101 protein-coding genes (1 of these 101 cut by a window edge) are annotated in these 115,343 nt (G+C 58.2%); 39 read left to right on the forward strand and 62 right to left on the reverse strand.

The annotated features are described in order from the left end of the window. Window positions 1-329 precede the first annotated feature (329 nt). On the reverse strand, window positions 330-896 hold the full coding sequence (gmhB, locus tag DXX3274_RS17585; protein ID WP_038901925.1) for a D-glycero-beta-D-manno-heptose 1,7-bisphosphate 7-phosphatase: 567 nt from the start codon (window positions 894-896) through the stop codon (window positions 330-332). Window positions 897-1,076: 180 nt separating this feature from the next. Here gmhB and metN point away from each other — a divergent pair, with 180 nt between their 5' ends. From metN to proS, 6 genes are all read left to right on the forward strand, one after another. After that, entirely contained in the window at window positions 1,077-2,108 is a 1,032-nt protein-coding gene (gene metN, locus DXX3274_RS17590) for a methionine ABC transporter ATP-binding protein MetN (protein WP_042860869.1), read from the forward strand. Then, window positions 2,101-2,754 (forward strand): methionine ABC transporter permease MetI, encoded by a 654-nt coding sequence (locus tag DXX3274_RS17595; protein WP_042860870.1) that lies wholly within the window; start codon window positions 2,101-2,103, stop codon window positions 2,752-2,754. Before metN ends, DXX3274_RS17595 begins: the two co-directional genes overlap by 8 nt. A gap of 63 nt (window positions 2,755-2,817) precedes the next feature. Continuing rightward, complete coding sequence (locus DXX3274_RS17600; RefSeq protein WP_042860871.1) at window positions 2,818-3,633, forward strand: MetQ/NlpA family lipoprotein; 816 nt, start codon at window positions 2,818-2,820, stop codon at window positions 3,631-3,633. A 114-nt stretch (window positions 3,634-3,747) separates the two neighbouring features. After that, window positions 3,748-4,155 carry an Rcs stress response system protein RcsF gene (gene rcsF / locus DXX3274_RS17605; protein WP_038666231.1) on the forward strand — a complete coding sequence of 136 codons (408 nt, stop codon included), beginning with the start codon at window positions 3,748-3,750 and terminating at the stop codon, window positions 4,153-4,155. Then, entirely contained in the window at window positions 4,152-4,859 is a 708-nt protein-coding gene (tsaA, locus tag DXX3274_RS17610) for a tRNA (N6-threonylcarbamoyladenosine(37)-N6)-methyltransferase TrmO (RefSeq protein ID WP_042860872.1), read from the forward strand. The genes rcsF and tsaA overlap by 4 nt, the downstream gene beginning before the upstream one ends. 115 nt (window positions 4,860-4,974) lie before the next feature. Then, window positions 4,975-6,693: a proline--tRNA ligase gene (proS, locus tag DXX3274_RS17615; protein ID WP_042860873.1), complete on the forward strand. Its 1,719-nt coding sequence runs from the start codon at window positions 4,975-4,977 to the stop codon at window positions 6,691-6,693. A gap of 80 nt (window positions 6,694-6,773) precedes the next feature. Here proS and rpoS read toward each other — a convergent pair whose 3' ends face one another. The 15 genes from rpoS to cysJ form a co-directional block, all read right to left on the reverse strand. Next, on the reverse strand, window positions 6,774-7,766 hold the full coding sequence (gene rpoS, locus DXX3274_RS17620) for an RNA polymerase sigma factor RpoS (RefSeq protein ID WP_042860874.1): 993 nt from the start codon (window positions 7,764-7,766) through the stop codon (window positions 6,774-6,776). A 53-nt stretch (window positions 7,767-7,819) separates the two neighbouring features. Next, window positions 7,820-9,040, reverse strand: coding sequence for a murein hydrolase activator NlpD (gene nlpD / locus DXX3274_RS17625; RefSeq protein ID WP_042860875.1), 1,221 nt, complete (start codon window positions 9,038-9,040; stop codon window positions 7,820-7,822). Between the two features lie 307 nt (window positions 9,041-9,347). Next, window positions 9,348-9,974 carry a protein-L-isoaspartate(D-aspartate) O-methyltransferase gene (locus DXX3274_RS17630; protein WP_042860876.1) on the reverse strand — a complete coding sequence of 209 codons (627 nt, stop codon included), beginning with the start codon at window positions 9,972-9,974 and terminating at the stop codon, window positions 9,348-9,350. A gap of 121 nt (window positions 9,975-10,095) precedes the next feature. Then, on the reverse strand, window positions 10,096-11,145 hold the full coding sequence (gene truD, locus DXX3274_RS17635) for a tRNA pseudouridine(13) synthase TruD (RefSeq protein WP_042860877.1): 1,050 nt from the start codon (window positions 11,143-11,145) through the stop codon (window positions 10,096-10,098). Beyond that, window positions 11,139-11,636, reverse strand: coding sequence for a 2-C-methyl-D-erythritol 2,4-cyclodiphosphate synthase (gene ispF / locus DXX3274_RS17640; protein ID WP_042860878.1), 498 nt, complete (start codon window positions 11,634-11,636; stop codon window positions 11,139-11,141). The genes truD and ispF overlap by 7 nt, the downstream gene beginning before the upstream one ends. Window positions 11,637-11,639: 3 nt before the next feature. Further along, complete coding sequence (ispD, locus tag DXX3274_RS17645) at window positions 11,640-12,368, reverse strand: 2-C-methyl-D-erythritol 4-phosphate cytidylyltransferase (RefSeq protein WP_042860879.1); 729 nt, start codon at window positions 12,366-12,368, stop codon at window positions 11,640-11,642. 2 nt (window positions 12,369-12,370) lie between these two features. Continuing rightward, window positions 12,371-12,712 (reverse strand): cell division protein FtsB, encoded by a 342-nt coding sequence (ftsB, locus tag DXX3274_RS17650; protein ID WP_042860880.1) that lies wholly within the window; start codon window positions 12,710-12,712, stop codon window positions 12,371-12,373. Window positions 12,713-12,927: 215 nt separating this feature from the next. Beyond that, window positions 12,928-13,272, reverse strand: coding sequence for a DUF3561 family protein (locus tag DXX3274_RS17655; protein WP_042860881.1), 345 nt, complete (start codon window positions 13,270-13,272; stop codon window positions 12,928-12,930). A 123-nt stretch (window positions 13,273-13,395) separates the two neighbouring features. Further along, window positions 13,396-14,019, reverse strand: a complete 624-nt coding sequence (cysC, locus tag DXX3274_RS17660; RefSeq protein WP_042860882.1) for an adenylyl-sulfate kinase — start codon at window positions 14,017-14,019, stop codon at window positions 13,396-13,398. Window position 14,020: 1 nt separating this feature from the next. Next, the gene (gene cysN / locus DXX3274_RS17665) at window positions 14,021-15,448 is read right to left on the reverse strand and encodes a sulfate adenylyltransferase subunit CysN (protein ID WP_042860883.1); all 1,428 of its coding nucleotides are present in this window, start codon (window positions 15,446-15,448) and stop codon (window positions 14,021-14,023) included. Window positions 15,449-15,459: 11 nt separating this feature from the next. After that, window positions 15,460-16,368 (reverse strand): sulfate adenylyltransferase subunit CysD, encoded by a 909-nt coding sequence (gene cysD, locus DXX3274_RS17670; protein WP_042860884.1) that lies wholly within the window; start codon window positions 16,366-16,368, stop codon window positions 15,460-15,462. Window positions 16,369-16,378: 10 nt separating this feature from the next. Beyond that, the gene (gene cysG, locus DXX3274_RS17675) at window positions 16,379-17,800 is read right to left on the reverse strand and encodes a siroheme synthase CysG (protein WP_042860885.1); all 1,422 of its coding nucleotides are present in this window, start codon (window positions 17,798-17,800) and stop codon (window positions 16,379-16,381) included. Window positions 17,801-18,256: 456 nt separating this feature from the next. Continuing rightward, window positions 18,257-18,991, reverse strand: a complete 735-nt coding sequence (locus DXX3274_RS17680; protein ID WP_042860886.1) for a phosphoadenylyl-sulfate reductase — start codon at window positions 18,989-18,991, stop codon at window positions 18,257-18,259. 12 nt (window positions 18,992-19,003) lie between these two features. After that, window positions 19,004-20,719 carry an assimilatory sulfite reductase (NADPH) hemoprotein subunit gene (gene cysI / locus DXX3274_RS17685; protein ID WP_042860887.1) on the reverse strand — a complete coding sequence of 572 codons (1,716 nt, stop codon included), beginning with the start codon at window positions 20,717-20,719 and terminating at the stop codon, window positions 19,004-19,006. After that, window positions 20,719-22,542, reverse strand: a complete 1,824-nt coding sequence (gene cysJ / locus DXX3274_RS17690; RefSeq protein ID WP_042860888.1) for an NADPH-dependent assimilatory sulfite reductase flavoprotein subunit — start codon at window positions 22,540-22,542, stop codon at window positions 20,719-20,721. Before cysJ ends, cysI begins: the two co-directional genes overlap by 1 nt. Before the next feature lie 292 nt (window positions 22,543-22,834). On the opposite strand from cysJ, the gene DXX3274_RS17695 reads away from it, so the two are divergent. Next, on the forward strand, window positions 22,835-24,556 hold the full coding sequence (locus DXX3274_RS17695; protein WP_042860889.1) for a hypothetical protein: 1,722 nt from the start codon (window positions 22,835-22,837) through the stop codon (window positions 24,554-24,556). Between the two features lie 18 nt (window positions 24,557-24,574). On the opposite strand, the gene DXX3274_RS17700 is transcribed toward DXX3274_RS17695, so the two are convergent. Continuing rightward, window positions 24,575-25,864 carry an ABC transporter substrate-binding protein gene (locus DXX3274_RS17700; RefSeq protein ID WP_084478825.1) on the reverse strand — a complete coding sequence of 430 codons (1,290 nt, stop codon included), beginning with the start codon at window positions 25,862-25,864 and terminating at the stop codon, window positions 24,575-24,577. 536 nt (window positions 25,865-26,400) lie between these two features. Here DXX3274_RS17700 and DXX3274_RS17705 point away from each other — a divergent pair. Beyond that, window positions 26,401-27,735: a glycoside hydrolase family 28 protein gene (locus tag DXX3274_RS17705; protein WP_042860890.1), complete on the forward strand. Its 1,335-nt coding sequence runs from the start codon at window positions 26,401-26,403 to the stop codon at window positions 27,733-27,735. Between the two features lie 130 nt (window positions 27,736-27,865). Then, window positions 27,866-28,234: a 6-carboxytetrahydropterin synthase QueD gene (queD, locus tag DXX3274_RS17710; protein WP_033569254.1), complete on the forward strand. Its 369-nt coding sequence runs from the start codon at window positions 27,866-27,868 to the stop codon at window positions 28,232-28,234. Between the two features lie 39 nt (window positions 28,235-28,273). Here the strand turns inward: queD and queE are convergent, their stop codons facing one another. Further along, on the reverse strand, window positions 28,274-28,945 hold the full coding sequence (queE, locus tag DXX3274_RS17715; protein ID WP_042860891.1) for a 7-carboxy-7-deazaguanine synthase QueE: 672 nt from the start codon (window positions 28,943-28,945) through the stop codon (window positions 28,274-28,276). Window positions 28,946-29,277: 332 nt separating this feature from the next. Between queE and DXX3274_RS17720 the strand changes: the two genes are divergently transcribed. Then, window positions 29,278-30,252, forward strand: a complete 975-nt coding sequence (locus DXX3274_RS17720; RefSeq protein ID WP_042860892.1) for an MBL fold metallo-hydrolase — start codon at window positions 29,278-29,280, stop codon at window positions 30,250-30,252. A 70-nt stretch (window positions 30,253-30,322) separates the two neighbouring features. Here the strand turns inward: DXX3274_RS17720 and DXX3274_RS17725 are convergent, their stop codons facing one another. The 7 genes from DXX3274_RS17725 to rlmD form a co-directional block, all read right to left on the reverse strand. Next, window positions 30,323-31,462 (reverse strand): glycoside hydrolase family 105 protein, encoded by a 1,140-nt coding sequence (locus tag DXX3274_RS17725; RefSeq protein ID WP_042860893.1) that lies wholly within the window; start codon window positions 31,460-31,462, stop codon window positions 30,323-30,325. A gap of 75 nt (window positions 31,463-31,537) precedes the next feature. Continuing rightward, window positions 31,538-33,112 (reverse strand): MFS transporter, encoded by a 1,575-nt coding sequence (locus DXX3274_RS17730; RefSeq protein WP_042860894.1) that lies wholly within the window; start codon window positions 33,110-33,112, stop codon window positions 31,538-31,540. A 488-nt stretch (window positions 33,113-33,600) separates the two neighbouring features. Continuing rightward, on the reverse strand, window positions 33,601-34,899 hold the full coding sequence (gene eno / locus DXX3274_RS17735) for a phosphopyruvate hydratase (RefSeq protein ID WP_042860895.1): 1,299 nt from the start codon (window positions 34,897-34,899) through the stop codon (window positions 33,601-33,603). A 97-nt stretch (window positions 34,900-34,996) separates the two neighbouring features. After that, window positions 34,997-36,634 (reverse strand): glutamine hydrolyzing CTP synthase, encoded by a 1,638-nt coding sequence (gene pyrG, locus DXX3274_RS17740; protein WP_013319250.1) that lies wholly within the window; start codon window positions 36,632-36,634, stop codon window positions 34,997-34,999. Between the two features lie 227 nt (window positions 36,635-36,861). Then, window positions 36,862-37,659 (reverse strand): nucleoside triphosphate pyrophosphohydrolase, encoded by a 798-nt coding sequence (gene mazG / locus DXX3274_RS17745; protein ID WP_042860896.1) that lies wholly within the window; start codon window positions 37,657-37,659, stop codon window positions 36,862-36,864. Window positions 37,660-37,731: 72 nt separating this feature from the next. Further along, window positions 37,732-39,969 carry a GTP diphosphokinase gene (gene relA / locus DXX3274_RS17750; RefSeq protein ID WP_042860897.1) on the reverse strand — a complete coding sequence of 746 codons (2,238 nt, stop codon included), beginning with the start codon at window positions 39,967-39,969 and terminating at the stop codon, window positions 37,732-37,734. 9 nt (window positions 39,970-39,978) lie between these two features. Beyond that, a complete protein-coding gene (rlmD, locus tag DXX3274_RS17755; protein ID WP_042860898.1) occupies window positions 39,979-41,313 on the reverse strand; it encodes a 23S rRNA (uracil(1939)-C(5))-methyltransferase RlmD in 1,335 nt (444 codons plus the stop codon). 60 nt (window positions 41,314-41,373) lie between these two features. Here rlmD and barA point away from each other — a divergent pair, with 60 nt between their 5' ends. After that, window positions 41,374-44,139, forward strand: coding sequence for a two-component sensor histidine kinase BarA (gene barA / locus DXX3274_RS17760; protein WP_042860899.1), 2,766 nt, complete (start codon window positions 41,374-41,376; stop codon window positions 44,137-44,139). Between the two features lie 116 nt (window positions 44,140-44,255). Here the strand turns inward: barA and DXX3274_RS17765 are convergent, their stop codons facing one another. The 6 genes from DXX3274_RS17765 to DXX3274_RS17790 form a co-directional block, all read right to left on the reverse strand. Further along, entirely contained in the window at window positions 44,256-45,398 is a 1,143-nt protein-coding gene (locus DXX3274_RS17765; protein WP_042860900.1) for a glycerate kinase, read from the reverse strand. 270 nt (window positions 45,399-45,668) lie between these two features. Then, entirely contained in the window at window positions 45,669-46,559 is an 891-nt protein-coding gene (gene garR / locus DXX3274_RS17770) for a 2-hydroxy-3-oxopropionate reductase (protein ID WP_152495313.1), read from the reverse strand. A 68-nt stretch (window positions 46,560-46,627) separates the two neighbouring features. Continuing rightward, entirely contained in the window at window positions 46,628-47,398 is a 771-nt protein-coding gene (gene garL, locus DXX3274_RS17775) for a 2-dehydro-3-deoxyglucarate aldolase (RefSeq protein WP_042860902.1), read from the reverse strand. 87 nt (window positions 47,399-47,485) lie between these two features. Continuing rightward, the gene (gudD, locus tag DXX3274_RS17780) at window positions 47,486-48,826 is read right to left on the reverse strand and encodes a glucarate dehydratase (RefSeq protein ID WP_042860903.1); all 1,341 of its coding nucleotides are present in this window, start codon (window positions 48,824-48,826) and stop codon (window positions 47,486-47,488) included. Between the two features lie 15 nt (window positions 48,827-48,841). Further along, window positions 48,842-50,203, reverse strand: coding sequence for an enolase C-terminal domain-like protein (locus DXX3274_RS17785; RefSeq protein WP_042860904.1), 1,362 nt, complete (start codon window positions 50,201-50,203; stop codon window positions 48,842-48,844). Between the two features lie 20 nt (window positions 50,204-50,223). Continuing rightward, on the reverse strand, window positions 50,224-51,576 hold the full coding sequence (locus DXX3274_RS17790) for an MFS transporter (RefSeq protein WP_042860905.1): 1,353 nt from the start codon (window positions 51,574-51,576) through the stop codon (window positions 50,224-50,226). A 788-nt stretch (window positions 51,577-52,364) separates the two neighbouring features. Here DXX3274_RS17790 and garD point away from each other — a divergent pair. The 5 genes from garD to DXX3274_RS17815 all read left to right on the forward strand — a co-directional run bounded on the left by garD (window position 52,365) and on the right by DXX3274_RS17815 (window position 57,778). Next, window positions 52,365-53,939, forward strand: a complete 1,575-nt coding sequence (garD, locus tag DXX3274_RS17795) for a galactarate dehydratase (RefSeq protein ID WP_042860906.1) — start codon at window positions 52,365-52,367, stop codon at window positions 53,937-53,939. 779 nt (window positions 53,940-54,718) lie between these two features. After that, complete coding sequence (locus tag DXX3274_RS17800; protein ID WP_042860907.1) at window positions 54,719-56,254, forward strand: PAS domain-containing methyl-accepting chemotaxis protein; 1,536 nt, start codon at window positions 54,719-54,721, stop codon at window positions 56,252-56,254. A 158-nt stretch (window positions 56,255-56,412) separates the two neighbouring features. Then, window positions 56,413-56,745 (forward strand): FlxA-like family protein, encoded by a 333-nt coding sequence (locus DXX3274_RS17805; protein WP_038666159.1) that lies wholly within the window; start codon window positions 56,413-56,415, stop codon window positions 56,743-56,745. A 179-nt stretch (window positions 56,746-56,924) separates the two neighbouring features. Then, on the forward strand, window positions 56,925-57,287 hold the full coding sequence (locus tag DXX3274_RS17810; protein ID WP_042860908.1) for a FlxA-like family protein: 363 nt from the start codon (window positions 56,925-56,927) through the stop codon (window positions 57,285-57,287). A 122-nt stretch (window positions 57,288-57,409) separates the two neighbouring features. Next, complete coding sequence (locus tag DXX3274_RS17815; protein ID WP_042860909.1) at window positions 57,410-57,778, forward strand: FlxA-like family protein; 369 nt, start codon at window positions 57,410-57,412, stop codon at window positions 57,776-57,778. 270 nt (window positions 57,779-58,048) lie between these two features. Here the strand turns inward: DXX3274_RS17815 and DXX3274_RS17820 are convergent, their stop codons facing one another. The 5 genes from DXX3274_RS17820 to DXX3274_RS17840 form a co-directional block, all read right to left on the reverse strand. Beyond that, window positions 58,049-58,270: a DUF3820 family protein gene (locus DXX3274_RS17820; protein WP_013319269.1), complete on the reverse strand. Its 222-nt coding sequence runs from the start codon at window positions 58,268-58,270 to the stop codon at window positions 58,049-58,051. Between the two features lie 7 nt (window positions 58,271-58,277). Next, on the reverse strand, window positions 58,278-60,329 hold the full coding sequence (ligA, locus tag DXX3274_RS17825; RefSeq protein ID WP_042860910.1) for an NAD-dependent DNA ligase LigA: 2,052 nt from the start codon (window positions 60,327-60,329) through the stop codon (window positions 58,278-58,280). Window positions 60,330-60,340: 11 nt separating this feature from the next. After that, entirely contained in the window at window positions 60,341-61,768 is a 1,428-nt protein-coding gene (gene hldE, locus DXX3274_RS17830) for a bifunctional D-glycero-beta-D-manno-heptose-7-phosphate kinase/D-glycero-beta-D-manno-heptose 1-phosphate adenylyltransferase HldE (protein ID WP_013319271.1), read from the reverse strand. A 149-nt stretch (window positions 61,769-61,917) separates the two neighbouring features. Continuing rightward, on the reverse strand, window positions 61,918-64,767 hold the full coding sequence (gene glnE, locus DXX3274_RS17835) for a bifunctional [glutamate--ammonia ligase]-adenylyl-L-tyrosine phosphorylase/[glutamate--ammonia-ligase] adenylyltransferase (RefSeq protein ID WP_042860911.1): 2,850 nt from the start codon (window positions 64,765-64,767) through the stop codon (window positions 61,918-61,920). Window positions 64,768-64,877: 110 nt separating this feature from the next. After that, window positions 64,878-66,209 carry an inorganic triphosphatase gene (locus DXX3274_RS17840; RefSeq protein ID WP_042860912.1) on the reverse strand — a complete coding sequence of 444 codons (1,332 nt, stop codon included), beginning with the start codon at window positions 66,207-66,209 and terminating at the stop codon, window positions 64,878-64,880. A 307-nt stretch (window positions 66,210-66,516) separates the two neighbouring features. Between DXX3274_RS17840 and DXX3274_RS17845 the strand changes: the two genes are divergently transcribed. Beyond that, window positions 66,517-67,137: a TIGR04211 family SH3 domain-containing protein gene (locus tag DXX3274_RS17845; protein WP_042862200.1), complete on the forward strand. Its 621-nt coding sequence runs from the start codon at window positions 66,517-66,519 to the stop codon at window positions 67,135-67,137. 150 nt (window positions 67,138-67,287) lie between these two features. Continuing rightward, window positions 67,288-68,535 (forward strand): multifunctional CCA addition/repair protein, encoded by a 1,248-nt coding sequence (locus DXX3274_RS17850; protein ID WP_042860913.1) that lies wholly within the window; start codon window positions 67,288-67,290, stop codon window positions 68,533-68,535. A gap of 48 nt (window positions 68,536-68,583) precedes the next feature. Here DXX3274_RS17850 and bacA read toward each other — a convergent pair whose 3' ends face one another. Beyond that, the gene (gene bacA / locus DXX3274_RS17855) at window positions 68,584-69,405 is read right to left on the reverse strand and encodes an undecaprenyl-diphosphate phosphatase (protein WP_042860914.1); all 822 of its coding nucleotides are present in this window, start codon (window positions 69,403-69,405) and stop codon (window positions 68,584-68,586) included. A 175-nt stretch (window positions 69,406-69,580) separates the two neighbouring features. Beyond that, on the reverse strand, window positions 69,581-69,943 hold the full coding sequence (gene folB, locus DXX3274_RS17860; protein ID WP_042860915.1) for a bifunctional dihydroneopterin aldolase/7,8-dihydroneopterin epimerase: 363 nt from the start codon (window positions 69,941-69,943) through the stop codon (window positions 69,581-69,583). Window positions 69,944-70,050: 107 nt separating this feature from the next. Between folB and plsY the strand changes: the two genes are divergently transcribed. Continuing rightward, window positions 70,051-70,695: a glycerol-3-phosphate 1-O-acyltransferase PlsY gene (gene plsY, locus DXX3274_RS17865; protein ID WP_042860916.1), complete on the forward strand. Its 645-nt coding sequence runs from the start codon at window positions 70,051-70,053 to the stop codon at window positions 70,693-70,695. Between the two features lie 70 nt (window positions 70,696-70,765). Here plsY and DXX3274_RS17870 read toward each other — a convergent pair whose 3' ends face one another. Beyond that, a complete protein-coding gene (locus DXX3274_RS17870) occupies window positions 70,766-72,352 on the reverse strand; it encodes a methyl-accepting chemotaxis protein (protein ID WP_042860917.1) in 1,587 nt (528 codons plus the stop codon). Window positions 72,353-72,666: 314 nt separating this feature from the next. Between DXX3274_RS17870 and ppa the strand changes: the two genes are divergently transcribed. Then, window positions 72,667-73,197, forward strand: a complete 531-nt coding sequence (gene ppa / locus DXX3274_RS17875) for an inorganic diphosphatase (RefSeq protein WP_038666134.1) — start codon at window positions 72,667-72,669, stop codon at window positions 73,195-73,197. Between the two features lie 73 nt (window positions 73,198-73,270). Here ppa and DXX3274_RS17880 read toward each other — a convergent pair whose 3' ends face one another. The 3 genes from DXX3274_RS17880 to DXX3274_RS17890 are packed head-to-tail and all read right to left on the reverse strand — an operon-like array spanning window position 73,271 to window position 79,109. After that, window positions 73,271-73,618 carry a gamma-glutamylcyclotransferase gene (locus tag DXX3274_RS17880; protein ID WP_042860918.1) on the reverse strand — a complete coding sequence of 116 codons (348 nt, stop codon included), beginning with the start codon at window positions 73,616-73,618 and terminating at the stop codon, window positions 73,271-73,273. A 2-nt stretch (window positions 73,619-73,620) separates the two neighbouring features. Beyond that, window positions 73,621-77,376 carry a translocation/assembly module TamB domain-containing protein gene (locus DXX3274_RS17885; protein ID WP_042860919.1) on the reverse strand — a complete coding sequence of 1,252 codons (3,756 nt, stop codon included), beginning with the start codon at window positions 77,374-77,376 and terminating at the stop codon, window positions 73,621-73,623. After that, complete coding sequence (locus DXX3274_RS17890; protein ID WP_152495314.1) at window positions 77,373-79,109, reverse strand: autotransporter assembly complex family protein; 1,737 nt, start codon at window positions 79,107-79,109, stop codon at window positions 77,373-77,375. Before DXX3274_RS17890 ends, DXX3274_RS17885 begins: the two co-directional genes overlap by 4 nt. 386 nt (window positions 79,110-79,495) lie before the next feature. On the opposite strand from DXX3274_RS17890, the gene msrA reads away from it, so the two are divergent. Beyond that, window positions 79,496-80,134 (forward strand): peptide-methionine (S)-S-oxide reductase MsrA, encoded by a 639-nt coding sequence (gene msrA, locus DXX3274_RS17895; RefSeq protein WP_193747090.1) that lies wholly within the window; start codon window positions 79,496-79,498, stop codon window positions 80,132-80,134. Window positions 80,135-80,271: 137 nt separating this feature from the next. After that, window positions 80,272-81,588 carry a hemolysin family protein gene (locus DXX3274_RS17900; RefSeq protein WP_042860922.1) on the forward strand — a complete coding sequence of 439 codons (1,317 nt, stop codon included), beginning with the start codon at window positions 80,272-80,274 and terminating at the stop codon, window positions 81,586-81,588. Between the two features lie 96 nt (window positions 81,589-81,684). Here DXX3274_RS17900 and DXX3274_RS17905 read toward each other — a convergent pair whose 3' ends face one another. Then, entirely contained in the window at window positions 81,685-81,891 is a 207-nt protein-coding gene (locus DXX3274_RS17905) for a DUF1107 domain-containing protein (protein WP_012768543.1), read from the reverse strand. Between the two features lie 420 nt (window positions 81,892-82,311). Continuing rightward, complete coding sequence (cysQ, locus tag DXX3274_RS17910; protein ID WP_042860923.1) at window positions 82,312-83,052, reverse strand: 3'(2'),5'-bisphosphate nucleotidase CysQ; 741 nt, start codon at window positions 83,050-83,052, stop codon at window positions 82,312-82,314. A gap of 234 nt (window positions 83,053-83,286) precedes the next feature. Here cysQ and DXX3274_RS17915 point away from each other — a divergent pair, with 234 nt between their 5' ends. Further along, a complete protein-coding gene (locus DXX3274_RS17915) occupies window positions 83,287-85,236 on the forward strand; it encodes a bifunctional 2',3'-cyclic-nucleotide 2'-phosphodiesterase/3'-nucleotidase (RefSeq protein WP_042860924.1) in 1,950 nt (649 codons plus the stop codon). Window positions 85,237-85,375: 139 nt separating this feature from the next. After that, window positions 85,376-86,041: an iron-sulfur cluster repair protein YtfE gene (gene ytfE / locus DXX3274_RS17920; RefSeq protein ID WP_042860925.1), complete on the forward strand. Its 666-nt coding sequence runs from the start codon at window positions 85,376-85,378 to the stop codon at window positions 86,039-86,041. A gap of 104 nt (window positions 86,042-86,145) precedes the next feature. On the opposite strand, the gene DXX3274_RS17925 is transcribed toward ytfE, so the two are convergent. Both DXX3274_RS17925 and fklB read right to left on the reverse strand, forming a co-directional pair. After that, a complete protein-coding gene (locus DXX3274_RS17925; protein ID WP_038669303.1) occupies window positions 86,146-86,502 on the reverse strand; it encodes a DUF2502 domain-containing protein in 357 nt (118 codons plus the stop codon). 295 nt (window positions 86,503-86,797) lie between these two features. Continuing rightward, window positions 86,798-87,418 carry an FKBP-type peptidyl-prolyl cis-trans isomerase gene (gene fklB / locus DXX3274_RS17930; RefSeq protein WP_042860926.1) on the reverse strand — a complete coding sequence of 207 codons (621 nt, stop codon included), beginning with the start codon at window positions 87,416-87,418 and terminating at the stop codon, window positions 86,798-86,800. A gap of 226 nt (window positions 87,419-87,644) precedes the next feature. Here fklB and DXX3274_RS17935 point away from each other — a divergent pair, with 226 nt between their 5' ends. Next, window positions 87,645-88,352: a LysM-like peptidoglycan-binding domain-containing protein gene (locus tag DXX3274_RS17935; RefSeq protein WP_042860927.1), complete on the forward strand. Its 708-nt coding sequence runs from the start codon at window positions 87,645-87,647 to the stop codon at window positions 88,350-88,352. Here the strand turns inward: DXX3274_RS17935 and DXX3274_RS17940 are convergent. The 6 genes from DXX3274_RS17940 to yjfP all read right to left on the reverse strand — a co-directional run bounded on the left by DXX3274_RS17940 (window position 88,336) and on the right by yjfP (window position 91,225). Beyond that, window positions 88,336-88,710: a DUF488 domain-containing protein gene (locus DXX3274_RS17940; RefSeq protein WP_042860928.1), complete on the reverse strand. Its 375-nt coding sequence runs from the start codon at window positions 88,708-88,710 to the stop codon at window positions 88,336-88,338. The two genes, DXX3274_RS17935 and DXX3274_RS17940, sit on opposite strands and share 17 nt — an antisense overlap. Before the next feature lie 116 nt (window positions 88,711-88,826). Continuing rightward, window positions 88,827-89,276, reverse strand: a complete 450-nt coding sequence (gene rplI / locus DXX3274_RS17945) for a 50S ribosomal protein L9 (protein WP_042860929.1) — start codon at window positions 89,274-89,276, stop codon at window positions 88,827-88,829. 41 nt (window positions 89,277-89,317) lie between these two features. Continuing rightward, the gene (gene rpsR / locus DXX3274_RS17950) at window positions 89,318-89,545 is read right to left on the reverse strand and encodes a 30S ribosomal protein S18 (protein ID WP_000135199.1); all 228 of its coding nucleotides are present in this window, start codon (window positions 89,543-89,545) and stop codon (window positions 89,318-89,320) included. 4 nt (window positions 89,546-89,549) lie between these two features. Next, window positions 89,550-89,870 carry a primosomal replication protein N gene (gene priB / locus DXX3274_RS17955; RefSeq protein WP_026594838.1) on the reverse strand — a complete coding sequence of 107 codons (321 nt, stop codon included), beginning with the start codon at window positions 89,868-89,870 and terminating at the stop codon, window positions 89,550-89,552. Window positions 89,871-89,875: 5 nt separating this feature from the next. After that, window positions 89,876-90,268, reverse strand: coding sequence for a 30S ribosomal protein S6 (rpsF, locus tag DXX3274_RS17960; protein WP_012768533.1), 393 nt, complete (start codon window positions 90,266-90,268; stop codon window positions 89,876-89,878). Between the two features lie 207 nt (window positions 90,269-90,475). Further along, window positions 90,476-91,225, reverse strand: a complete 750-nt coding sequence (yjfP, locus tag DXX3274_RS17965) for an esterase (protein ID WP_042862202.1) — start codon at window positions 91,223-91,225, stop codon at window positions 90,476-90,478. Between the two features lie 227 nt (window positions 91,226-91,452). Here yjfP and DXX3274_RS17970 point away from each other — a divergent pair, with 227 nt between their 5' ends. From DXX3274_RS17970 to DXX3274_RS17980, 3 genes are all read left to right on the forward strand, one after another. Next, the gene (locus DXX3274_RS17970) at window positions 91,453-93,393 is read left to right on the forward strand and encodes a methyl-accepting chemotaxis protein (protein ID WP_042860930.1); all 1,941 of its coding nucleotides are present in this window, start codon (window positions 91,453-91,455) and stop codon (window positions 93,391-93,393) included. 152 nt (window positions 93,394-93,545) lie between these two features. After that, window positions 93,546-93,911 carry a biofilm peroxide resistance protein BsmA gene (bsmA, locus tag DXX3274_RS17975; RefSeq protein WP_042860931.1) on the forward strand — a complete coding sequence of 122 codons (366 nt, stop codon included), beginning with the start codon at window positions 93,546-93,548 and terminating at the stop codon, window positions 93,909-93,911. Between the two features lie 47 nt (window positions 93,912-93,958). Next, window positions 93,959-94,234, forward strand: coding sequence for a hypothetical protein (locus tag DXX3274_RS17980; RefSeq protein WP_042860932.1), 276 nt, complete (start codon window positions 93,959-93,961; stop codon window positions 94,232-94,234). 103 nt (window positions 94,235-94,337) lie between these two features. Here DXX3274_RS17980 and rlmB read toward each other — a convergent pair whose 3' ends face one another. The 3 genes from rlmB to nsrR form a co-directional block, all read right to left on the reverse strand. Continuing rightward, complete coding sequence (gene rlmB / locus DXX3274_RS17985) at window positions 94,338-95,072, reverse strand: 23S rRNA (guanosine(2251)-2'-O)-methyltransferase RlmB (RefSeq protein ID WP_038666103.1); 735 nt, start codon at window positions 95,070-95,072, stop codon at window positions 94,338-94,340. A 90-nt stretch (window positions 95,073-95,162) separates the two neighbouring features. After that, window positions 95,163-97,640: a ribonuclease R gene (gene rnr / locus DXX3274_RS17990; RefSeq protein ID WP_042860933.1), complete on the reverse strand. Its 2,478-nt coding sequence runs from the start codon at window positions 97,638-97,640 to the stop codon at window positions 95,163-95,165. Window positions 97,641-97,680: 40 nt separating this feature from the next. Next, window positions 97,681-98,106 carry a nitric oxide-sensing transcriptional repressor NsrR gene (gene nsrR, locus DXX3274_RS17995; RefSeq protein WP_038666099.1) on the reverse strand — a complete coding sequence of 142 codons (426 nt, stop codon included), beginning with the start codon at window positions 98,104-98,106 and terminating at the stop codon, window positions 97,681-97,683. A gap of 359 nt (window positions 98,107-98,465) precedes the next feature. Here nsrR and DXX3274_RS18000 point away from each other — a divergent pair, with 359 nt between their 5' ends. From DXX3274_RS18000 to DXX3274_RS18015, 4 genes are all read left to right on the forward strand, one after another. Then, a complete protein-coding gene (locus DXX3274_RS18000) occupies window positions 98,466-100,052 on the forward strand; it encodes a methyl-accepting chemotaxis protein (protein WP_042860934.1) in 1,587 nt (528 codons plus the stop codon). 306 nt (window positions 100,053-100,358) lie between these two features. Beyond that, window positions 100,359-101,270: a CdaR family transcriptional regulator gene (locus DXX3274_RS18005; RefSeq protein ID WP_042860935.1), complete on the forward strand. Its 912-nt coding sequence runs from the start codon at window positions 100,359-100,361 to the stop codon at window positions 101,268-101,270. 2 nt (window positions 101,271-101,272) lie between these two features. Next, the gene (codA, locus tag DXX3274_RS18010) at window positions 101,273-102,523 is read left to right on the forward strand and encodes a cytosine deaminase (RefSeq protein WP_042860936.1); all 1,251 of its coding nucleotides are present in this window, start codon (window positions 101,273-101,275) and stop codon (window positions 102,521-102,523) included. A gap of 136 nt (window positions 102,524-102,659) precedes the next feature. Then, window positions 102,660-103,280: a Fic family protein gene (locus tag DXX3274_RS18015; RefSeq protein ID WP_042860937.1), complete on the forward strand. Its 621-nt coding sequence runs from the start codon at window positions 102,660-102,662 to the stop codon at window positions 103,278-103,280. Here DXX3274_RS18015 and DXX3274_RS23075 read toward each other — a convergent pair. Both DXX3274_RS23075 and DXX3274_RS18020 read right to left on the reverse strand, forming a co-directional pair. Further along, window positions 103,259-103,450, reverse strand: a complete 192-nt coding sequence (locus tag DXX3274_RS23075) for a hypothetical protein (RefSeq protein ID WP_071603981.1) — start codon at window positions 103,448-103,450, stop codon at window positions 103,259-103,261. The two genes, DXX3274_RS18015 and DXX3274_RS23075, sit on opposite strands and share 22 nt — an antisense overlap. 143 nt (window positions 103,451-103,593) lie before the next feature. Then, on the reverse strand, window positions 103,594-104,607 hold the full coding sequence (locus DXX3274_RS18020; RefSeq protein ID WP_042860938.1) for a type IV pilus twitching motility protein PilT: 1,014 nt from the start codon (window positions 104,605-104,607) through the stop codon (window positions 103,594-103,596). 21 nt (window positions 104,608-104,628) lie between these two features. Between DXX3274_RS18020 and DXX3274_RS18025 the strand changes: the two genes are divergently transcribed. The 7 genes from DXX3274_RS18025 to DXX3274_RS18055 all read left to right on the forward strand — a co-directional run bounded on the left by DXX3274_RS18025 (window position 104,629) and on the right by DXX3274_RS18055 (window position 109,172). Continuing rightward, the gene (locus DXX3274_RS18025; protein WP_305809464.1) at window positions 104,629-105,348 is read left to right on the forward strand and encodes a YggS family pyridoxal phosphate-dependent enzyme; all 720 of its coding nucleotides are present in this window, start codon (window positions 104,629-104,631) and stop codon (window positions 105,346-105,348) included. A gap of 33 nt (window positions 105,349-105,381) precedes the next feature. Further along, the gene (gene proC / locus DXX3274_RS18030) at window positions 105,382-106,203 is read left to right on the forward strand and encodes a pyrroline-5-carboxylate reductase (protein WP_042860939.1); all 822 of its coding nucleotides are present in this window, start codon (window positions 105,382-105,384) and stop codon (window positions 106,201-106,203) included. 43 nt (window positions 106,204-106,246) lie between these two features. Beyond that, the gene (locus DXX3274_RS18035; protein ID WP_038666084.1) at window positions 106,247-106,801 is read left to right on the forward strand and encodes a YggT family protein; all 555 of its coding nucleotides are present in this window, start codon (window positions 106,247-106,249) and stop codon (window positions 106,799-106,801) included. After that, window positions 106,798-107,088 (forward strand): DUF167 family protein YggU, encoded by a 291-nt coding sequence (gene yggU / locus DXX3274_RS18040; RefSeq protein ID WP_038666082.1) that lies wholly within the window; start codon window positions 106,798-106,800, stop codon window positions 107,086-107,088. The genes DXX3274_RS18035 and yggU overlap by 4 nt, the downstream gene beginning before the upstream one ends. A 98-nt stretch (window positions 107,089-107,186) precedes the next feature. Then, complete coding sequence (locus tag DXX3274_RS18045; RefSeq protein WP_042860940.1) at window positions 107,187-107,780, forward strand: XTP/dITP diphosphatase; 594 nt, start codon at window positions 107,187-107,189, stop codon at window positions 107,778-107,780. Next, entirely contained in the window at window positions 107,773-108,912 is a 1,140-nt protein-coding gene (gene hemW / locus DXX3274_RS18050; RefSeq protein ID WP_042860941.1) for a radical SAM family heme chaperone HemW, read from the forward strand. The genes DXX3274_RS18045 and hemW overlap by 8 nt, the downstream gene beginning before the upstream one ends. A gap of 131 nt (window positions 108,913-109,043) precedes the next feature. Further along, window positions 109,044-109,172 (forward strand): entericidin A/B family lipoprotein, encoded by a 129-nt coding sequence (locus tag DXX3274_RS18055; RefSeq protein ID WP_038666077.1) that lies wholly within the window; start codon window positions 109,044-109,046, stop codon window positions 109,170-109,172. A 52-nt stretch (window positions 109,173-109,224) separates the two neighbouring features. Here the strand turns inward: DXX3274_RS18055 and DXX3274_RS18060 are convergent, their stop codons facing one another. The 5 genes from DXX3274_RS18060 to DXX3274_RS18080 form a co-directional block, all read right to left on the reverse strand. Next, window positions 109,225-109,680 (reverse strand): GNAT family N-acetyltransferase, encoded by a 456-nt coding sequence (locus DXX3274_RS18060; RefSeq protein ID WP_038666075.1) that lies wholly within the window; start codon window positions 109,678-109,680, stop codon window positions 109,225-109,227. A gap of 9 nt (window positions 109,681-109,689) precedes the next feature. Beyond that, window positions 109,690-110,937 (reverse strand): lysophospholipid transporter LplT, encoded by a 1,248-nt coding sequence (lplT, locus tag DXX3274_RS18065; RefSeq protein WP_042860942.1) that lies wholly within the window; start codon window positions 110,935-110,937, stop codon window positions 109,690-109,692. Continuing rightward, window positions 110,934-113,132 carry a bifunctional acyl-ACP--phospholipid O-acyltransferase/long-chain-fatty-acid--ACP ligase gene (aas, locus tag DXX3274_RS18070; RefSeq protein WP_042860943.1) on the reverse strand — a complete coding sequence of 733 codons (2,199 nt, stop codon included), beginning with the start codon at window positions 113,130-113,132 and terminating at the stop codon, window positions 110,934-110,936. The genes lplT and aas overlap by 4 nt, the downstream gene beginning before the upstream one ends. 702 nt (window positions 113,133-113,834) lie before the next feature. Next, on the reverse strand, window positions 113,835-115,232 hold the full coding sequence (locus DXX3274_RS18075; RefSeq protein ID WP_042860944.1) for a glycoside hydrolase family 1 protein: 1,398 nt from the start codon (window positions 115,230-115,232) through the stop codon (window positions 113,835-113,837). Between the two features lie 54 nt (window positions 115,233-115,286). Continuing rightward, window positions 115,287-115,343, reverse strand: the final stretch of a protein-coding gene (locus tag DXX3274_RS18080) for a glycoside hydrolase family 1 protein (protein WP_042860945.1). The gene runs 1,434 nt beyond the window's last position; the window shows 57 of its 1,491 coding nt (coding positions 1,435-1,491); the start codon falls outside the window, past its right edge; it ends in the stop codon at window positions 115,287-115,289.

A 115,343-nucleotide genomic window follows, 5' to 3' on the forward strand; every position in this document is an offset into this window, starting at 1 on the left:
TTTACTGTTAGTTCGTATGAATTAACTGTTGTCACTCTTCAAGACTTTTCACAAATATTTTAGTGAAGCGTCCTGCGAGTGCCCACACAGATTGTCTGATTGATTGTTAAAGAGCAGTGCGACCGGCTTACAGCCTGCTGTCGCGAGGTGGCGTATACTACGCTTTCCTCATTCAGAGTCAACGACTTTTTTCTCGTTTTCTCCGCCTCACACCGCGCTGGCTCATCGCCGTTGCCGTGTCAGTGGATGCGCATTATAGGGATCCGAACGGGTTACACAACCACTTTCTCGATCTTTTTTTCCGTTCGCGCATTTTTCCACCCTTACGGCTATTTTACGCGCTGTTTGATCGTTTTTGGCAGGTCAGCCAGGCTATCTATTAGCCAATCAGCCAATTTTTCACCTTCTTCGGTGACCGGTTTGCCGGTTTTAACCAATACTTTAGTGCCTACCCCTGCTGCCTGCGCCGCCTGCATATCTTCAACTTTATCGCCCACCATATAAGAAGCGGCCATATCAATGTGCAAATGACGCTGCGCAGAGATAAACATCCCCGGCTGAGGTTTACGGCAATCACACTGTTGACGATATTCCCCTTCACCAGCATCAGGGTGATGCGGGCAGTAATAGATACCGTCCAGGTCAACACCACGGTCGGCCAACGACCAATCCATCCACTCGGTCAGTTGCATGAACTGATCTTCGGTAAACTTACCTCTGGCAATCCCTGACTGGTTGGTAACCAGCACCAGGGCAAAGCCCATTTTTTTGAGTTCATGTAAGGCGTCAATCACGCCGTCAATGAACTGGAACTGATCGACTTCATGGACATAGCCATGATCAACATTAATGGTACCGTCACGGTCGAGAAAAATTGCAGGGACGCTGTTTGCCACTTACCTTTGCTCCTGATGGCGTAAATTGTGCTTAGTATCGCATGTTTTCATCACCAGAGAGAATGTCATCCCTGACGGGATCTCGATTGACTTAGACGTCTAGACGCCTTAACATCCCCTCCACATTGGGTCGGAATATAATGGTTTCTTATCCGGCCATCGTCATCTTTGATAAAACTTATGATTGAACTGATTAATATTACAAAGGTTTTCCAGCAAAAAGGACGCGCCGTCACTGCGCTGGACGACGTGACATTACGCGTGCCTGCGGGTCAGATTTATGGCGTGATTGGCGCATCAGGCGCAGGTAAAAGCACGCTGATTCGCTGCGTGAATCTGCTGGAAAGACCGACCCAGGGGAAAGTGTTGATCGACGGGAAAGAGCTGATGAGCCTGTCGGAAAGCCAGCTGACGCGCACCCGCCGCCAAATCGGCATGATTTTCCAGCACTTCAATTTGTTGTCCTCACGTACCGTATTCGGCAACGTGGCGCTGCCGCTGGAACTGGACAACACGCCCGCGGCTGAAATCAAACAGCGGGTGCATCAGCTTCTGGATCTGGTCGGTCTGTCGGACAAGCATGATGTCTATCCCGCCAACCTGTCCGGCGGGCAAAAACAGCGCGTCGCTATTGCCCGCGCGCTGGCAAGCAACCCCAAAGTATTGTTATGCGATGAAGCGACCAGCGCGCTGGACCCGGCTACCACTCGTTCTATTCTTGAATTGCTGAAAGACATCAATCGTCGGTTGGGGCTGACCATCCTATTGATTACGCATGAGATGGATGTGGTTAAACGCATCTGCGATCAGGTGGCGGTTATCAGTAACGGCAAACTGATTGAGCAGGATACGGTCAGCGAAGTGTTTTCTCACCCGAAAACGCCGCTGGCGCAGAAATTTATCCAGTCCACCCTGCATCTGGATATTCCGGATGACTATCAGCAGCGACTGTCGGCAACGCCTCGTCCAGGCAGCGTGCCGCTGCTGCGTATGGAGTTTACCGGCCAGTCGGTTGACGCACCGTTACTGTCCGAAGTGGCCCGGAAGTTCAACGTCAACAACAACATTATCAGCGCGCAGATGGATTACGCTGGCGGTGTGAAGTTCGGCATCATGCTGGCCGAAATGCACGGGCAGGAAACCGACACCCAGGCAGCCATCGCTTTTCTGCAGCAGCATCACGTGAATATTGAGGTATTGGGTTATGTCTGAAGCCATGATCTGGTTAATTGCCCGCGGCGTTTGGGAGACCGTGGTGATGACATTCGTGTCCGGCTCTTTCGGTTTTATGCTGGGTTTACCCGTCGGCGTGCTGTTGTATATCACCCGCCCCGGGCAGATTATCGCCAATCCTAAGCTTTATCGCAGCATTTCCGCGTTGGTGAATATCTTCCGCTCCATTCCTTTCATTATTTTGTTGGTGTGGATGATTCCTTTTACCCGAGTGATTGTAGGCACCGCAATTGGTCTACAGGCAGCGATTGTACCGTTAACGGTAGGAGCGGCGCCTTTTATCGCCCGCATGGTGGAAAACGCCCTGCTGGAAATTCCGACCGGGTTGATCGAAGCGGCACGCGCGATGGGCGCCACGCCGTTGCAGATTATCCGCAAAATTCTGCTGCCTGAAGCCCTGCCCGGTCTGATCAACGCCGCCACTATTACATTGATTACGTTGGTAGGTTATTCAGCCATGGGCGGTGCGGTCGGCGCCGGTGGTCTGGGACAGATTGGTTATCAGTACGGTTACGTCGGCTATAACGCCACCGTGATGAATACCGTACTGGTCCTGTTGGTGGTTCTGGTTTATCTCATTCAGTTTTTTGGTGACAGAGCAGTTCGCGCGGTTACCCACAAATAACGGGTTTTATCATCGCGTCTATTATTCTTCGGTACAGGTTAAAACATTAAACAGAGGTAAAAAATGGCAATTAAATTGAAATCTCTCGCGGCGGTTGGTGCGTTGATTGGTGCGCTGGCGCTGGCCGGATGCGGTCAGGAGCAGAAGAACCCTAACCACATTAAAGTGGGCGTGATCGTCGGTGCCGAGCAGCAGGTAGCGGAAGTGGCACAGAAAGTAGCCAAGGAAAAATATGGTCTGGATGTTGAACTGGTTACCTTTAATGATTATGTGCTGCCGAACGAAGCGCTGAGCAAAGGCGATATCGACCTGAACGCTTTCCAGCACAAACCGTACCTCGACCAGCAGATCAAGGATCGCGGCTATAAGCTGGTTTCCGTCGGCAACACCTTCGTGTATCCGATCGCCGGTTACTCCAAAAAAATCAAATCGCTGAATGACCTGCAGAACGGCGCTCAAATCGCCCTGCCGAACGATCCGACCAACCTGGGCCGTTCGCTGCTGCTGTTGCAGAAAGTGGGCTTGATCAAACTGAAAGACAACGTTGGCCTGCTGCCGACCGTGCTGGATGTGACTGAAAACCCGAAAAACCTGAAGCTGGTCGAACTGGAAGCGCCGCAGCTGCCGCGCTCTTTGGATGACGATCAGATTGCTCTGGCCATCATCAACACCACTTATGCCAGCCAGATCAACCTGACCCCGACCAAAGACGGTTTGTTCGTGGAAGAAAAAGACTCGCCGTACGTTAACCTGCTGGTTGCTCGTGAAGACAATAAAGATGCAGAAAACGTGAAAAAATTCGTAAAGGCTTATCAGTCTGACGAAGTAAATCAGGCGGCGCTGAAAACATTTAATGGTGGCGCGGTGAAAGGATGGTAAGTTAATACTTACTTTCTTGCATAAAAGAGATGAAAGACGGGCAACTGCCCGTCTTGTTATTTTCTGTATTGCTTGCTTCAATAACCGCACTTTATCCAAGCCAGAGGAAAATTTATGCGTGCTGTACCTGTTCTGCTGTTGGCGTTTTCGCTGACAGGATGTTCCCTGCTGCACAAACCTGCTGCGCCGGCACCACAACCGCAGACACCAGTGGCTGTGGAACCTCCGCCGAAGCCGAAGCCGGTCACGCACCCCGCCCCTGCCGTGTTGTATAAAAGTGCCGAAGAGTTGGTAGGTAAGCCGTTCCGTGATATGGGTGAAGTATCTGGTTCATCCTGTCAGGCCAGCGCGCAGGACACGCCGCCCAGCATTCCGTCTGCCCGTAGAAGAATGCAGAATCGCGCCACCGCCATGAAAGCCAATGCCGTACTGCTGCATGACTGCCAGATCATCAGTAATGTAGCGGGATGCTACCGTCAGGCCGTCTGTCAGGGTTATGCACTGAAAGTTTCCGCGCAATGAGCCAATTTTGCTTTAATCAGATCGGCGTTATCCGCTCACCTTATAAAGAAAAATTTGCCGTACCCCGACAGCCCGGTCTGATTAAGGATGGCGGCGGAGAATTACATCTCCTCTCGCCTTATAACCAACCCGAGGCCGTACGCGGGCTCGAAGATTTCAGCCACCTGTGGCTGCTGTTCATTTTCCACCAGACGGCCTCCGCGGGCTGGCGCCCAACGGTCAGGCCGCCTCGCCTGGGCGGCAATGCCCGCATGGGCGTGTTCGCTACCCGTTCAACGTTTCGCCCTAACCCGATCGGTATGTCGCTGGTTGAACTGAAAGCGATACGCACCATGCGGGATAGCGTGATACTGGAACTGGGCAGCCTGGATCTGGTGGACGGCACCCCGGTTGTGGACATCAAACCCTACCTGCCGTTCGCGGAAAGTCAGCCGCAGGCGCGGGCCGGTTTTGCCCAACTGGCCCCCGCAGCCGATATGCCGATCCATTTTTCCGTTCTGGCGGAGCAACAACTGACGGAACATCAGCAGCGTCACCCCAATCTGCGGCGTTTCATTAGCCAGGTGCTGGCGCAGGACCCCCGCCCGGCTTACCGCAAAGGAGAAGATGACCTCAAGGTCTATGCCGCGCGATTGCTGGAATTTAATGTCAAATGGCACGTTATTGACGGCCAAACGGAAGTCATCAGCCTTGATGCCGGTTAAAAAACGTGGCTGCGCCTTTTGGGGAACGGCCCGCACTGGTAAACTAAACCACTTTTTCTGCCTGAACCACGTTGTGGTTAATGCTATTTATTTGTTCTGACGGAACTCAAACATCATGCGTACAAGTCAATACATGCTCTCCACGCTGAAGGAGACGCCCGCCGATGCCGAAGTCATCAGCCATCAGTTGATGCTGCGAGCCGGGATGATTCGTAAACTGGCTTCCGGCCTTTACACCTGGTTGCCGACCGGGTTGCGGGTGCTGAAAAAAGTCGAAAACATCGTGCGTGAAGAAATGAACAATGCCGGCGCCATCGAAATTTCGATGCCGGTAGTTCAACCCGCCGACCTGTGGCAGGAAAGCGGCCGCTGGGAACAATATGGCCCGGAGCTGCTGCGCTTTGTCGACCGTGGCGACCGCCCGTTTGTGCTCGGCCCGACGCATGAAGAAGTCATCACCGATTTGATCCGCAATGAAATCAGCTCCTACAAGCAGTTGCCGCTGAATTTCTATCAGATCCAGACCAAATTCCGTGACGAAGTCCGCCCGCGCTTTGGCGTAATGCGCGCGCGCGAGTTCCTGATGAAGGATGCTTATTCGTTCCACACCACGCAGGAATCCCTGCAGGTCACTTACGATGCCATGTACGCGGCCTACAGCAAGATTTTCAGCCGAATGGATCTCGATTTCCGCCCCGTACAGGCCGATACCGGCTCCATCGGCGGTAACGCATCGCATGAATTTCAGGTTCTGGCCAGCAGCGGCGAAGACGACATCGTGTTCTCTACCGAGTCGGATTACGCCGCCAATATTGAACTGGCGGAAGCCGTTGCTCCGGAGCACGGTCGTGCGGCGCCGACTCAGGCCATGACGCTGGTGGATACCCCGAACGCCAAAACCATCGCCGAGCTGGTGGAACAATTCGCACTGCCGGTGGAAAAAACCGTCAAGACCCTGCTGGTGAAAGCGACCGAAGAAAGCGGCCATAAGTTGGTTGCGCTGCTGGTGCGTGGCGATCATGAACTGAATGAAGTCAAAGCGGAAAAACTGGAGCTGGTCGCCAGCCCGTTGACCTTCGCTACTGAAGAAGAGATCCGTGCAACAGTGAAAGCGGGCCCGGGTTCGCTGGGGCCGGTGAATCTGCCGGTGCCGGTTGTGGTCGATCGTACCGTGGCAGCGATGAGCGATTTCAGCGCCGGCGCCAACATCGACGGCAAACACTACTTCGGCATTAACTGGGAACGCGATACCGCTCTGCCGCAGGTTGCCGATATCCGTAACGTAGTGGAAGGCGATCGCAGCCCGGATGGCAAAGGCACGCTGCTGATCAAGCGCGGTATTGAAGTCGGCCACATCTTCCAGTTGGGCAAGAAATACTCCGAAGCCTTGAAAGCAACGGTTCAGGGCGAAGACGGCCGCAATCAGACGCTGACCATGGGCTGCTACGGTATCGGCGTAACACGCGTGATCGCCGCCGCCATTGAGCAGAACCATGACGATCGCGGCATTATCTGGCCTGACGCCATTGCACCGTTCCAGGTGGCGATTCTGCCGATGAACATGCATAAGTCCTTCCGCGTGCAGGAAGTGGCCGAGAATATCTATCAGCAACTGCGCGCCAACGGCGTCGATGTATTGCTGGACGATCGCAAAGAACGCCCCGGCGTGATGTTTGCGGACATGGAACTGATCGGTATTCCTCACACCATCGTGATCGGCGATCGCAATCTGGATAACAACGAGATCGAATACAAGCACCGCCGTAAAGGCGAAAAAGAGATGATCAAGGCCGGCGATATCGTCGAGTTCCTGCTGTCTCAGTGTGCCCGATAACGCACGGTCCTAATTGCTGATATAAAAAATGGTGGGACATATCCCACCATTTTTTTGTGCCATGTTAGTTATTGTGCGAGTTATTCGCGGAACAGTTCTTCGATGTCCAGCCCCTGCACCTGCAGGATCTCGCGTAAACGGCGCAGCCCTTCGACCTGAATCTGGCGAACCCGTTCACGAGTCAACCCGATTTCACGCCCCACATCTTCCAGCGTGGCGGCTTCATATCCCAGCAGGCCAAAACGGCGGGCCAGCACTTCACGCTGTTTTGCGTTCAGTTCAAACAGCCATTTAACGATATTCTGCTTCATATCGTTATCCTGCGTGGTGTCTTCCGGGCCGTTATCCTTCTCGTCGGCCAGAATATCCAGCAGCGCCTTTTCCGAATCCCCGCCCAGCGGCGTATCCACCGACGTAATGCGCTCGTTGAGACGCAGCATGCGGTTAACGTCATCCACCGGCCTATCCAGCCGCTCGGCGATTTCTTCCGCACTCGGCTCATGATCAAGCTTGTGGGACAGTTCGCGTGCGGTACGCAGGTAGACATTCAGTTCTTTGACGATATGGATGGGTAAACGGATGGTGCGGGTCTGATTCATGATGGCCCGTTCAATGGTCTGACGGATCCACCAGGTGGCGTAAGTCGAAAAGCGGAACCCGCGTTCAGGGTCAAACTTCTCGACTGCGCGGATCAAACCGAGGTTTCCTTCTTCAATCAGGTCCAGCAGCGCCAGTCCCCGGTTGTTGTAGCGGCGGGCGATTTTCACCACCAGCCGCAGGTTACTCTCGATCATGCGGCGGCGAGATGAAACATCGCCGCGCAGCGCCCGACGGGCAAAGTAAACTTCTTCTTCAGCGGTCAGAAGAGGTGAGTAGCCGATTTCTCCCAGATAAAGCTGGGTTGCATCCAGCACGCGCTGAGCAGTTCCTTGCGAAAGCAATTCCTCGTCGAGCAGGTCGCTATCGCCGGTTTCTTCCTCCGCCAGCGCTTTGTCGTCAAAAACGTCGATTCCATTCTCATCGAATTCAGCATCTTCATGTAACTCGTTAACTTTCAGCGTGTTTTGGCTCATAAGTGGCTCCTACCCGTGATCCCATGGCAGAATACCGAAATACTCTGCCCGATTTATCGCTGCGGAAGAAAACGCAGCGGGTTTACGGATTTCCCCTTGTAACGAATTTCAAAATGCAAGCGTACTGAACTGGTTCCGGTGCTACCCATGGTAGCGATTTGTTGACCCGCCTTTACCTCTTGTTGTTCCCGGACCAGCATGGTTTCGTTATGGGCATAGGCGCTCAGGTAATCATCATTATGTTTGATGATGATCAGATTACCGTAACCGCGTAACGCATTACCCGCATACACTACACGCCCGGATGCGGTAGCGATAACGGATTGCCCACGTGAGCCGGCGATATCAATCCCTTTATTTCCCCCCTCTGAGGATGAGAAACTATCTATGACTTTCCCGTCTGTAGGCCAACGCCAGCTGGCAATTGCCGTGTTCGTTTGCGTCGGTTCGGTGGTCGGAAGCGTGGTCGCGGCTCCCGCTGTGGGCAACATCTTACCCACATTCTGTTTACCCGAACTTTCAGAATACGCATTAGTTGGTTGAGAATCAACCTGCGTAGTCTGCATTTGTGCTGACGATGGCGGCTGTGCGGCGGCTGCCGCGGCTGCGTTAGCCGGCAGCATATGACCACTGCTGCTGGCGGTGGCGTTGCCTGACAGCATACGGCCGCTGCCGGAGGTTTTAGCGGCATTTTCAGGCAGCATATGACCGCTGTCGGACGAGCTGCTTTCCACCGGTGCGGATGTCGTTACCGTCGTCGGCGCGCTGGCGATCGCCATGCCCTGGGTGCCGCCGCCGGCATTCATATTGCTGCCGAGGCTTAACGACTGGCCCACATTCAGGCTGTAAGGTTCCTGAATGTTATTGCGCTGCGCCAGTTCGCGATAATCATTGCCGGTAATCCAGGCAATATAGAACAGAGTATCCCCGCGTTTGACGGTGTAGGTATTGCCGCTGTAGCTCCCTTTGGGGATGCTGTTATAGCTGCGGTTATAGACAATCTTACCTTCACGGGTAGTGACCGCCGCATCGCTGGAAGGGCGGCTGATGCTCGCCGAAGGAACGCCTTGAGTATTATTGCTCACGCTGCCCACGCTGGAAATGCGCGGCGGCGGCGAATAGGTGGTGGTACTGCCCGAACGGCTTCCTGCGCCGTTATCTCCCACGCTGCTGATCGGGGCCGCCTGATTATTGTCATTTGCACAACCGGCCAATCCCAGAGTAATAACCGAACACACAGCGAGCTGACGCCAGTTCACGATTTGGCTTCCCATGCGCCAAATTCCCCCTATAACCAAAAATGACGAAATCTGTCCGGTCCCGACGCTTATTTCCGTGCGGAACACCCTGATAAAGGCAGGCAATCATGCGAAACGAGGAACGTAAAACGATTACCGTTTATTTTATTCGTCGACGCAAACAGGCGGTACCATAAGGTCTGTCTGGCGGTCACACCATACCAACAGGGTCAGAATCACGGACAACGACGGGACACAGCCTATCAATATCAATCCGTTATCACCATAAGACAGTTGTATTGAAATTTTAAAGACGGACTTTTTACCGAGATTGGCAACGGTATCAGGCCAATTCCCCTTTGACCAGCGGAACAAACCGAACCATTTCCACCGTCTGGACGATAAACTCGCCGTTGCGATGCAAAACGACCTGTAATGTCTGCTGCTCTTCGCCTACGGGCAAAACCATGATGCCGCCTTCGTCCAGTTGCGCCATCAGTGCGGACGGAATCTCCGGCGGCGCCGCTGTAACGATTATCGCGTCAAACGGCCCTTTGGACGCCCAGCCTTGCCAGCCGTCGCCATGACGGGTGGACACATTGTGCAGGTCGAGTTGCTTAAGACGCCGCTTGGCCTGCCACTGTAGGCCTTTAATACGCTCCACCGAAAACACATGCCGTACAAGATGCGCCAGAATCGCAGTCTGGTAACCGGAACCGGTGCCGATCTCCAGCACGCGGGACTCCGGCGTCAGCCGCAGTAGCTCGGTCATTCTGGCCACGATGTAGGGTTGAGAGATAGTTTGTCCGGAACCAATCGGCAGGGCGACGTTATCATAGGCTTTATGTTCGAACGCCTCGTCAACAAAACGCTCACGAGGAACCGAGGCCATGGCCTGCAACAGGCGTTCGTCCTGAATTCCCTGCTGGTGAAGCTGCGCCAGCAACGTTTGCACGCGTTTATTCACCATTCCCCGTCAACTCCGGCGTTAGCCCACCTCATCAACTCGCTCCGTCCTCCGATAGCAAAGAAAATCGACAGCCCGTATCAGGATAAATCACACGTCTGAAGCCGAGAAAAGCCGCCTGCTATCAGGCCGCCCACTCGTTTTCCTGTTGCACGGGAAGCAGCAGCTCCCGCACCACGCTGGTGGCGAAACACCCTGCCGGCAACCAGAAGTGTAACTCAAGCGTGGCGTCATCCCGCCATGACCAGCGCAGGTCTTGCGGATATAGCATGACGGCGCGGCGCGCGCTGTCCACTCGCTCACGCGTCAATAATGACAACAACAGCGTCTGGCCTTCCAGACATTGCTGCTCGAACGCCAGCGCCTGTTCCTGCACACCGGGTTCGCCCTGCCCCGGCAATGCGGCGGTAATCTGCAGTTCGCCGGCTATCACGCGCGACTGCGCGTCAGCCTGTTCTTCCGGCTTGACCACAAACCAGCTGCCGCGGCCAGCCAGTTGCAGCGCATCTCCGGTCAACACCTGCGTTGCGCCATACGTCGTCAGACGCGCACTGGCCATCAGATTAAATAACTCACTGCGCACGGCGGAAAGGTAGAAGCTGCGCTTGCTGCGATCCTTAACCCGAATCTCGTCATTCGCCCAGCGACGGGCCTGTTCCAGATTGTTGCCGTCACGGCCGAAACGCTGGCTGCCGAAATAGTTGGGCACGCCCTCACCGGCGATCAGCGCCAAACGGGCTTCAACATCGGCACGGTCGCTAATCTCGCGCAGCACCAGACTAAAATGGTTGCCGCGCAACGCGCCAATACGCAGTTTACGGCGATGGCGCTGCGCTTCAAGAATTTCGCACCCTTCCAGCGCAAATGCCGACCACGCCGGCTCCGCTTTGCCCGGCACATGCAGGCAGAACCATTGTTCGGTTACCGCATGGCGATCTTTCAACCCGGCATAGCTGACGGAACGCGCCGGAATACCGGCGAACTTCGCCAGCGCTTCCGCCACAAACGTGGTGTTGCAACCGCGTTTGCGCACGCGCACCAGCACATGTTCGCCATCGCCATCCGGTGCAAATCCCAGATCTTCGGCAACAAAAAAATCATCCGGCGATGCTTTCAGCACCCCCGTTGCGGCCGGTTCGCCATGCAACCAAAACAGTGATTCACGCATTACCATGCCACCACGCCGGTAGCGTCGCTCTTGACCAGCAATACCACCGCCTCGCAGGCAATCCCTTCGCCACGGCCGGTAAAGCCCAGTTGTTCGGTCGTGGTGGCTTTGACGTTGACATCATCCATGTGCGATTGCAGATCTTCGGCGATGTTGACGCGCATCTGCGGGATGTGCGGCGCCATTTTCGGCGCCTGCGCGATGATGGTGACATCGAGGTTGCCCAGTTGGTAACCTTTGGCGATGATGCGACGCCAGGCTTCGCGCAGCAATTCGCGACTGTCAATGCCGCGGTAGGCCGGATCGGTGTCGGGAAACAGTTTACCGATATCGCCCATCGCCGCCGCGCCCAGCAGCGCATCGGTGACGGCATGCAACACCACGTCGCCATCGGAATGAGCCAGCAAGCCACGTTCATAGGGAATACGTACCCCACCGATCACCAGCGGACCTTCTCCGCCAAATTTATGCACATCAAAACCGTGACCGATACGCATCACTCAGGCTCCTTTATTATCTTGTTGATGATGATCCGGGTTACGCGTCAGATAAAACTCCGCCAGCGCCAGATCTTCCGGGCGCGTGACCTTGATGTTGTCTGCCCGTCCCGGAACAATCTGCGGACGATAGCCGCAATATTCCAGCGCCGACGCCTCGTCGGTAACGGTCGCGCCTTCGCGCAGCGCCCGTTCCAGGCAGTCTCGCAGCAGCGCCAGCGGGAACAGTTGCGGCGTCAGGGCGTGCCACAGCGCCTCGCGCTCCACCGTATGGTCGATGACGCCATCCCGACTTCGCTTCATGGTATCACGCACCGGCGCCGCCAAAATGCCGCCGACCTCACTTTGCCCGGTCAGCGCCAGCAGCCGGGACAAATCGTCCTGATGCAGACAGGGCCGCGCCGCGTCGTGCACCAGCACCCAATCGGCGTGCGGCAAATGCAGTAAGCCGGCCAGCACCGAGTCGGCGCGCTGACGACCGCCGCTCACCACCTGAATACGCGGATCGGTTGCGAGGGGCAGTTCGGGAAAATAACGGTCATCGGCGCTGATGGCGATCACCACCCGTTGAATACGCGGATGACGCAGCAGAGCCGCGACCGTGTGCTCAAGAATGGTTTTACCGCCGATGGAAAGGTACTGCTTGGGGCGGTCGCTCTGCATCCGGCTGCCGTTACCGGCCGCCGGCAAAACAGCAACCACCTCAGCCAAAGACTGATTTGGAGTAGACATACCTAGCGAGAAGTCGATGATGATGGAGTGGAAGGAGCCGGCGACGGGTTCGCGCCAACGCGGCGATCCGCCTGGTCGGCCACCAGACGATAAAAGCTTTCTCCGGGTTTGGTCATGCCCAGCTCGTTGCGCGCCCGTTCCTCAATGGCTTCCTGACCACCATTGAGATCGTCTATTTCCGCAAACAGCTGTTCGTTGCGGGATTTCAGTTTGACGTTGTTGGCCTGTTGCACCGCCACGTCATCCTTCACCCGCACGTAGTCATGAACACCGTTTTTCCCCAGCCAGAGCGAATATTGCAACCAACCGAGAAGAATCAACAATAACAGCGAAAGTTTTCCCATCCAGCCCCCTGAAAAGCCGCCTAATCATCCCATAACTTTTGTCAGGACTCCACCTTCGCCAACAGCATTCCCCTCCGGCAGGGAAAAGCCAGGCGCACACCGGGTGGTGAAGGATAAAATTGCTCACACAGGGAAATAGTTTCACGAAAGGAGTAAATGTTCTGAAATCGGTTTCGCTGAGGTCGAGATCCTGATGAGATGCGTTGTCTGAGCCGCTACCATCCGGTGATCAGTAAGAACACCAGCCAGAACACGCCCGGAATGCTGACCATGCAGCAGACCATCATCCACACCACATGATTCGGCAACAACACGCGAAACAGCATCCCGATCAATACCGACAGGGGCATCAGCGCCAGAAAAAAGGGCCAGGTGTAAAGCATCAGCAGCAGCGTGGAATTCAGGCCATAAACGATAAACGGCAGAGAAAAAGCCAACCAGTAAAAGCAGAAACCAGCCAGCGCCCCTACCAGCGGGCTGCAAGAAACGAAGGACGCGTCCTCCTCCTCGGCATGGTCGGCTTGCGTATTGCTATCAGGTAATGGCGTCACACTCTGCATCATCGTTCCTGCTTTACCCCATCACCGGGTAACCGTTGGGCCTGAAGACTGCCCCTTCGTCAGGCAACCGGCAGCGAGGCAAAACACGCATACCGTAGCGCCTGCAAAGGGGCAAGCTGAGGCTTAGATGATAGCTCGACCGTGCAGCATATCTAATAATTCAGCGACTAAATTTGTTACCAATTGTTGGCCGTCCAGATGCAACTCCGGCTGTTCCGGCGCCTCATAAACTGCATCGATACCGGTGAAATTGCGCAACTCGCCGGCACGGGCTTTCCGGTATAAACCTTTAGGGTCGCGGGCTTCACAAATAGCCAACGGCGTATCGACGAACACTTCAAGAAACTGCTCCTGATCAAGCAGTTCACGTACCATCTGCCGTTCAGCACGGTGCGGAGAGATAAAGGCGGTTAATACAACCAGCCCGGCATCGACCATCAACCGGGCCACTTCCCCCACCCGGCGGATGTTCTCCCGCCGGTCGTCATCGCTGAATCCCAAATCCCGGCACAGCCCATGCCGAACGTTATCGCCGTCCAGCAGATAGGTACTGACGCCACGGGCAAACAAGGCCTGCTCCAGTGCGCCGGCCAGCGTAGATTTGCCGGAACCGGATAACCCGGTAAACCACACCACCACGCCACGGTGCCCATGTTGACGTTCACGGTCTTCGCGCGTGACCGCATGGTCGTGCCACACCACATTGTCGTCGGCCGGCGCGCCCGGCCGGGAATGCGTTTGCGCCACGTTATTTTCCTCCCAGCAGATCGCGCGCGCCCCAATGCGGGAAGTGACGGCGAATCAGTGCATTCAGTTCCAGCTCAAAAGCGCTGTAGCTGCCGGCTTCCGCGTCCGCCAGCTCGACCGGCTCACGCACCAGCCCGGCGCCGACCGTCACGTTGCTCAGGCGATCGATGAAAATCATGCCGCCGGTAACCGAATTTTGCTGATATTTGTCCAGCACCAGCGGTTCATCAAAGGTCAGCTCAACCAGACCAATGCCGTTGAGCGGCAGCGACTCGGTAACCCGCTGGGTCAGCGTATTGATTTCCACCTGATAGTCGATGTTTTCCACCCGCGCGCGGGTTTTCTTACCGGCAATCTTGATGTTGTAGCTTTGCCCCGGCACCAGCGGCTGCTCCGCCATCCACACCACATCCACCTTCGCGCTGCGTACCGGCTGGAGCGTTTCTTCGCTGCCGACCAGCAGGTCGCCCCGGCTGATGTCGACTTCACTGGACAACACCAGCGTCACCGCTTCGCCCGCCTGCGCCTGCTGCAGGTCGCCATCAAAGGTGACGATGCGGCTGACGCTGGACTCCACGCCGGACGGCAGCACCTTCACACGCTGTCCGACCCGCACCACGCCAGACGCCACCGTACCGGCGTAGCCGCGGAAATCAAGGTTCGGGCGGCTGACGTACTGCACCGGAAAACGCATCGGCTGGCTCAGGCTGCGGGAAGAGACATTGACCGTCTCCAGTACATCCAGCAACGTCGGGCCGCGGTACCAGCTCATGGTCGTGCTCGGCGTGGCGACATTGTCGCCATCCAGCGCGGAAATCGGCACAAAGGTGATATCCAGATCGGTCGGCAGTTGACCGGCGAAGTCCAGATAATCCTGTTTGAACTGCTCGAAGACCGCCTGCTGATACCCCACCAGATCCATCTTGTTGACCGCCACCACCAGATGGCGAATGCCCAGCAGCGTGGCGATAAAGCTGTGGCGGCGGGTCTGATCCAGCACGCCCTTACGCGCGTCGATCAGCAGGATCGCCAGTTCGCAGGTGGAAGCGCCGGTCGCCATATTGCGGGTGTACTGCTCATGCCCCGGCGTGTCGGCGATGATGAACTTGCGTTTTTCCGTGGAAAAATAGCGGTAAGCCACATCAATGGTGATGCCCTGCTCGCGTTCCGCCTGCAAACCGTCCACCAGCAGCGCCAGATCGAGCTTTTCGCCCTGGGTGCCAAGACGCTTGCTGTCATTGTGCAACGTAGAGAGCTGATCTTCGTAAATCTGACGGGTATCGTGCAACAACCGGCCAATCAGGGTGCTTTTGCCATCGTCAACGCTGCCGCAGGTCAGAAAACGCAACAGGCTTTTGTTCTGCTGCGCGTGAAGATAAGCCTCAACCCCGCCCTGATCGGCAATCTGCTTTGCAATACTATGATTCATTTGACGATTCCTCAGAAATACCCTTGACGCTTTTTCAGCTCCATCGAGCCGGCCTGATCGCGGTCAATCACCCGTCCCTGACGCTCGCTGGTAGTCGAAACCAGCATCTCTTCAATGATTTCCGGCAGCGTCTGCGCCTGCGATTCCACCGCGCCGGTCAGCGGCCAGCAGCCGAGCGTACGGAAACGCACCATGCGCTGGGCAATCACTTCGCCGGGCTGCAAGTCGATGCGGTCGTCGTCCACCATCAGCAACATGCCGTCGCGCTCCAGCACCGGACGCTCAGCGGCCAGATACAGCGGCACGATATCGATATTTTCCAGATAGATGTACTGCCAGATATCCAGTTCGGTCCAGTTGGACAGCGGGAACACGCGGATGCTCTCACCCTTGTTGATCTGGCCGTTATAGTTGTTCCACAGCTCCGGACGCTGGTTTTTCGGGTCCCAGCGATGGAAGCGATCGCGGAAAGAGTAGATACGCTCTTTGGCGCGGGATTTCTCCTCGTCGCGACGGGCGCCGCCGAACGCGGCGTCAAAGCCGTACTTGTCCAGCGCCTGTTTCAACCCTTCGGTTTTCATGATGTCGGTATGCTTGGCGCTGCCGTGCACAAACGGGTTGATGCCCATCGCCACCCCCTCCGGGTTGCGATGCACCAGCAACTCGCAGCCGTAGGCTTTGGCGGTACGATCACGGAATTGGTACATTTCGCGGAATTTCCAGCCGGTATCCACATGCAGCAGCGGGAACGGCAGCGTGCCCGGAAAGAACGCCTTACGGGCCAGATGCAGCATCACGGAGGAGTCCTTGCCGATGGAATACAGCATCACCGGGTTGCTGAACTCAGCCGCTACCTCACGAATGATATGAATACTTTCCGCTTCAAGCTGTTTTAAATGCGTGAGTCTTTTCTCGTCCATAACCTTAACCTTAAGCCAGATTCACCACGGCCGAGCGCCCGTCAGGCGGCGTCATCCGCGCTTGTTCACCAAACCAGGCGATGTGTTGATGTAACTTCACCACCTCGCCAATCACCAGCAGCGCCGGCGTCGGAGCCTGCTGCGCCAGTTGTTCCAGTTCCGTCAGCGTGCCGATCAGCACCTGCTGATCCTGCCGCGTGCCGCGGCCGATTACCGCCACCGGCGTGTGCGGCGCCCGGCCATGCGCGATCAACTGCTGGCTGATTTCCGCCGACTTGACCGTGCCCATGTAGATAGCCAGTGTCTGTCGGCCGCGCGCCAGCGTCGACCAGTCCAGCGCGTCGCCATCCGGGCGGCAGTGCCCGGTGATAAATATCACGCTCTGCGCGTAATCCCGGTGCGTCAGCGGAATGCCGGCATACGCCGTAGCACCGGCCGCCGCGGTGATGCCCGGCACCACCTGAAACGGAATCCCCGCCTGCGCCACCTGCTGCAGCTCTTCGCCGCCACGACCAAAAATAAAGGGGTCGCCGCCTTTCAGCCGCACTACCCGCTTGCCTTCCTGCGCCAGCTTCACCAGCAGCGCGTTAATCTCGTCTTGCGGCAGCAGATGCGCGCTGGCGCGTTTGCCGACGCAAATCCGCTCCGCATCGCGGCGCACCAGATCCAGCACCTCATCGCTGACCAGATGATCGTAAAGCACTACGTCCGCCTGCTGAATCACCTGCAGGCCGCGCAGCGTCAGCAAACCGGCGTCCCCCGGCCCGGCGCCCACCAGCGCCACCTCGCCTTGCTGAATATCGGGCTGCGCCAGTTGCTGTTCCAGTTCCTGCTCGGCCTGCGCCAGTTGCCCGGCGGCCACCAGACTGGAAAAACGACCGCTAAAAATGCGTTCCCAAAAACGCCGCCGTTCCGTTACCGACGCCAGCCGCTGCTTGATGCGGCCACGCCACTTTCCGGCCAGCTCCGCCATCTGCCCCAGACGGGCTGGCAGCAGCGCCTCCAGTTTTTCCCGCAGCAAACGCGCCAGTACCGGCGCCTGACCGCCGGACGAAATCGCCACCATCAGCGGCGAGCGGTCAATCAGCGAAGGAAAAATGAATGAGCACTTGGGCTGGTCATCCACCACGTTGACCAGCAACTGACGGCGATTGGCTTCCTCAAATACCGTGGCATTCAGCGCGGCGTCATCGGTCGCGGCTATCACCAGAAACACGTTATCCAGCAGCGCAGGCGAAAATTCCTGCGCCACCCATGCCAGCCGGCCCGTCTGATGCTGCTCGTGCAGCGGTTCGCACAGCGACCGTGCCGCCACCCGAACATCAGCCCCGGCGCGCTGCAGCAGGTCAATCTTGCGGGTTGCCACCTCGCCGCCCCCGACAACCAGCACGGGGCGCTGCCGGAGATCGGCGAATATAGGGAGATAGTTCACAGATGCCTTTACTAAGCTAAAAATTTTATAAAGCGACTATAAAACGTGAAGAGAAAGGTTATGAAATGCCGAATTAGTATGATTAGTTCCGTAATGGAATAACAAACCATGCGGGAAAGAATAAAAACGCTTAATAACGGTTTTCATGACTATTTTTACACTTCGCGTTCGCCTGGGCCTGCTTTGGGCAGGCGGAAACATCAGCACGCAGGCGGTGACGTTTCACAAAAATACGGCTGGTAATTTTCAAGACGCTGTTGACGTAGGTACCACCGGACTTCCTGAAGCCAGAGCTGGGGATGTAGCACCGCCCGGCTGAATGTCACGCCAGATAACTACCCGTGATTATCATACAGGTTAATCATCGTCTGGTTGATACCCGCGATCGGGATGAGTCGACTCTGTGCTGCTGAAGCCGTCACATTCATCCCTACGCATCATATCAACAGACGATCATCAGCCCTCATGCAGCCCACATTCGCGTTTCAGGCCGAAGAAACGGGTTTCTTCCTCGCTCATGCCCGGCTCCCACTTGCGGGTGGTGTGAGTATCGCCCACCGACAGATAGCCCTGTTCCCATAGCGGGTGGTAGCTCAATCCGTTGGTTTTCAGATACTGGTACACCGTGCGGTTATCCCAGTCGATGATCGGCAAGAACTTGAATACGCCGCGCATGACAGCCAGTACCGGCAACCCTTCGCGGCTGCCCGACTGTTCACGGCGCAGACCGGCGAACCAGGTGCCGGCGCGCAGTTCTTGCAACGCCCGATCCATCGGTTCGACTTTATTGATCTGGTTGTACTGCTCAATGCCGGTCAGCCCCTGTTCCCACAGTTTGCCGTAACGCGCCTCCTGCCAGGCGGGAGACTGCGCGGCACGGTAAACCTGAAGGTTAAGACCCAACTGTTCGGTCAGTTGATCGATGAACTGATACGTCTCTGTAAACAGATAACCGGTATCGGTGAGGATCACCGGAATATCCGGCCGCTGTCGGGTAACCAGATGCAGGCACACCGCTGCCTGAATGCCGAAACTGGAGGAAAGCACAAACTCGCCCGGCAGGTTTTCCAGCGCCCAGCTGACGCGCTCCTGCGCGGACAGACTCTCCAGCTGTTGGTTAACGTCCGCCAGCGCGGCGGCCTGTTCCGGTTGGGGCAAGGCGCGCAGCGCCTCCAGATTCAACATAGACATCAGGTTCTCCTGTCAGTCGTAAAAATCAACGGCGGGATCCAGCACCGGTTTAACGATGCCGACACGGATCGCAAAATCGCCAAACCCTTCGCCGCTCTCGCGTTCGCTGGCCCAGCGCCCGACCAGTTGGTCGATATCGGCCAGAATCTCTTTCTCGGTGATGTTCTCCCGATACATGCGCGGAATACGCGTGCCTTCGCGGTTGCCGCCGATATGCAGGTTGTAGCGGCCGATGGCTTTACCCACCAGACCGATTTCCGCCAGCATGGCGCGGCCACAGCCATTAGGGCAGCCGGTCACGCGCAACACGATATGGTCATCACCCACGCCATGCGCCTGCATGATGGCTTCCACCCTGGTGACAAACTCCGGCAGGAAGCGCTCCGCTTCGGCCATCGCCAGCGGGCAGGTCGGCAGCGATACGCAGGCCATCGAATTCTGACGCTGCTCGGTGACGCTGTCGTCGATCAGGCCATACTGGCGCGCCAGCGCCTCGATTTTGGCTTTGTCGCGGGTAGCGACGCCGGCCACGATCAGGTTCTGGTTGGCGGTCAATCGGAAATCGCCCTTGTGGATTTTGGCAATCTCCGCCATACCGGTTTTCAGCGGGCGCCCCGGATAATCCAGAATGCGACCGTTTTCAATAAACAGCGTCAGGTGCCATTTATTGTCGATCCCTTTCACCCAGCCGATGCGATCGCCGCGACCGGTAAACGCGTACGGGCGAACGGCCTCAAAAGCGATGCCGGCGCGGCGCTCCACTTCCTGTTTGAAGGTCTCGACGCCCACCCGCTCCAGCGTGTATTTAGTCTTGGCGTTCTTGCGGTTGGTGCGATTGCCCCAGTCGCGCTGAGTGGTCACCACCGCTTCAGCTACCGCCAGCGTGTGCGCTAATGGAATATAGCCCAATTCGCTGGCGGTGCGCGGATAGGTCGCCTTGTCGCCGTGAGCGATAGACAGACCGCCGCCTACCAGTACGTTAAAACCTACCAGTTGGCCGTTATCTGAAATGGCAACAAAGTTCAAATCGTTGGCGTGCAGATCCACATCGTTCTGCGGCGGGATCACCACCGTAGTCTTGAACTTGCGCGGCAGATAGGTCGCCCCCAGAATCGGCTCCTCGTCGGTGGTGGCGACTTTTTCCTTATCCAGCCAAATCTCGGCGTAGGCGCGGGTGCGCGGCAGCAGGTGTTCGGAAATCGTCTTCGCCCATTTATAGGCCTGCTGATGCAGCTCGGACTCCACCGGGTTAGAGGTGCACAGCACGTTACGGTTGACGTCGTTGGCGGTCGCCAGCGCATCCAGCCCAACCTCATGCAGCAGTTGATGAGCGGATTTCAGGTCGGACTTCAGAATGCCGTGAAACTGGAACGTCTGGCGGTTGGTGATGCGGATGCTGCCGTACAGCGTCTTTTCACCGGCGAACTGGTCGATGCCGAGCCACTGCTTCGGCGTCATCACCCCGCCCGGCAGGCGGCAGCGCAGCATCATGGCATGACGCGGTTCCAGTTTCTGTTCCGCGCGCTCGGCGCGGATATCGCGGTCATCCTGCTGATACATGCCGTGAAAGCGAATCAGCAGAAAGTTGTCGCCGTTAAAGCCGCCGGTCAAGCCGTCGCTCAAATCCTCTGTAATCGTGCCGCGCAGGTAATTGCTTTCCAGCTTCAAACGCTCGGCATCAGCCAGCTTGCCCTCGACCACCAGCGGACCAGAATATCTTTCGCTCATTAGTACACATCTCTCTGATAACGCCGCTCAAGACGCAGCTCGCTTAAAAACTCATCCGCCTGTTCGGCGTCCATTCCGCCGTGTTCAGCCACAACGGTCAGCAGCGCCTGCTCTACATCCTTCGCCATGCGATTGGCGTCGCCGCAAACATAAATATGGGCGCCATCCTGAATCCAGCGCCACACATCCGCGCCTTTTTCACGAATTTTGTCCTGTACGTAGACCTTGTGCGCCTGATCGCGCGACCAGGCCAGATCGATAGTCGTCAACAGCCCGTCTTTAACGTAGCGCTGCCACTCCACCTGATAGAGGAAATCTTCGGTAAAGTGCGGGTTGCCGAAGAACAGCCAGTTTTTGCCGCCGGCGCCTTCAGCCTCACGCTGCTGCATAAACGCGCGAAATGGCGCGATGCCGGTGCCCGGACCAATCATGATTACCGGCGTTTCGGGGTTAGCGGGCAGGCGGAAATTGTCATTGTGCTCAATGAACACGCGGACGTCGCCGTCCTCTTCCAGCTGGTCCGCCAGATAGCCTGACGCGCCGCCGCTACGCGCACGGCCTTCATACTCATAACGCACGGCGCCGACGGTGATGTGCACTTCGCTGCCGACATCATCCTGCGACGAGGCGATGGAATAGAGGCGCGGCGTCAACGGACGCAGCAACCCGGTGAGCTGTTCCGGCGTCAGTTCCACCGGCGCTTCGCGCACCATATCCACCAGCGGAGTACGCTGGGCGTACTGCTGTAGCGCGGATTTATCGGCAACCAACCCCAGCAGCGCCTCGTTGCGGGACAACGCCGCGTATTTGGCGACAATCGGCGCGGTGTTTTGCGTCAGTTCGAAATGGCGTTGCAGCGCTTCGCTCAACGGCAGGGTATTGCCGTCCACGACGACGGATTCGTCGCCTTTCAGCCACAACAATCCCAGCAGTTCCTGCACCAGCGCCGGATCGTTCTCATACCAGACGCCCAGCGCATCACCCGGCTGATAATGCAGACCCGAGTCGCCCAGATCGATTTCGATATGACGAACGTCTTTTTCCGAGTTGCGGCCGGTGATTTTCTGGTTGACCGACAGCGACGCGGTATAAGGGGCATCCTTGTGATAGGGGCTGGTGGTGATGGCGTTAACCTGACCGCTGGCCGCGGTTTGCACCGCCACCGCCGTCTGACTGGCAAAGCGCGCCTTCAATGTTTCCACAACCTGACGACGCCACTGCTCCGCCAGCGGCTGGAATTCCACATCGGCATCGACGCGATCGAGCAGGCGTTCGGCGCCTAACTCCGCCAGACGGCCGTCAAAATCCTTACCCGCCTTGCTGAAAAACTCGTAAGAGGTATCGCCGAGGCCAAATACCGCAAACGCGGCGCCCGCCAGCGACGGCGCTTTTTTCGAGAACAGGAATTTGTGCAACGCTACGGCTTCTTCCGGCGGTTCGCCTTCGCCCTGCGTCGAAGTGACGACCAGCAGCAGTTTTTCCTGCGCGATCTGTTTGAATTTGTAGTCGCCGGCATTCACCAGCGTCACCGGCAGGCCGGCCGCCAGCAGATCGTCGCGCACCTGTTCCGCTACGCGGCGGGCATTACCGGTCTGAGAGGCGGAAATCAGCGTGATGGACGACAGCGGCGCTGCGTCAACCGCTGGCGCCGCCGTTGTGGCCGGAGCGGCAACCGCGCCGGGCTGTTGCTGAATAACGCCCCAGAAATAGCCGGACAACCAGGCCAGTTGCGTCGGTGAAAGATCACCGGTCGCGGCCTGAAGACGCGAAAGTTGCTCCGCGCTCAATGGGAGCAGCGGAGTCGGAGAAGCCGGAGTTGTCATTGTAGTGTCGGTATCCTTGTTCTGGTCGCGGGCGCTAATGCCGGGTTGCCGCAATAGTCAAATTCATGAAATAGAAAGTCAGATGGGACATAAGGTAACCATCCCCATCTTAACAATTAAAGACATGATGGAAATATTTAATAACCAAAACGACTAAATGGTTTTTTTGATAACACTTATTGCTTTAAGTGTTATTGATCACAATTTACTGCATTGATTATTTTAATGTTTCTTTTGCGCTATCGCGCTGGCGTTATACTCAATGCTCTGTGGCTCAGGGAGCACACCGATTATGTGGCAGCGTCGCGCACTGGAACTGAACACCCAGGATATCTGGCACTGGCGGCACATTACCGCGCTGGCGGACTACGCCCGCCGTTATGGGTTCAATACGCTGGTGCTGGGGCAGGCGGACCTGCTGGACAAGCTGGTGACGCCGCCCGCCTATCAACATGCCCGCTTTGACGATCGCATCAGCAGCCAGCAACGCTCGCGCTGCGTCTATCTCAATCAGGTCGCCGCCTATTGCCGCGAACAGGGGCTGGCGCTGTACCTGCAATGCAAAGAGCTGGCCTTCCCCACCGACCTGTTGTTGCAGCACCCGCAGTTGCTGGACGATGCGCGTCAGTTCCGTATCGACACCCATTTCTGGTGCGATTATCTGGCCGCCAAAGTGGATCTGCTGATGCAGCAGATCCCGCGTTTGAGTGGATTGATGCTGGCGATTTCCAACAGCGACAGCCTGATACGTTTTGCTCCGCCGCCCGGCGAAGAGATGCAAAGCGGTAATATGCCGCCGACAATCCCCCCCCCCCTAGACAGCGAACCGATCTACCGGCAACTGTTTGCCGCCGTCTCCCGAGTTATCCACGCCCACCAACGTCATCTGGTCTTGCGCGCCTTTCCGGCCAATCATCACGACATGTCTCACGTACTGGAAGCCATCCGCAGCCTGCCGTCCACCGTCTCCGCCGCCATCAAGATGACGCCGGAACGCTTCTGGCCGGAATTCCCCAACAACCCGGCGCTGCTGGAGCTGGATGACCGGGAAATCTGGGTGGAGCTTGATCTGGCGGGCGAGGAAGTCGGCTGGGGCAATCTGCCGTTTCTGCGTTACACCGAGATTCAGGGGCGGTTGCTATGGTGTCGGGAAAAGAACCCGGCCATCGTCAGCGCAGCCTGCCGCATCAGTTGGGACGGCGTCGATAACCACAGCGTGCTGGGGTCGTTGAGCGAATTTACGCTATTCGCCTGCGCACGCCTGTTGAACGGCAGCGCGCCGCCGGTTAACGAAAGCGAACTTTTTCGCCAGTGGCTGGCGGAATGCTGGCAATGGCAGCCGGACGATGCAGTCTGTCATACCATGCGCGCCCTGCTGGAACAGGCGCAGCAGGCGCTGTCGTTGTCGCTGTATGCCCGTCACCATGTGTTCCACCGCCATAGCCTGCTGCCGTCCAGCTACGGCCAGGCGGTGTGGAGCCTGTACGGTCAGCTCAACCGCAACCACTGGTTGCCCGGCTCAGGGCGCGACATCACCTTTGATCGCCGCGAAACGGAACTGGCTTCCCAGAATCTGTACCAGATTGTGCGGGAGAAAGACGCGGCCTGGCAGTTGGCCGACCAGAGCCAGCAGGCCGCCAGCCAGTTTGCCCGCGACCACGACCTGCCGGAACCGCTGCGCCAACGCTGGCTGCAGGAATGGCGTGGGCTGGCGCTCTATTGCCGGGCCTTCGTCCATGCCCAGAAAGCCTTTTTCACCCTGCACTACTGCCAGCGGGTGGAAAACAACTGGACGCTGCGTGAAATCGCCAAAACCAATATTCAGGCGCTCTACGGCGTCGCGCATGAAATGGACGATTTCTGCCTGCAACACCGGGACTACCCGGTGAGTATGCACGTCATGTTTGATGCCGCCCGCCCGCGCGCGCTGGCAGACAGCCTGCAACAACAGCTGACTGCGCTGACGCAGGACACCGGCGGCGGTCATCAGGCGGCGTCACGTCACGAGACGTAACGCCGCCGGGCCGGCAAATCAGCGGATCACCCGTTTCAGGATGCGGTTGCCCATGTCGTTGAAATTCTTCGCCGACGTCTCCACGCTCCTGTTGCCGTAATCCAGTTGTTCAACCGTTTGCAGAATCAGGCTGGCCAGTTGCGGATCTTCAATATACGAAGACACTGGCGTCTGCATCGGTTTTTCCAGCGCCTGCATCAGCCCTTTCACCGCCAGATCCTGCGTATCCAGCCGCTGACTGTCCTGCAACGCCTGACGCGCCACCCGGCTGAGCGGTACGCCGCGTTCGGTGCCCATCAGCAGGCTGCCTTCCGGGTCATTCATCAGGAAATTGAGCAGCAGCGCCGCTTCTTGCGGGTGTTTGCTGCTTTTGCTGATGGCAAACAGCATCGATGGTTTGAAAAATTGCCCCGGATTGTCGGAACCCGGCGTCATCATGTACGGCCCCAGCTCCAGTCTGGCGGGCGGCGCCAGCGGTTCGGCGTATTTCTTCACCACCGAGGCCCAGAGCTGCGCCCCGCCGTATTCGCCGTTGATCCACGGCCTTGTCTCAAACACCCCGGCTTTGCCAAAGGCGTTGTAGTATTTCGCCGATGGAATGACATGATCATCCACCAACCGTTTGTAGAACCGAAACGCTTCCAGCCACTGCGCCTCGGTGTAATTGAAGCGTTTGTTCTGCTCGTCAATCATGCCGATATGAAATTTCTGGGTCATATAGGTGTTGAGAAGCTCCAGCAATCCCTCGCCGCTATCCTGCGCCGGGGAAGCCAGCGGGAAGTAGTTGTCGCCGAGCTTATCCCTGAACACCTTGCCAGCCTGGAACAGTTCCTCCCAGGTGGTCGGGTACGCCAGACCGGCCTTTTTCCAGGTATCGACGTTGTAATACATCACCAGCCCGTTGAGCGAAGTGGAGATGGCGTTGACCTTGCCGTCCACCGTGGTCAGCGCATCCGCCGGAAAATCCTGCAGCTTTAGGGTCTCTTTCAGTTTGTTCAAATCGTAAAAGCCGGTACCGGTGCGGGAGAAGATCGGTATCCAGTTCCAGTTGATCTGCACTACGTCCGGCTCTTCGCCGCTGGCGATTTGGGTGGTCAGGCGCGAAAGGTAGCCATCCCAGCCGGTATATTCGGCTTTGACCGTGATCCCCGGGTATTTTTTCTGAAAAGCTTCAATAGCGGCCAGCGTGGCCTGATGGCGGCTGTTGCCGCCCCACCAGGACATGCGCAATGTCACCTGTTCCGCGGCCTGAACCTGGCCCAGTACGGTAAACGCCAACAACACCAGTCCTACCAGCAATCTCATCATGTCCCCGATCCTCTTTATGTTGTTATTTCAGGGCGGAAGGGTAATCAGGCAGGTACAGAGCACCTCCCGCTGGGAAACAAGATAGGCAGATTGTTTTTTTCTTCACCAGCGCCGGGGAACGACCAAATACGCGTTATGCGGAGCAGGCTGAAAAAATGCGTGTCGACAAACCCGGCAACGCTCATTTCATGGAAGCGGGTTCACCGTCCGACGCATTGCTGCACCCTTGCCTCACAACCTGCCTTCAACTGTGAACACGTTGCGCGATCGAGTTCACAGTTATTTAACAAAAACAAAACACCATGCGCCGCCAACGCTATGCGCAGTCGCCGGAAGGGATAAAAACGTGATGAAACACACATCGCGCTTGGGCCGCGGCGAGTATGACGTTATCACGCTCACATTCCGCCGGATTACGTTGGGCAGGCTGTGAAGGCGCTCTAACCCTGAGCGATTTCCCGCCGCACCGCGGCTGCCTGCGGTGAAAAACCGTGCTGGAATGACCTCCGTACCCCTATCGAAACAGGATAAAAACCATGAGGCTATCCATTCGCTCCTACACGCCCGCCGCCGACGGCGTTACCCCCGACACCGCGCTGTTCCAGCGGGCGATCGACGACCTGACTGCGCAAGGCGGCGGCACGCTGGTGGTGGAAGCGGGGCGTTATCTGCTGGGAGGATTACGGCTGCCCTCGAATTTCTGCCTGCAACTGGACGCCGGAGCGGAACTGATCGCCAGCGCCTGCTATGACGATTTTGCTCAAACCACTACCGTCAGCGTGGCCGAGCTTTCCGATCGCGCGTTTCTGTACGCCCGCCGGCAGCGCAACATCACCCTGTGCGGAAAAGGGAAAATCACCGGTAGCGCCGACGCCTACTTCTCAGCCGAGCCCGATGAGCAGGGCTATCGCCTGCCGGCGCAGCATCGCCCGCGTATTCTGGTGCTGGAGGACTGCGAACAGGTCAGTTTGCAGGACGTGACCATCGAACAGGCGCCGATGTGGACCGTCCATCTGGTGAGTTGCCGTCAGGTCAACGTTGAACGCCTGACGGTGGATAACGACATGACTATGGCTAACACCGATGCGCTTAACCTCGACAGCTGTCAGGACGTGACGGTGCACCACTGTCACCTGAGCGCCGCCGATGACGCCTTGTGCATCAAAACCACCGCCAAGCCCCCCGCCATGCAGTATAAGGCCCAGCGAATGACGGTCAGTCACTGCCGGCTGCGTTCGCGCAGCTGTGCGCTGAAAATCGGCACCGAAACCTTCGCCGACATTGAAGACCTGACCGTCAGCCACTGCGTCATCTACGACTCCAACCGGGGGATTGGCCTGATTTCCCGCGATGGCGGCGCGTTTCGCCGTATCTGTTTCAGCGATATCACCTTCGAATGCGTCGCGGCACCGCCCTGTCACTGGGGCAAGGCCGACCCGGTATTCGTGTCGGCGCGTTACCGCGACCCGATGATTGAACCCGGGGTGATTGAGGATGTGCGCTTCGTGCGGCTGTCCGGCGTTAGCGAAGGCGCCATCAACCTGCACAGTACGCCGGCGGGTTATATTCGCGATATTCATTTCGACGGCATTACGCTAGAACAGCGACCGAGCGATTCGCCGGAACAGGGCTTGTACGACGTCCGCCCGCCCTGCAACCCGGAGCGCCCCACCGGCATGGGGCTGGACAACGCTTATCTGGTCAACCCGGATACCGGGCGCGCTTACGGGGTGGAAACCTACCCAACCGGGCTGCCCGCGCTGTTTGCGCGCGGCGTCAGCGGATTAACGTTACACAACATGACGTTGCAGCGTCCGTCTCCGTTGCCCATCGGCTGGAGTCACGATGCGGTTATCGAACTGACGGAATAGCCCGATTGACAACCTGGCAGGATGGCGCGCTGATACTGGCAGAAAGGACAGTTTGGTGTCAGGAAACGTGCTTAACACGGCACTTTCCGGTAGTATGCGACGGTTTTTTGAATGACACGAGAGCCTCACCATGCCAACCACACTGTTTAAAGATTTCCAGTTCGAAGCCGCGCATCGGCTTCCCCATGTGCCGAACGGCCATAAATGCGGCCGCCTGCATGGTCATTCGTTCATGGTTCGTCTGGAAATTACCGGTGAGGTCGATCCTTATACCGGCTGGGTGATGGATTTCGCCGAGTTGAAAGCTGCATTCAAACCCACCTGGGAGCAGTTGGATCACCATTACCTGAACGACATTCCAGGGCTGGAAAACCCTACCAGCGAAGTACTGGCGCGCTGGATCTGGCAGCAACTCAAACCGACGCTGCCGTTATTAAGCGCGGTGACCGTCAAAGAAACCTGCACCGCCGGTTGCGTCTACCGCGGCGAGGACGACTGAGTCAGCGGCCTGCGCGGCTATCAGCTAACACGACGCCCATCAGGCAATATTGAGGTATTTGTGGGTCTGCATCGATAAACGCCAGTTGCGGGCGATGCAGGTTTCAATACACAGCCGGGTGGCGTCGTCCTTCTGACTGATCGGCTGCAACGCCACAATCCGCGCCTTCTCGTCATCCAGTCTTGCCAGCAACGCATCCAGCGCCTCAATATCCCGCTCGCGCGCCACCGGATGTTTGATTTCATTCGCCCGTTGCAGCGCCTGATCCAACACCGCCAGCCCGCCGCGCATATTCACTTTGGGAGAAACCGTCACCCAGCAGTCGGGTGAGCAGCGTACTTCGTGGGTGCCGCTGGTTTCGATCTGAGTACTGAACCCCCGCTGCTCCAGCGTCTGCGTCAACGGCGTCAGATCGTGGATACAAGGCTCGCCGCCGGTAATCACCACGTGTCTGGCGCTGTACCCCTGCAACGCTATCTGCCGCAACAGCTCCTCAACACTGGAACCGCTCCAGGCGTCGCTTTCCCCGCTTTTAACCAGCACCTCCGCCAGCGGAATCTGCCGCTCCGGCAGTTTTTCCCAGGTATGTTTGGTGTCGCACCAGCTGCACCCCACCGGGCACCCTTGCAGACGGATAAACACCGCCGGAACGCCGGTGAAAAAACCTTCGCCCTGTAGGGTCTGGAACATTTCGTTAATCGGGTAAAGCATCGTGTTTCATTATTCCTTCTGGCTAAACCACTATTATCGCCGATAGTGCAAGCCATGCCAAACCGCCGGATGTAATAACAAAAAAGAACGACTGCCTGAGATTTGTGCCTGTGCGATTCCCGGTTAATAATCAACAGGTCGCACATGATACGACCATACCTCTATCCCCAATCGATCTCGCATTGTGGGAAGGCGGCAACAGCGCGAATCCCCTGGGCTTGCTTACTGCAGTAAGCGACGGGAATGCGCGACAGGTTTGCGTAAGCCGATTTGAACGCTGCCAACTGCAATGTGGAAGATGAAAGGTATATTCACAAATAAGGAAATGTAAGATGACATTATTAAAGCCCCTTGCTGTTTTCTGTTTGTCATTATCTCTGGTTCCGGCATTCGCCAATGCTGAAGCGGTCACCCAGGTTAAAACCCAACCCGGTTATTACCGCATGATGGTCGGGCAGTATGAAATCACCGCGCTGTCCGACGGCACCAACACCATGCCGATGGACAAGCTGCTCACCCGCACACCGCGGGAGAAAATCGTCAGCCTGCTGGAAGCCAGCTACCTGAAACCGCAGGTGGAAACCTCTATCAACGCGTTTCTGATCAATACCGGAAAAAACCTGATTTTGGTTGATAGCGGCACCGGCGCGCTGGGCGGAAAAACCACCGGTAAAACGCTGGCCAACCTGAAAGCGGCCGGGTACAAACCGGAGCAGGTCGATACCGTGCTGGTGACTCACCTGCATGCCGATCACTTCGGCGGACTGGTCAGCGACGGAAAACTGGTTTACCCCAACGCCACCATTTATGTGAACCATAAAGACACCGATTTCTGGCTAAGCCCGGACAATCTGAAAAAAGCGCCGCAGGACAAAAAAGCCGGATTTGAGCGCGTGCAGGAAGTGTTCCGCCATATCCGCGAAGCCGGCAAACTCAAAACCTTCACCGATCATCAGTCACTGCCCGCCAGCATTACCGCCGTGCCGACGCCAGGCCATACCCCCGGCCATACATCGTTCCTGGTTAACAGCGACGGCCAGAAAGTCCTGCTGTGGGGCGATATCGTACACGCCGAAGCGGTACAAATGCCGCTGCCGGACACCGCCATCGCGTTTGACTCTGATAGCGAGCAGGCGGTTCGCACCCGCGATGCACTGCTGAAAGAAACGGTGAAACAGGGTTACTGGGTCGCGGGCGCGCACATGCCGTTCCCCGGCATCGGTCATGTGGCGGTACAGCATGACGCGAACGGTAAGACCAATGGTTACCGCTGGTTGCCGGTCAATTACAGTCTGTCGGGGTTGTGAGTCACACAAGCCTCAAAAAACGGGCTTCCACTGGAAGCCCGTCCAAAACTCGCTATCTCTTCGACGCGTTTTACAGATAGACGCGCAAATACTCCGACAGACACAGAATCGCCATCGCTTGGCCGTATGGCATCGAGGTCAGCGGAATCTGGCGGTAGTAGTCCAGATCCTTACCCATCGCCGTCCCAAAGGACACGTTGAGCAATTCCCCGTTCTCGCTAATGTTCGCTATCACGCCGCGCATCGCCTTTTCCGCCACGTCGGCGTAGCGACGGTCAATGTAGCGCTTACGCACCGCTTTGAGGATACCGTAGGCAAACCCGGCGGTCGCCGAGCTTTCCAGATAAGAGGTGGGGTCATCCAGCAAGGTGTGCCACAGGCCGCTGTCGTCCTGATACTTCGCCAGCGCTTCCACCTGACTTTCCAGCACCTGAACCAGAAAACGGCGGGTGGCGTTGTGCTCGGGCAGATCCAGCAATTCGATGAATTCCGGGATTACGATGGTCAGCCAGCTGTTGCCGCGCGCCCAGCGGGCCTGCGCAAAACTGTGGTTACCGTCGAAAGTCCAGCCGTGGAACCACAGGCCGCTCTGGCGATCCATCAGGTACTGCACGTGCAGCAGGAACTGGTAGGTGGCTTCTTCGACAAACTCGGGGCGGTTGAGCAGCTTACCGATTTTCGCCAGCGGCAACACGCTCATCATCAACGTGTCGTCCCACAGTTGATCGGTGTTTTCGCTGTTGTAGACGATGTGCTGCAAACCGTTCTTGTGGGTACGCGGCATGTCGTACATCACCCATTCCGCCCAGCGTTCGAGATACGGCACCCAACGGCTGTCGCCGGTTTCTTCATAACGGTAGGCCAGCGTCAGGAACGGACACACGGTATTGACGTTTTTGGTCGGCGTGCCCTCTTCCAGCCGGGCGGTGAACCAGTCATCGATGATGGCGCGCATCCGCTCATCGCCGGTCTGGCGATAATACTGGTAGATGCCGTACAGCCCGATGCCATGCGTCCATTCCCAGCCAGCCCAGCCTTTGGTGTCGATCACCCGGCCGTCATCCAGCCGCAGCAGGAACTCACCGGTTTTATCTTCAATGTTGATCAGATTGTCGGTTACCCGGCAAATCAACGCCTTTAAATCGTCCCGGGAGATGAAGTATTCGGGCTGGCGCAGCAGCGCGCTATGTTTTACAGGAAAAATGGTCATAACAGATATCCGATTCCAGTTTCATTACCTATCAATCGATGACTTCTCGATACGTATCCATCTGCACAGCACGGCTCAATGCACACCGTGGTGAGGCGTTCCGCCGGTGATCGACCGGGCCGGCGCCTTGTGACGATTGAGATAACCAATGTTGTTGTTCCCCCACAGGGATTCATATGGCATACCGGCCAGCATTTCCACTGTAGCTCGGGCTTCCGGCGTGACCTTTTCCGGCACAATGCGGCCTGCTTCGCGCATTTTCGCCGTTTCATGACGCAACACTTCATGCGTTTGCAGGTTCAGCTTAAAGCGCAGCGACACCAGGAAGCCTAACGCCAGCACCCCGACAGTACCGAAACACAGCACCACCAGAATGGTGTGGCTGACGCCCGGCGCCTGCACGCTCTGACCGGAGACAAAGCCGGACAGTTGCAGTACCACGCCCACCAACATCACCGCGCCAGCCTGCGAGGCTTTACGGGTCAGGGTCATAATGCCGGCGAAGATCCCTTCACGGCGCTGAGCGGTGATGACTTCATCCACGTCAGCGATGTAGGTATAGGTATTCCAGGGCACATAGTTGATGCCGCCGCGCCCCAGACCGGCCAGACCGGACACCAGCAACAACAGCGAGAACGCCGAATGCATACCGCTGTAGTACAGGAAGCCATAGGAGAGCGCGCTCAGACCAAACAGGCAGACCACCATACGGTAGGACGGTGCCGGGCCGAACTTGATGCACAGCGGGATCATCGCAATCACCGAAATAAACTGTAGGATCGCCATCGTCCCCATCAGGTTGGACGCCATGGTCGGGCTCTGCATCAGCACAAACACCACGTAGTAAGTGAACACCGCGTTGAACACGTCCTGAGCGATATAGCCGCCCAGATACATCCCCAGATGCTGGCGGAAGATGCGGATACGCAGCGTGGACAACAGTTCAATGTTAAGGCGTTTGAGGCTCTGCCCCAGCGTCAGCGACTGGCGTTCTTTTTCCGCCTGCAGCGAGGCCTCCGACATTTGGTCACGCGGCCGTTCCCAGGTGAAGAAGTACACCAGCGTCAGCACGCAGGCGCAAATCACCGAGAACACCAGACTGGAGTAGAAGAAGGACACCGCATTGTCTTTGCCGAAGTACCCCAGCAGGATACCGGGCAGAAACGCCGCCAGAATCGCCGACAGCTGCGCCAGCGCGATACGCGCACCGGAGAACTTGGTCTTCTGTTTGAAATCATCGGTCATTTCCGGCACCAGCGTTTCATACGGCACCAGCACCATGGTGTAGATGACGTCAAACAGCAGGTAGGTAATCAGGTAGTACCAGTAATCCATGTGGCCGACCCACATCAGGCTGTAGCTGAAGACACAGGGAATACCGAGCAAAATAAAGAATTTACGGCGCCCGAAGCGTTTGCCCAGCCAGGTGGAGCCGAAGTTATCGGTCAGGAACCCCATCAGCGGACTGACCACCGCATCCAGTACCCTGGCCATGGCAAAAATAAAGGTCGCCTCGATAGGCGTCAGGCCGCAAAACGTGGTGTAAAAATAGAGCAGCCAGCCGGCGGTGAGCGCCGTGGTGCCGGCCCCGAGGAAATCGCCGGAACCGTAGGCCAGGTAATTCGCCAGCCCAATCTTACGTGTTTTCATCGCCATCCTTCCTCATTGATTTATTTATGAAGGTGTTGCGGCGGACCAAAAAACATCGTTGCCGCCGTAGCGTTAAGGTAACGAGGCGGCAAGGCAAAAACCTTTGCGCGTTTGCCACCCCGTTGCCGCTACTGGCATCCGCGGGAAGAACCAACCGATCGGCTTCAAACTTCTGGTCGAAATACGATTTCGAATCAACAGAACCCGTGGTCCGAAATTACTCTAGCGGGTAGAGACGCGGCTCGCATGCAGGGAAGAAGGGATTTGGGATCGGGTTCATTGTTTGTCATGCCCATGACCCAACGGGGAAGAAAAGTCTGGAAGCACGCTCGCAATTTACATGATTCAGTGCAGAATCAGGCAGGCTGATAGCGGGCCATAAAGCCGCACAAATGCCAACCGGCAGGCAAAAAAAATCCGGAAGCAGAAATGCCTCCGGATTGTCAGACGTGATGACCGGCGAGTCGAGTTCGCCGGTCGGCAGGCGCTTACGCCTGGCCTTTCACTTCTTTCAGGCCGTTGAACGGTGCAGAATCACCCAGCGCTTCTTCGATACGAATCAGCTGGTTGTATTTAGCCACGCGGTCAGAACGGCTCATGGAACCGGTCTTGATCTGGCCAGCCGCAGTACCTACCGCCAGGTCGGCGATGGTAGCGTCTTCGGTTTCGCCGGAACGGTGAGAGATCACAGCGGTGTAGCCTGCGTCTTTCGCCATCTTGATAGCAGCCAGCGTTTCGGTCAGAGAACCGATCTGGTTGAATTTGATCAGGATGGAGTTGGCGATGCCTTTCTCGATGCCTTCTTTCAGGATCTTGGTGTTGGTTACGAACAGGTCGTCGCCCACCAGCTGGATTTTGTCGCCCAGTACTTTGGTCTGGTAAGCAAAGCCAGCCCAATCGGATTCGTCCAGACCGTCTTCGATGGACACGATCGGGTACTGTTTGGTCAGCTCTTCCAGGAAGTGGGTGAATTCTTCAGAGGTGAACGCTTTGTTGCCTTCGCCGGCCAGAACGTATTTACCGTCTTTGTAGAATTCAGATGCAGCGCAGTCCATCGCCAGCGTGATGTCTTTGCCCAGCACGTAACCAGCCGCTTTCACCGCTTCAGCGATAACAGCCAGCGCTTCGGCGTTGGAACCCAGGTTCGGCGCGTAGCCGCCTTCGTCGCCAACAGCAGTGTTCAGGCCTTTGCCTTTCAGCACTTTAGCCAGGTGATGGAAAACTTCAGAACCCATACGGATGGCTTCTTTCACGGTTTTCGCGCCAACCGGCTGAATCATGAATTCCTGGATGTCGACGTTGTTGTCGGCGTGTTCACCACCGTTGATGATGTTCATCATCGGCAGCGGCATGGAGTATTTGCCCGGGGTGCCGTTCAGTTCAGCGATGTGAGCATACAGCGGCAGGCCTTTAGACGCCGCAGCGGCTTTAGCTGAAGCCAGAGAAACGGCCAGAATGGCGTTGGCGCCGAAGTTGGATTTGTTTTCAGTGCCGTCCAGGTCGATCATGATCTTGTCGATGGCAGCCTGATCCTTGGCGTCTTTGCCCAGAATAGCCTGTGCGATCGGACCGTTTACCGCGGCAATGGCTTTGGTCACGCCTTTGCCCAGGAAACGGGATTTGTCGCCGTCACGCAGTTCCAGCGCTTCGCGGGAACCAGTGGAAGCACCTGACGGTGCCGCAGCCAGACCGACGAAACCACCTTCCAGATGAACTTCAGCTTCAACGGTCGGGTTTCCGCGTGAGTCGATGATTTCACGGCCAATGACTTTAACGATTTTGGACATCAGATTTTCCTCAGTACAAGTTAAACTAAAACCTCAGACGGCAACGCGCGATCAGAGGACCGCGCGTTGCTGCAAAACTCATTTCACCGGTAAAACCTTACTTCACCTGACGCTTCTGGTACGCCCCGGCGGCTTTCACAAAGCCGGCAAACAGCGGGTGCCCGTCACGCGGCGTGGACGTGAATTCCGGATGGAACTGACAAGCCACAAACCACGGATGATCAGGGATCTCAATAATCTCCACCAGCTTACGGTCGGCGGAGACACCAGCAACACGCAATCCCGCCGCCTCAATCTGTTTCAACAGCATATTGTTGACTTCGTAACGGTGACGATGACGTTCAATGATCGTCGGCTCACCGTACATCTGGCGCACCAGGCTGCCTTCCGTCAGATGGCACTGCTGCCCGCCTACGCGCATGGTGCCGCCGAGGTCGCCGTCTTCGCTGCGCACTTCGATATTACCATCGGCGTCACGCCATTCGGTAATCAGCGCCACCACCGGGTATTTACAGTCTGGCACAAACTCGGTGGAGTTAGCGCCTTCCATACCGACGACATTGCGGGCGAACTCCATCAGCGCTACCTGCATACCCAGACAGATGCCAAGGTACGGGATGTTGTTCTCGCGGGCATAGCGCGCCGCCATGATTTTCCCTTCCACCCCGCGGTAGCCGAATCCGCCCGGCACCAGAATCGCGTCTAACCCTTTCAGCACATCGACGCCGCGCGTTTCCACGTCCTGCGAATCGATGAGCTTGATGTTGACCGTCAGGCGGTTCTTCAGACCGCCATGTTTCAGCGCTTCAATCACTGATTTGTAGGCATCCGGCAGTTCCACGTACTTGCCGATCATGCCGATGGTCACTTCGCCGCCCGGATTGGCTTCTTCGTAAATAACCTGTTCCCATTCTGACAGGTTTGCTTCCGGACAGTTCAAGCTGAATCGTTTACAAATATAATCGTCCAGACCCTGAGATTTCAATAGCGCCGGAATTTTATAAATGGAATCAATATCCTTCAGCGAAATAACCGCTTTTTCCGGCACGTTGCAGAACAGCGCGATTTTTGCGCGTTCGTTAGCCGGCACGGTGCGGTCGGAACGGCAGATCAATACATCAGGCTGGATACCGATGGACAGCAGTTCTTTCACGGAGTGCTGGGTCGGCTTGGTTTTCACTTCACCCGCCGCCGCCATGTACGGCACCAGCGTCAGATGCATGAACAGGGTGTGCTCGCGGCCCACTTCCACCGCCATCTGGCGAATCGCTTCAAGGAACGGCAGCGATTCGATATCGCCGACCGTACCGCCGATTTCCACCAGCACCACGTCGTGGCCTTCGCCGCCTTCGATAATGCGTTCTTTAATCGCGTTGGTGATGTGTGGGATAACCTGAATGGTCGCCCCCAGATAGTCGCCCCGACGCTCCTTGCGCAGAACGTCAGAATAAATGCGTCCGGTGGTGAAGTTATTGCGGCGCGTCATTTTTGTGCGAATAAAACGCTCGTAATGACCCAGATCGAGATCGGTTTCGGCGCCATCTTCGGTGACGAACACTTCGCCGTGCTGCGTCGGGCTCATCGTGCCCGGATCCACATTGATATACGGGTCCAGTTTCATGATGGTCACGTTGAGGCCACGGGCTTCGAGAATAGCCGCGAGAGAGGCTGCGGCAATGCCTTTACCCAGAGAGGATACGACCCCGCCGGTCACAAAAATATAATTAGTTGTCATGCTGAACCTGAAAGTTTAGGTTTAAGGACGATGGAAAGACCAGGACGGGAAAGTAGTATACCCGAACCTGGGAGGCGTCACAAATGATCGTTTTACCCTTTGTGACGTTGACAGGCTCCGGCTGATGCGGTATCTCCCACCCACGCGGGAGACGATGACCGGGTTTAAAATCAGCCGGATAGCGCCAAAAAACCGGGAAAAACCCGACTTTCGTTCAGGAAATGATTTCAATCCTTTTTTTCTGATGCTTTTACCTGTTGCCAGGCTGCTTCCATCTCATCAAGCGTGGCGTCGGCAAGGGATTTGCCGCTTTCGCCAATCAGTTGCTCCACCTGCTGGAAACGGCGGGTGAACTTGCGATTCGCCTGCTGCAGTGCGATTTCCGCCTTGTGTCCGAGATGGCGAGACAGATTGACCGCCGCAAACAGCATATCGCCAATTTCTTCGCCCAGTTTTTCCGGGTCGATCACCGCCTGCTGCGCTTCGACCATCACCTCGTCGATCTCTTCGTACAGTTTGTCCACCACCGGTCCGAGCGTGGTCCAGTCGAAACCGACGGCGGCGCAGCGCTGCTGGATTTTATGCGCCTGCATCAGCGCCGGCAGCGCCTGCGGGATATCGTCCAACTGCGAGTGACGATCTTTTTCCGCCCGTTCCTGCGCCTTGGTCTGCTCCCAGTTAGCCAGCACCGCGTCGCTGTCCGGCAGCGTGGCGTCGCCGAAGATATGCGGGTGGCGGCGTTCCAGCTTGTCGCTAATGGCGTCACACACGTCCGAGAAATCAAACAGCCCCTGCTCTTGCGCCATACGGGCGTAAAACACCACCTGAAACAGCAGGTCGCCCAGTTCGCTGCGCAGGTCGTCGAAATCCTTGCGGCTGATGGCGTCGAGCACCTCGTAGGTTTCCTCCAGCGTGTAAGGAGCGATGGTGTCAAACGTCTGCTCGCGATCCCACGGGCAACCGTTTTCCGGGTCGCGCAGCCGCTGCATGATGTGGAGTAAGCGCGCGATGGCGGATGAATTCATAATAATCCTGATAATGACATGATAAAGGCGGGACCGGCCCGCCTTACGGTAGTAACAGTCGTAACAACAGTATCAATTGCCCTGCAAACGCCGGGCATCGATCACATCCGGCAGTTGATTGAGCTTAGCCAGCACCCGGCCCAGCACCTGCAGGTTATAGATCTCGATATCCATGTCGATAGTGGCGAGCTGCTGTTTCACGTCGCTGCGGCTTGAAACCCCCAACACATTGACCTTTTCGTTGGCCAGAATGGTGGTGATGTCGCGCAACAGGCCGCTGCGATCGTTGGCGGTTACCCGTACCACCAACGAATAGCCGCTGGAGTAGCTTTCGCCCCATACCGCTTCGACAATACGCTCCGGCGCGTGACTGCGCAGGTCGTCGAGCTGTTCGCAGTCCGCACGGTGGATGGAAATGCCGCGCCCGCGGGTGATGAAGCCGATAATATCGTCGCCCGGAATCGGCTGGCAGCAACGCGCGATATGGTGCATCAGGTTGCCGACGCCCTCCACCACCACCCGGCCGTTGTCTTTGGCGCTGGCGCGCTGGGCCGGCTGCTGGGATTTCTGCGTCAACTGACGCAGCGCTTCGCGATCCTGCTCTTCGGCGCTCGGCTGGTTCACCTTCGACTGCAGGAAGTTAACCAACTGATTAAGGCGGATATCGCCGCCGCCGATGCCGGCCAGCAATTCATCCATCGAATTGATGTTGTAACGCGGCAGCAGCAGTTTTTCGGCCATTTTCAGGCTCACGCCGAGATGCGCCAGTTCGTCTTCCAGAATCTGTTTGCCCGCCAGGATATTCTTGTCGCGATCCTGCTTGCGGAACCAGTTGTGGATTTTGGAACGTCCGCGGCTGGTGGTGATGTACCCCAGATTGGGGTTCAACCAATCGCGGCTCGGGTTCGGCTGCTTCTGGGTGATGACCTCGATCTGGTCGCCCATCTGCAACTGGTAAGTGAACGGCACGATACGCCCGCCCACCTTGGCGCCGATGCAACGGTGGCCGATGTCGCTGTGTATGTGATAGGCAAAATCGAGCGGCGTGGAACCGATCGGCAAATCCACCACATCGCCCTTGGGCGTAAACACGTAGACACGGTCGTCGAACACCTGGCTGCGCACTTCGTCGAGCATTTCGTCCGAGTCGGCCATCTCTTCCTGCCAGGCCAGCAATTTACGCAGCCAGGCGATACGCTCTTCGTAACCGGAACGTCCGCTGGTGGCCGCGCCTTCCTTGTATTTCCAGTGTGCGGCGACGCCAAGCTCCGCGTCTTCGTGCATCTGCCGGGTACGAATCTGAATTTCCAGCGTCTTGCCGCCCGGCCCCAGCACCACGGTGTGGATCGACTGATAACCGTTGGGTTTGGGGTTGGCGACATAATCGTCGAACTCATCCGGCAGGTGGCGATAGTGGGTATGCACAATCCCCAGCGCGGCGTAGCAGTCCTGCAACCGCTCCACCACGATACGCACCGCCCGCACGTCGAACAGTTCGTCGAACGACAGCGATTTCTTCTGCATCTTGCGCCAGATGCTGTAGATGTGTTTCGGCCGACCATACACCTCGGCCTTCAGCTCCTCTTTCGCCATCGAGGCACGCAGGTTTTTGACGAAATCGTCGATGTACTGCTCACGGTCGATACGACGTTCGTGCAGCAGTTTGGCGATGCGTTTGTACTCGTCCGGGTGCAGATAGCGGAAGCAGAAATCTTCCAGTTCCCACTTAAGCTGGCCGATACCCAGCCGGTTAGCCAGCGGCGCGTAGATATTGGTACACTCTTTGGCCGCCAGCACGCGCTCTTCTTCCGGCGCGTCCTTCACTTCGCGCAGGTGGGCGATACGCTCCGCCAGCTTGATCACCACGCAACGGAAATCTTCCACCATCGCCAGCAGCATACGGCGGATATTATCCACCTGCTCGGAGGCCATCGAGTCGTGCTGGGTGGCCTTGAGCTGGCGAATCGCATCCATATCGCGCACGCCATGCACCAGATTGACGATATTCTTGCCGAAGGTTTCCCGCAGCGTTTCTTCATCCACCACGTTGGCATCCGCCAGCGGGAACAGCATCGCCGCGCGCATGCTGTCGTTATCCATACTCAGCGTGGAAAGGATTTCCACCATCTCGATGCCGCGCCACAACAGCAGCATCGCATCAGGGTGGCCTTCTGTTTTTTCTTCGCAGTAGCGCCAGGTTTCGGCGAGGCGTTCGCACGACGTTTTACTGGCGATACCCAGGGAGGCAATCCACGCGTCCGGCACGAACTTGCCTTCAGTATTCAAATGCGCACTTCTTACCGCAACCATAATCTCTCCCTACTTTACCGAGCCATCGGTACCAAGCAAAAACAGTGCCATCGACTCAAGATGTCCGGTATGTGGAAACATATCCAGCATGGCCAGCCGGGCCAGACGATAACCGGCGGCCATCAGCACTTTGCTGTCCCGCGCCAGCGTGGTGGGATTACAGGATATATACACCACCCGCCGGGGAGCCAGTTTCACAATCTGCGGCATCACGCCCGGCGCGCCGGCACGGGCCGGATCGAGCAGTATCTTATCAAATCCCATCGACGCCCACGGTTGCCGGGTGACGTCCTCTTCCAGGTCATGATGATAAAATGTGACCTGCGTCAGCCCGTTGCGCTGGGCGTTTTCCCGCCCTTTTTCCACCAGCGCCGCCACGCCTTCGACCCCGACCACGCTGCCGGCCCGCTGCGCCAGCGGCAGGGTAAAATTGCCCATACCGCAAAACAGGTCGAGCACCCGGTCCTGCGGCTGCGGCTCCAGCCACGTCAACGCCCGCTCCACCATACGCTGGTTGATGTCGTCATTGACCTGAATGAAATCCCGCGGGCTGAACGCCAGCGATAACCCGGCGATGCGATAAGACGGCATATCGCCGTGCAGGCATTCCAGCGCGCCGGCTTCCGGCGCCGCAAACAGCGCCGCGCCATGCCGAACGGCGAACGCCGTCAGCGCCTGACGGTCAACGTCGCGCAACGGATCCAGATGGCGCAAGACCACCAACGGCCCCTGCTCGGCCAGCACCAGCTCCACGTGCCCAAGCCGCCGGACGGCCTGCAACTGCCCGAGACAATCGCGCAACGGCGCCAACAGCGCTTCCAGTTCCGGCCGCAAAATCGGGCAGGCGCCGATATCCACCAAATCGTGCGATCCCGCCTGCCGGTAGCCCATCTGTAACCGGCGCGTTTTCGCCTGATAGTATAATGCAAGGCGCGCACGACGGCGGTAGGCATAGGCCGATCCGGCGATCACCTCCGGCTCCGGCGGGACGGCGCCGGTTTCCCGCGTCATCAGGTGTGTCAGCGCGGCCGCCTTGCTGCGATGCTGCAACGGCTGGCTGGCATGCTGTTGCTGGCAACCGCCGCAAACGGAAAAGTGCGGGCAGCGCGGCGTCACGCGCTCTTCGCTGGTGGTCAACAACCGCCGCAGCCGGGCATGGGCAAACTGGCGTTTCTCTTCCGTCAACTGCACCTCGGCCTGCTCACCCGGCAGTACGCCGGGGATGAACAGCGTTTTTCCCTGATGGCGGGCTACTCCCTGTCCGAATGGATCCAGATCATTCGCCGTCACGGTAAGGGTTTGCCGGGTCGTCACGCGCCGGTTTGGAGAGTAGAATTGCGCCATAAGTGTGCTGTCATTGATTTAATGGAATAGTCGACCTTAATTGTCCCACATTGGAACCTCATGACCAAATACAGTCTGCGCGCACGTATGATGATACTGATTCTGGCCCCGACCATGCTTATCGGGTTGCTGCTCAGTAGTTTTTTCGTCATCCACCGCTATAACCAGTTGCAGGAACAGTTGGCCGACGCCGGCGCCAGTATCATTCAACCGCTGGCGGTCAACAGCGCCTATGCGTTGACCCAGCGTCAGCCGGAATCGCTGCGGCAACTGGTCAATATGCTGCATCGTCATCACTCCGGCATTGTGCGCACCATCAGCGTATTCGACGCCCGCAACCAGCTCATCGTCACCAGCAATCCCAACAATCCCCATGGCCAGCTGTTGCAGGTGCCGTCCGGCAACCCGCTGCCGACCGCCCTGCGGCTGCAAAACGAAGAAGAGTGCCTGGTGTTGCAGATGCCTATCGAAAACGAAGGCGAAGTCTCCTCCGGTACGCTGATCAGTCGGCAGGCGCCGATGGGTTATGTCGCCGTCGAGCTGGATTTGAACACCATCCGGTTGCAGCAATACCGGGAGATGTTCATGGCCGCGATGCTATTGCTGTTCTGCATGGGCGTGGCGATGCTGCTGGCCTATCGGCTGATGCGCGATGTCACCATCCCCATCCGCAACATGGTGGAAACGGTGGACCGTATCCGTCGCGGCCAGTTGGACAGCCGGGTGGAAGGCCACATGCTGGGCGAGCTGGACATGCTGAAAAACGGCATCAACTCGATGGCGATGTCGCTCACCGCCTATCATGAGGAGATGCAGCAAAACATCGATCAGGCCACCTACGACCTGCGAGAAACGCTGGAACAGATGGAGATCCAGAACGTCGAGCTGGATCTGGCCAAAAAGCGGGCGCAGGAAGCGGCGCGCATCAAATCCGAGTTCCTGGCCAACATGTCCCACGAATTGCGCACGCCGCTCAATGGCGTCATCGGCTTTACCCGCCAGACGCTGAAAACCCAGTTGACGCCGACCCAGAAGGATTACCTGCAAACCATTGAGCGCTCCGCCAACAATCTGCTCAATATCATCAATGACGTACTGGACTTCTCCAAGCTGGAAGCCGGAAAACTGGTGCTGGAGAACATTCCGTTTTCGCTGCACAACACGCTGGATGAAGTGATCATGCTGCTGGCGCATACCGCCCATGAGAAAGGGCTGGAGCTGACGCTAAACATCCAGCATGACGTGCCGGAACAGTTCGTCGGCGACCCGCTGCGCTTGCAACAAATCATCACCAATCTGCTGGGCAACGCCATCAAATTTACCGAACAGGGCAACATTGATATCCGCATCGAAAAGCGCCGGCAGGAGAGTTTGCAGGTGCTGCTGGAAATCCAGATCAAGGATACCGGCATCGGCATTGCCGAAGCGCAGCAGACTCAGCTGTTTCAGGCGTTCCGTCAGGCGGATACCAGTATTTCACGCCAGCACGGCGGCACCGGTCTGGGGCTGGTGATTACCCAGCGGCTGGTGCGGGAAATGGGCGGCGACATCAGTTTCCACAGCAAACCGAATCAGGGCACCACCTTCTGGTGTACCGTTAATCTACAAATGAACCCGCACGTGCTGGAACCCGATTACCACTTTGATAGTTTGCAGGGCAAACATCTGGCCTATGTGGAAGCCAACCCGGCTGCGGCTCAGGCGACGCTGGATATTCTGGTGCATACGCCGCTGACCGTCAGCTACAGCCCGACGATGGAACAGTTGCCGGAACGCACCTTCGACATCCTGCTGATCGGCGTACCGATCCACTACCGTAATACGCTGTTGGATTTCACGCCGCAGATTCGTGACTTCTGTCGTCTGGCCTCCTGCGTGATTCTGGCGCTGCCGAGCATGGCGGAAATGGAAGCGGAGCAACTGAAATCGTTCGGCATCCACGCCAGCCTGAGCAAGCCCATCACCGCGCCGCGGCTGTTGCCGATGCTGCAGGATAACAGCCTGTTTAGTCAGGACAGCAACGAACGCGCGCTACCGCCGCCCGCCGCGTCGCTCAGTCGTTTACCGCTCAGCGTAATGGCGGTGGACGACAACCCGGCCAACCTGAAGCTGATCGGCGCGCTACTGGAAGAACAGGTGGAAAACATCATTCTGTGCGAAAGCGGCGCCGACGCCATCGCCCGCGCGCAGGGCACCCATCTGGATATCATTCTGATGGATATACAGATGCCCGGCATGGACGGCCTGCAGGCCAGCGAGCATATCCGCCGGCTGTCGCAGCACGCGCATACGCCGATCGTGGCGGTAACAGCGCACACCATGAGCGGCGAGCGCGAAGTGCTGCTGCAATCGGGTATGGATGATTATCTGTCCAAACCCATCGACGAACAGATGCTGCGCCAGACGTTGCTGCGCCATGCCTGTAAAACGCCCAGCGAACTGCCCGCTCCGCCGACGGCGGCGGTCACGGCGCAATCGCCGCTGTCGCTGGACTGGGATCTGGCGTTGCGGCAGGCCGCCAGCAAACCGGATCTGGCGCGCGACCTGCTGGCGATGTTGCTGGATTTTCTGCCGGATGTACGTCAACAGGTAGACGCGGTGCTGGCGGGCCACTCACCGGACAATCTGGTCGACATCATTCACAAACTGCACGGCAGTTGCAGCTATAGCGGCGTACCGCGGCTCAAACAAATTTGTCACTACCTCGAACAGTCGCTGCGCAAAGGTCTGTCGGTTGATGAGCTGGAACCGGAATGGCTGGAGTTGATGGACGAAATGACCAATGTGGAAAAAGCGGCGCGCAAACGGCTGGAAGCCTCAGTCTGAAACGCCGGCGGCGATGACAAGCGATGACCAATCAGGAATGCCATCAGGCAGGCGGATGCACGCAAAGGCAGCGCCTGCCGGTTGGTCAGCCGTCGCGGTGACGGCCAGCGACGAGCTCAGGAAATCGCCTGCGCCAGTTTGATGGTGGCGGCAATATTGCGCGCGGTCATCCGCACGTTGGCGGCGGCGTTGTCCAGCGCTTCCTCCAGCGAACAGATGTTGTAAAGCACGCTGAATACCGCATCAAGCCCATGATCGTGCACCACGCCCACGTCGGCGGTCAGGCTGCCGGCAATACCGATCACCGGTTTGTGGTAGCGTTTAGCCACAGAAGCGACGCCGATCGGCACTTTGCCGTGAATGGTCTGGCTGTCGATGCGGCCTTCGCCGGTGATCACCAGCGACGCGTCCCTGACCAGTTCGTCCAGCCCTAACGCTTCGGTGACAATCTCAATGCCGCGACGCAACTCCGCGCCGCAGAACGCCAGCAACGCCGCGCCCATGCCGCCGGCAGCGCCCGCGCCCGGCACCTGCTCCACGTCGATATCCAGATCGTTGCGGATCACGCCCGCATAGTGGCGTAACGCCTGATCCAGTTGCTCGACCATTGCCTCGGTGGCGCCTTTCTGCGGCCCGAACACCGCCGATGCGCCCTGCCTGCCGGTCAGCGGGTTGGTGACATCGCACGCCACCTCAAACCGGCACTGCCGGATACGCGGGTCCAGCGAACGGGTGTCAATGTGTGCCAGCCGCGCCAGCTCCGCGCCGCCAAACCCGATCGGCTGCTTCGCGTCGTCCAGCAACTGCGCGCCCAACGCCTGCATCATCCCTGCGCCGCCATCGTTGGTGGCGCTGCCGCCGATGCCGATAATACAGTGACGAACGCCGTGATCCAGCGCACTGCGAATCAGCTCGCCGGTGCCATAGCTGGTGGTCAGCAGCGGATTACGCAGATGCGTCGGCACCCGTTCCAGTCCGCTGGCGGCCGCCATCTCGATAAACGCCGTTTTTTCATCCCCTGACAGCCCGAAAAAAGCGTCGATCTCATCGCCCAACGGACCGGTGACGTTCACCTTGACGATTTTACCGCGGGTGGCCGCCACCATGGCTTCCACGGTTCCCTCTCCCCCATCGGCGACCGGCAGTTTCACGTAGCTGGCGTCGGGGAACACCTCCCGAAAACCGGCCTCAATCTGCGTCGCCACTTCCTGGGCGGATAAGCTCTCTTTGTAAGAATCCGGTGCGATAACTATTTTCATAAACGACTCGCGTCATCAACTACCCGCGCTGTAGGCTGTGTCCCGCAATTATTCGCGTCGCCGGCGCAGAGCCGGGGTCAAAGCGCAGCATCCCGCGCGACTCGACGTGTGTCAGGCTTCCCCAACCACGCGGTTCGCGTCCGATCTCGCTGCGATTTGACCGCCAGCCGCTGTCACGCACAATTGCGGGACACAACCAGGAACCGGCGCAAGTCAAAAATGTTCCGTCAACCGGGCGGCCCGCGCCTTGCGCCGACGCCGCCCCGTCAACTACCGAGTAACTTCCACTTTCGCCAGTTTCTCGTAATAACAAGCCAGCGCGCTGTGGTCGGCGGCGCCCAGGTCATCAGCTTTCAGCGCCTGCATCATTTCCATCACCGCGGCAGTCAGCGGCAACTGGGCCCCAACGCCATGAGACGTATCCAGCGCGTTGGCCAGATCTTTGATATGCAGGTCGATGCGGAAACCGGGCTTGAAGTTGCGGTCCATCACCATCGGCGCTTTGGCATCCAGCACGGTGCTGCCCGCCAGACCGCCGCGAATCGCCTGATACACCAGGTCCGGATTCACGCCGGCTTTGGTCGCCAGCACCAGCGCTTCCGACATGGCGGCGATATTCAGCGCCACGATGACCTGATTCGCCAGCTTGGTGACGTTGCCCGCGCCGATATCGCCGGTGTGCACCACCGAACCCGCCATCGCCTTCATCACCTCATAGCTACGGTCGAATACCGCCTTGTCGCCGCCCACCATCACGGACAGCGTACCGTCGATCGCTTTTGGCTCGCCGCCGCTGACCGGCGCGTCCAGCATCTCGACGCCTTTTTCCGCCAGCGCCGCGGCAATTTCACGGCTGGCCAACGGGGCGATAGAACTCATGTCGATCACCACCGTGCCTTTACGCGCGCCTTCGATCACGCCGTTTTCGCCCAGTACTACCTCTTTAACGTGAGGGGAGTTCGGCAACATGGTAATCACGATATCGCTCTGCTCAGCCACGGCTTTCGCCGTTTCAGCCGAGGTGGCGCCCGCAGCCACAACGTCGGCGACCGCCGCGCTGTTTCTGTCCAGCACAACCAATGAGTAACCCGCTTTGATCAGGTTTTTGCTCATCGGTTTGCCCATGATACCCAGTCCAATAAAACCAATTTTCATTGCGATAACCTCGTTGTCCATTCAGTGACATGGTCAGATATGTTTACGGCCGATGCGGCCCTGATTAATCCAAGTTACTTTTTGAATTTGTCGCACAGCGCCTGCGTAGCGCCGCGGAACACGCCCAGATCGCTACCCACCGCCACAAAACGCGCGCCCCATTCCAGATAGCGACGGGCATCCGCTTCCACCGGCGCCAGAATGCCGCTCGGCTTACCGTGGGCGGCCGCGCGTTCGAAGATGTGACGAATCACTTTCTGCACTTCCGGGTGGTTGGGCTGCCCCAGATACCCCAGCGCGGCCGACAGGTCGCCCGGGCCGACGAAAATACCGTCAACGCCATCCACCGCGGCGATCGCGTCCAGGTTGTCCACCCCTTCCTGCGTTTCGATCTGCACCAGCACGGTGATGTTGTCGTTAATGGTGGCGAAATAGTTCGGCTCGGTGCCGTAGGCGTTGCTGCGATGACCGACCGACACGCCGCGAATACCGGCCGGCGGATAACGGGTCGACGCCACGGCGCGAATCGCCTCTTCTTCACTTTCCACAAACGGGATCAGGAAGTTGTAGAAACCAATATCCAGCAATCGCTTGATAATCACCGGCTCATTGCAGGGCGGACGCACCACCGGCGCGCTGTGGCTGCCTTTCAGCGCCATCAGTTGCGGAATAAAGGTGTTGATATCGTTCGGCGCGTGCTCGCCGTCCAGTACCAGCCAGTCAAACCCGGCCAGCCCCAATACCTCGGTGGAAATAGGATTACCCAGCGCGCACCAGCAACCGATCAGGGTGTTCCCCTGCTGTAAATCCTGGCGAAATTGGTTAGGCAACAGTGGCGTCTTCATGTTTTGTCCTTACTCTTTACCTCGCCGCCCCGGATGAGGCGGCGCACCTCAATTAACGACTGTCGATAATTAACGAACAGCGATGGATTAACGAACCAGGCAGGGACGTTTGTTATCAAACGTCCAGTTAGGGATCAGGTACTGCATACCGACGGCGTCGTTGCGCGCGCCCAGCCCCATGTTTTTATACAACTCATGGGCTTTCATTACCTGATCCATATCCAGTTCGACGCCCAGACCCGGTTTTTTCGGCACTTCAACCATGCCGCCGACGATCTGCAACGGTTCTTTGGTCAAACGCTGGTTGCCTTCCTGCCAGATCCAGTGGGTATCCAGTGCGGCGATCTTGCCCGGCGCAGCCGCGCCGACATGGGTAAACATCGCCAGCGAGATATCAAAGTGGTTGTTGGAGTGCGAACCCCAGGTCAGGCCCCATTCGTGGCACATCTGCGCCACGCGCACCGATCCTTGCATGGTCCAGAAGTGCGGGTCCGCCAGCGGAATATCCACCGACTGCAGGGAAATGGTGTGGCCCATCTGACGCCAGTCGGTGGCGATCATGTTGGTGGCGGTGGGCAGCCCGGTGGCGCGGCGGAATTCCGCCATCACTTCACGGCCGGAGAAGCCCTGTTCGGCGCCGCACGGGTCCTCGGCGTAAGCCAGCACGCCGCGCAGTTGCTTGCCAAGGCGAATCGCCTCTTCCAGCGACCAGGCGCCGTTCGGGTCCAGCGTAATACGCGCCTGCGGGAAGCGTTTAGCCAGCGCGGTTACCGCTTCGGCCTCTTCGCTGCCGGCCAGTACGCCGCCTTTCAGTTTGAAATCGTTGAAGCCGTATTTTTCGTACGCCGCTTCCGCCAGACGCACCACCGTTTCCGGCGTCAGCGCCTCTTCGTGGCGCAGACGATACCAGTCGCATTTTTCATCCGACTGATTCTGGTACGGCAGGTCGGTCTTGTTGCGATCGCCGATGTAGAACAGATAACCCAGCATCTCCACCGCGTCACGCTGCTGACCATCGCCCAGCAATGCCGCCACCGGCACGTTCAGGAATTGTCCCAGCAGGTCCAGCATCGCGGCTTCGATCCCCGTCACCACATGGATGGTGGTGCGCAGGTCGAAAGTTTGCAGACCGCGGCCGGAGGCATCACGGTCGGCGAACTGGTTGCGCACCGCGGTCATCACGTTTTTGTATTCGCCCAGCGTTTTACCTACTACCAGCGCGGCGGCGTCTTCCAACGTCTGGCGGATTTTCTCGCCGCCGGGGATTTCACCCACGCCGGTATGACCCGAATTGTCCTGGAGGATCACGATATTACGGGTGAAGTACGGCGCGTGCGCTCCGCTGAGGTTCAGCAACATGCTGTCGTGCCCGGCGACAGGGATCACCTGCATACTGGTAATAACCGGGGTGGAACTTTGCGACGTCATGATAGTTTCCTTCTGTTAAAACGTTGAATTCTTAGGTAACTCGCGTCCGAACACCGGGCGCTTGCGATCAAATTTCCAGCCAGGGATCAGGTACTGCATGGCCGCCGCGTCATTACGCGCGCCGCTCGGCAGTTTCTTGTGCAGCTCATGAGCTTTCATCACCTGTTCCATATCCAGCTCGATACCCAGCCCCGGCCGTTCCGGCACCTTGATTTTGCCGTTCACAATCTGCAGCGGTTCTTTGGTCAGATGCTGACCTTCCTGCCAGATCCAATGGGTGTCGATGGCGGTCGGTTTACCGGGCGCCGCGGCGCCCACATGGGTAAACATCGCCAGCGAAATATCGAAGTGATTGTTGGAGTGGCAACCCCAGGTCAATCCCCACTCGTCACACAGTTGCGCCACCCGCACCGCACCGTGCATGGTCCAGAAATGCGGATCCGCCAGCGGAATGTCCACCGCCTGCAGCATCACGGCATGGTTCATCTCACGCCAGTTGGTGGCAATCATGTTGGTGGCGACCGGCAAGCCGGTGGCGCGGCGGAATTCCGCCATCACCTCGCGGCCGGAGAAGCCCTGCTCGGCGCCGCACGGGTCTTCGGCGTAAGTCAGCACGCCGTTCAGGTCCTTACACAAGCCAATCGCTTCGTCCAGCAGCCAGGCGCCGTTCGGGTCCACCGTGATGCGGGCATCCGGAAAACGTTTTTTCAGCGCCTTGACGGCGTCGATTTCCAGCTCGCCCGGCAGCACGCCGCCTTTCAGCTTGAAGTCTTTGAAGCCGTAGCGATCGGCCGCCGCTTCCGCCAGCCGTACCACTGCTTCGCTGTCCATCGCCTTTTGGTGACGCAGGTGATACCACGGATGCTTGCCCTGTTCGCCTTCAAGGTAGGGCAGATCGGTTTTGGTGCGATCGCCGATATAGAACAGGTAACCCAGCACCGTCACCTCGTCGCGCTGCTTGCCCGGCCCCAGCAACTCGGCCACCGGCACATTCAGGTGCTGACCCAGCAGGTCCAGCAGGGCGGCTTCCAGTGCGGCGACAGCGTTGACCCGCAATTCGAACGTCCAGGCGCCTTTGCCGAACGAGTCGAAATCCGAAGACTGGTTGCCTTTGTGAACCTGATGCACCAGATGATTCATGCGCGCTACCTGCGCCCCCACCACCTGTGGGATTGCCGCCGTCAGCGTGTTGTAGATCACCTCGCCGCCCGGCGCTTCGCCTACGCCGGTGTGCCCGGCGTTGTCTTTCAGAATCACGATGTTGCGGGTGAAATACGCCCCGTGCGCACCGCCAATATTGAGCAACATGCTGTCATAGCCCGCGACGGGGATGACTTTCATGTCGGTAATGACGGGGGAATCTTGCGTACTGCTCATAGTCACGTCCTTACCCTGCATCAGCGGGATTGATAAGGTTTCAATTCGATACGTTTAATATCCTGCACGATGAACAGGAAGCTCAGAATCGCCACCAGCGCATGGATACCGACATAAATCAGGCCGCCGTTGAAAGAGCCGGTGCTGCCCACTATGTAGCCGATGGCAATCGGGGTCACAATGCCGGAGATGTTGCCGAACATGTTGAACAGACCGCCGCTCAGGCCGCTGATTTCCTTCGGCGCCGTATCCGCCATTACCGCCCAGCCCAGCGCGCCGATGCCTTTACCGAAGAACGCCGCTGCCATCACCGCAATCACCACCCATTCCGTGGTGACGTAGTTACAAATCACCATCGACATGGACAGCAGCATACCCAGCACAATCGGCGTTTTACGCGCGACGGTCAGTGACTGAGTGCGACGCATCAGGAAGTCGGAAATCACCCCGCCCAGTACGCCGCCGACGAAACCGCAGATCGCCGGAATAGAGGCGACAAAGCCGGCTTTCAGAATCGACATGCCGCGAGCCTGCACCAGATACACCGGGAACCAGGTAATAAAGAAGTAAGTCAGCGCATTGATGCAGTATTGACCAAGATAAATCCCCATCATCATGCGGGAAGTCAGTAATTGCTTAATCTGGTGCCATTTCTCGCCGCGGGCGACCTCTTTTTTAGTCGCCGCCGCATCCATGTTGACCAGTGCGCCGCCCGCTTCGATGTACTCCAGTTCCGCCTTGTTCACGCTCGGGTGATCTTTCGGGTCATGAATCACTTTCAGCCACAGGAAGCTGATGATCATGCCGAGACCGCCCATGAACCAGAACACATGCGCCCAACCCACTTCGTGCGTCAGCCAGCCCATGATGGGAGCGAAGATAACGGTGGCGAAATACTGCGCGGAGTTGAAGATGGCGACGGCGGTGCCGCGTTCCTGCGCCGGGAACCAGGCCGCAACGATACGGCTGTTACCAGGGAAGGACGGGGATTCACACAATCCCACCATAAAACGCAGCATAAACAGTGAAATCACGATGGCTGAACCGTGGAACAGATCCACAAACCCTTGTAACAGGGTAAACAGCGACCAGGTGAAAATACTCCAGAAGTAGACCCGCTTGGAACCGAAGCGGTCAAGCAGCCAGCCTCCGGGGATTTGGCCTATGACATAAGCCCAGGAAAACGCGGAGAAGATATAGCCCATGCCCACGGCATCAAGACCAATCTCTTTGGACATGGCGGAACCGGCGATGGAGATCGTGGCGCGGTCGCCATAGTTGAATGACGTGACGATAAACAGCATCACGACAATCCAGTAACGGGCGTTGGTTTTCTTTTGTAATACGCCTGCTGCTGTGCTGACGGTATTCATGATGAACTCCTACTTTCAGATAGCGGTTAGCTCATTCATTCCGAATAACAACACAATGTAGGGTTGGGTTACCAGAATGAAATCAAGAGTCGGTAATGGTTTGAAACCTGAGCAAAGGAACAAACAGAACAGCAAAAATAAACCACGAGACCTCTTCGACTTCTGGGAAGAATTATAAAGGGCGGCCTTGGGGGGCTCACTGGACAAGCGCCCAACAATTACCGCGACCACCAACACGGATTCTTGCAATCGCCTAACGAATTGGGAGTCATTTCACGAAAACGCCGTTTTTTGTCGTTCAGGTCACAGGGCGCGGCGGTATCGATAAGGAGGGAGAAGCACAAGGGAACGGAATAATGTGACAGGTCTCACTGCATGTTGTTTCTTCGCCAGAGAAATTAAGCACAGCACATCAGGATGTCAGTCAATTGCATAATGCCCGGATGAGGAAAGCTCCCCTATACTGGTGCCGAGCAAAGTCATTATTAGCAGCAGTGAAAATAAACCGCGCGTTATAACTTTAACCAGCGTTATATACCCCAATAATTCGGGTTGCAGGACAAAACGCTCGCGTTGGCCCTTCGGGGCAAGGCTCACTACGAGCCTTGTTACGCGGCGACCGGGTGAATTCCCAGGGCGCTTACCTCAGCCGCTTGACGGCGGTAAGCGACAAATCGGCGCCAGCCGATTTGAACCCGGCGCCGGCAGGCCTGAGTACGGGCTGGTAGCGCCGTCGACATCCCGGCAACCTGAAGCATGACGGGTATAACATAATAAAGGTTAGCACCATGTCAGATAACACAAACAAGGGTGTGGCCAGTGAGCGGCCGCTTTATATCAAGGTCCATGAGTCTGACAATGTTGCCATTGTCGTTAACAATAACGGCCTGAAAGCCGGCACCCGATTCAGCTGCGGCCTGGAACTGAAAGAACACGTACCACAGGGCCACAAGGTGGCATTAAGCGATATCGCCCTCGGCGAGTCCATCGTCCGTTATGGCGAAATCATCGGCTACGCCCTCAGGGACATCGCCCGCGGCAGTTGGATCGATGAATCTCTGGTGGAATTGCCCAACGCCCCGGCGCTGGAAACGCTGCCGCTGGCGACCCGGGTTCCGCCGCCGCTGCCACCGCTGGAAGGTTACACCTTTGAAGGTTACCGTAACCCGGATGGTAGCGTCGGTACCAAAAACCTGCTTGGCATCACCACCAGCGTACACTGCGTCGCCGGCGTGGTGGATTATGTCGTCACACTGATCGAACGCGACCTGCTGCCCCGTTACCCCAACGTGGATGGCGTGGTAGCGCTGAACCATTTGTATGGCTGCGGCGTGGCGATCAATGCCCCGGCTGCGGTAGTGCCGATTCGCACCATACATAACCTGGCGCTGAACCCGAATTTCGGCGGCGAAGTGCTGGTGGTCGGGCTGGGCTGCGAAAAGCTCCAGCCGGAACGTCTGCTGCAAGGCACGCCGGATGTGCAGGCCATTTCACTGGACGACACCAGTATTGTGCGGCTGCAGGATGAGCATCATGTCGGTTTCAAATCCATGGTGGACGACATCCTGACTATGGCGGATAAACATCTGCAACAGCTCAATCGCCGTCAGCGCGAAACGGTGCCGGCCTCCGAACTGGTGGTCGGCATGCAGTGCGGCGGCAGCGACGCCTTTTCCGGCGTGACCGCCAACCCGGCGGTGGGATTCGCCTCCGATCTGCTGGTGCGCTGCGGCGCCACGGTGATGTTTTCCGAAGTTACCGAAGTCCGCGACGCCATCCATCTGCTCACGCCGCGCGCCGTCAATGAAGAGGTGGGCAAACGCCTGCTGGAAGAGATGGCCTGGTATGACGATTATCTGGACAGCGGCAAGACCGACCGCAGCGCCAACCCGTCGCCCGGCAACAAGAAAGGCGGCCTGGCCAACGTGGTGGAAAAAGCGCTGGGGTCAATCGCCAAATCCGGCACCAGTGCGATTGTCGAAGTGCTGTCGCCGGGTCAGCGCCCGACCAAACGCGGCCTGATTTACGCGGCCACGCCAGCCAGCGACTTTGTGTGCGGCACCCAGCAGTTGGCTTCCGGCATCACGGTACAGGTATTCACCACCGGACGCGGCACCCCTTACGGGTTGAAAGCCGTACCGGTTATCAAGATGGCGACCCGCACTGCGCTGGCGGAACGCTGGCATGACCTGATGGATATCAACGCCGGCACCATCGCCACCGGCGAAGCCACCATTGAGGATGTGGGCTGGCAACTGTTCCGCTTTATTCTGGATATCGCCAGCGGCAAGAAGAAAACCTGGTCCGATCAATGGGGTCTGCACAACGCCCTGTCGGTGTTCAACCCGGCGCCGGTGACCTGATATACGCAGTTATACCCTAAATAATTCGAGTTGCAGGACAAAACGCGTTGCGTTTTGAACAACGCAAAGCGTTGGCCCTTCAGGGCAAGACTCATAATGAGTCTTGTAACGCGGCGACGCAGCGAATCCCCAGGAGCTTACTCAAGTAAGTGACTGGGGTGAGCGAGGAAAGCCAACGCACCTGTAACTTGAAGTATGACGGGTATATACGTAAACCGCCCTGTTCGCCGCCAGATGAAGCATTCGGCGGCGAACGTTTTAAAATATTTTCCACCCGCCGCCTTTTAAGCTGCTGACATTAATTAGAGATATCATCCACGTAAATTTATTTTCGGTAGAAAATAGCCTTCCGTTCCTTTCATTGAGTCACTATTTAATTTCACTTAATAGTTCGCATCATTGCCTTTTATTTTCACAACGCACTTTTTCGTTATTGCTGTTAATAAAACGTTTTTATTGTGATCCCAAGTTTAAGAAAAAATCGAACAATATTTAATAAACCCAAAGAAGGTAAAAAAAACGCTGTTCAAAAAATGATTTCATTGACAACACAAAGACGCAAAGCATAAATTCCCCCTTACAAAAAAATGGAACAACTTTACGCAGGGATGCTTTGAAATTTAAAGCGCCCTTTTTTTCGCATCTTTTAACCTTGCGTTAAAAAAATAAAAACAATGATTCAACACACCTCTCAGCCCGTGTGATTAATCAGGCCGTACTCACACGTCGGCCCTTCTATTCTCACGATATATTACTGATACACAGCATCGGGGTTTCCAATGAGGGTTAATGCACCTATTACACAACAGGAATACCTGTTGGATGACGACACCACATTAATGTCGACCACGGATGTTAAAAGCCACATCACTTACGCCAATTCCGCCTTTATTCGCGTCAGCGGCTTTGATGAAGACGAATTGATGGGAACGGCGCACAATATCGTGCGTCATCCGGATATGCCCATCGAAGCCTTCGCCGACATGTGGTACACGCTGCAGCAGGGAGACAGCTGGACCGGTCTGGTCAAAAACCGTCGCAAGAACGGCGATCATTACTGGGTGCGCGCCAACGTCACGCCGGTTTATCACCATAATCAGCTCGCCGGGTATATTTCGGTGCGCAATACCCCCAAAGCGGAAGAAATTCAGGCTGCGGAACCCTTGTACGAAGCGGTACAGAATAAGCAGGCCCGCCATATCCGATTTTATAAAGGGCTGGTGGTCCGGACCGGTCTGTTCTCGGTTCTGTCCCTGTTCCAGCGGCTATCGGTGCGCTCGCGGTTACGGTTGGCCGTTCTGCTTGGCGGTCTGGTGCCGCTGGCGCTGATCTTACTGGGTTTCGGTGCCGCGACGTCGATTGCCGCCACCCTGCTATTGATGGTAGCGCTCGATCGATTTCTGCAACGGCAAATCGCGCATCCGCTGCGTTTGATTCTGCGTCAGGCGCAACAGGTGGTGTCCGGCCGCCGGGCGGACAGTATCCACCTCAACCGGGTGGATGAAATCGGTCTGCTGCTGCGGGTGGTTAATCAGTTCGGGTTGAACCTGCATTCGCTGGTGGACGACGTCGGCACGCAGGTCGCGGGCATCAACAACGTCAGCCAACAACTGGCCGACAGCAACGGCGACCTGAGCGCGCGTACCGAGGAAACCTCCGCCAATCTGCAACAGACAGCGGCAGCCATCGAGCAGATTACCGTCGCGGTTCAACAGAGCGCGGACACCGCCACGCAGGCGACCAATATGGCGCAAAACGCCAGCCTGTCCGCCGGTAAAGGCGGCGATATCATGGCTGAAGCAGTGGGTATGATGGAGGCGATTTCGAACGCCAGCCGCAAAATCGTCGATATCATCGGCGTTATCGACAGCATCGCGTTTCAGACCAACATCCTCGCGCTCAATGCCGCGGTGGAAGCGGCGCGAGCAGGCGTGGAAGGACGCGGCTTTGCCGTCGTGGCGGCGGAAGTACGCAGCCTGGCGCAGCATTCCGCGTCTGCCGCCCGCGAAATCAAAACGCTGATCGATGCCAACATGACCAGCGTTGAAAACGGCAGCGCGCTGGTGGACAAAGCCGGTCAGCATATTCAGGACATCGTCAACGACGTGCAACAGGTCGCGGCCATGATCAGCGAGATCAGCAACGCCACCCGCGAACAAACCGCTGCGCTGTCGCTGATCAACGACTCCATTGCCCAAATCGAGCAGATGACCGCCGGCAATACCGGCATGGTCGATCAGTCGGCCGAGTTCGCCACCTGCCTTAGCAGACAGGCCCTGCGGTTGACCGATGCGATTAATGTCTACGGGAAATAATGGTTGGCGTAAAGATACAATTCTTTACGCCTCGCTCCGAACAAAGAGTAGCCAGAATTCGCTTTTTGGTTAATAATCACTCATAAGATCGCGCCAGGTGCCGATAATAGAGATAGCAGGGACAGTCCCCTGCCCAGACGACATAATCAGGAGGATGTATGCTGAGTCCAATTACCAGCTCTGCGTTTGCAGTGATGCCGGTGCCAGCATCCACCAGCGTCGAAACCAACACTGAACAGAAGGTTTCCGACCGCAATCTGCAAAACCTGAAAGCCGCCGAGACATCGGGCGAGAGCACTAAACAGCAGCAGGAAACCACGATTAACGGACAGCAGCAGTCGATGCAGGCCCAGATTGTGGTGATGCAAGGCCAAATCGCGCAGTTGCAGACCCAGCAAGTGCCGCCGCCACAGGAAAGCAAACCGCTGGTCAAGCCGGTTGAAGGCGTCAATCGTCCGTCTGCCGAACACGCGATCGATATTTATATTTGATTGGTCAAGAACGTGAAACCGAATAACCAAACCCGCTGCCAGGCAGCGGGTTTTGCTTTTTTAGGGAAGCGGCAACAAGAGGACGCTAAAGTCACCAGAGCGCGATGCCGATAGCCATATCGCAGGTGTGATCGTTTTTAGAAAGTATGATTATTTCTCAGGAAACAAAGGGGGTAGGTATGGCAAGTTCCGTCGGTTCAGCAACATCAGCGGTCTCAGGATCAGCAGCTACCAGCACCGCTGGCATTGAGCAAAAGATCATGCAACTCACCAAACAGATTCAGACCTTGACCAAAGATCTGAGTAAAACTGTGGCGAAAATGCTCGAAGCCAAGGGCGATGAAGAACGCCAATTGCTGCAGCAGCAACAAAAAATGGTCCAGGCGCAGATCCAGCAATTACAGCAGCAGATTCAGCAACTGCAGCAACAGAAAGTGCAGCAGCAATCACAATCAGCGGCTAACGCTGTCTCTTCGCAGATCGACAAACAGGAAAAGGCCAACCCGCTTTCATCCGATCGCACAATCGATACCTACATCTGACGGAATGTTATTATTCTGATGTATTTGTATGTTTCTCGTCAGGAAATTGAAAAGCCAGTAAGGATGCAGCAGGGCTATGTCGATAATGGCATAGCCACTATGGCTATTTTCAGGAGGAATTTATGGCAAGTTCTATCGGCTCGGCAACATCGGCCGTTTCTGCATCCTCGGGCAGCAGCGGTACCAGCGTTGATCAGCAGGTCGCCCAGCTCAATCAACAGATCCAGAAGTTGACTCAGCAGGCGACAAAACTGGCAACACAGCTGGCATCAACCCAGGATGCCAATCAGCAGGAAGTTTATAAACAACAACAGGTACTGATTCAGGCGCAAATCCAGCAGTTGCAGGCACAGATTCAGCAGTTGCAGCAGCAGAAAACGCAGCAGTCCCAGTCCCAACAGTCTGATTTGTCGTCATCAGTGCAATCGACCAAACCTCAGGAAGGCGTCAACGCGCCGACGGATGAGAACAGCATCAATATCTACATCTAATCCTGTAGCTGACTGATTATTGTCTGGCATGAACAAAGCATCATTATCGAGAGGATTAATGGTGCTTTTTTATTTCAGGGGACGCGATACGGCAGGCGGCGTGAATAATAGAGACGCCAGAGAACAGCGAAGCGGTGCGCTTATCGGCGATGGGCTCCAGCCATGACAGCCTAAATCCGATAAAAACCTATTCTGATAATAACCTAATTCCGATAATAACCGGCCCGGATGATAACGTTCCAGAGCACAACCCATTCAGGCCACAACGTATCAGGGTTGGGGACGGCGCAGAGGCTTAACCAGCCCCTGCAACCCTTCCATCTTGATCGCCAGCGTAATCTGCATCAGCTCCCCTAACCGCCCGGCCGGAAATTCGCCCTTACGGGCGAACCAGAGGAGATACTCTTCCGGCAAGTCGATCAGCATTCGGCCTTTGTATTTGCCAAAAGGCATCGGCGTATTGGCTATCGCCAGCAGATCCGCTTTTTCCATGTTCCCCTCACCCCAACAGGCGCATCATTTCCGCTTCATCAATGACCTCAATGCCCAGCTCCTGTGCTTTGGTCAGCTTGGAACCGGCCGCTTCGCCCGCGATCACCAGATCGGTTTTCTTCGACACGCTGCCGCTGACCTTCGCGCCCAGCGCCGTGAGGCGATCTTTGGCTTCGTCACGGGACAACAGCGTCAGCGAGCCGGTCAACACCACGGTTTTTCCGGCGAACGGGCTATCCGAAGCCTCAACATCCACCACGACCGGAGCCGGCCAGTGAATGCCAATACTCTTGCTGATCAAGTCCTGAATCACCTGTTGGTTGTGCGCTTCATCAAGAAAATTGCGCACATGGGTCGCCACCACGATGCCGACGTCCTGCACCTGCTGTAACGCCTCCAGATCGGCGGACTGCAATGTCTCCAGCGTACCGAAATGCGATGCCAGACTGGCGGCGGTCGCCTCCCCTACGTCGCGGATCCCCAACGCATACAGGAAACGAGCAAAGGTGGTGGATTTGGCTTTGCTCAGCGCATTCACCAGATTCTGCGCCGATTTCGGCCCCATACGGTCAAGTCCGGTAAGGATACCGGCGCTCAGGCGAAACAGGTCCGCCGGCGTCTTGACGTACTCTTTCTCCACCAGTTGGTCGATAATCTTATCGCCCATCCCTTCCACATCCAGCGCGCGACGGGAAACGAAGTGCTTCAACGCTTCTTTACGCTGCGCGCCGCAGAACAGGCCGCCGGTGCAGCGGGTCGCCGCCTCGCCGTCTACCCGCTCCAACTCTGAACCACACACCGGGCACTGCTCAGGAAACACCACAGGGCGGGCGTCCGCCGGGCGCTCGGACAGCACCACGCTGACAATCTGCGGAATCACATCGCCGGCGCGTCTTACTGCAACCCGGTCGCCAATCTGAATCCCCAGACGCTCGATTTCATCGGCATTGTGCAGCGTGGCGTTGCTGACCACCACCCCGGCGACGGCTACCGGCTCCAGCCGCGCCACCGGTGTAATCGCGCCGGTGCGACCGACCTGAAATTCAACGTCGCGCAGCCAGGTCAACTGTTCCTGCGCCGGGAACTTGAAAGCCACCGCCCAGCGCGGCGCACGAGCGACAAACCCCAGCCGCTCCTGCAACGTCAGTTCGTTGACCTTGATCACTACGCCGTCGATATCAAAGCCCAGCGTCTCGCGCTCCTGCTCCACCTGACGGTAGAAATCCAGCACCGCATCGCTGCCGGTACACAGGCGAATGCGGTCGCTGACCGGCAGCCCCCAGTCCCGGAACTGCATCAACCGCTGCCAGTGGGTGTCCGGCAGGGTTCCGCCTTCCACCAGCCCAACGCCATAGCACAGAAAGGTCAACGGGCGGGTAGCGGTGATGCGCGGGTCCAGTTGACGCAGCGAACCGGCCGCGGCATTTCGCGGGTTGGCGAACACCTTGCCGCCGGTGCGACGCGCTTCCTCATTCAGGGCTTCGAATCCCTTGTGTTTCATGAACACTTCGCCGCGCACTTCCAGCCGTTCCGGGATGTTGTCGCCGCGCAGACGCAACGGAATCGCGCCGACGGTACGAATATTGGCGGTAATATTCTCGCCGGTGGTGCCATCGCCACGTGTCGCCGCGCGCACCAACAGACCGTTTTCATACAGCAGGCTGACCGCCAGACCGTCGAGCTTCAGTTCACAGCAAAATGTCAACTCGCCATCGTTTTTCAGGCGGTCGTTGATACGTTTACTGAACGCCAGAAAACTGGTCTCGTCGAAGACGTTATCCAGCGACAGCATCGGCACTTCATGCGCTATGGTGTCAAACGCATCCAGCGGCGCGGCGCCGACCCGCTGGGTCGGCGAATCCGGCGTCACCAGTTCAGGATGCGTCTGCTCCAGCGTTTTCAGCGCATTCATCAGCTTGTCGTATTCCGCGTCGGGAATTTCCGGCGCATCTTCGACATGATATTTGTATTCGTGGTAGCGCAGTTGAGCGCGCAGCGCTTCAATCTGCACCGACACGGTGGAGATATCGTCGGCAGGCTTCGACTCTTTTTCCAACATAAGCGCGCCCGTCAGTCTCTGGCTTTGATGGTGTTGATGATATTGGTGGTCGAGCAGCCGTCTTCAAAGTTCAGCACCCGCACCTCGCCGCCATTGGCCCATACTTCCTTGCTGCCGGCAATGTCTTCCGGTTTGTAGTCGCCGCCCTTCACCAGAATATCCGGCAGGACTTCGCTAATCAGGCGCTGCGGCGTGTCTTCCTCGAACGGCACCACCCAGTCCACGGCTTCCAGCGCGCCCAGCACGATCATACGCTGCGTCAGTGGATTGACCGGACGGCTCGGCCCTTTCAGGCGTTTGGTGGAGTCGTCGCTGTTCACCGCCACAATCAGGCGATCGCCCAGACGGCGCGCATTAGCCAGATAGGAAACGTGTCCGGCGTGCAGAATATCGAAACACCCGTTGGTCATGACCACCGTTTCGCCGCGCTGACGCGCCAGCGCCACCGCGTCTTTCAGCTGCGCTTCGGTCATGACGCCAAAACCGGTGTCGGCACGGCCGCGAATGGCGTTTTCCAGCTCGATCGGCGTTACCGTGGAGGTACCGAGTTTGCCGACTACCACGCCGGCCGCCGCGTTGGCCAGGAAGCAGGCTTCCTCCAGCGGTTTGCCCGCCGCCAGCGCCGCCGCCAGCACGCCAATTACGGTATCGCCGGCGCCGGTGACGTCATACACTTCCTGCGCCTGCGTCGGCAAATGCAACGGCGCTTTGCCCGGTTGCAGCAACGTCATGCCCTGCTCGGAACGGGTGACCAACAGCGCGGACAGATCCAGATCCGCCAGCAGCTTCGCGCCGCGTTCCACCAGATCGTTTTCATCTTTGCAGCGCCCGGCCACCGCTTCGAACTCAGACAGGTTCGGCGTCAACAGAGTCGCACCGCGATAACGGTTGAAATCGGTGCCTTTCGGGTCGATCAGCACCGGCACGCCGGCGGCTCTGGCGGTCTGGATCATGCTCTGTACATGCACCAGCGCCCCTTTGGCGTAGTCGGACAGCACCAGCGCGCCGATTTTCGGCAATGCCTGCTGGATGCGTTCAATCATCGGTTGCGGATCCACGCTGTCGAACCCTTCCTCAAAGTCGAGGCGGATCAGTTGCTGGTTGCGCGACAACACCCGCAGCTTGGTGATGGTCGGATGGGTGGGAACGGAAACGAAGTCGCATTTGACGTTGACTTCGTTCAGTTTGGCGCTCAGGGCGCGGGCGGCATCATCGATGCCGGTCAACCCCACCAGACGCGAACCCGCTCCCAGCGCGGCGATGTTCATCGCCACGTTGGCCGCGCCGCCGGGACGCTCTTCGATGGTATCCACCTTGACCACCGGCACCGGCGCTTCCGGCGAAATACGGCTGGTCGGGCCGTACCAGTAGCGGTCCAGCATTACGTCACCCACAACCAGAACACCGGCGTGGCGAAAATCAGGTAGCGTTACTTTCATTCCCTGGCTCCAAAAACAGGTTCATTTTTAACGCGCGCTATACTATCACATTCAACTACCACCACATTCAACTACCACACCATCACACTCAACTACCACACTCACCGGGTAGCCACAGCGCCCCAGTGGGCCGTTTTGCGCGGCGCGTCTCACTCCAGCCACTTTTGCCAGCTCTGTTGCACCTGCCGCCGCTCGGCGCTGAACCGCTCCTGACCAACGCGGCCGGGCAGTTCCTGCAACGCCAGATGGTGGATTTCATCGCGTAGGGTGATGTAAGCCAGCCGTAGCGCGTCAGCCTCTTCTTCCGCCATCACGCCGTGGCGGGCCAGCAATTCCAGAATACGTACGTTATCGGACCAGTGCGTCAGCCGCGGCTCCTGCGCCGCGTAACGCAGCACCAGATACTGGGCGATGAACTCAATATCGGTGATGCCGCCGGCGTCGGCCTTGATATCAAACCCCGGGTCTTTGCCGGCGTGGTGCTGGCGCATTTTTTCCCGCATTTCCCGCACTTCGGTACGCAGCGCATCGCCATCGCGCTCACGGCACAAAATTCGCTGACGAATCTGCTCAAACTGCTGCTGTATGGCGGGTTCGCCATACACCACCCGGGCGCGCACCAGCGCCTGATGTTCCCAGGTCCAGGCTTCGTTGCGCTGATAATCCTCGAACGCCGCCACGGTGCTCACCAGCATCCCCGCCGCTCCCGATGGCCTTAAACGGGCGTCGACCTCATACAGGATGCCGGACGAGGTACGGGTGCTGAACAGGTGCATCACGCGCTGGGCCAGCCGCAAATAGAACTGACGGCCGTCGATGCTGCGTTCGCCATCGGTCGCCACGTTATCCGGGCAATCGATCAGGAACACCAGATCAAGGTCGGAACTGTAGCCCAGTTCCCAGCCGCCCAGCTTGCCGTACCCCACCACGGCAAACCCGCGCCCGGAATGAGAGTGCAGGTGGGCTGGCTGGCCGTAACGCGCCACCATCTGGTTCCACGCCTGCTGTACCACCGCGGCGATGATCGCTTCCGCCAGATAAGTTAAGTGATCGCTCACTTTCATGACCGGCAGCGCGCCGACAATATCGGCCGCCGCGATGCGCAAATGCTGCGCCTGTTTGAACTGACGCAACGCTTCCAGTTGCTGCTCTTCGTCTTCTTCCGGCACCCGCATCAGGTATTGACGCAATTCGTCGGCGTAAGCATTCAGCGCGGTCGGTTGGTACAAGCTGGCCGGATCCAGCAGTTCATCCAGCAGCAACGGATAACGCGCCAGCTGGCTGGCAATCATCGGCGACACGGCGCACAGCCGGATCAGCTGCGTCAGCGCCGGGCGCGACTCCAGCAACAGCTCCAGATAGGTGGTACGGGTGACGATGCCCAGCAACAGCGGCGTCAGGCGCGCTACGATGACGTCGGCGTTGGCGTGACCGCAGGCCTGCGCCAGCAACGCCGGCATCAGTTGGTCGAGCACGTCGCGCCCGCGCGGCCCGATGGTACGACGGGATAAATCAGCGCGGAAATCCATCACCCGCGCCGACAGCCGCTCGCACACCTCCGGGGTCAGGTCAGGCGCCAATGCCGCCAGGTCGGCGCTATCCAGGCCATCCTGCCACAGGCTGCTGTAATGGCTGTGTTCCGGGGTTTCGCTGCCGTCGGGCGCGTCATCGCCAATTAGCTCATGAAACACCGCACGCACCGCATGCATCTGCTGATGTAAGCGTTCACTCAGTTGCAACCAGTCGTCACAGCGCATCCCCCACGCCAGCCGCGCCTGATTAAGCGGGTCTTCCGGCAGGGTTTGCGTTTGTTCGTCGGCGATTGATTGCAACAGGTTCTCCAGCCGACGCAAAAACAGATAAGCCTCGCGCAGCTGAGCCGCCTGCGCCGGGGTCAACAGCCCCAGCTCGCCGACCTGCGCCAGCGTCGGCAGCAGAGCGCGCCCCTGCAACGTGGGCTCGCGGCCGCCGCGAATCAGTTGAAACACCTGGGTGATGAACTCCACTTCGCGGATGCCGCCCGCCCCCAGCTTGATGTTGTTGCGCAGGTCTCGTCGCCGCACTTCGCGGGCGATCATGCTCTTCATGTTGCGTAGCGATTGAATCACGCTGAAATCGATATAGCGGCGGAACACGAACGGCCGCAACATGCGGATCAACTCCTGGCTGTAATGGTCGTCATCGCCGCCCATCAGTCGGGCTTTGACCATCGCATACCGCTCCCAGTCGCGCCCCTGTTCCTGATAGTAATCTTCCAGCGCGGCGAAGCTCATCACCAGCGGGCCGCTGTCGCCAAACGGCCGCAGGCGCATGTCCACCCGGTAAACAAAGCCGTCCACGGTCGGCTGGTCCAGCGCTTTAATCAGCCGCTGGCCGAGGCGGGTAAAGAACTGGGCGTTATCCAGCTCCCGGCGTCCGCCGAGGGTCTGGCCGTTTTCCGGATAGGCGAAAATCAGGTCGATATCCGAGGAAAAATTCAGCTCGCCGCCGCCGAGTTTGCCCATGCCCAGAATCAGCAATGGCTGAGGCTCTCCCGCCGCATTGCACGGCGTGCCCCACTCGCGGCAGCAGGCGTCATACAGCCACTGGCGAGCGGCAACGATCAGCGCTTCCGCCAGAACGCTCAGTTGCTGCAATGTCTGCACGGTGGTGCTGAGCTGCAACCATTGCCCCCAGGCGATGCGCGTCAGAATGCGGCGGCGGAACAGGCGCAGCGCCTGCATTAACGCCGCCTCATCGCTGACGCCGCTCAACGTCTGCGATAGCCAGTCCGCATACTGCCGCCACTCTTCCGGCTGGGGCGGCTGCCGCACCATCTCCTGCCGCCACTGTGGATAACGCGCCAGCGCGTCGCTAACGAACTCGCTGCAAATCAGTACCGCCATCGCCTCATCGGCCAGCGGCGTCGGATCGGAAGCCAACAGACGTTCCGCCTCATGGCGCGCCTGTTCGGTCAGTGGTTCAGACAGCGGAAACAACGATGCGGGATGACAGGTCATGGCGATATCCTTGCACTGCTGCCCGTCAGGCAGCGTCAATAAAATGTTGAACCGGGGTTATCGCCTTGCCGGTGCCGAAAAGGCGATAACCCCGAAGCGAGACAGGCGGATTACTGGCCGCTGTGCAGCCAGAACGGCGGCTGTTCGAGCGCCTGCTTGCGGCAGTGCTCCAGTTCGCTGGGTATACTTTGGCCGGCGGACAGCGCTTCAATCAGTTGCATCAGCTCACGCCACGGCTGCAGATAGCGCTGGGCATCCTCCGGCGGATAGGAACCACCCAGCAGCAAAAAGGCGTACACGCCTCGCTGCAAGCGCGGCAATTGCTGGGCGTAATGCAACGCATCCAGCGCATGGCTGAATACGGCTTTCAGTTCAGCCAGCCCGCGGCTCATCATGATATCGGCAAAGCGTTTCCAGGAGCTCTGCAACCGCATCAGTTCACGGTTGTCCATGTAGCCGCGCCAGCCGTGTTTTACCAGCCACGAAGTCAGAATCAGTTTGCCCTTCAGGTAATCGGCGCTGTAGCAGAGCGCATCCGCCGTTTCCGTACGCTCGATCCCCTCTTCAAGATGGGTCAACGCCGCACGGAATTCCGAGGTTATCTTGCGCGGCACCACGCCCCCCACCAGCACCAGTAGTTCCCGCATCATCGCGCCGGCTTCCAGCAACGCCAGGCGCGCCGCATTATCGCCGCGCGCCCACAGTTCCTCATGGTATTGCCAGTGACTGAACGCATATTCCAGCCCGGCGGCAATGCCCTGATCGAGGGTCATTTTCGGCTCTACCGGCAGGAAACCCAGCTCACTGCGCGGCCGGGCCGGATTGCCTTTCGTCAGATGATAACCCCGAGCGGCTTTGCTCAGACTCCCTTGCCGTAAGCCGCCGATGTCGGCCAGTTCGCTGGCGAACGCCAGCAAATCCGCGGTGCGACCGTTTTTCAGCTCCAGTTCCAGCTCGCACAGCGGTTCGACGAATTCGCCGGCGCTGACCTCGCCCTGATCAACGGCGATCTCAATCAGGCTCTGATGGTGGGACACTACCCAGGCTTCTCGCTGAAAATCGGTGCTGAACAGCGGCTGCAACGCCTGAGCCAGCGCATCGATATCGCAATCCTCCGGCCAAATCTCCGCAGGCAGCAGACGAATATCCAGTTGCGGCCCGGGCAGATCCACGTTGTATTCCGGATGCTGGTGTAGTCCGCCCACCACTTTCCCCGCGGTTTTCACCGTCATCTCGTAACGGCCGTTTTCACCCCGGATACGCAGCCCGATGCCATGCCGGCGCAGATAGGCGTCGGCGGTTTCGTAATAAATATTCGCCAGTTGACGGGTATGCAGATGGTTGCTGTGCCCCACGTCGCTCTGCCAGTTTTTCAGGCCCTGTTTGACCGTCGCCACCGCATCGGGGTGAATGATAAATTTTAACTCGATCTCTTCGCTCATAGTCTTGTACTACCGGATATTGCGGAAATGTCGCCAGTAAATAACATTTTATCTCAGGTTGCCACTTTTGCGGCATGGCGTCGCAAACACCCTGCGAGCGTTCTCACAAGGCGTATGCAACCGGTTTTCGTCACCGCCGGATTTTGGCTATGCTTGAGTCCTCATCACGAATTAACCAACGCACTGATTTACAAAACCAAGTTTACAGAACCAAGAGTAAGACTGTTCCCATTCAGGTTTGTCGGCGGCATCGTCAGACTGGGCGCGCTAACCGCAGAATCTCAATAAACTTAATATATTGAATATGATGAATAAATTACCCTTGCTCCTTGCCGCGATCCTGGGCTTGTCCACAACATTTGGCCTGCATGCGGAAGAAAAACGCTACATCTCCGATGAACTTGTCACCTACACCCGCAGCGGTCCGGGCAACCAATACCGTATCGTCGGCACGTTGAATGCCGGTGAGGCCGTTACGCTCATCAGCGCCAACGATGGCGCCGGTTACGCACAGATTCGTGACGACAAAGGCCGCACCAGCTGGATTCAGCTTGACCAGCTCAGCCAGACGCCCAGCCTGAAAACCCGGGTGCCGGAACTGGAAAGTCAGGTCAAGACGCTGACGGACAAGCTTAACAGCGTCGATCAGGACTGGAACCAGCGCACCGTCGACCTGCGTCAGAAAGTCGCCACCAGTGACGGCACCCTCGCCTCGTTGCAAAAAGAAAATCAGGCGTTGAAAACCCAGTTGGAGGTAGCGCAGAAAAAACTTGAAGTGGCCAATCTGCAGCTGGACGACAAGCAGCGCACGCTGATCATGCAGTGGTTTATGTACGGCGGAGGCGTGGCGGGCGGCGGTCTGGTGCTGGGGCTGCTGCTGCCGCACCTGTTGCCCAGACGCAAAAAGAACGACCGTTGGATGGGGTAAGACCTGAACACCGGCTCGCCGGCCGCACGGATGCCCCCTTGTGTTCGAGAGGATGTTAATCAACAATAAACGAAATTATCGTTAACTATATTTCGTTTACGGCTGGTGATGATTCCAGTTATCGACGCAGCCTAACATCGGGAGCCGGGTTTGAAGATTTACCTTGTAGGGGGCGCAGTGCGCGACGGCCTGTTGGGCAGGCCGGTCACCGAACGCGACTGGGTAGTGGTCGGCGCCACGCCGGAAATGCTATTGCAGCAAGGCTACCAGCAGGTCGGGCGGGATTTCCCGGTTTTCCTGCACCCGGAAAGCAAAGAGGAGTATGCGCTGGCGCGTACCGAGCGCAAATCCGGCAATGGGTATACCGGGTTTACCTGCCAGGCCACGCCGGACATCACGCTGGAAGAGGATCTGCAACGGCGCGATCTGACTATCAACGCCATCGCGCAGGATGAAGACGGGCGGTTGATTGACCCTTACGATGGTCAGCGTGATTTGCAAAACCGGCTCCTGCGCCATGTATCCGACGCCTTCAGCGAAGATCCGCTGCGGGTGCTGCGGGTCGCGCGCTTCGCCGCCCGTTATGCCCACCTCGGTTTCCTGATTGCCGAAGAAACCCTGAACCTGATGCAGACGATGGCCCGCAACGGCGAGCTGGATTTCCTGACGCCGGAACGGGTGTGGAAAGAAACGGAGAAAGCCCTCGCCACTCAGGATCCGCAGGTCTATTTCCAGGTGCTGCGCGACTGCGGCGCGCTGGCGGTGCTGTTCCCCGAAGTCGACAGTCTTTACGGCGTGCCGGCTCCCGCCCAATGGCACCCTGAAATCGACACCGGCATCCACGTGATGATGAGTCTGGCGATGGCCGCCCGCCTCAGCCCGGCGCTTGATATCCGCTTCGCCACCCTGTGTCACGATCTCGGTAAAGGACTGACGCCGCCGGAACTCTGGCCGCGCCATCATGGTCACGGCCCGGCCGGCGTGCCGCTGGTGGAAGCCTTGTGCCAACGATTGCGGGTGCCTAACGCGCTGCGCGATCTGGCCTGTCTGGTGGCCGAATACCACGATGTGGTCCACACTGTGCAGATGCTACAGCCCAAAACCCTGCTTAAGCTGTTTGACGCCATCGATGTCTGGCGCAAACCCCAGCGTCTGGAACAGTTACTTCTCGCCAGCGAGGCGGACGCACGCGGGCGGGCCGGACTGGAGCAACAACCCTATCCGCAGGGAGACTATCTGCGCGAAGCCTTTGCCGCCGCCAGCAGTATAACCAGCGCGGAAGTGGTGGCGGCCGGATTCCAGCATGCCGCGATCAGGGAAGAGTTGCAGCGCCGTCGCTGCGCCGCGTTGGAACAATGGAAAGCCCGGCGCGCCGAAGCTGCCGGGCCGTCATCATAAGCACATGACACCATTATCGTCGGGATGCATCGATGCATCCCGACGGCATTACATCAGCACCAGCCACACCACGGCCGCCACGATGAAGCGATAAATGGCGAACGGCACGAAAGAGATGCGCTTAATCAGCTGCAGGAACGTCTTGATGGCGATCATCGCCACCACAAACGCGGTCAAGAAACCGGTGGCGAACATCGGCAGGTCGGACAGCGACAGGAAATGCCAGCTTTTATACAAATCCAGCCCGCTCGCGCCCAGCATAATCGGCACCGCAAGAATAAAGGAGAACTCGGACGCCGCGTAGCGATTGACCCCGACCAGCATCCCGCCGGAAATCGTCGCGCCGGAACGAGAGAACCCCGGCCACAGCGCCAGACACTGAAAACAGCCAATCAGGAACGCCTGAAGATAACTGATGTCATCCAGCCCTTCCGCCTTCGCTTTTTTCGGTTTAAGCCACTCCGCCAGCAGCAACAGCACGCCCCCGACCACCAGCGCGTAAGTCACGGTAACCGGATTGAACAGCGACTTGATGAAGTCATGCAACACCAGCCCCAGCACCACGGCGGGGATCATCGCCAGCACGATGTGCGCCAGCGTCAGATGGCCTTTGCCGCGCCCTTCATGCTGCGGCGGTTGCCCGAAATGAATGCCGATCAAACCGAACATTCGTCGCCAGAACACCACTACCACCGCCAGGATCGACCCCAACTGGATGATGACTTCAAAGGTCTTGGCGGTGTCGCCCTCGAACCCCAGCCAGTGACCGACAATGATCATATGCCCGGTGGATGACACCGGCAGAAATTCGGTGAGCCCTTCCACCACCCCAAGAATGAACGCTACCAGCAACGAATGCAGATCCGCCATCGACCGTTAACTCCCTACCTGCCACATAAAAAAGCGGCCTTGCCGTCAGCAAGCCGCAACGTATAAAGCACATCGAAGATGTCCCGCGCTTTGGGGACCAACTTAAAATAGAGATATTATCTTTTGATTACCTTAAGAAGGGTCTGTGTTTGCGCCGAAATGATCGCCAACCGATTCATGCCGACGGGCGGACGCCGCGTTCAATCACCACGCCCACGCTGCGCGCCTGCGCCACCGCGCCGGGCTTGCTGACCTTCAGCCGCAGCCAGGGAATGCCGAAGCGCTGCATCAGTGTGGCCGCCACCTCTTCAGCCACCCGCTCCACCAGCGCAAATCGCCCGCCGGCGACCAGTTCAATCACCGCCTCGCTGACATCGGCATAGCTCAGGCAATCGGCTACGTCGTCGCTGACGGCGGCCGGGCGGTTATCCCAGGCCATTTCGATATCGAACATCAACTTCTGCTGGATGGTCTGTTCCCAGTCATAAACACCGATGGTGGTAATTACGCTCAGCTCTTCAATAAACACGATATCCATCACGTCATCCCCTGTTTTTGCCGCCGCCGGATACCACTTCCGGCAGAAAGTGCGTATTATCCACAGATGCTGAACTTAAAACGACCTTTATTGGACGGAAGCCGTTTATGAGTGTTATCGCGCCCGGAATGATTATCGTCGCGTATCTGTGTGGCTCGATCTCCAGTGCGATTCTGATTTGTCGCATCGCCGGTTTGCCCGATCCACGCGAACACGGTTCCGGCAACCCTGGCGCCACCAATGTGCTACGCATCGGCGGTAAAACCGCCGCCGCCGCCGCCGTACTGGTTTTTGACGTTCTTAAAGGCATGCTGCCGGTGTGGGGCGCTTATGCGCTGGGCAGTTCGCCGCTGTATCTCGGCCTGACGGCCATCGCCGCCTGTCTGGGCCATATTTACCCGATTTTTTTCCGCTTCCACGGCGGCAAAGGGGTCGCTACCGCGTTTGGCGCCATCGCGCCTATCGGCTGGGATCTGACCGGCCTGATGACCGGCACCTGGCTTCTGACCGTGCTGCTGAGCGGCTACTCCTCGCTGGGGGCGATTATCAGTGCGCTGATCGCGCCATTCTACGTCTGGTGGTTCAAGCCCCAGTTCACCTTTCCGGTAGCCATGCTCTCCTGCCTGATCCTGATGCGGCATCACGATAACATCCAGCGGCTGTGGCGCGGTCAGGAAAGCAAGATCTGGAAAAAGCTGCGCCGCAAACGCCATCCGGCGGACGATACGCCAGATAAACACGACGCATCCTGAGCGTAAAAAAAAGCGGCCTTAATTGGCCGCTTCGTTTTTTCATCAGGTTAGAAGATATTCCAGGTTTTAATCAGTAACGCCCTAACGCCGCCAAAGCCTGCTGCTCCAGCCGGAACTGAGCCATGCTGGCCGCCAGTTCGCGCGCCTGCTCTTCCAGCGAGCGGGTCGCCGCCGCCGACTCTTCTACCAGCGACGCGTTCTGCTGCGCCACCGAATCCATCTGCGATACCGCCAGGTTTACCTGCTCAATGCCATTGCTCTGTTCACGGGTCGCGGTGGAAATTTCACGCATCAGGGTGGTCACCTGCGACACCGACGACGCCACGTCACTCATGGTTTCCCCGGCGACGCGGGCGATTTCGGCGCCTTCGTCGACCTGCGTTTGCGAATCCTGCATCAGCACCTTGATCTCTCTGGCCGACTGAGCGCTGCGCTGCGCCAGACTACGCACCTCGCCCGCCACCACGGCGAAGCCGCGGCCCTGCTCGCCGGCGCGCGCCGCTTCCACCGCCGCATTCAGCGCCAGAATATTGGTCTGGAAAGCGATGCCGTCGATCATCGTCAGAATGTCGGCCACCCGCGCCGCCGTGGCGGAGATCAGCTGCATTTTGTCCAGCATCTGATCAACTGCCTGGCTGCCTTTCGTGGCGGTATCGGATACCCGCTGCGCCAGCAGATAAGCCTGATCGGCGCTATCGGCGTTCAGCTTCACGGTGGAAGCCAGCTGTTCCATGCTGGCGGCGGTTTGTTCCAGCGACGCGGCGGACTCTTCGGTACGTTCCGCCAGATGACTGTTGCCGGACGCCAGCTCGCTGGTGCCGATATCAATCTGACTGCCGGCGTCGCGCACGCGTCCCACCGCCACGGCGAGGGAGTGTTGCATGGATTTCATCGCCCGGATCAGCCGGCCGATTTCGTTGTTGCTGCCGTCTTCAATGGTGCGCGACAAATCGCCTTGCGCAATCACTTCAAGCTGCCGTACCGCGCCGTCCAGCGGGCGCAAAACCACCTGACGGATCGCCCACCATGCCAGCGTCGCCAGCAACAGCGCCGCCGCAAATACCATCCCCATCGTCAACAGGCGGCCAGAAGCCAGCTCGTCCGCCTGCTGCAACATAGTTTCTCCCACCTGCAGCGCAAAATCGCGGAAATCGGCGATGGACGTGTCCATACCGATGCTGAGCGCTGGCAGGGTATCCTGCATCAGAGAATAATAGTCATCCAGATTGTCTTTCTTCAGCGCGGCGATCATCGGCGTCATACCCTGACGATCGTAGGCTTCATACGCGACTTTGATATGCTCGGCCAGTTCAGCGCCGCGTTTGGTCACGGTACCATACGCCAGAAACCGCGCCATCTCCCGGCGCGACACCTCGGCATAATTGTCCACACGCCCCACGGTTTCCTTCGCCTTGTCGATCAAACCGATTTCATACAGCCTGACCGCCTGAGCCGCCGCGGTACGGGCACGCAACGTGGCGGTATAGCTTGACGACAGCGCGCTCAGCTCTTTCCCCTGAATTTTATCGATAGACAGTAGCGAGCGGTTCCCCTGACTAATAGCGCTGGTGCCGATTCCAACGACAATCGCCAGCAGCACCAGCATGATGCCCACCAGCGCCAGCAGGCCATGCTTGACCGTAATGTTCTTTAGCATCCGTACTCTCCCTTGTGATTCAAAATAATAAAAAGCAGCAAATAAATAAGACGGCGTCGCCCAGTACGACGCACCATGCCGGTGCATCGCGGAACCCGCCGGGTGACACGATTCAGGATCCAGGTTTATCGGAATCCTGCCGTTGTTCTTTAATTAGATTAATTATTTAATTTCCATTGATTAGGCTTATGGGAATCCGGTGTGGCAACCGGCAAACAGACGCAATGCGCCCGGCCTAAAAAATCACGACTTTCGCCATCAGTTGGCTATAATGAGCGCCACTCCATTCTGGTTTGAAGAAGAAGGAAACCGACATGAGTTTGAATACGGTACCGGCGGGCAAAGACCTTCCGGAAGATATCTATGTAGTGATCGAAATCCCTGCCAACTCTGATCCGATCAAGTACGAAGTGGACAAGGAAACCGGCGCCCTGTTCGTAGACCGCTTTATGTCTACCGCCATGTTCTATCCGTGCAACTACGGCTACGTCAACAACACGCTGTCTCTGGACGGCGACCCGGTTGACGTTCTGGTGCCGACCCCGTATCCGCTGCAACCAGGCTCAGTGATCCGCTGCCGTCCGGTTGGCGTACTGAAAATGACCGACGAATCCGGTGAAGACGCTAAAGTGGTGGCGGTACCGCACACCAAACTGAGCAAAGAGTACGATCACATCAAAGACGTGAACGACCTGCCGGAGCTGCTGCGCGCCCAGATCGGCCATTTCTTCGAGCACTATAAAGACCTGGAAAAAGGCAAATGGGTGAAAGTGGACGGCTGGGCCGACGCCGCCGCCGCGAAAGCCGAAATCCTGACGTCTTTCGAACGCGCCAAAAATAAATAAGGCTATCCTGCCGGTTGCAGCAAGCGCGAACCGGCAAAGCCAGAAAAAAACACCGCCGATGGCGGTGTTTTTTTTACTGCTCTTCGTTACGCTTCAACCAGTCGCCGCTGGCGATGCGGCGCAGGCCGGTAACCGGGCGCTGATACAGGTAGATCCAGGCGCTGCCGTAAGGCGTGGCGATAAGCTCACGCTGGTAAACGCCGTCTCCCCGCTTCAGTTCATCCAGTTCGGTCAGAATAGACGAACTGATGCGGTACACTTCGCAGTAAATCTCTCCTTCGCCTGCAACCGCCGCCGGGTAGTGGCCAAGATCGTACAGCTCATACCCTTCGAGCCGATGATCCCCTAACCACTGAGCGTTGGTCATCCAATGACTGTTTCCCTGTTTGCGCCGTAAACTGCCGTAGACAATAATTCGCATTGCTAAAACTCGAACTGATAGAGCACATCAAGCGCCTGATTCACACCAGACACCGCTTCCAGATATAGTTTTGGCATTAAACGGTAACGTAAGGTTAACGTTGCCAATGAATCGAACAGGCCGACACCATACTTGACCTGTAGGCCCGGAAGGACGTAACCGCTGACAACCACCTGCGATTTGTCGCCAACCCCCTGTGTATCCAGAGCTAAATTGCTTACGCCAAAGGCCTCGCCGATTTTACCCACAACTTGACCACTTTGTGCAACCCCCAAACCGATCAGGGCCGATGTCATCATCGAACTATCCGTTCCGCTGCTGTTCAGTCCCTGGCCGCGCAACAGGTAGGACAAGGCTTCTTCCTGAGATAAGGTCGGGTCGGAGAACACTTCCAGCTTAGGCGCGGTGGCCGTGCCTGTCACCCGCACGCCGACCGTCACGCTGTCGGCGGTACTGTCCGGATTGCGGATCGCCTCGATATTCAGCACCGGCAGCGTCGGCGGGCCGGAGAACAGCAACTGTCCCTTGCGCACCTGCAGATCCTGACCATACGCCTTGAAACGCCCTTCCGGCATCGAAATCTGGCCGTTCAGGCCCAGCCCCTGCGTGTCCTGCGTGACTTTCAAATCGCCGCTCAGCCGGGCGCGCAGGCCATAGGCGTCAAGCCAGACATCATCGCCCACCCGCACGATCAGGTTGCTGGCAATCGGAATCGAACTGGCGGTGGTCGGCATCGGGCGTCGCCGTTCATCCAGAATGACCTCATCCGACGACACATCCACCGCGCTGGCTGGCATGTCATGCACCACGATTCGCGCCCAGGGGATCGTCACCGTGCCGTTGAGCGTCAGCAACTGCGGCGTCGCCTCGAACACAATATCCGGCGACACATCCAGTCGCGCCATCGGCGGCACCGTCACCCGCATGCGGTCGCCGTTGACGGCAATGCGCGCCCGCCAGGCTTCAGGCACCGACCAGTCAGCGTTCCCCGCCAAATTAATCTGTCCTTGCGTGGTGCGAAATACCCCCTGCAACGTCGACGACATGCCGTTGAACAATAGCGCCAGCCGCCCGCTGGTCAAATCCACCGGCATCCAACTGCCGTCCACGTCAAGATTATCCAGCGTCATCTGCCCGAATACCTGCGGGCGTTGCAGGTCGCCCCCCAGCCGCAGATCGGCATTAACGACCCCGGCCGCCTTCTCGTTCTGGCGCAGAATCGGCCGCAGCAGATCGAGCGACAACGCGTTTAACGTCACCGTACCGCTCAGGCTACGGCGGCGCTGCGGGTCGGCAATCTGTACGTCGCCCCGAAAACGGCCATTGCCCTGAATCCCCATCAGCCATGCCAGCCGCGCCTGCCCTCGCTGCAACCCGGCTTCCAGCGTCAGCGTATCAAAAGCCACCGGCAGCGTACCGCCCTGCACCTGCTGGCGCACGGTTACGCCATTGCCGGCCAGCGTGACGTGGGCTTCCGGCAGACCGCCGTTTGCCTGCCAGCTAACCTGGGCGTTGCCGGTAATCGTGCCGTTGACCGCCGTCTGCTGACCGATAAAGGGTTTCAGCATCGCCAGATTAAACCGATTCAGATTGACGCTCGCCTTGCCGCTGGCGCCCGCCTCGATCGGCTGCGGTACGCACAGTTCAGCATCCGGGTTACGCCAGCAATGCGCACCCACAGTTATCTTCTGCGCCGCCACCTGATAAACCAGCGACATCGCCGGCATCAGCCGCCACTCGCCGACCGGGGTTTCAAAGCGCGTATCGCTGAGTTCCCCCTGCCAGCGCTGCTGCTCCCGGTCGAAACGACCGCTCAACAACAATTGACCGCCTACCGGCTCGCCGTTCATGGTCAAACGCAACTGGTGTTGGTTTTCGTCGCCGGTAGCGCGCACATTCAGGGACGCCAGACGCAGGTCGCCCTGCGCTAGTTGCTGTAGCTGCAATGTCAGCGTGCCGTGCACCTGTTTATCCGACTGCACATCGCCATTGAGTGTTAGTTTGCCCAGGCTCAGTTCCTGCCAGCGCAGCGCCGTGGCATTGATGTCCGTCTGCAACTGCGGCGCGTCGCGTTTGCCGCTCAGTCGCAATTTCCCCATCACCTGCCCGCCCAGGCCCGGCAGAATCCCGTTGAGCGACGGTGCGTTGATATCGCCGTTCAGCCGCCACTGGTCGCTTAGCTCGCCCTGCAACGTCAGTTGGTTGCGCCCCAGCGCCAGCGTCACGCCCGGGATCGACCACTGTCCGCCGGCGTTGCCGCTCAGCGCCCCTTTGACCATCACCTTGTTCTGCCGCACCTGCCCGTCCAGCGCCAGCTGCGGCACCTCCAGTTGCCACGTCTCGCCCGCCAGACTGCCGCGGGTGGTCAACGATCCTTCCAGCCGCGCCGGCCACTCCGGCCATTGCTGTGCGGTATTGATGCCTTTCAGGGTCAGGTTGCTGTTCCAGCTGATCGCATCGCGCCAGTCCAACTGACCGGTGATATCCGCCGCGCCCTGCAACGCGGCCAGTCGCAATCGCGTCAGCGCGAATTGCTGCTCACTGCCGCTGCCCTCCAGCGTCAACGTGCCGGGCGGCAACTCGCGGCCGCGAATATCGCCCCGTAGGGCCAGCGAGTAATCGGTGGCTTTGCCGCCGATATTCAGTTGCACGTCGTTGAACTGATACTGGGCGTCGCCGGTCAGCGGCCAGCGCAGTTGCGGACTATGCAGGCTGATATTCAGCGGCAGTCCCGGCTCGGCCAGCGCGGTCTGGATATCCAGTTGCGCCCGCTGCGGGCCGGACAGGTTCATCGCCAGCCGCAACTGCTGACGCAGGCTGCCTTCGGCCGTCAACCGCAGCCGTTCGCCTTTGAGCGGGTCGCTGTCCAGAATACCGTTAACGTTGAGCGTTACCGGCCAGTCGCCGGCAAGCCGGGCCTCGCCGTGGGCGTACAACGCGCCTTGCGGCGACTGAACCGTCAGCTGTTGCAGCGTCAGCGTCTGCTGCCGGGTGGCGGCCTGCAACTGAAAGCGGGAAAGGGTCACCGGCTGGCCGCCCAGAATCTGCCACGACTCGCCGCGCAAATCGGCGATGGTGATATCCAGCGGCAGCGTAAATTCAGGCATCGCCGGCAACAGCGGTGCGGCAAACAGGGTACGCAGCGTCTCGCCCAGCGGTTGCGGTTTACCCGCAGCGGCTGGCGGCGCAGGCGGCGTTTTCGGTGCGGCCGGCAGCGCCACGGTGAGGCCCGATACCTGCGTCGGCAACAGCGTCAGCGACCGCCCTTGCCAGTTCAGGCCGGTTTGCAGCAACGACAGCGACACATCGGCGCCATCGACAATGATACGGCTGTTGCTCAGGTTTACACGGCGCAGCAGCATCGCCACGGGCGCGCTGATTTCGGTCACCGGCGCCGCCTGCGTCACAGGCTCGGGTTCAGCAGGCGGCATATCGCTGGTATTGATCGCCACCGTCAGATTTTGCAACGACAGGTCGTCCAGACACAGTTGGCTGCGCCACAGGCAATCCGGCGCCAGCGCCAGATGCAGATTGTCCGTTCGCACGGTCACGCCGGGCATTTGATAGCGTACCGCTTTCAGCGTCAAATCGCGCCAGCCGCCCTCGACCTGCCCTATTTCCAGCCCCGGCACCCAGCGCACGGCGGCGCTGAGTAACAGATGCAACCCCGGCGTCGTGGTCACCAGCAACACCACCGCCAGCAACAACGCCAGCACGCCAGCCATCAGGCCAATTCCGGCTTTTTTCATCCTGCTCATAACTCCGGCCCCAGCCCGATATAAAACTGCAATCCGTGTTTGTCGTCATCCCCAATCGGCCGGGCGATATCCAGTTTGATCGGCCCCACCGGCGACGCCCAGCGCACGCCGATGCCGGCACCGGTCTTGAGGTTGGTGCGCGCCAGATCGTTGACGGCCTCGCCGCTGTCCACAAAGACCGCGCCCCACCATTTCCCGGTGACGTTGTATTGGTATTCCAGCGAACCGGTTGCCAGCTTCGAGGCCCCGGTGAGTTTGCCGTCGCTGTCGCGCGGAGAAACGGACTTGTATTTATAGCCGCGAATGCTGCGATCGCCGCCGGCGAAGAAACGCAGCGACGGCGGTACGCGGGAGAAGCTGCCGGTTTCGATCCAGCCCAGATTGGCGCGCGCCACGAAACGGTGTTTTTCCGCCAGCGATCGGATCCAGACGTTCTGGGCCTGAAACACCGCAAAATCGATATCCGAGCCCCACAGGGTATTGGAGACATCCACCGAATAGCGCTGGGTATCGCCCCAGTCGGGCATCAGCCCTCCCCGCTGCCGGGTGCGGTTAAAGCTGAGTCCGGGGTATATCAGCATGGTGGTGTTGGTGACGTTGGCCTGGGTAAAGTGATCCAGCGTCCAGTGCAGGTTGACCGCCCGCTGCCAGCCGCTGGACAGCTCCCAGTAACGCGCCAGGTTGAGCGACGTCGAGTCGGACTGGGTGTCGTTAAGATCTTCGCGCTTGAAACCGCCCTGCACCAGATAGTATTGCTCCAGCGGACTTTTCAGCAGCGGAATCTTGTAGCTCAGATCCAGTTGCTGCTCCGGCGCGGACAGACTCAGGCTGCTTTCCAGACTGTGGCCGTAAGAATTGACCCAGGGTCTTTTCCAGGTGGTTTTCAGCCGCGGCCCGACATCGGTAGCGTAGCCGACCCCGGTTTCCACGCTGTTGCGGGTGCGCGGCGTCAGCACCGCATCCAGCGGCAGCACTTTACTCTGGCGACCCTGTTCGAAATCAGGCGCTACCACCACCGAGTTGAACCAGCCGGTAGCGGACAAACGCCGGTTAAATTCCCCCAGCTGTTCCGCAGAGTAGACATCGCCCTCCTGAAACGGCACCAGATTGTGCAGATAAGCCGACTGGATCTGGGAACCACGAAAGTTGACTTTGCCGAAGCGATAACGCGTGCCGCTGTCGTAGTCAATGTCCCACCAGGCCTGATGGGTGGACGGCATCACGCCCAGTTGGCTTTTATTGAAGCGGCCGTCAAAGTACCCCTTTCGCATCGACAGGGTGCCGAGTTCGCTTTTGAAATCATCGTAAGCGCCGTGATTGAGGATACTGCCTTCGGCGGGACGATGCTGCCTCACCAGTTTTTGATAGTCGTCATCACTCTGCGCGCCGCCGCGGATGGCAATGCTGGAGCCGGCGATTTTCACCGGCTCCCCCGGCTTAACGGTCACCTTCAGCACCGGGCGGCCGCGCCCCTGCGCCGGAATAAACTCAAAGCGAATCTCCGGGTCGTAGTAACCCAGCGCGCGCAGCCCTTTGCGGATCGCTTCATCGACCCGGGCGCGGAAACGGCCATCGGCGTTGACTTCATCTGGCGTGATGGTGGAAAGGCGGGCACGTACATTTTTCTGCAGTTCGCCCTCCAGTCCGGTGAGCTGCAGGCGCACGTTCGATGCGGCAAGCGCCGGCGCCGCCATCAGCAGCAGGCTTCCGAGTCCCAACATGCGGCAGAACATGACGCCGCGACGGCAAAATCTGTTTTTTGTCCTGATAAAAATTGTCACTTAACTTCCCGGCAGTGTCAGCAGAATCGACGTATTTTCTGATTAACCACAGACAAGTATGCCTGTAACGGTGTTGTTAACTATTGTTAACTATAGATAGTCGTCGCCATGCAGACAACGCCATCTCCCCGAAAACGCCCAATCGCTCATGACAGGCGCAGTTCGCCAGCAAGCGGGCCGGATGGTGTGCAATTACAAACGCCGGTAGTTGCGAAACGCTATCTGGCGCCAACACCCCTGTCATATTGCTGTGCTATTTCGCCATAAAGACAGAGCGCATTAACTCGGTTATGCTCTGAAAGTATGAAACACAGGGTGATAATCAGGAGCCAAACGTGATAGCGAATTTTGATAAGACACAGCTGATCGGTCAGTCGGATGCCCTGCCGGGCCGCACCACACCGATGCCGGTCGCCCGTCTGCATGTGGTGAATCAGCATTCCATGACCCATGTGCCAGAGCACATGGAGGTGGCGATCTTCGCCATGGGCTGCTTCTGGGGCGTGGAGCGTCTGTTCTGGCAACAGTCCGGGGTATACAGCACCGCATCCGGGTATTGCGGCGGCTATACCCCCAACCCCACTTACCGGGAAGTGTGCACCGGCAAGACCGGCCACGCGGAAGCCGTGCGGGTAGTGTTTGATCCTACGGTGGTAAGTTACCCGCAGTTGCTGCAACTGTTTTGGGAAAACCATAATCCGGCGCAGGGTATGCGACAGGGCAACGACATCGGTACGCAGTATCGTTCCGCTCTTTATACGTTAACCCCGGAGCAGGAAACCGCGGCGAAAGAGAGCTACCAGCGCTTCCAGCAGGCCATGCGCGATGCGGGCGAGAACCGCGACATCACCACGGAAATCCAGCCCGCCGGGCCGTTTTATTACGCTGAAGACGAGCATCAACAATACCTGCACAAGAACCCGGATGGCTATTGTGGACTGGGCGGCATCGGGGTTTGTCTGCCTCCACAGGGGTGAAACTGGCGGCGATTTGACCTCGCCTGCTATACTGGGCGACCACGGGCCGGCTTCCGGCCCCTTTTGCGGCGATGCCGCACCCATGATGTTATTCCCTTTCAGAGGTTCGCCGTCCGTGACGACTGTGCGAAAAAACTATGTTAAACAGTCTGTTAATTATTTTATTTCTTATCGCCATCAGTGCGTTTTTCTCTTTGTCTGAAATATCGCTGGCCGCTTCGCGCAAGATAAAACTGAAGCTGATGGCCGACGAAGGAGACCTGAACGCCGCCATGGTGCTGAAATTTCAGGAAACGCCGGGCATTTTCTTCACCGTGATTCAGATCGGCCTCAATGCGGTCGCCATCCTGGCCGGTATCATCGGCGACGCCGCCTTCTCGCCCTATTTCGAAATGCTGTTTGCCAGCTTTCTGCCGCAGGACATGATCGCTCGCGCCAGTTTTATCTGCTCGTTTGTGCTGGTTACCAGCCTGTTCATCCTGTTTGGCGACCTGACGCCGAAACGCATTGGTATGATTGCCCCGGAAGCGATAGCCGTTCGGATCATCAACCCCATGCGCTTCTGTCTGCTGGTGTTCCGCCCGCTGGTCTGGCTGTTCAACGGTCTGGCTAACCTGATTTTCCGGTTGTTCAAGCTGCCGATGGTGCGCAAAGAAGACATCACCCCCGACGATATCTATGCGGTGGTGGAAGCCGGCGCGCTGGCTGGCGTGCTGCGTAAACAGGAACATGAGCTGATCGAAAACGTGTTCGAACTGGAGTCGCGCACCGTGCCCTCTTCAATGACCTCGCGCGAAAGCGTGGTCTATTTCGACCTGCACGAAGACGAAGCGCAGATCAAAGAGAAAATCGCGCACCAGCCGCATTCTAAGTTTCTGGTGTGCAACGGCACCATCGATCAGATTGTCGGCTACGTGGATTCCAAGGATCTGCTGAACCGGGTGCTGGGCAACCAGAGTCTGGAACTGACCAGCGGCGTACAGATTCGCCCGGCGCTGATCGTGCCGGACACGCTGACGCTGTCGGAAGCGTTGGAAAGTTTCAAAACCGCCGGCGAAGACTTCGCGGTGATCCTCAACGAGTACGCGCTGGTGGTGGGGATTATCACCCTTAACGACGTGATGACCACGCTGATGGGCGACCTGGTTGGCCAGGGGTTGGAAGAGCAGATCGTCGCCCGTGACGAGAACTCCTGGCTTGTCGATGGCGGTACGCCGATAGAAGATGTCATGCGTGCACTCAGCATCGATGAGTTCCCTCACTCCGACAATTACGAAACCATCGGCGGGTTCATGATGTACACACTGCGCAAAATCCCCAAACGCACCGATTTTGTTCGCTACGCCGGGTATAAGTTTGAAGTGGTGGATATCGACAGCTACAAGATCGACCAGTTGCTGGTCACGCGGCTGGAAGAAAAAACGGCGCTCAACGCCGAAACACATCCGGCATAAGCCGCTTCGCACACTAACTTCAACAAATAATAAAACCCCAACAAACAACAACGGCCCGTTAACGGGCCGTTTTCCTGTCGCAGGGGGTGAGTTCCTTCAACCCAGTTCAGCCTGCAACTTCAGTACCTGACGGTTGACTTCGGACATCACCACCAGATGCTGTTTATCCTGCGTTTTGGGCAACAAAATGCGGCCCTGATCAAATTCAAAAGCGCCAATCCCTTTAATGTAGAGTCTTCCACGAAACAGGATTTTCACATACTTGGCGACCTTCAGGGGGTTGTAACGTTCGAAGATCCTCATCGTCTTCCTCTCCTCCCGTTTTTTCTCTACCGCGCTACCCGTTCCCAATTAGGGTCGGATGATGTTCAGCGCGGCAATCATCACGTACAACTGGTTAGTGTCCTTATCCTGCGGTTAGTTCCCGCAATGACAGAATTATTTACGGCGTTTACATATTTTTACCGAATAGACTAATGCCATACTTTTTAAATCAGTATAAACCTTCAAGTTATTGCCGTATGTGCGATATGCCGCAAACTCACATACGCGACGGTGACCGCATCAACGGCCGCCAATCTACCGTGAAAATATGACCAAAAAACGACAGTGCGCCGTCAGCGGCATAAAGATAAAAACGGGAGGGCGGGAAGAGCACGGCAGGCCAATCGCCTGCCGTTGCTATCATCAGGAAAAATCCGGCCGGAGCGACCGGAAAGGGAATCAGAACAGTGAAACGCGAAAGCCCGGATTCAGGAAGGATTCGCGCGGCAGATAGGAGAGCGTGCGCCCTTGCCAGTCATGCACCTGCGCGCCGGCGGCCAGCGCCACCGCGTGCCCGGCGGCGGTATCCCAGATATTGGTCGGCCCGAAACGCGGATAAAGCTGGGCCTTGCCCTCCGCCACCAGACAGAACTTCAGCGACGAGCCAATGGACACGGTCTGGTGTTCGCCCAACTGCCGCAGATAATCGTCCAGCTCCGCATCGGCGTGAGAGCGGCTCACCACGACCAGCGGTGGTCTGGCGTTTTTTACCTGAATGGCGCGGCGTTTCCCGCCCTCTTCCTTCCAGGCCTTGCCGTCCGCCGCGGCGTACATCACCCCGGTCACCGGCACGTATACGACGCCCAGTACCGGTTTGCCGTTATCGATCAGCGCGATATTGACGGTAAACTCGCCGTTGCGATTGAGAAATTCTTTGGTGCCGTCCAGCGGATCCACCAGCCAGTAACGCTGCCAGTGCTGACGTTCGGACCATACCTGTGGGTCCTCCTCCGACAGCATCGGAGTCTCGGGGTACTGTTCAGCCAATCCACGCGCAATGACCTGATGCGCCGCCAGGTCGGCGGCCGTCACCGGCGAGTCGTCTTTCTTAAGCGCCACGTTCAGCGGCTGCTGACCGTTATAAACCTGCATGATGGCGTCTCCCGCCTCACGCGCCAGTTGGCAGATCTGTTCTAACATCGTTTCACCTCATTATACGTACAGGCCATGTGTCAGGTGCCGCGACAGCGCACGCACCGGGCCATTTTTATGTCTGCCCCGGAATTCTATGTCATGCTTCACAATTCAGGCTGATATTTAACACGATATTCATCAAAATCTGCGATACACATTCTGGCCGCGCCGCCATTGTCGGACAACTGCCCGACTGCGCAGGCGTCGCCATGTTAATACCTCGTCACAGGAGCGACCTTTATGAAGCATAAGCTGGTGCTGAGCCTGCTCGCGATAGCCATCGCTAACGCCACTCAGGCAGCCACCGTCGATTTACGGGTGCTGGAAACCACCGATCTTCACAGCAATATGATGGACTATGACTACTATAAAGACAGTCCAACGGATAAATTCGGACTGGTCCGTACCGCCAGCCTGATTCAGGCCGCCCGTCAGCAAGCCGTTAACAGCGTGCTGGTGGACAACGGCGACATTATTCAGGGCAGCCCGCTGGGTGACTACGCCGCCGCCAAAGGGCTGAAGAAAGGCGATGTGCACCCGGTCTATCTGGCGATGAACACGCTGGATTATGCGGTCGGCAATATCGGTAACCACGAATTCAACTACGGGCTGGACTACCTGCACAACGCGCTGGCCGGCGCCCATTTCCCGTATATCAACGCCAACGTGCTGGACGCAAAAACCGGCAAACCGCTGTTTACCCCTTACCTGATCGAAAAGAAAACGGTGAAAGACCGCGACGGCAAATCCCACGAGCTACGCATTGGTTATATCGGTTTCGTGCCGCCGCAAATCATGGTGTGGGACAAAGCTAACCTGAGCGGCAAAGTTACGGTAGCGGACATTACCGAAACCGCGAAAAAATGGGTGCCGGAACTGCGCAAACAGGGGGCGAACGTGGTGATTGCCATACCGCATTCCGGCCTGTCGGCGGAGCCGTACAAAACGATGGCGGAAAACTCGGTCTACTACTTAAGCCAAATCCCCGGTATTGACGCCATTATGTTCGGCCACGCCCACGCGGTATTCCCGAGCAAGGATTTCGCCGGCATCAAAGGCGCCGATATCGCAAAAGGCACGCTGAACGGCGTTCCCGCCGTGATGCCCGGCCAGTGGGGCGACCATCTCGGCGTGGTGGATCTGGTACTGAACAACGACAGCGGCCAGTGGAAAGTGACCGAAGGCAAGGCGGAAGCCCGGCCGATCTACGACAAAGCGCAGAAGAAATCGCTGGCGGCGGAAGATCCGCAGTTGGTCAACGTGCTGTCGGACGCCCACCAGAAAACCCGCGAGTTCGTCAGCAAGCCGATCGGCAAAGCTTCCGACAATATGTACAGCTACCTGTCGCTGATTCAGGACGACCCGACGGTGCAGATCGTCAACAACGCGCAGACAGCGTACGTCGAGCACTTTATCCAGGGCGACCCGGATTTGGCGGAGCTGCCGGTGCTGTCAGCCGCGGCGCCGTTCAAAGCGGGCGGCCGCAAAAACGACCCGGCCAGCTACGTGGAAGTGGAAAAAGGCCAGTTGACCTTCCGTAACGCCGCCGACCTCTATCTCTACCCCAACACGCTGGTGGTGGTAAAAGTTAAAGGCGAGCAGGTACGGGAATGGCTGGAATGCTCCGCCGGTCAGTTCAACCAGATTGACGCGCACAAACGCGAGCCGCAGTCGCTCATCAACTGGGAGGGCTTTCGCACCTACAACTTTGACGTTATTGACGGCGTGAACTATCAGATCGACGTCACCCAGCCCGCCCGCTACGACGGCGAGTGCCAGTTGATCAACGGCAATGCGCATCGCATCAAGGATCTGACCTTCAAAGGCAAACCCATCGATCCGCAGGCCACGTTCCTGATCGCCACCAACAACTACCGCGCCTACGGCGAAAAATTCGCCGGCACCGGTGAAAAACAGGTCGCGTTCGCCTCGCCGGATGAAAACCGCGCGGTGCTGGCCGCCTATATCAGCGCTGAAACGAAAAAAGCCGGCGAGGTAAAACCGGCCGCGGACAACAACTGGCGTCTGGCAAACATTGTCAGCGATACCCCGCTGGATATCCGGGTGGAAACATCGCCGTCGCCGAAAGCGGCTGCCTTCATCAAGGAAAAATCGCAGTACCCGCTAACGCTGGTGGGTAACGACGACATCGGCTTTGCCGTCTACCGTCTGGACCTGCAAAAACAGTAATCCCATCAAACCGCGCTCCCACGGCGCGGTTTTTTTCGTCTCCCCGCATTCGCCATCGTAATCCTTTTTAGGGATAGCTAATTTTAAAAGATGCATTTAAAATGCATTTTATAAATTACACCGTTCAGAGGTACCCATCATGCATTACCGCGACCAATCATTAGGCGAATTGGCCATCACCATCCCTCGCGCCACCGCGCTGTTTCGTGAATTCAACCTCGACTTCTGCTGTGGCGGCAAACAGACGCTGCTGCGCGCCGCCAGCAAACAGGCGCTGGATATTGAGATACTGGAATCACGCCTGGCCGATCTGGCGGCGCAGCCGTCAACGGAAAAAGACTGGCAGCAGGCCTCATTGAACGAGATGATCCAACACATCATCAGCCGTTTCCACGATCGTCACCGTGAGCAGTTGCCGGAACTGATCCGCATGGCCGAGAAAGTGGAGCGCGTGCACCACGACAAACCAGCCTGCCCGCACGGACTGACCCATCAACTGATGCTGATTCACGACGATCTGGCACAGCACATGATGAAAGAAGAACGGATCCTGTTCCCGATGATTCAGTCCGGTATGGGCGCGCAAGCCGGTGGACCGATTTCGATGATGGAACACGAACATGATGACGCCGGTCAGCAACTGGAAGTGGTCAAAACGATCACCAACAACGTTACGCCGCCCGACAATGCCTGCACCACCTGGCGGGCGCTGTATACCGGCATCAACGAGTTCATCGACGACCTGATGGAGCACATCCATCTGGAAAACAATCAGCTGTTCCCTCGGGCACTGCGGGGCGAGTAATTGGCGTTATCCGTCAGCGCCTATCCATCACACCGCGCCCGCCGCCACAAAAAAACCGCGCCATTTTAGCGCGGTTTTTGTCTTTTCGTTATCGGCCGCCCGGCTTACCAGCGCGGGCCGCCGCCATGATGGCCCCAGCCGCCCCATCCCGGGCCAGGCCCCGGACCGCGTGGTCCGGCGGGGACAACATAAACCGGCTGCGGGGGTTCGACGACCACAACACGCGGCGGGGGTGGCGGTGCGTAGTAATAAACCTGGCGGGCATGATGGTGCCGACGCTCATACCAGCTGTCGGGATCGCACCAACGATTGCCGTCCCAGTAATAGCCACGATCGTCACGATCGCCGATGTGAAGATACACACCCGGCAGCGCCAGACTCAGGCTGTCGGCCTGTGCGGCGGGCATCGCCGACAACAGTACGCCCGTCATAATGGCACCTAATAAAAGTGGCTTAATCATAATGCTGACCTCTGCTTCACCGCGATGCGGCGGATGACTCACTTATACGGCGCGCCGCCATTAGCCGCTATCAGAAAATGGCTAAATATTAATACCTTCAGGAAAGCAATTCAGGTTTGGCGCCGCTTATCGACGTCAGCATAACGGAGCAATCGTCAAGCCGCCTTTACGAGGTGTGTCGACTGGTTACACAGCACGGAATCAGCAGGGATGAAAAACGATGAGGACGGTGCGGCTAACGCTATGATAGACCAGAGGAAAGTATGCCGGGTCACGACGTACCCGGCAGAGAAACTTACAGGATTTCCAGCAGTTCCACTTCAAAAATCAGCGTGCTGAACGGCGGGATGGACGCACCCGCGCCACGTTCTCCATACGCCAGATTCTGAGGAATATAGAGTTCCCACTTCGAACCGACCGGCATCAGCGTCAGCGCTTCGATCCAGCCAGGAATCACGCCGCTGACCGGGAATTCCGCCGGCTGGCCGCGCTGCACCGAACTGTCGAACACGGTACCGTCAATCAGGCGACCGGTGTAGTGAACCCGAACCCGATCCTGACGCGCCGGGATCGCGCCTTCGCCCTGTGTCAACACACGGAACTGCAGGCCGGTCTCGGTGCTGCTGACGCCGTCTTTGCCGGCGTTGGCTTCCAGAAAGCGCTGTCCTTCCGCCGCCTGCTCACGCTGACGCTCACGGCGCACCGCATCCGCCCGTTCATGCACTTCACGCAACGCGCGATGCACCACATCAACCGGCACCACAGGCGCTTTTCCTTCCAGCGCATCGCACAGACCCGCTACCAGCGCATCGGGGATCAACCCCTCCAGACCGGATTCCTGCAGTTGTTGACCAATCTGCAGGCCAATGCCGTAGCTTGCCTGCGCTTCGACGCTGTCATAAGAAGGCGTTGTCATGAATGTTCCTTTAATCTGTAAAATACGAAAGCGCAGCATAGCAGCGAGTCGGTTGAGGGTAAAACGTTCTGTCGCGATCTCGCCGTGTTGCCGGCCGGCACTGCGGCAAACCGCTCATGTTTGCGGCGTCGGTATCCAATGACGATGACCTTAACTGGTTATCTGTCCTTGATTACCGATATAATTAAGCTGTTTTCACCTTTATACGGTTCTAAGAGAGGTCACCATGGGCAGAATCGCGCCCAGGAGAAAGCAATCCACCTGGAATCACCTGACGCTATGGCAGTCCTGCCAGAACTGGCTGGCCCAATGGCGTCGACGCAAGGACATTCCCGGTGAACCGGAAGAAAGCGCAGACGAGACGGAGACGGTTACCCCGGACCCCGCTCCACGCCGCAGGCATCGCAGACAGCAACCCTGGCTGCGAACGCTTTGGCATCTGCCGGATGATTTCAGCTGGATGGAACCGCTGCCCTATTTTCACCGTCGTTGTATTTTGATTTTGCTGTGTTTGCTGTTGCTGGTGCTGCTGTGGCCGGTGTCCCCCCCAGCCCCCGCGCCTTCCCGTCAGGTGGACGTGCCGCTCAGCTCGCAGACCGCGCCGATACAGGCGCAATTGGTGGCTCCTGCAGCCACCGCCAGCCAGACGCCGCGCCCGGCGACGTCTGGCGCCAACTGGCAATCCTATCAGATCGCATCCGGCCAGACGCTGGCCCAGCTGTTTCGCGACAACAACCTTCCCGTTAACGATGTCTTCGCTATGGCGCAGGTGGAGGGGCAAAGCAAGCCGCTCAGCAATCTGCGGGCCGGGCAGAAAGTCCAGTTGCAGCTTAATACGCAAGGTATGGTGAGCCAGCTGGAGATCGACACCCCGGACGGTCAGCAGGTGCAGTTCGTTCGCCAGCAGGACGGTTCCTTCATCCGCGTTCGCTGAGCGCAGCCTGTTCTATCAAAAAATCACGCAACACCACCGCATGATTCCGTTCCGTATCCCGGCTGCCATACAGCAGGGTTATCGGCTGCGACTGACGCAATAATGCCGCCAGCGGCTGCCACGCAGTGTGCTGACTCAGTTCCGCACGGTACATCCCGACGAATGTTTCCCATTGCGCTGAATTAGCGTGAAACCAGCGCCGTAATTCATGGCCTGGCGCAGCGTCTTTCAGCCAGACGACGCCGGGTAGACGGATTTTAGCGATGCCGCGCGGCCACAGCCGATCGACCAGAAACGTGGGGGAAGAAAAAGGGGGCTGCGCATCATAGACACGCATCAATTGGACCAGCTCGCTCATCTCGTATGTCGCTTAGTGATACACACGTTGATGATAGGCCGCTTTGACTGACTTACCAATGCAAAACGCTGGCACAAGGCCAGCGTTTTACCTGTTGTGGTCAACCGAAGTAAAAATTACTCGGCAACAACCACGACGTTCAGCTTGGCGAATACGTCGCCGTGCAGCTGGAAGCTTACTTCGTGCTCACCCAGCGTGCGCAGAACGCCGTTCGGCAGGCGAACTTCGCTCTTGGCAACATCAACACCAGCAGCGGTGACCGCGTCAGCGATGTCGCGAGTACCGATGGAACCGAACAGTTTGCCTTCGTCACCCGCTTTAGATGCGATGGTCACGGAAGCCAGCGCGTTGACTTTCTCAGCGCGGGCTTCAGCAGCAGCCAGAACGTCAGCCAGTTTGGCTTCCAGTTCAGCGCGGCGGGCTTCGAAAAACTCAACGTTTTTCTTGGTTGCCGGCACAGCTTTGCCCTGCGGAACCAGGAAGTTACGAGCGTAGCCCGCTTTAACGTTAACCTGATCACCCAGGCTGCCCAGGTTTGCTACTTTATCCAGCAGAATAACTTGCATTACCTTATCCTCTCAAAGTCTCGTTAATGGACAGTGGCCGATTACTGATGACGATCAGTGTACGGCAACAAAGACAGGTAGCGCGCACGCTTGATAGCGCGGGCCAGTTGACGCTGGTATTTTGCACGGGTGCCGGTGATGCGGCTCGGTACAATTTTACCACTTTCAGTGATGTAGTTTTTCAGCGTTGCGATGTCTTTATAGTCAATCTCTTGAACGCCTTCCGCGGTGAAACGGCAGAACTTGCGACGACGGAAATAACGTGCCATTTGGCTAGTCTCCAGAATCAATCAATTCAATCTGCTCGGCATGCAGCACCACTTTGCTCAGACCATTGCGCCCTTGATGGCAACTAATGAACCCCTGAACCCTGAGTTGCATACCGACCGTTATACTGTGGGTAAATGCCTGTGACGGGTGTCCGCTGACAATCACGGGCATACGGCACCATGCTTGTCGGCTGAGTCCGGCTTCTTCCTGCACTGAGCGGTGCTCAAGCACAAACTGGCAGTGAGGAATACCCGACGGACTGACTTTTCGAATGGGCGTCTTGCACACCGTGCCCGACAGCTCCAGCCGATTCGCCGTCACCACAACAATTACTCTTCAGAATCCCCAACTTCAGCATCATCATCGGCTTCAGCGTATTCGTCACGACGCTCACGGCGTTCGTCTTTCGCTTTCACCATCGGAGATGCTTCAGTTACCGCGTGCTTAACGCGCATAACCATGCTGCGGATAACGGCGTCGTTGAAGCGGAAGTTAGTTTCCAGCTCATCGATCACTTCCTGCGGGGCTTCAACGTTCAGCAGAACGTAGTGAGCTTTGTGCAGTTTGTTGATCGGGTAAGCCAGCTGACGGCGGCCCCAGTCTTCCAGACGGTGGATCTTGCCTTCCGCTGCTGTGATAGCACCGGTGTAACGCTCGATCATGCCCGGAACCTGTTCGCTCTGGTCAGGATGAACCATAAAAACGATTTCGTAATGACGCATCGAATTGCTCCTTACGGATTATTCAGCCTCCTGTCAGGGTCAGCCGCGGCCCATGGAAGCAAGGAACGTGTTGTGTGTACGGCTGAAAAAATGACGCGCAATTGTACTGACTGCCACGCGGGAAAACAAGCCATATCGCTGATTTCCATCATGAGGGAGCGGAGACGAGAGAAATAGCCCGCCGCTGGCGGGCCAGAGACGGGTAAATCAGAGCGAGCGCGAGAAGAAATCCGCGCCGGCCTGCAGGGCGGTCGAGGTGATCTTGTGGCCGATGCCGACCTCGGTCAGATAGGTCAGGCGCTGATGGGAGTGGCGAGCGGTTAACTCCCGGTACAGTCGTTCGCTCTCCTGCGCCGGCACCAGTTCATCCGCCAAACCATGCCAGAGCAACAGCGGGCGGTCGGAAACCTTGTCCAGTTGATGACGTACATCAAAGGGCGCGACTCGCTCAGCCAGCGCCTGCAACTGCGCCTGCGCGCCTGGTTCCTCCGGCGTGACCGGCGGAAACAGCGTCTGCGACAGCGATGAAAAATATCCGGAGCCCATAAAGCAGGCCACCGCCCGCAGCCAGGGATATTGCGTCATCGCAGCCAGCGCGGTCATTCCCCCCATTGATGCGCCGCAAATCCCGATCCGATCCCCGTCAATCAGCCCCTGTCCACGACACCAGTCCAGATGAACCGGCAACTCCCGGACATTATTAAGAAAAATATCCCAGAAACAGCGCCAGCGGCGCGCTTCATCGCCGTCAAACCGCGCGCCATGCATCAACGCATCCGGCGCGATGACGCGGAACCCGGCCTTCGCCAGCGCGTAGGCAAAATACGAATAGACTTCCTTCGACGAGGTATAACCATGAAAGAAGAAAATGGTTGGCAACGGCCGCGTTCTGCCGCCGGATGGAAAAGCATGCAACACCTCGATCCCTGAAACGCTCTCACTTCCCATTTCTACCATCATCGCCTGCTTTCCTTCGTTGATTGACAGGTAAAACCGTAAAAAACGCCTACAATTATTCCGTATATCATTTAACCATCAACAACATTCGACACATAGAAAAATAGATCGCAATGATCTTGATCAAATTAGTTACAAAAGCACCAATTAGTGTAAAATTTCGCACTTTTTTGCCGTTAACGGCATTAGCCATCCCCCAATAACGTCTCACAATAAAGAGAATTATCATGCAGCTTGCTTTTAGACGCTGGAGCCTCGGTGTCAAACTTTCAGTTATCGCCTCCCTGAGTGTGGCTGTGCTGTTTATCGCATTCAGCCTCAGCCTGACGCGCTCAGCCGGTGAGAAACTGGAATCATTGACAATGCATGACATGGAAAGTCAGGTTACGGGTATTACAGACATGATAGCCATGTACGACACCAGCCTGCAGGCCAGCGTCGACAGCTATACCAATCTGTTTGCCAGCTTTCTTCCTTCTCGTTTTACCGTGGACAATCAGGCGCGTCTGCCCATCAGCGGCACGACCGCGCCGACCCTGAAGTCCGGCGATACCGTCCTCAACATGAACACCGCCGTCACCGACGACTTCCTCAGCCGCACCGGCGCTATCTCCACCATTTTCGTGCGCGACGGCGACGATTTTGTGCGTATCACCACCTCGCTGAAGAAGGAAGACGGTTCGCGCGCCATCGGCACCAAACTGGATCGCGCCAGCCCGGCGTTCGCGCCCGTCTCCGGCAACAAGTCCTTCAGCGGCCTGGCGGTACTGTTCGGCAAGCAATATATCACCCAGTACAAACCGGTTACCGACGCCAGCGGCAGCGTGATCGCCATTTTGTTCGTGGGGATTGATATCAGCAAAGAATTTGCCCAGATGCAAAAACGCATTCTGGATAAGCGTATCGGCGACACCGGCCACTTTATCGTGCTCAGCAAGGCAGGCGCGACGGCCGGCGCCTATCTGGTGCACCCGACGCTGGCCGGGCAAAAACCGGACTGGTCGGGCGATGCTCTGCAGCAGGTGTTGAAAAACGATGGCGGCAGGCTGGAGTACGATGATAACAGCCTGACCGGCGATGACCGTACCCAGGTGATGGTGTATCGCAGCGTACCGCAGTGGAAATGGGTCGTTGTCGGCACCATCAGCAAGGCCAGCCTGCTGGCGGAAATCAACACGATCCGCAATCTGTTTCTGGGCGGCGGCATCGCACTGGTGGTGCTGTTTGCCGTGTTCTTTGTCTACCTTACCCGCCGCTGGCTGAGCCGGCCGCTGGATGAAGTGGTGAAAGTGGCGGAGCAGTTCGCGGCCGGTAACCTGCAGGCGACGCTGACCACCGACAGTCAGGATGAAGTCGGCCGACTGGTGGACGCCATCAACGGCATGGGCCACGGCCTGACCCGCCTGGTGTCTCAGGTGCGCGATGCCGCGGAAGAGATCACCGCCGGTACTGACGCGCTGGCCGAAGACAGCGGCAACATCAGCGAGCAGATTTCCCGTCAGGCCAGCAGCGTGGAAGAAACCTCGGCCACGATGGAACAGTTGTCCTCGACGGTGAAACAGAATGCCGACAACGTCTCCGCCGCTAAAGGGCTGGCGGCGGAAAGCGCCAGCGCCGCGCAGAACGGCAGCATCACGGTGACGGACTCGGTGGAGACCATGAGCGAAATCAAACGCTCGTCGCAGAAGATCGCCGACATCACCACCACCATCCAGTCGATCGCCTTCCAGACCAATATTCTGGCGCTCAACGCGGCGGTGGAAGCCTCGCGCGCTGGCGAGCACGGTAAGGGTTTCGCCGTGGTTGCCGCCGAGGTGCGTTCGCTGGCCCAACGTAGCTCTTCAGCGGTGAAGGAAATCGAAGCGCTGATTGCCGAATCGCTGCATCAAATCGAAACCGGCTACCGTTTCTCGGAAAAAACCCGTTCGGTGATGGACGATCTGCTGCATCGTATCCAGCAGGTCAGCACCATCGTCAACGACATTGATATCGCCTCGCGCGAGCAGTCGCTGGGAATTGAACAGGTTAACGTGGCTATCAACCAGATTGGGCAGGCCATCAACCAGAACGCTTCGCTGGTGCAAAATTCGGAAAGCACCGCGCAGGGACTACGCGAAAAAGGCCATCATCTGAGCGATGTGGTCAGCGTGTTCCGCATCCATCCCTAATCGCTTCATCACCTCTGCCGGCCACCGGCAGAGGTCCGCTTCGGCGGTTTATCCTCCGTTACACGCCGGCGGTATCCCTGTCTGCCTCAAGGGGTTACACTATATCCATCCAGAAGCATCCACCCAGAACCGGACTGACCGGAATACCACCGATGACACGCCCATCATGGCTATTAAGCGTTACGCCGTTGAACCGAGTATTGCTGAGCACCCTGTTATCGATGCTGATCAGCGGCTGTACGCTGCTGGCCGGTAAACCGCTCCCGCCGCCGCCCCCCGAGGAACAGGCGGTCGAAGTGTCCAGAGAACAGAGCTATCTGCTGGAAAAAGCCGGTTCGGCCTCGGTCGATGTACGCGGCAGTCTGGATGATGCGGTACGGGAAATACAACGTCAGGCCAACGCACGCGGCATGCCTTACTACCGGGTGGTCAGCCTGACGGAAAACGAACATGTGCGACGGGATAGCTGGCACGGCTATGCAATCTTTTACCGGCCGCCTGCCGCCGCCCGCCCTTGAACCAACCAGGCCAAATCAGCGCCCCAAAAAAGATCGAGAGGATAAGGATGAAAACAAAGATTGCCGCCATCGCCCTGTTACTGCTGACAACCGGCGTTAGCGGCGTGGCAACGGCCTCGGAATACCCGTGCCGTAGCCCGGAATGGAATGTCTGGGTCGAAATGCAGGTGAATACCCGCGGGCTGCTGGGCGATGTAGAAGTGGGTTCGCTGGTGTGGCAACAGGCGGTAGAAAGCCGACTGCCTGCGGCGTCCTGGCCATCGCGCAATTCCGTGCTGTGGTGCGCGGCCGTAGAACAAAAACTCGCCAGCCTGAAAAAATAACGCGCCGCCTGAAGCTGATAGCAACAGGGCAACCTATCGCGGTTGCCCTGTCTGTCGGGAATCTTGCCTGACGCCCGTTCTCTTTAGCGCGCCTGCGCCATGGTTACGCCGAGCGCTGACGTACCGCCTCAAACAGGCAGATCCCGGTGGCGACCGACACGTTCAGCGACGACACGCTGCCCGCCATTGGAATGCTGATCAGTTCATCGCAGTGTTCGCGGGTCAGGCGACGCATCCCTTCCCCTTCCGCCCCCATCACCAGCGCCAGCGGGCCGGTGAGTTTGCTCTGATACAGGGTGTGATCCGCTTCGCCCGCCGTACCAACGATCCAGACGTTCTGCTCCTGCAGGAAACGCAGCGTCCGCGCCAGATTGGTCACACGAATCAGCGGTACGGTTTCCGCCGCGCCGCAGGCGACCTTTTTCGCGGTGGCGTTGAGTTGGGCAGACCGATCGCGCGGCACAATCACCGCGTGAACGCCCGCCGCGTCGGCGCTGCGCAGGCAGGCCCCCAGGTTGTGCGGGTCGGTTACGCCATCCAATACCAGCAGGAACGGGGTATCCAGCGATGCCAGTAGCCCCGGCAGGTCGTTTTCCTGGTACTGCCGTCCCTCTTTCACCCGGGCGACAATGCCCTGATGCACCGCGCCTTCCACCTTGTCGTCCAGCCACTGGCGGTTAGCGACCTGTACCGCGATGCCGTTGGCTTCCAGCTCGGCGATCAACGGCTGCAGGCGGCGATCCTCACGCCCTTTAAGGGTGAACACTTCAAGAAAACGTTGGGGGTCTTGCTCCAGCAGCGCTTTCACCGCATGGATGCCGTAAATAATTTCGCTCATTAAAACTCTTCAATAATACGCTTCAAACAGGTTAACGGGGCAGCCGGCACGGCTGCCCATGATACAGGTGCGATGGTCAGCCGACTTCCGTTATTCCGCCGGCGCCTTCTTTTTGCTGGCGCGTTTGGCACGAGTGGCGGCAGCAATTTTACGCGTTTTTTCAGCGTTCTTTTGCGATTTTGCCGTCTTCTTCCTGCCGTCGGTTTTCGCTTTATCTTTATCCTTGCCCTTGCCGGCAGGCTGACGCTTGCCGTCGCCCTCGCTGCGGAATGCGCTATCCGGCTCAAAGTTGGCGCGCTGACCGGTACGACGACGACGACGCGGTTTTGCGTCCGCTTCGCCGCCTTTCTTCGCCCGATCGCGCGCGGTCTTACCTTCACCGCGTACTTTACGGGTGGAAGACACCAGCGCGAAGTCGATCTTGCGTTCATCCATATGCACGGCTTCAACGCGGATCTGCACTTCGTCCCCCAACCGATACACCTGACCGCGGGATTCGCCGATCAAGCGCTGGCCGACATTGTCATAACGATAGTAGTCGTTATCCAGCGTGGAAACATGAACCAGACCGTCGATAAACAGGTCGTTGAGGCGCACAAAGAAACCGAAACCGGTGACGCTGGAGATAATCCCGGTAAAGGCTTCACCGACATGATCCTGCATGAAGTCGCACTTCAGCCAGTCAGCCACGTCGCGCGTGGCTTCATCGGCCCGGCGTTCGGTCATCGAACAGTGTTCGCCCAGTTGCAGCATCTCGTTGAAATCCGAGTGCCAGCCGCCGCTGTGAGTCCAGCGGGCCTTACGATCGCTGAGCAGGTACTTGATGGCGCGATGCAACGACAGATCCGGGTAACGCCGAATCGGCGAGGTGAAATGCGCGTACGAGGTCAGCGCCAGGCCAAAGTGGCCGCGGTTTTCCGGGTCGTACACCGCCTGTTTCATCGAACGCAGCAGCATGGTTTGCAGCATTTCGTGATCCGGCCTGTCGGCGATGGAATCCATCAGTTCGGCGTAATCTTTCGGCTGCGGCTTCATGCCGCCTTTCAGCGTCAGCCCCAGCTCGCCAAGCACGCTGCGCAGCGCCAGCACATGATCCTCGCTGGGCTGGTCATGTACGCGGAACAGCGCCGGCTCTTCGCTCTTCTCGACAAACTTCGCCGCCGAGATGTTGGCCAGAATCATGCACTCTTCAATCAGCTTGTGCGCGTCGTTGCGCACCACCGCTTCCACCCGCTCAATACGACGTTCGGCGTTGAAAATGAATTTGGCTTCTTCGGTTTCGAAAGCGATGCCGCCGCGCACCTCACGGGCATGCTCCAGCACCTTGTACATCCGGTGCAGCTCTTCCAGCGGCGCCACCAGCGGCTGGTAATGCTCGCGCAATGCCTCGTCGCCCTGCAGAATGCTCCACACCTTGGTATAGGTGAGACGGGCGTGAGAACTCATCACCGCCTCATAGAATTTATAGCCGGACAGTTTCCCCTGGGTGGAAACCGTCATTTCGCACACCATACACAGGCGATCCACCTGCGGGTTGAGCGAACACAGTCCATTGGACAGGACTTCCGGCAGCATCGGCACCACCTGCGACGGGAAGTAAACCGAGGTGCCGCGCGCACGGGCTTCATGGTCCAGCGCCGTGCCGGGGCGCACGTAGTAGCTGACGTCGGCGATCGCCACCCACAGCCGCCAGCCGCCGCCGCGTTTCTTCTCGCAGTACACCGCATCATCAAAATCGCGCGCGTCTTCGCCGTCGATGGTCACCAGCGGCAGAGAACGCAGATCCACCCGGCCTTTCTTGGCGCTTTCCGGCACCTCGTCCGTCAGGTCGCCCACTTGCTCTTCCACCTTGGGCGGCCAGCTATGCGGAATTTCATGGGTGCGCAGCGCGATATCCACCGCCAGCCCGGTGCCCATGTTGTCGCCGAGGATTTCCACGATCTTGCCGATAGCTTTAGTGCGGCGAGTGGCGCGCTGGGTCAGTTCCACCACCACCACGGAGCCCATGCGGGCGCCGGCGATAAATTCCGGCGGGATCAGGATGTCAAAGCTCAGCCGGCTGTCGTCCGGCACCACGAAGCCGGTACCGGCCTCGGTGAAGTAACGTCCAACGATCTGGCTGGTGCGGGGCTCCAGAATACGCACGATGCGCCCTTCGCGGCGCCCTCTGCGGTCTTCGCCCAACGGCTGGGCCAGCACCACATCACCGTGGATCACTGTCTTCATCTGTTCGGCGGAAAGATAAAGATCGTCTTTGCGCCCTTCCACCCGCAGGAAGCCGTAGCCATCGCGGTGGCCGAGCACCGTGCCGCGCAGCAGATCCAGTTTTTCCGGCAGCGCGTAGCACTGGCGGCGGGTGAATACCAATTGACCGTCGCGCTCCATAGCGCGCAGCCGACGACGCAACGCTTCCAGTTGTTCATCATTGGTCAGTTGCAGGTCGGCGGCCAGTTCCTCACGGCTGATGGGCGTGTCCCGTTTTGCCAGATGCTCAAGAATGTACTCGCGGCTGGGGATGGGGAATTCGTATTTTTCTGCTTCACGTTCCAGAAACGGATCTTGTGACATTGCGGTTCCTCCGTTGTCATCAGCAGGCGGCTGAACAGGCTTATTCAACCAGAAGTAATTTATAGAGGGGCGGGTTTTCTTCCACCATATCGGCAAGCGTGTAATTATCCAGTTCCTTCAGGAAATTCTGTACGGCCTGCTGCAGCACCTGCTTCAGGCGGCAGGCGGAGGTGATATGACAAAATTCCTTGCTGCAGTTAACCAGCGACAGCGGTTCCAGCTCTCGCACCACATCCCCGATGCGAATAGTGGACGCATCGCGGCCCAGCCGGATGCCGCCGTTTTTGCCTCGCACGGCCATGACCAGCCCGGCGCGGCTCAGCTGGTTAATGATCTTCACCATATGGTTACGTGAAACGCCATACACTTCAGTTACTTCTGAGATGCTGGTCATTTTGCCCTCCGGCAATGACGCCATATAAATCAGCGCCCTCAAACCATAATCTGTAAAACTTGTTAACTGCACAGAGACCTCTGAGTACCTTACCGGACAGTCAGGCGACCGCCCCGAAAAACGCGGGCTGGAACCGGGATGGCGCTCGTTAGCCCTGGTTCGTGCCCGTCATGTTCATTTTTTATCAGCAGATGATAAACCAGTGATCAACGCCGGGCGAATTTATTTAGCGCCAACCAATCCTTTCTAAAGTGGAATTCCCCGAGTCCATGTATTTCCATTCACAAAAGATAAGAGAATCGTGCTTCCTAACATGCTGTTTCATCTGTTATGTTCTGAACAAAAATAACCCTACAACACCTTAACGTACGGCGAGCCCGGAACAGGCTCTGTCAGTGGTTTTTTGCTCTGCACACACTAGGAAATGAACCATGCGTTTGAAAAATCTCTCCATCCGCACCGGTCTGCTGACACTGCTGGCCGTCATCACCCTGTTGTTGCTGCTGGTCAGCGGTATGGGGATTCAGGCCATCAACAAGAGCCGTGCCTCCCTGACGGCGCTCAATCAGATTCAGGGAGAACAACTGGGCGCGTTGATGAATGGTTATAACCTGACGTTACGAGCCAGAGCCTCCGCCACGCTGGCGGTGCGCAAAATCGAAATCGGTTTGCTGGATGTCGGCGCCAAAGAAACCGAAAAGCTGGAAGGCTATGTGCAGCAATCGGAAAAGGAGATTCGCCAGTTCAGCAGCGTGGGAACCAATGGCGAACAGGAGCAGAAACTGGCGCAACAGGTGTTGAAAAGTTATCAGGACTACCTGAATCAGGGGTTGAAACCGATGCTGGACTCCCTGAAAAAGCAGTACACCGACGAATATTACACCTTGCTGGAAAACAACCTGACGCCCCTGAGCGACGGATTTGATAAATCCATCCAGAACTTCCGCAGCTACTCCCAGCAACTCTCCGAACAACATATCCAACAGGCCAATAACAACGAACGGATCATGCTGATGCTGATCGCGTTCGCCTGCCTGCTGTCGCTGCTGTTGGTGCTGCTGGGTTGGCTGGCGCTGCGCCATATGCTGCTCAAACCGCTGGATCACGCCATTGAACAGCTGGAACACGTGGCTTCCGGCGATCTGACCCGCCGCATTACTCAGGGGGGCAACAATGAACTAGGCCGACTCAGCGACGCCATCGAGCGCATGCAGCTGGCGCTGCTCGATTCGGTCAGTCAGGTGCGTGACGCCAGTCATCAGATCGATCAAGGCAGCCGCGAGTTGTTCAGCGGCAACCGCAATCTGGCGGAACGAACCGAAGAGTCGGTCGCGGCGCTGGAACAGACCGCCGCCAGCCTGGAAGAGCTGAGCGCGACGGTTAAACGCAACGCCGACAACGCCGAGCTGGCGCATCAGTTGACCAATCAGGTTTCCGACACCACCGATCGCGGCAACGAATCCGTTAACTACGTGGTGGAGAAAATGCGCGAAATCGCCGCCAGCGCTAAACGGATCAGCGATATCCTCGGCGTTATCGACGGTATTGCCTTCCAGACCAATATTCTGGCGCTGAACGCGGCGGTGGAAGCCGCCCGCGCGGGCGAGCAAGGCAAAGGCTTCGCGGTGGTGGCAGGCGAAGTGCGCAGTCTGGCGCAGCACAGCGCTCAGGCGGCCAAAGAGATCCGCACCCTGATCCTGGATTCTCAGTCCCATGTGTCGGAAGGGTTGGATCTGGCCGCTAAAGCCGGTACCACCATGGACGACGTGGCGGAAGAGATCAACCGTATCACCAGCCTGATGAAAGAGATCTCCTACGCGTCTCAGGAGCAACATCGCGGTATCGAACAGGTGAATATCGCCTTCACCCAGATAGACAAGGTGGCCCAGCAGAACGCCTCGCTGGTCAAGGCCTCCGCCGACACCACCCAATCGCTGGAAGAGCAGTCTCGCCAACTGGTGCAGGCGATGGCCATGTTCCGTATCGAAGACCACACCACGCTGTTGCAGGCGCGCTGATTCTCATCCCTGCTTTGGCAGTGACCGTCCACCGGTCACTGCCTTTCCCGTCTAACCGAACGCCCAGCCTTTCCCAGCCCGGCTGATTCACGCTTTCAGTGCATAACACAGCATGACGCACAATAAACGGGCGCAGTGTGCCTGTTTTCAGCGCCAAACCATGCAACCTGCACAGCGGGCCACGTCCTCGCCGCCCGGCTGCCGCTAACCGAAAAACCGGCACGTTCCTTGCTGTAATTTCAAGGACGTCATTCCACGGACATTGATTGCTGTTCCCCATGTCGGGGCCAAACCAGAGGGACCATCATGCCGGTATTTCATCACAGGAACGTGCCTCATCATCATACCGAAAGTGAGCGGGACAGATGGCGAAGCGACGTTCTGCTTCAGTTGCTGACCAGCGACCATCCGGATCTGCCCCTCCTCCATCAGCGCGCCGCCTGGCTGCAGTTGCCGCTGGACAGGCCTCATCGGGTAACGGCATGGCGTCTGTCCGGTATGCCGTCGTTGTTTTCCCCGTCGTATTCCGGCTGCCCGGAAGCGCAACTGCACGGCGCGCGCCAGCAGTTGCAGCAACAGCTACAGAAATTCATGTCGGAAGAAATGCCGCCGGTCATGCTGGGCGACCTCTGCCTGCTGGTGCTGCCGGCCGACAGCCCGCTGTTGCGCCGCGGACACCAGGAGTTCACCGCATTCCGTCAGGCCATCAACGCCGATATCGCGCCGCTGACGCTGTTTGGCGGGCTCTCCGGCCCGGTCATTGCGGCCGAGCACTATCGGCGAGGGCTGAACGAAGCCCGACAGGCGCTTAACGCAGCAGAAAGCATGCGCCCGGAAAAAGGCCTGTACGACTACACTGATCTGGGGGTGCTGCAATTGCTGACTTCCGTCAGCGACCCGACATTGCTTACCCGCTTTATGCACGACGCGCTGGGTAATCTGGTGGAGAAGAACCGCAAATCGCCCCATTTGCTGATTGAAACCCTGGATGCGGTATTGCAGGAAAACGGCAATCTGATCAAAGCCGCCGAGCGGCTGACGATCCATCGCAATACGCTGCATCAGCGTCTGCAACGTATTGAACAACTGTCGGGCGGCGCGTTGAACGATCCGCTGTTTCGCCTCAACGCGTCCGTCGCGCTATTAGTCTGGCGCCTGTCTGGTTCACAGGTGCAGGGAACCGCCATACCGTCGTTCAAGACAACCTCACAGGAGTGATTATGAAGATTATCAACGCCGCCCTGCGCCATCAGGCCGGGCTCCATACGCTGCAACTGCAGGACGGCCTGATTGCCGCGATGGTCCCCCAGCCCGCCATGCTGCCCGCCACGCCGGATACCATCGACGCCGCCGGGCAACTGGCTATCCCGCCGCTGGTGGAACCGCATATTCACCTCGATGCCGTCCTGACCGCTGGCGAACCGGAATGGAACATGAGCGGCACGCTGTTTGAAGGCATTGAACGCTGGAGCCAGCGCAAGGCCGCCATCACCCACGAAGACACCAAACGTCGGGCGCATACCGCCATCGGCATGTTGCGCGACCACGGCATCCAGCATGTGCGTACTCACGTCGATGTTACCGACCCCTCGCTGGCGGCGCTGGAAGCCATGCTGGAAGTTAAAGAAGAGGCGAAGGGGCTGATCGACCTGCAAATCGTCGCTTTCCCGCAGGAAGGCATCGAGTCGTACCCGGCTGGCCGCCAGTTGATGGAACGCGCCATCGCGCTGGGCGCCGACGTGGTTGGCGGTATTCCCCATTTTGAGAACACCCGTGAACAGGGCGTCAGCTCGGTGAAATTCCTGATGGATCTGGCGGAACGCACCGGTTGTCTGGTGGACGTGCATTGCGACGAAACCGACGATCCGAACTCGCGTTTTCTGGAAGTGCTGGCGGAAGAAACGCGGGTGCGGAACATGGGTGCCCGCGTCACCGCCAGCCACACCGTGGCGATGGGTTCCTATGACAACGCCTACTGCTCAAAACTGTTCCGTCTGCTGCGCCGCTCGGGAATCAGCTTCGTCTCCTGCCCGACCGAAAGCATCCACCTGCAAGGGCGCTTCGACACCTTTCCCAAACGTCGCGGCGTCACCCGGGTAGCCGAGCTGGACCGTGCCGGCATGAACGTCTGCTTCGGGCAGGATTCGATCAAGGATCCCTGGTACCCGCTCGGCAATGGCAACATTCTGCGCATTCTCGACGCCGGGCTGCATATCTGCCACATGATGGGGTATCAGGATCTGCAGCGTTGTCTCGATTTCGTGACCGACAACAGCGCCAAAGCGCTGCACCTGGGCGACGGCTACGGCCTCGCCGTCGGCCGCCCGGCCAACCTGCTGATTCTGGATGCGGAAAACGACTACGAAGCAGTGCGGCGTCAGGCCAAGGCGCGCCTGTCGATACGCCACGGCAAGGTCATCATGCAGCGTGAACCGGAGCTGATTCGGTATCCAAACCGCCAACCTGATTAACGTCATCCACAATAAGCGTGACCAAATGAGCGTGACGAAGAGCTTATTGAAACAGGCTCTTCGCTGCCCCCGCACAGGATACGGGCCCATGCAATGCTATAATAGTGCGGTGTGATGCTGAAGGCTGGAGGATATCATGGGACGATATAATGTTTTCAACAGCGAAGGACAGTACGCACAAGGCTCGGAAGATCTGGTGCTGAAAAACAGGCTCGGTATTACCAACCCTGATGAAATTGACGGCGCCGAATTAGTACTGCTGGAAAAACTGTATCATTTCGTCTTTGAAGACCACTTTCCCGCCGACCAGCAACTGAGTGTCGACCTGATCAGGGCATGGCACGCGCTTTGGCTCGGTAACCTGTATGACTGGGCTGGTCAGAACAGATCCGTCAATATCAGCAAAGGCGGATTCCTGTTTGCCAGTGCGTCACAAATCCCCAGCCTGCTTACGCAATTCAATGATAAATGCCTCACTCGATATACGCCTTGCACTGGCATGGCGCGCGATCGGCTGGCCGAAGCCATTGCCGTTGTCCACGTAGAATTGATACTGATACACCCTTTTCGCGAAGGAAACGGGCGCATATCAAGGTTGGTGGCAGATGTGATGGCCGTTCAGGGCGGTTATCCCCCGCTGGACTATCACCCCTGGGAGCAAAATAAGACCCAGTATATTGGTGCTATCCATGCCGGGGTCGGAATGGATTATGAGCCGATGAAATATTGGGTTAATCAAGCACTGACGGACGGATGAACAGCCAGACTCAGGTAAGCGAACTTATCCCGTTGCTCGTCCAGTGAAGAGGCAATCATGCTGGAGGACTGGCCGGTTTCAATGGCTGTCGATGTCGCCACAGTACGAATGATTTGTTCGCGAGAAGGCATAACATACTGCTCATTCCGGCGCTTTTGCTTGACAGCCATATCGTCCTCCCATGTTGGTCTATTTATTATACATGCAACCTGGCATGAAGTAATCCTGCCCTGAAAGCAAAAGAAAACCCTCCCGATCTGTTTAGACGCATTACCGCCCCGGCAACACATCATGACCTTTACTGGCATCCAGATTAACCGGCATTCATTTCAGGCCGCAGCTTCCCCTCCAGGCATCGCTGCTGGTAACTCTGTTCAAAGGTCTGCATGCCGACCTGACCGCCGGTTTGCAGCAGGCTCGGCAACTGGTGGGTTTTGCCTTCGCGGATCAGGTTGCTGACCGCCGGGGTGGCGAGCAGCACTTCAAACAGCGCCACGCGCCCGCCTTGCGCGCCCGGCAACAGTTTCTGCGCCACCACCGCCTGCAGGCTGGCGGCCAGTTGCGTGCGGACAAACGCCTTTTCCTCGGCAGGGAATGCGTCCACCAGCCGATCCACCGCCTGCACCGCCCGCCGGGTATGCAGCGTCGCCAGCACCAGATGGCCGGTTTCCGCCGCCGTCAGCGCCAGCCGAATCGTCTCGCCGTCGCGCAACTCGCCGAGCAGCAACACGTCCGGGTCCTCGCGCAGCGCCGCCCGCAGCGCGCTGGCGAACGCATCGCTATGACGGCCAATCTCCCGCTGTTGGATCAGACAGCGTTGGCTGACATGCAGGAACTCAATCGGGTCTTCCAGCGTAATGATGTGGCGCGCGCGGCGTTGATTAAGCGAGGCGATCATCGCCGCCAGCGTGGTGGATTTACCGCTGCCGGTTGCGCCGGTCATCAGAATCAGGCCATCGGGACGATCGGCCAACTCGGCTACCACTGCCGGCGCGCCCAGCGTCTGCAGGTCAGGTTGGTGTGACGGGATCAGGCGCAGCGCCGCCGACAGGCCGTGGCGCTGCATAAACAGATTGGCCCGTAACCGCTGGCCCTCCGGCAGCGTCAGCGCGCAATCGGTCTGTCCGCTTTGCCGCAGTTGCTGCTCGCAGGCCGGTTCCAGCCAGCTACCGCACCACTGCTCCAGATCGTCGTTGTGCAACGGCGGCTGCGCGGCATCCGCCACCAGTTGCCCGTCGATACGCCAAACCGGCGGATGACCGCTGCACAGGTGCAGATCGGACACATTCTGTTTTACACTAGACCGCACCCATTCACTCACATCCATTGATTGGCCTCCTGAACCATTATGACGATATCGACAGTCCAGCAAAATCTACAGGACGTCCGGCAGAGAATCTCGGCGGCGGCGGAACGTTGCGGGCGCGCGCCAGAAGAAATTACGCTGCTTGCCGTCAGCAAAACCAAACCTGTGAGCGCGATCGAAGAAGCCATTGCGGCCGGGCAACGGGCGTTTGGCGAAAACTATGCGCAGGAAGGGGTCGACAAGATTCGCCATTTCCAGACCCATCAGCCCGATACGGCGCTGGAGTGGCACTTTATCGGGCCGTTGCAGTCGAATAAGAGCCGTCCGGTGGCGGAGCATTTCGACTGGTGCCACACCATCGACCGGCTGCGCATCGCCCAGCGCCTGAGCGAGCAGCGCCCGGCGCATCTGCCGCCGCTCAACGTGCTGCTGCAGGTCAATATCAGCCAGGAAGAGAGTAAATCCGGCATTCTGGCCGGCGACCTGCCGGAACTGGCGGCCAGCGTGGCCCGGTTGCCGAACCTGCGGCTGCGCGGGCTGATGGCGATCCCCGCGCCGGAAACGGATCATGACCGTCAACTGGCGGTATTTCGCCAGATGACCGAACTTTTTCTGCAACTGAAAGCGGATTATGGCACTTTGGATACCCTGTCGATGGGCATGACCGACGACATGGCCGCCGCCATTGAGGCCGGCAGCACGCTGGTGCGGATCGGCACCGCGATTTTTGGCGCACGTGATTACCGTTCACCGGCCAGTTAACCTTAACGGACAGACGAGAACAGCGAGAATCTGATGGAACACCGTAAAATAGCCTTTATCGGCGCGGGCAATATGGCGCAGGCGATCATCGCCGGTCTGATGGCGGGCGGCTATCCGGCCAGCCACGTCAGCGTCAGCGCGCCGTCCGCCACAAACCGGGCGCGGCTTGCCGCCCGTTATGGCGTTGCCAGCCTGGGCGACAATATCGCCAGCGCCCGCGATGCCGACGTCGTGGTGTTGGCGGTCAAACCGCAACTGATGGCGGGCGTCTGCGAGACGCTGGCGCAGCAGGTGGATTTCAGCGGCAAACTGGTGTTGTCGATCGCCGCCGGCGTCAGCGTCGCCCGTTTCCGTCAGTTACTGGGCGATTCGCTCAACATCGTGCGCATCATGCCCAACACCCCATCGCTGGTGGGTCAGGGCATGAGCGGGCTGTACGCGCCGGCGAACGTCGGCGAAGCCGATCGGGCGTTTGCCGCCGACCTGATGAACAGCGTCGGCAAGCTGTGCTGGGTCGCCGACGAAGCGCAGATTAACGGTGTGATTGCCGCCGCCGGCAGCGCTCCCGCCTACTTCTTCCTGTTCATGGAAGCCATGCAGCAGGAAGCGATTCGTCAGGGTTTCGACGCCGACACCGCCCGGTTGCTGGTGCAGCAAGCGGCCAGCGGCGCGGCGGCGCTGGTGGAAGCCAGCCCGGGCACCCCGCTGTCGACACTGCGGGAAAATGTGACCTCCAAAGGCGGCACCACCGCTGAAGCGCTGCGCGTGTTCAACGAGCGCCAGTTGGGCCAGATTGTCGCCGATGCTATGCAAGCCGCCGTACACCGGGCGAAAGAAATGGAATCGCTGTTCTGATTGCCGTCTGAAACATGATTTTTAATGAAGGAATAACCGTCTCATGCTGACCCTGACTTTTCTGGTCAAAACCCTGATTGACCTGTACGTGATGGTGTTATTGCTGCGCATCTGGATGCAGTGGGCGCGCAGTGATTTTTACAACCCGCTGGCGCAGTTCGTGGTGAAGCTCACCCAGCCGATCATCGGGCCGCTACGCCGTATCATCCCGTCGCTGGGGCCGATCGACAGCGCCTCGCTGCTGCTGGCGTTTCTGCTCACCACGCTCAAGTATCCGTTACTGTTGCTGATTCAGGTCGGCTCGCTGTCGCTGAGCCCGATCAACCTGCTGGTGGGGCTGCTGGCGCTGGTCAAATCCGCCGGTTATCTGGTGTTCTGGATAGTGATTATCCGTTCGCTGATGAGCTGGATAAGCCAGGGCCGCAGCCCGGTGGACTACATGCTGCATCAGTTGACCGAACCACTGATGGGGCCGGTGCGCCGCATTCTGCCGTCGGCCGGCGGGCTGGATTTCTCGCCGATGGTGGTGATTCTGGTGCTGTACCTGTTGAACTATCTCGGCATGGATTTTTTCCCGGGGCTGTGGTTCCTGTTGTGAGTGCCGTCAGTCGCTGCGAAGACGGGTTGGTGATTCGGCTGTATATTCAGCCGAAAGCCAGCCGGGATCAGATTGTCGGGCTGCATGGCGACGAGCTTAAAGTCGCCATCACCGCACCGCCGGTGGACGGTCAGGCCAACGCACACCTCATCAAATTTCTTGCCAAACAGTTTCGCGTCGCCAAAGGCATGGTGACCATCGAAAAGGGCGAGCTTGGACGTCACAAACAGATTAGAATCGTCAACCCGCAAGCCATCCCGGCCGATGTCGCGGAACTCATCCCCTGAAGTTATTCTTTGAACGGAATTTATTCTCTGAACAGACGTTATTCCCTGAACGGAAGCGATTCCCTGAACAACTACCCTGAACATTGCAGGAACAACAGATGCAAAACGTGGTTTTAGCCACCGGCAATGCCGGTAAAGTGCGTGAACTCGCCGGTCTGCTGGCGGATTTCGGCCTCGACGTGGTAGCGCAAACCACGCTGGGGGTCGAATCCGCCGAGGAAACCGGTTTAACCTTTATCGAAAACGCCATTCTGAAAGCGCGCCACGCCGCGCGTGAAACCGGCCTGCCCGCCATCGCCGACGATTCAGGTCTGGCGGTGAACGCGCTGGGCGGCGCGCCGGGGATTTACTCCGCCCGCTACGCCGGGGAAGACGCCAGCGATCGGCAGAATCTGGACAAACTGCTGGCGGCGCTGGACAACGTAGCGGACGAACAGCGTCAGGCCAGCTTCCACTGCGTGCTGGTGTATCTGCGTCACGCCGACGACCCGACGCCGCTGGTGTGCCACGGCAGTTGGCAGGGCGTCATCGCCCGCGCGCCGGCCGGTGAAGGCGGGTTCGGCTACGACCCGGTGTTTTTTGTGCCGTCAGTCGGCAAAACCGCCGCCGAGCTGAGCCGCGAAGAGAAAAACGCCCTCTCCCACCGCGGTCAGGCATTGCGTCAGCTGCTGGATGCTCTGCGACATGCTTAATTTGCCGCCGCTCAGCCTGTACATCCACATTCCCTGGTGCGTGCAGAAGTGCCCCTATTGCGACTTCAACTCCCACGCGCTGAAAGGCGAGGTGCCGCACGACGATTACGTGGCGCACCTGCTGGCGGATCTGGATGCCGACCTGCCGCTGGCGGGCGGGCGTCCTCTGCACAGCATCTTTATCGGCGGCGGCACGCCGAGCCTGCTCAGCGCCGAGGCGATGCAACAGTTGCTGGATGGCGTGCGCTCAAGGCTGTCCTTGCCGGCCGAGGCGGAAATCACCATGGAAGCCAATCCCGGCACGGTGGAAGCCGACCGCTTCAGCGGCTACCAGCGGGCGGGCATCAACCGGATTTCCATCGGCGTGCAGAGTTTCAGCCCGGATAAACTGACGCGGCTGGGCCGCATCCACGGTCCACAAGAGGCCAAACGCGCCGCCCGGCTGGCCGCCGGTCTGGGGCTGCGCAGTTTTAATCTCGACCTGATGCACGGGCTGCCGGAACAATCGCTGGACGACGCGCTGGACGATCTGCGTCAGGCCATCGCGCTCAACCCGCCGCACTTGTCCTGGTATCAGTTAACCATTGAGCCTAACACCCTGTTCGGCTCGCGCCCGCCGGTGCTGCCGGACGACGATGCGCTATGGGACATTTTCGAGCAGGGTCACCGTTTGTTGAGCGACGCCGGGTATCAGCAGTATGAAACCTCGGCCTACGCCAAACCGGGTTACCAGTGCCAGCACAACCTCAATTACTGGCGTTTCGGCGATTATCTGGGCATCGGCTGCGGCGCTCACGGCAAAATCACCTTCGCCGACGGCCGTATTGTGCGCACGGTGAAAACCCGCCACCCACGCGGCTACATGCAGGGCAATTACCTGCAGCAACGCAGCGAGGTGGCGATGGCCGACCGGCCGTTCGAGTTCTTCATGAACCGTTTCCGGTTGCTGGAACCGGCGCCGCGCGCTGATTTCACCGCCTACACCGGACTGCCGGAAAGCGCCATCCGTCCGTACATCGACGCGGCGCTGGCGCAAGGCTACCTGACCGAAACCGGGCAGCACTGGCAGGTGACCGAACACGGCAAGCTGTTTCTCAACTCGTTGCTGGAGCTGTTTCTGGCGGAAGAATGAGTAGCTAAGAGACACGGTCGCAGCACAAAAATCCGGCTTAACCGACTGACGACACGTTGAATTCCGGCACGGGATTATGACAAAGTGAAGGCGGGATTTGCCCCGTTATACGCTATAAAAGGTAAACCACCATGAAAACGATCACCCTACTGGTTGCCACGCTATTTATGGCGACCGCATTGACCGGCTGCAACACCGCTCGCGGATTCGGTCAGGACGTTCAGAAACTCGGCAGTTCCATTTCCCATACCGCCAGTTGATCGGCGCCCCGCCTGCCGCACAGGCAGGCGGGTCACCTTTACAGAACCGTCATTACCCCGCCGTTCGCATCGGCACGTGGGGAATCCCATCCTCGTCGTAACCGTCGCCACAGACGGCAAAACCGAACTGTTGATAAAAATGCTGCAGGTGCGCCTGCGCGGACAAGTATTGCGCCCGCCCCGGCCAGTGTCGGGCACAGGCGGCCTGTGAATGCATCAACAACTGATGCCCCAACTGCTGACCGCGCGCGTCGGGCGCGACGACCACCCGGCCGATGGTTACGGCGTCCTGCCCGTCATGGGGCGCCAGCAATCGCGCGCAGGCGATCAACCTGCCGTTTTGCCAGGCGGTCACATGGCGGTTGCCGTCCACCAGATCCAGACCGTCCGGGTCCTGATAGGCGCACTGCTGCTCCACCACAAAGACCTGACTGCGCAGGCGCAAAATGTCGTATAGCGCATAAGGGTTCAGGTCTTTCACGCCCCAGTCATGCCAAATCAGACTCATCGCCGCTCCTTATTCGCCGTCAGCCGAATGGGTCGTTGCCGCCGATTCAGGCCGACGCCGCCACTGGGTGACCTGCACCCAGACCCACAAACCGGCAATGGCCAGCGCAAACAGCACGCCGAAGCCGACGCCGATCGCCAGTACCGGCACGCCGACCTTCACCGCCAGCGAGTAGAGCGCCAGCATCAACAGCATGGCGCCGTTTTCGCCCAGGTTCTGCACCGCAATGGCGTTGCCCGCCCCCACGCTTTCCCGGCCGCGTTCCTGCAACAGCGCATTGAGCGGCACGATGAAGAAGCCGCCCAGCGCCCCCAGCACCAGCAGGCAGGCGTAAGCGCTAATCAGGCTGTGTTGCAGGGTGAACACCACCACCATCACGCCGATCAATACCCCGGCGGGCAGGCAGCGTCGCACGGTTTTCAGCGTGACCAGCTTACCGGCCGCCGCCGCGCCGACCACAATCCCCACCGCCACCATGGCGTTGAGTAGCGTCGGCGTCGAATTGTCGTTGATGCCCAGCGCCAGCGGCACCCACAGCACCAGCAGGAAACGCAGCGTCACGCCCGCGCCCCAGAACATGCCGGTGCCGACCAGCGAAAAACGGGTTTCGCCGTTGCGCCACAGCACGCGGCAGGCGTCAAAGAACGAGCGGGTCATGCGCGCCGGGCGCCAGGACGCGCCGGGGCGCGCCGCCGCCAGTTTCGGAATCAGCAGGTTGGCGGCCAGCGCGATGCCATAAGCCAGCGCACACACCGCCAGCGCGCCGTAGATCTGCCAGTCGGCCAGCACGCCGCCCACCACCGATCCGGTGAGAATGGCGGCGATGGTGGACGCTTCCATCAGGCCGTTGGCTTTCACCAGCTGATCGCCGCGGGTGATTTCGCCCAGAATGCCGTACTTGGCCGGGGAATAGGCCGCCGCGCCCAACCCCACCAGGGTGTAGCCCAGAAACGGATTGCCGCCCAGACAGATCAGCAACGCGCCGGCCAGCTTCAGGGCGTTGGCGAACATCATCACCCGCCCTTTGGCGAAACTGTCGGCGAACTGGCCGACAAACGGCGCCAGCACGATATAGGCGGCGACAAACCCCATCTGCAGGAAAGGCTGGCTCCAGTCGGGGTAAGCCAACGATTTCACCAGCGCCAGCGTAGCGAACAGCAGCGCGTTATCGCCGAAGGCGGAGAAAAACTGCGCCACCATCACCGCGTTCATGCCGCGGGAAAACAGCGATGACGAGGGAGAAATCTGATTACTCATGCATCATGCTCCGGTTGTTCCCCGGCCTCCTCCGCCGCCTCACCAGCGGGCTGTTCCGCCAGTTGGCGCAGCGTGACGAAGTCCGGTTTGCCGCTGCCCAGCAACGGCAGCTCTTTCAGGTAACGGATATCGCGCGGCACCGCCAGTTCCGGCATGCCGCTCTGGCGCGCCTGCGTCAGCAAGCTGTCGCGGGTAAGACCGGCATCGGTGGTAAACAGCACCAGCGCCTCCCCTTTGCTGCTGTCGCTGCGGGCGCTGGCGGCGTGCTGCGCCTGCGGCGATACCTGATTCGCCAGTTGCTCCACGCTCTCCAGCGACACCATTTCCCCGGCCAGCTTGGCGAAGCGCTTAACGCGGCCGACGATGGTGCAGAAGCCCTGTTCATCCAGATCGACGATGTCGCCGGTGTCGTACCAGTTCGCTTCACGCTGCCCCAGCTCGTTTTCCGCCGCGGGCAACTCCAGCTCGCCGGGGTTTTCCACCCGCAGATAGCCTTTCATCACGTTCGGCCCGCGCAGTTGCAGACGGCCGCCGTGATGGATGCCCGGCACTGGAATCAACCGCGACTCGATGCCCGGCAACAGCCGGCCGACGGAATGCAGTTTGCACGCCATCGGTACGTTGATCGCCACCACCGGCGCGCACTCGGTCACGCCGTAGCCTTCCAGAATGCGGATGCCGAATTTGTCCTGCCATACGGTCCGCACCCGTTCGGACAGTTTTTCCGCCCCGGCCACCACGTAGCGCAGGCGGGCGAAATCGTACGGATGGGCGAAGCGCGCATAGTGCCCGAGGAAGGTGGAGGTGCCGAACAGCACCGTGCAGTTGCGGTCATACACCAGCTCCGGCACGATGCGGTAATGCAACGGACTCGGATAGAGGAACACCCGCGCGCCGGTCATCAGCGGCGTCAGCAGCCCCACCGTCAGCCCGAAGGCGTGGAACAGCGGCAGCGCCGACATAAAACGGTCACGCGGCGTGAAATCGGCTACGGTGCGGATCTGCTCCACGTTGGCCGTCAGGCTGTTGTGGGTATGCACCACCCCTTTCGGGTTGCCTTCCGAACCGGAGGTAAACAGGATGATCGCCGCGTCGTCCGACTGTTGCGGGCGCATGGCGCGCGTCGGGAACAGCAGGTGGAACAGGATCCACAGTTTGTCCGACAGCGTAACGGTATCCTTCAAATCTTCCAGATAGACCCAGTTAGCCTCTTTCACCTGCTGCGGCAGGTAGGTCAACTTGCCTTTCTCCAGAAACTGCCGCGAGGTGACGATGGTTTTAATCCGCGCCGCGGTCATCGCGCTCTGAATCCCTTTCGCCCCGGAAGTATAGTTGAGCATTGCCGGCACCCGGCTGCCGAGCGACGCGCCGAGAATCGCGGCGGCGGTGACGGTGGCGTTGGGCAGCAGCAACCCGACATGTTCGCGCTCGCCGGTAAAGCGCTGCAGAATGCGCGACACCCCGAGCGATTTTTTCAGCAATCCGTGGTAGCTGTCTTCCTTCAGGTTGATGTCTTCAATGCACGGCGAGTGGTAGCCGTAACGGGCGCAGGCGGCCAGAAAGGCTTCATATAACGTATGGTGCGGGCGCACCGCCATGCGTGCGTCCATCATGATGCGATGCAACGCTTCTCCCGCCAGCTCGCGGCGCTCGCGCGCCGAAGACGCCACCGGCATCGGCAGTTGGGCCGGCGGTAAAAAGTGGAGGGAAACCGGCGGAAACAGACGGCGACGCAACACACCGCCCAGACGGCCGAAATGGGTGAACTCCGTTCCTTCGATACGTACCGGCACCACCGTTGCGCCGGCGCGGGCGGCCACAAACGCCGCGCCGCTGTAAATCTTCATCAGCGAACCGGTGACGGTGATTCGCCCCTCCGGGAACACCACCACCGGGCGGCCCTGCTCCACCAGTCGGATCAACTGTTTAATCGCCAGCGGTTTGGTCGGGTCCAGCGGTAGAAAATCGATATACGGTTTCAACCAGCGCATGAACCAGCGGTCGGTGATACTGGAATAGACGGCGAACACCGGTTTGCTTTGCACCGGCAGAAACAGCGCCATCAACACGCCATCAAGGAATGAAACGTGGTTTGGGGTAATCAATATCTTTGACTGCCGGAAACTGCTTTCATCACCCGTTACCTGAATGCGGTACAGATGCTTCAGCACCCAGCGTAAAAAGGTATAAATCATCCCACCTCCCTATGTGTACACAGTAACCCTGTCCGGTTTGGACCCACATGCCGCCGATTGTTCATGATCGCTCGCTCCCATCGATTGTTCACTTTCGCCGCCGGCATAACCGCGACGTCGGGATAACGCGCGCACCGTGGCGCAGCTCCCCGTCAACGGGTTCACCATACCATAAACCACGCCAACATTAGCGATGAAAACACCGCCGGAATCAGCGGCGACAGGGAGTAAAAAAACGGCCGAAAATCATCAGGCTGCGGCGGGGAAAGATCGGGCGGGTTGCGGCCCGAACGGGGATGCTGACAAACAGCCCTATTGTTTTGTGACAGACAAATTTATGCCAGAACAGTGGGAGGTTTCGTGCGTGATAACGTCGGTTGTCCCTTTGCAACGTCACCGCACGCACGACAAGGAGAGGTTCAACGCCACCTCGCCTTGACCACTGGCTGATGGCTAAACTGTGGCGCTGCGCGCTTCCTTCGGCGTTCGCCTTCGCTGTTCGGGCCGCCCGTGACGCTCTCCCTGAGCGGCACGAGCTTTCGCGACGTCCTGTCGCTCACCCGGCGAAGTCGTCCACCTCAGCACAGTTTTTGACGCCAGAAAAACCACTATCCTGTATTTAAAAAGTTTGTCAGCCATGTGTCGCAGGTTATCCCGCCAAGAGGAGACTCTGACGGCATTCCGCATCATACAGGACACGATCTATAACACTTCGCCGTTACTGGCGATCACCTGCCGGTACCAGTCAAAGCTCTTTTTCTTACGGCGCGCCAGCGTGCCGTGGCCGTCATTGTCCTTATCCACATAGATAAAACCGTAGCGCTTTTTCATCTCGCCGGTGCCGGCGCTGACGATATCAATCGGCCCCCACCAGGTGTACCCCATGATGTCGCAGCCATCGGCTATCGCCTGCGCCACCTCGTGCAGATGCTGTTGCCCGTAGCGAATGCGGTCGTCATCGTTGATGACGCCGTTTGCGTCCGGCACATCCACCCCACCGAAGCCGTTTTCGACAATAAACAGCGGCTTTTCATAGCGATCCGCCAGTTCGTTACACACCAGCCGCAAGCCTTTGGCGTCAATCGGCCAGCCCCAGTCGGTGCTTTGCAGATACGGATTTTCCTTGCCGATCACCCCGCCGGTATCCGCCAGCACCGGCATACCGGCCTGATAGGTGGCGCTGCGGTAATAGCTGAACCCGAGGTAGTCGGACGGATGCGCCGCCAGCAGCGCCAGATCGCCCTCTTCCATCGCCGGTTCAATGCCGTGTTCGCGCCACATCCGCTGACTGTAAGCCGGGTAGTGGCCGCGCATCATCACGTCGGCGTAAAACAGCGAGCGACGCCGCATCTGCATCGTTTCGAACACGTCATCCGGGCGGCAACTGTGCGGATAAACGGTGCTCAGGGACAGCATGCAGCCGATGCGGGCGCCCGGGATTATCTGATGGCACAACTGGTTAGCCAGCGCGTTGGCGACAAACATGTGATGGCTGGCCTGATAAATCACCGCCAGCCGTTCCTCCGGCCCCGGCTGCACCGCGCCGGCGGCGAACGGGATACGGTTCATGTTGTTCAGTTCGTTGAACGTCATCCAGTACTTCACCTTGTGCCGATAACGGCGAAACACCGTGTCGCAATAGCGAACGAAATACTCCACCAGTTTACGGTTGTGCCAGCCGCCGTAGCGCTGGTACAACGCCAGCGGCGTTTCATAGTGCGACAGGGTAATCACCGGCTGGATGCCGTACTTCAACAGTTCGTCAAACAACTGGTCATAGAAACGCAGCCCCGCTTCGTTGGGCTGCGCCTCATCCCCCTGCGGGAAAATGCGCGACCAGGCGATCGAGGTACGAAAGCATTTGAACCCCATTTCGGCAAACAGGGCGATGTCGTCCCGGTAGCGGTGATAGAAATCGATCGCCTCGTGGCTGGGGTAGTAACTTGCGGGGTCGATCGCCGTATCCGGTTTGCCCGCCACGATGCCGCCGCGTACCACATCGGCAATCGACGGCCCTTTGCCGTCCTCATTCCAGGCGCCTTCCGCCTGATTGGCGGCAATCGCGCCGCCCCATAAAAACCCTTGCGGGAAACGAGCCATGATCACTCCTTACATGTCCGGTAAAGCCGACGGCCCGCGCCGCCGGCGTCTGGGTCAGTCGAGGTCCGCGCCGTTGGAGGCGATCAATTTTCGATACCAGTAGAAGCTCTT

Source organism: Dickeya sp. NCPPB 3274 (assembly GCF_000406205.1).
GTDB lineage: Bacteria > Pseudomonadota > Gammaproteobacteria > Enterobacterales > Enterobacteriaceae > Dickeya > Dickeya fangzhongdai.

Excerpts from the sequence above, each read along its gene's own strand:
- DXX3274_RS17790 (WP_042860905.1), bottom strand. The coding sequence starts at position 51,576 with ATGAATACCGTCAGCACAGCAGCAGGCGTATTACAAAAGAAAACCAAC.
- DXX3274_RS18055 (WP_038666077.1), top strand. The coding sequence starts at position 109,044 with ATGAAAACGATCACCCTACTGGTTGCCACGCTATTTATGGCGACCGCA.
- yjfP (WP_042862202.1), bottom strand. The coding sequence starts at position 91,225 with ATGGTAGAAATGGGAAGTGAGAGCGTTTCAGGGATCGAGGTGTTGCAT.
- nlpD (WP_042860875.1), bottom strand. The coding sequence starts at position 9,040 with ATGGGAAGCCAAATCGTGAACTGGCGTCAGCTCGCTGTGTGTTCGGTT.
- bacA (WP_042860914.1), bottom strand. The coding sequence starts at position 69,405 with ATGGCGGATCTGCATTCGTTGCTGGTAGCGTTCATTCTTGGGGTGGTG.
- plsY (WP_042860916.1), top strand. The coding sequence starts at position 70,051 with ATGAGTGTTATCGCGCCCGGAATGATTATCGTCGCGTATCTGTGTGGC.
- relA (WP_042860897.1), bottom strand. The coding sequence starts at position 39,969 with ATGGTTGCGGTAAGAAGTGCGCATTTGAATACTGAAGGCAAGTTCGTG.
- tsaA (WP_042860872.1), top strand. The coding sequence starts at position 4,152 with ATGAGCCAATTTTGCTTTAATCAGATCGGCGTTATCCGCTCACCTTAT.
- rpsF (WP_012768533.1), bottom strand. The coding sequence starts at position 90,268 with ATGCGTCATTACGAAATCGTTTTTATGGTTCATCCTGACCAGAGCGAA.
- DXX3274_RS18075 (WP_042860944.1), bottom strand. The coding sequence starts at position 115,232 with ATGGCTCGTTTCCCGCAAGGGTTTTTATGGGGCGGCGCGATTGCCGCC.
- DXX3274_RS17840 (WP_042860912.1), bottom strand. The coding sequence starts at position 66,209 with ATGAGCGAAGAGATCGAGTTAAAATTTATCATTCACCCCGATGCGGTG.
- DXX3274_RS23075 (WP_071603981.1), bottom strand. The coding sequence starts at position 103,450 with ATGGCTGTCAAGCAAAAGCGCCGGAATGAGCAGTATGTTATGCCTTCT.
- cysQ (WP_042860923.1), bottom strand. The coding sequence starts at position 83,052 with ATGTTAGAACAGATCTGCCAACTGGCGCGTGAGGCGGGAGACGCCATC.
- queD (WP_033569254.1), top strand. The coding sequence starts at position 27,866 with ATGCCAACCACACTGTTTAAAGATTTCCAGTTCGAAGCCGCGCATCGG.
- truD (WP_042860877.1), bottom strand. The coding sequence starts at position 11,145 with ATGGTAATGCGTGAATCACTGTTTTGGTTGCATGGCGAACCGGCCGCA.
- DXX3274_RS17695 (WP_042860889.1), top strand. The coding sequence starts at position 22,835 with ATGTGGCAGCGTCGCGCACTGGAACTGAACACCCAGGATATCTGGCAC.
- queE (WP_042860891.1), bottom strand. The coding sequence starts at position 28,945 with ATGCTTTACCCGATTAACGAAATGTTCCAGACCCTACAGGGCGAAGGT.
- bsmA (WP_042860931.1), top strand. The coding sequence starts at position 93,546 with ATGACACGCCCATCATGGCTATTAAGCGTTACGCCGTTGAACCGAGTA.
- cysN (WP_042860883.1), bottom strand. The coding sequence starts at position 15,448 with ATGAATCATAGTATTGCAAAGCAGATTGCCGATCAGGGCGGGGTTGAG.
- DXX3274_RS17680 (WP_042860886.1), bottom strand. The coding sequence starts at position 18,991 with ATGTCTATGTTGAATCTGGAGGCGCTGCGCGCCTTGCCCCAACCGGAA.
- DXX3274_RS17970 (WP_042860930.1), top strand. The coding sequence starts at position 91,453 with ATGCAGCTTGCTTTTAGACGCTGGAGCCTCGGTGTCAAACTTTCAGTT.
- aas (WP_042860943.1), bottom strand. The coding sequence starts at position 113,132 with ATGATTTATACCTTTTTACGCTGGGTGCTGAAGCATCTGTACCGCATT.
- DXX3274_RS17630 (WP_042860876.1), bottom strand. The coding sequence starts at position 9,974 with ATGGTGAATAAACGCGTGCAAACGTTGCTGGCGCAGCTTCACCAGCAG.
- DXX3274_RS18025 (WP_305809464.1), top strand. The coding sequence starts at position 104,629 with ATGACGATATCGACAGTCCAGCAAAATCTACAGGACGTCCGGCAGAGA.
- proS (WP_042860873.1), top strand. The coding sequence starts at position 4,975 with ATGCGTACAAGTCAATACATGCTCTCCACGCTGAAGGAGACGCCCGCC.
- DXX3274_RS17725 (WP_042860893.1), bottom strand. The coding sequence starts at position 31,462 with ATGACCATTTTTCCTGTAAAACATAGCGCGCTGCTGCGCCAGCCCGAA.
- ftsB (WP_042860880.1), bottom strand. The coding sequence starts at position 12,712 with ATGGGAAAACTTTCGCTGTTATTGTTGATTCTTCTCGGTTGGTTGCAA.
- barA (WP_042860899.1), top strand. The coding sequence starts at position 41,374 with ATGACCAAATACAGTCTGCGCGCACGTATGATGATACTGATTCTGGCC.
- DXX3274_RS17885 (WP_042860919.1), bottom strand. The coding sequence starts at position 77,376 with ATGAGCAGGATGAAAAAAGCCGGAATTGGCCTGATGGCTGGCGTGCTG.
- ytfE (WP_042860925.1), top strand. The coding sequence starts at position 85,376 with ATGCATTACCGCGACCAATCATTAGGCGAATTGGCCATCACCATCCCT.
- DXX3274_RS17940 (WP_042860928.1), bottom strand. The coding sequence starts at position 88,710 with ATGAGCGAGCTGGTCCAATTGATGCGTGTCTATGATGCGCAGCCCCCT.
- DXX3274_RS17820 (WP_013319269.1), bottom strand. The coding sequence starts at position 58,270 with ATGGAAAAAGCGGATCTGCTGGCGATAGCCAATACGCCGATGCCTTTT.
- DXX3274_RS17800 (WP_042860907.1), top strand. The coding sequence starts at position 54,719 with ATGAGGGTTAATGCACCTATTACACAACAGGAATACCTGTTGGATGAC.
- eno (WP_042860895.1), bottom strand. The coding sequence starts at position 34,899 with ATGTCCAAAATCGTTAAAGTCATTGGCCGTGAAATCATCGACTCACGC.
- DXX3274_RS18020 (WP_042860938.1), bottom strand. The coding sequence starts at position 104,607 with ATGGATGTGAGTGAATGGGTGCGGTCTAGTGTAAAACAGAATGTGTCC.
- DXX3274_RS17595 (WP_042860870.1), top strand. The coding sequence starts at position 2,101 with ATGTCTGAAGCCATGATCTGGTTAATTGCCCGCGGCGTTTGGGAGACC.
- DXX3274_RS17925 (WP_038669303.1), bottom strand. The coding sequence starts at position 86,502 with ATGATTAAGCCACTTTTATTAGGTGCCATTATGACGGGCGTACTGTTG.
- DXX3274_RS17785 (WP_042860904.1), bottom strand. The coding sequence starts at position 50,203 with ATGAGCAGTACGCAAGATTCCCCCGTCATTACCGACATGAAAGTCATC.
- glnE (WP_042860911.1), bottom strand. The coding sequence starts at position 64,767 with ATGACCTGTCATCCCGCATCGTTGTTTCCGCTGTCTGAACCACTGACC.
- DXX3274_RS17765 (WP_042860900.1), bottom strand. The coding sequence starts at position 45,398 with ATGAAAATAGTTATCGCACCGGATTCTTACAAAGAGAGCTTATCCGCC.
- folB (WP_042860915.1), bottom strand. The coding sequence starts at position 69,943 with ATGGATATCGTGTTTATTGAAGAGCTGAGCGTAATTACCACCATCGGT.
- DXX3274_RS17890 (WP_152495314.1), bottom strand. The coding sequence starts at position 79,109 with ATGTTCTGCCGCATGTTGGGACTCGGAAGCCTGCTGCTGATGGCGGCG.
- DXX3274_RS18060 (WP_038666075.1), bottom strand. The coding sequence starts at position 109,680 with ATGAGTCTGATTTGGCATGACTGGGGCGTGAAAGACCTGAACCCTTAT.
- rpoS (WP_042860874.1), bottom strand. The coding sequence starts at position 7,766 with ATGAGCCAAAACACGCTGAAAGTTAACGAGTTACATGAAGATGCTGAA.
- rnr (WP_042860933.1), bottom strand. The coding sequence starts at position 97,640 with ATGTCACAAGATCCGTTTCTGGAACGTGAAGCAGAAAAATACGAATTC.
- lplT (WP_042860942.1), bottom strand. The coding sequence starts at position 110,937 with ATGAGTAATCAGATTTCTCCCTCGTCATCGCTGTTTTCCCGCGGCATG.
- gudD (WP_042860903.1), bottom strand. The coding sequence starts at position 48,826 with ATGACGTCGCAAAGTTCCACCCCGGTTATTACCAGTATGCAGGTGATC.
- DXX3274_RS17980 (WP_042860932.1), top strand. The coding sequence starts at position 93,959 with ATGAAAACAAAGATTGCCGCCATCGCCCTGTTACTGCTGACAACCGGC.
- DXX3274_RS17805 (WP_038666159.1), top strand. The coding sequence starts at position 56,413 with ATGCTGAGTCCAATTACCAGCTCTGCGTTTGCAGTGATGCCGGTGCCA.
- DXX3274_RS17655 (WP_042860881.1), bottom strand. The coding sequence starts at position 13,272 with ATGCAGAGTGTGACGCCATTACCTGATAGCAATACGCAAGCCGACCAT.
- DXX3274_RS17700 (WP_084478825.1), bottom strand. The coding sequence starts at position 25,864 with ATGATGAGATTGCTGGTAGGACTGGTGTTGTTGGCGTTTACCGTACTG.
- rpsR (WP_000135199.1), bottom strand. The coding sequence starts at position 89,545 with ATGGCACGTTATTTCCGTCGTCGCAAGTTCTGCCGTTTCACCGCGGAA.
- ispF (WP_042860878.1), bottom strand. The coding sequence starts at position 11,636 with ATGCGTATCGGTCACGGTTTTGATGTGCATAAATTTGGCGGAGAAGGT.
- metN (WP_042860869.1), top strand. The coding sequence starts at position 1,077 with ATGATTGAACTGATTAATATTACAAAGGTTTTCCAGCAAAAAGGACGC.
- rcsF (WP_038666231.1), top strand. The coding sequence starts at position 3,748 with ATGCGTGCTGTACCTGTTCTGCTGTTGGCGTTTTCGCTGACAGGATGT.
- DXX3274_RS17600 (WP_042860871.1), top strand. The coding sequence starts at position 2,818 with ATGGCAATTAAATTGAAATCTCTCGCGGCGGTTGGTGCGTTGATTGGT.
- DXX3274_RS17870 (WP_042860917.1), bottom strand. The coding sequence starts at position 72,352 with ATGCTAAAGAACATTACGGTCAAGCATGGCCTGCTGGCGCTGGTGGGC.
- DXX3274_RS17880 (WP_042860918.1), bottom strand. The coding sequence starts at position 73,618 with ATGCGAATTATTGTCTACGGCAGTTTACGGCGCAAACAGGGAAACAGT.
- garD (WP_042860906.1), top strand. The coding sequence starts at position 52,365 with ATGTCAGATAACACAAACAAGGGTGTGGCCAGTGAGCGGCCGCTTTAT.
- DXX3274_RS17730 (WP_042860894.1), bottom strand. The coding sequence starts at position 33,112 with ATGAAAACACGTAAGATTGGGCTGGCGAATTACCTGGCCTACGGTTCC.
- DXX3274_RS18035 (WP_038666084.1), top strand. The coding sequence starts at position 106,247 with ATGCTGACCCTGACTTTTCTGGTCAAAACCCTGATTGACCTGTACGTG.
- DXX3274_RS17845 (WP_042862200.1), top strand. The coding sequence starts at position 66,517 with ATGAATAAATTACCCTTGCTCCTTGCCGCGATCCTGGGCTTGTCCACA.
- codA (WP_042860936.1), top strand. The coding sequence starts at position 101,273 with ATGAAGATTATCAACGCCGCCCTGCGCCATCAGGCCGGGCTCCATACG.
- ispD (WP_042860879.1), bottom strand. The coding sequence starts at position 12,368 with ATGTCTACTCCAAATCAGTCTTTGGCTGAGGTGGTTGCTGTTTTGCCG.
- hemW (WP_042860941.1), top strand. The coding sequence starts at position 107,773 with ATGCTTAATTTGCCGCCGCTCAGCCTGTACATCCACATTCCCTGGTGC.
- cysD (WP_042860884.1), bottom strand. The coding sequence starts at position 16,368 with ATGGACGAGAAAAGACTCACGCATTTAAAACAGCTTGAAGCGGAAAGT.
- ppa (WP_038666134.1), top strand. The coding sequence starts at position 72,667 with ATGAGTTTGAATACGGTACCGGCGGGCAAAGACCTTCCGGAAGATATC.
- DXX3274_RS18045 (WP_042860940.1), top strand. The coding sequence starts at position 107,187 with ATGCAAAACGTGGTTTTAGCCACCGGCAATGCCGGTAAAGTGCGTGAA.
- rlmD (WP_042860898.1), bottom strand. The coding sequence starts at position 41,313 with ATGGCGCAATTCTACTCTCCAAACCGGCGCGTGACGACCCGGCAAACC.
- DXX3274_RS17720 (WP_042860892.1), top strand. The coding sequence starts at position 29,278 with ATGACATTATTAAAGCCCCTTGCTGTTTTCTGTTTGTCATTATCTCTG.
- fklB (WP_042860926.1), bottom strand. The coding sequence starts at position 87,418 with ATGACAACGCCTTCTTATGACAGCGTCGAAGCGCAGGCAAGCTACGGC.
- DXX3274_RS17900 (WP_042860922.1), top strand. The coding sequence starts at position 80,272 with ATGTTAAACAGTCTGTTAATTATTTTATTTCTTATCGCCATCAGTGCG.
- DXX3274_RS17705 (WP_042860890.1), top strand. The coding sequence starts at position 26,401 with ATGAGGCTATCCATTCGCTCCTACACGCCCGCCGCCGACGGCGTTACC.
- proC (WP_042860939.1), top strand. The coding sequence starts at position 105,382 with ATGGAACACCGTAAAATAGCCTTTATCGGCGCGGGCAATATGGCGCAG.
- DXX3274_RS18005 (WP_042860935.1), top strand. The coding sequence starts at position 100,359 with ATGCCGGTATTTCATCACAGGAACGTGCCTCATCATCATACCGAAAGT.
- pyrG (WP_013319250.1), bottom strand. The coding sequence starts at position 36,634 with ATGACAACTAATTATATTTTTGTGACCGGCGGGGTCGTATCCTCTCTG.
- rplI (WP_042860929.1), bottom strand. The coding sequence starts at position 89,276 with ATGCAAGTTATTCTGCTGGATAAAGTAGCAAACCTGGGCAGCCTGGGT.
- DXX3274_RS17810 (WP_042860908.1), top strand. The coding sequence starts at position 56,925 with ATGGCAAGTTCCGTCGGTTCAGCAACATCAGCGGTCTCAGGATCAGCA.
- mazG (WP_042860896.1), bottom strand. The coding sequence starts at position 37,659 with ATGAATTCATCCGCCATCGCGCGCTTACTCCACATCATGCAGCGGCTG.
- DXX3274_RS17905 (WP_012768543.1), bottom strand. The coding sequence starts at position 81,891 with ATGAGGATCTTCGAACGTTACAACCCCCTGAAGGTCGCCAAGTATGTG.
- DXX3274_RS17935 (WP_042860927.1), top strand. The coding sequence starts at position 87,645 with ATGGGCAGAATCGCGCCCAGGAGAAAGCAATCCACCTGGAATCACCTG.
- DXX3274_RS18015 (WP_042860937.1), top strand. The coding sequence starts at position 102,660 with ATGGGACGATATAATGTTTTCAACAGCGAAGGACAGTACGCACAAGGC.
- DXX3274_RS18000 (WP_042860934.1), top strand. The coding sequence starts at position 98,466 with ATGCGTTTGAAAAATCTCTCCATCCGCACCGGTCTGCTGACACTGCTG.
- cysJ (WP_042860888.1), bottom strand. The coding sequence starts at position 22,542 with ATGACAACTCCGGCTTCTCCGACTCCGCTGCTCCCATTGAGCGCGGAG.
- ligA (WP_042860910.1), bottom strand. The coding sequence starts at position 60,329 with ATGTTGGAAAAAGAGTCGAAGCCTGCCGACGATATCTCCACCGTGTCG.
- DXX3274_RS17815 (WP_042860909.1), top strand. The coding sequence starts at position 57,410 with ATGGCAAGTTCTATCGGCTCGGCAACATCGGCCGTTTCTGCATCCTCG.
- hldE (WP_013319271.1), bottom strand. The coding sequence starts at position 61,768 with ATGAAAGTAACGCTACCTGATTTTCGCCACGCCGGTGTTCTGGTTGTG.
- rlmB (WP_038666103.1), bottom strand. The coding sequence starts at position 95,072 with ATGAGCGAAATTATTTACGGCATCCATGCGGTGAAAGCGCTGCTGGAG.
- garL (WP_042860902.1), bottom strand. The coding sequence starts at position 47,398 with ATGAAGACGCCACTGTTGCCTAACCAATTTCGCCAGGATTTACAGCAG.
- DXX3274_RS17915 (WP_042860924.1), top strand. The coding sequence starts at position 83,287 with ATGAAGCATAAGCTGGTGCTGAGCCTGCTCGCGATAGCCATCGCTAAC.
- cysI (WP_042860887.1), bottom strand. The coding sequence starts at position 20,719 with ATGAGCGAAAGATATTCTGGTCCGCTGGTGGTCGAGGGCAAGCTGGCT.